This is a genomic window from Pseudomonas sp. AG1028 (genome assembly GCF_007993955.1).
Classification (GTDB): domain Bacteria; phylum Pseudomonadota; class Gammaproteobacteria; order Pseudomonadales; family Pseudomonadaceae; genus Aquipseudomonas; species Aquipseudomonas straminea.
On record NZ_VIVP01000004.1, the window covers coordinates 284,489 to 397,521 of the forward strand.

General features: G+C 64.3%; 103 protein-coding genes and 2 pseudogenes (2 of these 105 running past the window's edge). 29 read left to right on the forward strand and 76 right to left on the reverse strand.

Features of this window, described 5'->3' with window-relative positions:
* Nucleotides 1-797, reverse strand: partial view of an alpha-E domain-containing protein gene (locus FB481_RS08430; RefSeq protein WP_093506983.1) — the 5' portion only. Its footprint begins 154 nt before the window's first position; 797 of the gene's 951 nt are visible here — the first part of the coding sequence; the start codon lies at nt 795-797; the stop codon falls past the left edge of the window.
* Between the two features lie 2 nt (nt 798-799).
* A complete protein-coding gene (locus tag FB481_RS08435; RefSeq protein WP_147175949.1) occupies nt 800-2,209 on the reverse strand; it encodes a circularly permuted type 2 ATP-grasp protein in 1,410 nt (469 codons plus the stop codon).
* Nucleotides 2,210-2,577: 368 nt separating this feature from the next.
* Between FB481_RS08435 and FB481_RS08440 the strand changes: the two genes are divergently transcribed.
* Together FB481_RS08440 and FB481_RS08445 are read left to right on the forward strand one after the other, a co-directional pair.
* Nucleotides 2,578-3,621 carry a M4 family metallopeptidase gene (locus FB481_RS08440; RefSeq protein ID WP_147175951.1) on the forward strand — a complete coding sequence of 348 codons (1,044 nt, stop codon included), beginning with the start codon at nt 2,578-2,580 and terminating at the stop codon, nt 3,619-3,621.
* On the forward strand, nt 3,618-3,932 hold the full coding sequence (locus FB481_RS08445) for a protealysin inhibitor emfourin (protein WP_093506977.1): 315 nt from the start codon (nt 3,618-3,620) through the stop codon (nt 3,930-3,932). Before FB481_RS08440 ends, FB481_RS08445 begins: the two co-directional genes overlap by 4 nt.
* A 12-nt stretch (nt 3,933-3,944) precedes the next feature.
* Here FB481_RS08445 and FB481_RS08450 read toward each other — a convergent pair whose 3' ends face one another.
* Nucleotides 3,945-4,292, reverse strand: a complete 348-nt coding sequence (locus FB481_RS08450; protein ID WP_147175953.1) for a ribonuclease E inhibitor RraB — start codon at nt 4,290-4,292, stop codon at nt 3,945-3,947.
* A gap of 581 nt (nt 4,293-4,873) precedes the next feature.
* Between FB481_RS08450 and FB481_RS23175 the strand changes: the two genes are divergently transcribed.
* Nucleotides 4,874-5,425: a hypothetical protein gene (locus tag FB481_RS23175; RefSeq protein WP_178109851.1), complete on the forward strand. Its 552-nt coding sequence runs from the start codon at nt 4,874-4,876 to the stop codon at nt 5,423-5,425.
* A 56-nt stretch (nt 5,426-5,481) separates the two neighbouring features.
* Here FB481_RS23175 and FB481_RS08460 read toward each other — a convergent pair whose 3' ends face one another.
* Nucleotides 5,482-7,560, reverse strand: coding sequence for an LTA synthase family protein (locus tag FB481_RS08460; RefSeq protein ID WP_147175956.1), 2,079 nt, complete (start codon nt 7,558-7,560; stop codon nt 5,482-5,484).
* Between the two features lie 169 nt (nt 7,561-7,729).
* Here FB481_RS08460 and FB481_RS08465 point away from each other — a divergent pair, with 169 nt between their 5' ends.
* Together FB481_RS08465 and FB481_RS08470 are read left to right on the forward strand one after the other, a co-directional pair.
* Nucleotides 7,730-8,605: a DNA-3-methyladenine glycosylase gene (locus FB481_RS08465; RefSeq protein ID WP_147175958.1), complete on the forward strand. Its 876-nt coding sequence runs from the start codon at nt 7,730-7,732 to the stop codon at nt 8,603-8,605.
* Nucleotides 8,606-8,607: 2 nt separating this feature from the next.
* Nucleotides 8,608-9,105 carry a methylated-DNA--[protein]-cysteine S-methyltransferase gene (locus FB481_RS08470; RefSeq protein ID WP_147175960.1) on the forward strand — a complete coding sequence of 166 codons (498 nt, stop codon included), beginning with the start codon at nt 8,608-8,610 and terminating at the stop codon, nt 9,103-9,105.
* Here FB481_RS08470 and FB481_RS08475 read toward each other — a convergent pair.
* From FB481_RS08475 to aroC, 4 genes are read right to left on the reverse strand one after another with little or no spacing between them, the layout of a single operon-like run.
* On the reverse strand, nt 9,102-9,647 hold the full coding sequence (locus FB481_RS08475) for an acireductone dioxygenase (RefSeq protein ID WP_178109852.1): 546 nt from the start codon (nt 9,645-9,647) through the stop codon (nt 9,102-9,104). The two genes, FB481_RS08470 and FB481_RS08475, sit on opposite strands and share 4 nt — an antisense overlap.
* A 47-nt stretch (nt 9,648-9,694) precedes the next feature.
* Entirely contained in the window at nt 9,695-10,843 is a 1,149-nt protein-coding gene (locus FB481_RS08480) for an MFS transporter (RefSeq protein ID WP_147175964.1), read from the reverse strand.
* Entirely contained in the window at nt 10,840-11,442 is a 603-nt protein-coding gene (locus tag FB481_RS23255; protein WP_218571896.1) for a hypothetical protein, read from the reverse strand. The genes FB481_RS08480 and FB481_RS23255 overlap by 4 nt, the downstream gene beginning before the upstream one ends.
* Nucleotides 11,443-11,477: 35 nt before the next feature.
* A complete protein-coding gene (gene aroC / locus FB481_RS08490) occupies nt 11,478-12,569 on the reverse strand; it encodes a chorismate synthase (protein ID WP_147175966.1) in 1,092 nt (363 codons plus the stop codon).
* Nucleotides 12,570-12,733: 164 nt separating this feature from the next.
* Here aroC and FB481_RS08495 point away from each other — a divergent pair, with 164 nt between their 5' ends.
* Both FB481_RS08495 and FB481_RS08500 read left to right on the forward strand, forming a co-directional pair.
* The gene (locus tag FB481_RS08495) at nt 12,734-13,714 is read left to right on the forward strand and encodes a S9 family peptidase (RefSeq protein WP_147175968.1); all 981 of its coding nucleotides are present in this window, start codon (nt 12,734-12,736) and stop codon (nt 13,712-13,714) included.
* A gap of 48 nt (nt 13,715-13,762) precedes the next feature.
* Nucleotides 13,763-14,545 (forward strand): hypothetical protein, encoded by a 783-nt coding sequence (locus FB481_RS08500; RefSeq protein ID WP_147175970.1) that lies wholly within the window; start codon nt 13,763-13,765, stop codon nt 14,543-14,545.
* A 787-nt stretch (nt 14,546-15,332) separates the two neighbouring features.
* Here FB481_RS08500 and FB481_RS23540 read toward each other — a convergent pair.
* The 11 genes and pseudogenes from FB481_RS23540 to zwf all read right to left on the reverse strand — a co-directional run bounded on the left by FB481_RS23540 (nt 15,333) and on the right by zwf (nt 27,788).
* Nucleotides 15,333-16,226: a methyl-accepting chemotaxis protein gene (locus tag FB481_RS23540; RefSeq protein ID WP_372239559.1), complete on the reverse strand. Its 894-nt coding sequence runs from the start codon at nt 16,224-16,226 to the stop codon at nt 15,333-15,335.
* Between the two features lie 9 nt (nt 16,227-16,235).
* Nucleotides 16,236-17,138 (reverse strand): annotated as a pseudogene (locus tag FB481_RS23545) (methyl-accepting chemotaxis protein); the annotation flags it as partial.
* A 386-nt stretch (nt 17,139-17,524) separates the two neighbouring features.
* On the reverse strand, nt 17,525-18,184 hold the full coding sequence (gene pdeM, locus FB481_RS08510; protein ID WP_147175974.1) for a ligase-associated DNA damage response endonuclease PdeM: 660 nt from the start codon (nt 18,182-18,184) through the stop codon (nt 17,525-17,527).
* Nucleotides 18,181-20,760: a ligase-associated DNA damage response DEXH box helicase gene (locus tag FB481_RS08515; RefSeq protein WP_147175976.1), complete on the reverse strand. Its 2,580-nt coding sequence runs from the start codon at nt 20,758-20,760 to the stop codon at nt 18,181-18,183. The genes pdeM and FB481_RS08515 overlap by 4 nt, the downstream gene beginning before the upstream one ends.
* Complete coding sequence (locus FB481_RS08520) at nt 20,757-22,496, reverse strand: ATP-dependent DNA ligase (RefSeq protein ID WP_147175978.1); 1,740 nt, start codon at nt 22,494-22,496, stop codon at nt 20,757-20,759. Before FB481_RS08520 ends, FB481_RS08515 begins: the two co-directional genes overlap by 4 nt.
* Complete coding sequence (locus FB481_RS08525) at nt 22,493-23,506, reverse strand: ligase-associated DNA damage response exonuclease (protein WP_147175980.1); 1,014 nt, start codon at nt 23,504-23,506, stop codon at nt 22,493-22,495. Before FB481_RS08525 ends, FB481_RS08520 begins: the two co-directional genes overlap by 4 nt.
* Nucleotides 23,507-23,626: 120 nt before the next feature.
* Nucleotides 23,627-23,785, reverse strand: a complete 159-nt coding sequence (locus FB481_RS08530) for a DUF3309 family protein (RefSeq protein ID WP_004373322.1) — start codon at nt 23,783-23,785, stop codon at nt 23,627-23,629.
* A gap of 243 nt (nt 23,786-24,028) precedes the next feature.
* The gene (locus FB481_RS08535) at nt 24,029-24,847 is read right to left on the reverse strand and encodes a shikimate 5-dehydrogenase (RefSeq protein ID WP_093506941.1); all 819 of its coding nucleotides are present in this window, start codon (nt 24,845-24,847) and stop codon (nt 24,029-24,031) included.
* A 92-nt stretch (nt 24,848-24,939) separates the two neighbouring features.
* A complete protein-coding gene (locus tag FB481_RS08540) occupies nt 24,940-25,599 on the reverse strand; it encodes a bifunctional 4-hydroxy-2-oxoglutarate aldolase/2-dehydro-3-deoxy-phosphogluconate aldolase (protein ID WP_147175982.1) in 660 nt (219 codons plus the stop codon).
* Nucleotides 25,600-25,618: 19 nt separating this feature from the next.
* Nucleotides 25,619-26,332 carry a 6-phosphogluconolactonase gene (gene pgl, locus FB481_RS08545; RefSeq protein ID WP_147175984.1) on the reverse strand — a complete coding sequence of 238 codons (714 nt, stop codon included), beginning with the start codon at nt 26,330-26,332 and terminating at the stop codon, nt 25,619-25,621.
* Nucleotides 26,319-27,788 (reverse strand): glucose-6-phosphate dehydrogenase, encoded by a 1,470-nt coding sequence (zwf, locus tag FB481_RS08550; protein WP_093506934.1) that lies wholly within the window; start codon nt 27,786-27,788, stop codon nt 26,319-26,321. The genes pgl and zwf overlap by 14 nt, the downstream gene beginning before the upstream one ends.
* A gap of 178 nt (nt 27,789-27,966) precedes the next feature.
* On the opposite strand from zwf, the gene FB481_RS08555 reads away from it, so the two are divergent.
* Nucleotides 27,967-28,827, forward strand: a complete 861-nt coding sequence (locus FB481_RS08555) for a MurR/RpiR family transcriptional regulator (protein ID WP_178109855.1) — start codon at nt 27,967-27,969, stop codon at nt 28,825-28,827.
* A gap of 377 nt (nt 28,828-29,204) precedes the next feature.
* Here FB481_RS08555 and FB481_RS08560 read toward each other — a convergent pair whose 3' ends face one another.
* From FB481_RS08560 to edd, 10 genes are all read right to left on the reverse strand, one after another.
* Nucleotides 29,205-30,437, reverse strand: coding sequence for a carbohydrate porin (locus tag FB481_RS08560; RefSeq protein ID WP_147175986.1), 1,233 nt, complete (start codon nt 30,435-30,437; stop codon nt 29,205-29,207).
* A 74-nt stretch (nt 30,438-30,511) separates the two neighbouring features.
* Nucleotides 30,512-31,657 (reverse strand): ABC transporter ATP-binding protein, encoded by a 1,146-nt coding sequence (locus FB481_RS08565; RefSeq protein WP_147175988.1) that lies wholly within the window; start codon nt 31,655-31,657, stop codon nt 30,512-30,514.
* Nucleotides 31,658-31,685: 28 nt separating this feature from the next.
* A complete protein-coding gene (locus tag FB481_RS08570) occupies nt 31,686-32,516 on the reverse strand; it encodes a carbohydrate ABC transporter permease (protein ID WP_027905187.1) in 831 nt (276 codons plus the stop codon).
* Nucleotides 32,509-33,417: a carbohydrate ABC transporter permease gene (locus FB481_RS08575; protein ID WP_027905186.1), complete on the reverse strand. Its 909-nt coding sequence runs from the start codon at nt 33,415-33,417 to the stop codon at nt 32,509-32,511. Before FB481_RS08575 ends, FB481_RS08570 begins: the two co-directional genes overlap by 8 nt.
* 115 nt (nt 33,418-33,532) lie before the next feature.
* On the reverse strand, nt 33,533-34,801 hold the full coding sequence (locus FB481_RS08580) for an ABC transporter substrate-binding protein (RefSeq protein WP_093506922.1): 1,269 nt from the start codon (nt 34,799-34,801) through the stop codon (nt 33,533-33,535).
* A 114-nt stretch (nt 34,802-34,915) separates the two neighbouring features.
* Complete coding sequence (locus tag FB481_RS08585; RefSeq protein ID WP_147175990.1) at nt 34,916-36,148, reverse strand: AGE family epimerase/isomerase; 1,233 nt, start codon at nt 36,146-36,148, stop codon at nt 34,916-34,918.
* Between the two features lie 142 nt (nt 36,149-36,290).
* Complete coding sequence (locus FB481_RS08590; protein ID WP_147175992.1) at nt 36,291-37,748, reverse strand: ATP-binding protein; 1,458 nt, start codon at nt 37,746-37,748, stop codon at nt 36,291-36,293.
* Complete coding sequence (locus FB481_RS08595) at nt 37,738-38,472, reverse strand: response regulator (RefSeq protein ID WP_147175995.1); 735 nt, start codon at nt 38,470-38,472, stop codon at nt 37,738-37,740. The genes FB481_RS08590 and FB481_RS08595 overlap by 11 nt, the downstream gene beginning before the upstream one ends.
* 50 nt (nt 38,473-38,522) lie before the next feature.
* Nucleotides 38,523-39,488, reverse strand: coding sequence for a glucokinase (locus FB481_RS08600; protein ID WP_147175997.1), 966 nt, complete (start codon nt 39,486-39,488; stop codon nt 38,523-38,525).
* Complete coding sequence (edd, locus tag FB481_RS08605) at nt 39,485-41,314, reverse strand: phosphogluconate dehydratase (RefSeq protein WP_027910643.1); 1,830 nt, start codon at nt 41,312-41,314, stop codon at nt 39,485-39,487. Before edd ends, FB481_RS08600 begins: the two co-directional genes overlap by 4 nt.
* 131 nt (nt 41,315-41,445) lie before the next feature.
* Between edd and gap the strand changes: the two genes are divergently transcribed.
* Together gap and folE are read left to right on the forward strand one after the other, a co-directional pair.
* Nucleotides 41,446-42,447, forward strand: coding sequence for a type I glyceraldehyde-3-phosphate dehydrogenase (gene gap / locus FB481_RS08610; RefSeq protein WP_013791159.1), 1,002 nt, complete (start codon nt 41,446-41,448; stop codon nt 42,445-42,447).
* 320 nt (nt 42,448-42,767) lie between these two features.
* Entirely contained in the window at nt 42,768-43,331 is a 564-nt protein-coding gene (gene folE, locus FB481_RS08615; protein WP_013791158.1) for a GTP cyclohydrolase I FolE, read from the forward strand.
* A gap of 187 nt (nt 43,332-43,518) precedes the next feature.
* Here the strand turns inward: folE and FB481_RS08620 are convergent, their stop codons facing one another.
* Nucleotides 43,519-45,285 carry an ABC transporter transmembrane domain-containing protein gene (locus FB481_RS08620; RefSeq protein ID WP_147175999.1) on the reverse strand — a complete coding sequence of 589 codons (1,767 nt, stop codon included), beginning with the start codon at nt 45,283-45,285 and terminating at the stop codon, nt 43,519-43,521.
* A gap of 158 nt (nt 45,286-45,443) precedes the next feature.
* On the opposite strand from FB481_RS08620, the gene FB481_RS08625 reads away from it, so the two are divergent.
* Nucleotides 45,444-47,165 (forward strand): FAD-dependent oxidoreductase, encoded by a 1,722-nt coding sequence (locus tag FB481_RS08625; RefSeq protein ID WP_147176001.1) that lies wholly within the window; start codon nt 45,444-45,446, stop codon nt 47,163-47,165.
* A gap of 54 nt (nt 47,166-47,219) precedes the next feature.
* On the opposite strand, the gene pcaC is transcribed toward FB481_RS08625, so the two are convergent.
* The 11 genes from pcaC to FB481_RS08680 all read right to left on the reverse strand — a co-directional run bounded on the left by pcaC (nt 47,220) and on the right by FB481_RS08680 (nt 58,158).
* Nucleotides 47,220-47,618, reverse strand: a complete 399-nt coding sequence (gene pcaC / locus FB481_RS08630) for a 4-carboxymuconolactone decarboxylase (RefSeq protein WP_027910639.1) — start codon at nt 47,616-47,618, stop codon at nt 47,220-47,222.
* A gap of 58 nt (nt 47,619-47,676) precedes the next feature.
* Entirely contained in the window at nt 47,677-48,468 is a 792-nt protein-coding gene (pcaD, locus tag FB481_RS08635) for a 3-oxoadipate enol-lactonase (RefSeq protein WP_027910638.1), read from the reverse strand.
* Between the two features lie 25 nt (nt 48,469-48,493).
* Nucleotides 48,494-49,858 carry a 3-carboxy-cis,cis-muconate cycloisomerase gene (locus FB481_RS08640; protein WP_147176002.1) on the reverse strand — a complete coding sequence of 455 codons (1,365 nt, stop codon included), beginning with the start codon at nt 49,856-49,858 and terminating at the stop codon, nt 48,494-48,496.
* An 18-nt stretch (nt 49,859-49,876) separates the two neighbouring features.
* Nucleotides 49,877-51,190: an MFS family transporter gene (locus FB481_RS08645; protein WP_093506897.1), complete on the reverse strand. Its 1,314-nt coding sequence runs from the start codon at nt 51,188-51,190 to the stop codon at nt 49,877-49,879.
* Between the two features lie 378 nt (nt 51,191-51,568).
* Complete coding sequence (pcaF, locus tag FB481_RS08650) at nt 51,569-52,774, reverse strand: 3-oxoadipyl-CoA thiolase (protein WP_093506896.1); 1,206 nt, start codon at nt 52,772-52,774, stop codon at nt 51,569-51,571.
* Nucleotides 52,771-53,553, reverse strand: a complete 783-nt coding sequence (locus FB481_RS08655; RefSeq protein ID WP_093506894.1) for a CoA-transferase subunit beta — start codon at nt 53,551-53,553, stop codon at nt 52,771-52,773. The genes pcaF and FB481_RS08655 overlap by 4 nt, the downstream gene beginning before the upstream one ends.
* Nucleotides 53,553-54,404: a CoA transferase subunit A gene (locus tag FB481_RS08660; protein ID WP_147176004.1), complete on the reverse strand. Its 852-nt coding sequence runs from the start codon at nt 54,402-54,404 to the stop codon at nt 53,553-53,555. The genes FB481_RS08655 and FB481_RS08660 overlap by 1 nt, the downstream gene beginning before the upstream one ends.
* 136 nt (nt 54,405-54,540) lie before the next feature.
* Nucleotides 54,541-55,497 carry an AraC family transcriptional regulator gene (locus tag FB481_RS08665; RefSeq protein ID WP_147176006.1) on the reverse strand — a complete coding sequence of 319 codons (957 nt, stop codon included), beginning with the start codon at nt 55,495-55,497 and terminating at the stop codon, nt 54,541-54,543.
* Between the two features lie 238 nt (nt 55,498-55,735).
* Nucleotides 55,736-56,665, reverse strand: a complete 930-nt coding sequence (gene catA / locus FB481_RS08670; RefSeq protein WP_147176008.1) for a catechol 1,2-dioxygenase — start codon at nt 56,663-56,665, stop codon at nt 55,736-55,738.
* A gap of 57 nt (nt 56,666-56,722) precedes the next feature.
* Nucleotides 56,723-57,013 (reverse strand): muconolactone Delta-isomerase, encoded by a 291-nt coding sequence (catC, locus tag FB481_RS08675; protein WP_074885032.1) that lies wholly within the window; start codon nt 57,011-57,013, stop codon nt 56,723-56,725.
* A 23-nt stretch (nt 57,014-57,036) separates the two neighbouring features.
* The gene (locus FB481_RS08680) at nt 57,037-58,158 is read right to left on the reverse strand and encodes a muconate cycloisomerase family protein (RefSeq protein WP_147176010.1); all 1,122 of its coding nucleotides are present in this window, start codon (nt 58,156-58,158) and stop codon (nt 57,037-57,039) included.
* A 224-nt stretch (nt 58,159-58,382) separates the two neighbouring features.
* On the opposite strand from FB481_RS08680, the gene FB481_RS08685 reads away from it, so the two are divergent.
* Nucleotides 58,383-59,258, forward strand: a complete 876-nt coding sequence (locus tag FB481_RS08685; protein WP_147176012.1) for a LysR family transcriptional regulator — start codon at nt 58,383-58,385, stop codon at nt 59,256-59,258.
* A gap of 253 nt (nt 59,259-59,511) precedes the next feature.
* Here the strand turns inward: FB481_RS08685 and FB481_RS08690 are convergent, their stop codons facing one another.
* The 15 genes and pseudogenes from FB481_RS08690 to FB481_RS08760 form a co-directional block, all read right to left on the reverse strand.
* The gene (locus tag FB481_RS08690; protein ID WP_147176014.1) at nt 59,512-60,774 is read right to left on the reverse strand and encodes an OprD family porin; all 1,263 of its coding nucleotides are present in this window, start codon (nt 60,772-60,774) and stop codon (nt 59,512-59,514) included.
* Between the two features lie 86 nt (nt 60,775-60,860).
* Nucleotides 60,861-62,077 (reverse strand): annotated as a pseudogene (locus FB481_RS08695) (benzoate/H(+) symporter BenE family transporter).
* 91 nt (nt 62,078-62,168) lie between these two features.
* Complete coding sequence (locus FB481_RS08700) at nt 62,169-63,503, reverse strand: MFS transporter (RefSeq protein ID WP_147176016.1); 1,335 nt, start codon at nt 63,501-63,503, stop codon at nt 62,169-62,171.
* A 74-nt stretch (nt 63,504-63,577) separates the two neighbouring features.
* Nucleotides 63,578-64,354: a 1,6-dihydroxycyclohexa-2,4-diene-1-carboxylate dehydrogenase gene (locus tag FB481_RS08705; protein ID WP_147176017.1), complete on the reverse strand. Its 777-nt coding sequence runs from the start codon at nt 64,352-64,354 to the stop codon at nt 63,578-63,580.
* Between the two features lie 10 nt (nt 64,355-64,364).
* Complete coding sequence (gene benC, locus FB481_RS08710) at nt 64,365-65,408, reverse strand: benzoate 1,2-dioxygenase electron transfer component BenC (RefSeq protein ID WP_147176019.1); 1,044 nt, start codon at nt 65,406-65,408, stop codon at nt 64,365-64,367.
* 53 nt (nt 65,409-65,461) lie between these two features.
* The gene (benB, locus tag FB481_RS08715) at nt 65,462-65,950 is read right to left on the reverse strand and encodes a benzoate 1,2-dioxygenase small subunit (RefSeq protein ID WP_147176021.1); all 489 of its coding nucleotides are present in this window, start codon (nt 65,948-65,950) and stop codon (nt 65,462-65,464) included.
* A complete protein-coding gene (locus FB481_RS08720; RefSeq protein WP_147176023.1) occupies nt 65,947-67,323 on the reverse strand; it encodes a Rieske 2Fe-2S domain-containing protein in 1,377 nt (458 codons plus the stop codon). The genes benB and FB481_RS08720 overlap by 4 nt, the downstream gene beginning before the upstream one ends.
* A 240-nt stretch (nt 67,324-67,563) precedes the next feature.
* Nucleotides 67,564-69,243, reverse strand: a complete 1,680-nt coding sequence (gene rpsA, locus FB481_RS08725; protein WP_013791124.1) for a 30S ribosomal protein S1 — start codon at nt 69,241-69,243, stop codon at nt 67,564-67,566.
* 138 nt (nt 69,244-69,381) lie between these two features.
* Nucleotides 69,382-70,071, reverse strand: a complete 690-nt coding sequence (cmk, locus tag FB481_RS08730; RefSeq protein WP_147176025.1) for a (d)CMP kinase — start codon at nt 70,069-70,071, stop codon at nt 69,382-69,384.
* Nucleotides 70,068-72,308, reverse strand: coding sequence for a bifunctional prephenate dehydrogenase/3-phosphoshikimate 1-carboxyvinyltransferase (locus tag FB481_RS08735; protein ID WP_147176027.1), 2,241 nt, complete (start codon nt 72,306-72,308; stop codon nt 70,068-70,070). Before FB481_RS08735 ends, cmk begins: the two co-directional genes overlap by 4 nt.
* On the reverse strand, nt 72,305-73,414 hold the full coding sequence (hisC, locus tag FB481_RS08740; RefSeq protein ID WP_147176029.1) for a histidinol-phosphate transaminase: 1,110 nt from the start codon (nt 73,412-73,414) through the stop codon (nt 72,305-72,307). The genes FB481_RS08735 and hisC overlap by 4 nt, the downstream gene beginning before the upstream one ends.
* Nucleotides 73,415-73,495: 81 nt before the next feature.
* Complete coding sequence (gene pheA / locus FB481_RS08745) at nt 73,496-74,605, reverse strand: prephenate dehydratase (RefSeq protein ID WP_147176031.1); 1,110 nt, start codon at nt 74,603-74,605, stop codon at nt 73,496-73,498.
* Complete coding sequence (gene serC, locus FB481_RS08750; protein WP_147176033.1) at nt 74,605-75,690, reverse strand: 3-phosphoserine/phosphohydroxythreonine transaminase; 1,086 nt, start codon at nt 75,688-75,690, stop codon at nt 74,605-74,607. The genes pheA and serC overlap by 1 nt, the downstream gene beginning before the upstream one ends.
* A gap of 85 nt (nt 75,691-75,775) precedes the next feature.
* The gene (gene gyrA, locus FB481_RS08755; protein WP_147176035.1) at nt 75,776-78,583 is read right to left on the reverse strand and encodes a DNA gyrase subunit A; all 2,808 of its coding nucleotides are present in this window, start codon (nt 78,581-78,583) and stop codon (nt 75,776-75,778) included.
* Nucleotides 78,584-78,807: 224 nt separating this feature from the next.
* Complete coding sequence (locus FB481_RS08760) at nt 78,808-79,878, reverse strand: s-methyl-5-thioribose-1-phosphate isomerase (protein ID WP_147176037.1); 1,071 nt, start codon at nt 79,876-79,878, stop codon at nt 78,808-78,810.
* Between the two features lie 124 nt (nt 79,879-80,002).
* Between FB481_RS08760 and FB481_RS08765 the strand changes: the two genes are divergently transcribed.
* Nucleotides 80,003-81,322 carry a TRZ/ATZ family hydrolase gene (locus tag FB481_RS08765; protein ID WP_147176040.1) on the forward strand — a complete coding sequence of 440 codons (1,320 nt, stop codon included), beginning with the start codon at nt 80,003-80,005 and terminating at the stop codon, nt 81,320-81,322.
* Nucleotides 81,323-81,587: 265 nt separating this feature from the next.
* Nucleotides 81,588-82,286 carry a bifunctional 2-polyprenyl-6-hydroxyphenol methylase/3-demethylubiquinol 3-O-methyltransferase UbiG gene (ubiG, locus tag FB481_RS08770; RefSeq protein ID WP_093506859.1) on the forward strand — a complete coding sequence of 233 codons (699 nt, stop codon included), beginning with the start codon at nt 81,588-81,590 and terminating at the stop codon, nt 82,284-82,286.
* A 15-nt stretch (nt 82,287-82,301) separates the two neighbouring features.
* On the opposite strand, the gene hpxK is transcribed toward ubiG, so the two are convergent.
* The 7 genes from hpxK to FB481_RS08805 all read right to left on the reverse strand — a co-directional run bounded on the left by hpxK (nt 82,302) and on the right by FB481_RS08805 (nt 88,756).
* The gene (gene hpxK, locus FB481_RS08775) at nt 82,302-83,564 is read right to left on the reverse strand and encodes an allantoate amidohydrolase (protein ID WP_147176041.1); all 1,263 of its coding nucleotides are present in this window, start codon (nt 83,562-83,564) and stop codon (nt 82,302-82,304) included.
* Nucleotides 83,564-84,796 carry an alanine--glyoxylate aminotransferase family protein gene (locus FB481_RS08780; RefSeq protein WP_147176043.1) on the reverse strand — a complete coding sequence of 411 codons (1,233 nt, stop codon included), beginning with the start codon at nt 84,794-84,796 and terminating at the stop codon, nt 83,564-83,566. The genes hpxK and FB481_RS08780 overlap by 1 nt, the downstream gene beginning before the upstream one ends.
* Nucleotides 84,797-84,820: 24 nt before the next feature.
* Nucleotides 84,821-85,558: an amino acid ABC transporter ATP-binding protein gene (locus FB481_RS08785; protein ID WP_093506853.1), complete on the reverse strand. Its 738-nt coding sequence runs from the start codon at nt 85,556-85,558 to the stop codon at nt 84,821-84,823.
* Nucleotides 85,539-86,195: an amino acid ABC transporter permease gene (locus FB481_RS08790; RefSeq protein ID WP_093507001.1), complete on the reverse strand. Its 657-nt coding sequence runs from the start codon at nt 86,193-86,195 to the stop codon at nt 85,539-85,541. Before FB481_RS08790 ends, FB481_RS08785 begins: the two co-directional genes overlap by 20 nt.
* Nucleotides 86,195-86,860 (reverse strand): amino acid ABC transporter permease, encoded by a 666-nt coding sequence (locus tag FB481_RS08795; protein WP_093506851.1) that lies wholly within the window; start codon nt 86,858-86,860, stop codon nt 86,195-86,197. The genes FB481_RS08790 and FB481_RS08795 overlap by 1 nt, the downstream gene beginning before the upstream one ends.
* 10 nt (nt 86,861-86,870) lie before the next feature.
* Nucleotides 86,871-87,683, reverse strand: coding sequence for a transporter substrate-binding domain-containing protein (locus FB481_RS08800; protein WP_372239552.1), 813 nt, complete (start codon nt 87,681-87,683; stop codon nt 86,871-86,873).
* 233 nt (nt 87,684-87,916) lie between these two features.
* On the reverse strand, nt 87,917-88,756 hold the full coding sequence (locus tag FB481_RS08805; RefSeq protein ID WP_147176045.1) for a MurR/RpiR family transcriptional regulator: 840 nt from the start codon (nt 88,754-88,756) through the stop codon (nt 87,917-87,919).
* 130 nt (nt 88,757-88,886) lie between these two features.
* On the opposite strand from FB481_RS08805, the gene hpxX reads away from it, so the two are divergent.
* The 6 genes from hpxX to FB481_RS08835 all read left to right on the forward strand — a co-directional run bounded on the left by hpxX (nt 88,887) and on the right by FB481_RS08835 (nt 93,700).
* The gene (gene hpxX, locus FB481_RS08810) at nt 88,887-89,075 is read left to right on the forward strand and encodes an oxalurate catabolism protein HpxX (RefSeq protein ID WP_093506847.1); all 189 of its coding nucleotides are present in this window, start codon (nt 88,887-88,889) and stop codon (nt 89,073-89,075) included.
* Nucleotides 89,072-90,466 (forward strand): AtzE family amidohydrolase, encoded by a 1,395-nt coding sequence (locus tag FB481_RS08815; protein WP_147176047.1) that lies wholly within the window; start codon nt 89,072-89,074, stop codon nt 90,464-90,466. Before hpxX ends, FB481_RS08815 begins: the two co-directional genes overlap by 4 nt.
* A gap of 4 nt (nt 90,467-90,470) precedes the next feature.
* Entirely contained in the window at nt 90,471-90,854 is a 384-nt protein-coding gene (gene hpxZ / locus FB481_RS08820) for an oxalurate catabolism protein HpxZ (protein WP_147176049.1), read from the forward strand.
* 147 nt (nt 90,855-91,001) lie between these two features.
* Entirely contained in the window at nt 91,002-91,673 is a 672-nt protein-coding gene (mupP, locus tag FB481_RS08825; protein ID WP_147176051.1) for an N-acetylmuramic acid 6-phosphate phosphatase MupP, read from the forward strand.
* A 121-nt stretch (nt 91,674-91,794) separates the two neighbouring features.
* Nucleotides 91,795-92,535, forward strand: a complete 741-nt coding sequence (locus FB481_RS08830) for a YciK family oxidoreductase (protein ID WP_147176054.1) — start codon at nt 91,795-91,797, stop codon at nt 92,533-92,535.
* Between the two features lie 241 nt (nt 92,536-92,776).
* Nucleotides 92,777-93,700, forward strand: a complete 924-nt coding sequence (locus FB481_RS08835) for a GGDEF domain-containing protein (protein WP_147176056.1) — start codon at nt 92,777-92,779, stop codon at nt 93,698-93,700.
* A gap of 209 nt (nt 93,701-93,909) precedes the next feature.
* On the opposite strand, the gene rluB is transcribed toward FB481_RS08835, so the two are convergent.
* The 6 genes from rluB to FB481_RS08865 all read right to left on the reverse strand — a co-directional run bounded on the left by rluB (nt 93,910) and on the right by FB481_RS08865 (nt 98,621).
* Complete coding sequence (gene rluB / locus FB481_RS08840) at nt 93,910-95,073, reverse strand: 23S rRNA pseudouridine(2605) synthase RluB (protein ID WP_147176058.1); 1,164 nt, start codon at nt 95,071-95,073, stop codon at nt 93,910-93,912.
* A 141-nt stretch (nt 95,074-95,214) separates the two neighbouring features.
* Nucleotides 95,215-95,394, reverse strand: coding sequence for a DUF1289 domain-containing protein (locus tag FB481_RS08845; protein ID WP_147176060.1), 180 nt, complete (start codon nt 95,392-95,394; stop codon nt 95,215-95,217).
* Nucleotides 95,391-96,215, reverse strand: a complete 825-nt coding sequence (scpB, locus tag FB481_RS08850; RefSeq protein ID WP_147176062.1) for an SMC-Scp complex subunit ScpB — start codon at nt 96,213-96,215, stop codon at nt 95,391-95,393. The genes FB481_RS08845 and scpB overlap by 4 nt, the downstream gene beginning before the upstream one ends.
* Nucleotides 96,216-96,262: 47 nt before the next feature.
* Nucleotides 96,263-97,051 carry a ScpA family protein gene (locus tag FB481_RS08855; protein ID WP_178109856.1) on the reverse strand — a complete coding sequence of 263 codons (789 nt, stop codon included), beginning with the start codon at nt 97,049-97,051 and terminating at the stop codon, nt 96,263-96,265.
* Nucleotides 97,052-97,118: 67 nt separating this feature from the next.
* A complete protein-coding gene (locus FB481_RS08860) occupies nt 97,119-97,745 on the reverse strand; it encodes an L-threonylcarbamoyladenylate synthase (RefSeq protein ID WP_147176066.1) in 627 nt (208 codons plus the stop codon).
* A 12-nt stretch (nt 97,746-97,757) separates the two neighbouring features.
* Nucleotides 97,758-98,621 carry a PHP domain-containing protein gene (locus tag FB481_RS08865; RefSeq protein WP_147176068.1) on the reverse strand — a complete coding sequence of 288 codons (864 nt, stop codon included), beginning with the start codon at nt 98,619-98,621 and terminating at the stop codon, nt 97,758-97,760.
* Nucleotides 98,622-98,737: 116 nt separating this feature from the next.
* Between FB481_RS08865 and FB481_RS08870 the strand changes: the two genes are divergently transcribed.
* The 4 genes from FB481_RS08870 (at nt 98,738) to FB481_RS08885 (ending at nt 101,690) form a co-directional block, all read left to right on the forward strand.
* Nucleotides 98,738-99,037, forward strand: a complete 300-nt coding sequence (locus FB481_RS08870; RefSeq protein WP_027905133.1) for a YciI family protein — start codon at nt 98,738-98,740, stop codon at nt 99,035-99,037.
* Nucleotides 99,038-99,058: 21 nt separating this feature from the next.
* Nucleotides 99,059-99,742: a response regulator transcription factor gene (locus tag FB481_RS08875; RefSeq protein WP_147176070.1), complete on the forward strand. Its 684-nt coding sequence runs from the start codon at nt 99,059-99,061 to the stop codon at nt 99,740-99,742.
* Between the two features lie 123 nt (nt 99,743-99,865).
* A complete protein-coding gene (locus FB481_RS08880) occupies nt 99,866-100,276 on the forward strand; it encodes a Spy/CpxP family protein refolding chaperone (RefSeq protein WP_147176072.1) in 411 nt (136 codons plus the stop codon).
* Between the two features lie 88 nt (nt 100,277-100,364).
* Nucleotides 100,365-101,690 (forward strand): HAMP domain-containing sensor histidine kinase, encoded by a 1,326-nt coding sequence (locus FB481_RS08885; protein WP_147176074.1) that lies wholly within the window; start codon nt 100,365-100,367, stop codon nt 101,688-101,690.
* 143 nt (nt 101,691-101,833) lie between these two features.
* On the opposite strand, the gene FB481_RS08890 is transcribed toward FB481_RS08885, so the two are convergent.
* Entirely contained in the window at nt 101,834-102,400 is a 567-nt protein-coding gene (locus FB481_RS08890; protein WP_147176076.1) for an NAD(P)H nitroreductase, read from the reverse strand.
* Between the two features lie 176 nt (nt 102,401-102,576).
* On the reverse strand, nt 102,577-102,948 hold the full coding sequence (locus tag FB481_RS08895) for a YkgJ family cysteine cluster protein (protein ID WP_147176078.1): 372 nt from the start codon (nt 102,946-102,948) through the stop codon (nt 102,577-102,579).
* 166 nt (nt 102,949-103,114) lie between these two features.
* On the opposite strand from FB481_RS08895, the gene FB481_RS08900 reads away from it, so the two are divergent.
* The 3 genes from FB481_RS08900 to FB481_RS08910 all read left to right on the forward strand — a co-directional run bounded on the left by FB481_RS08900 (nt 103,115) and on the right by FB481_RS08910 (nt 106,509).
* Entirely contained in the window at nt 103,115-104,569 is a 1,455-nt protein-coding gene (locus FB481_RS08900; protein ID WP_013791096.1) for a TrkH family potassium uptake protein, read from the forward strand.
* Nucleotides 104,570-104,631: 62 nt separating this feature from the next.
* Nucleotides 104,632-104,949, forward strand: a complete 318-nt coding sequence (locus FB481_RS08905) for an Mpo1-like protein (protein ID WP_093506820.1) — start codon at nt 104,632-104,634, stop codon at nt 104,947-104,949.
* Between the two features lie 177 nt (nt 104,950-105,126).
* Nucleotides 105,127-106,509, forward strand: a complete 1,383-nt coding sequence (locus FB481_RS08910) for an adenylate/guanylate cyclase domain-containing protein (RefSeq protein ID WP_093506818.1) — start codon at nt 105,127-105,129, stop codon at nt 106,507-106,509.
* Nucleotides 106,510-106,519: 10 nt separating this feature from the next.
* Here FB481_RS08910 and FB481_RS08915 read toward each other — a convergent pair whose 3' ends face one another.
* Together FB481_RS08915 and FB481_RS08920 are read right to left on the reverse strand one after the other, a co-directional pair.
* Nucleotides 106,520-107,563, reverse strand: a complete 1,044-nt coding sequence (locus FB481_RS08915) for a glycosyltransferase family 1 protein (RefSeq protein WP_093506816.1) — start codon at nt 107,561-107,563, stop codon at nt 106,520-106,522.
* Complete coding sequence (locus tag FB481_RS08920; RefSeq protein ID WP_093506814.1) at nt 107,560-108,384, reverse strand: UDP-2,3-diacylglucosamine diphosphatase; 825 nt, start codon at nt 108,382-108,384, stop codon at nt 107,560-107,562. The genes FB481_RS08915 and FB481_RS08920 overlap by 4 nt, the downstream gene beginning before the upstream one ends.
* Before the next feature lie 167 nt (nt 108,385-108,551).
* On the opposite strand from FB481_RS08920, the gene FB481_RS08925 reads away from it, so the two are divergent.
* Together FB481_RS08925 and FB481_RS08930 are read left to right on the forward strand one after the other, a co-directional pair.
* Nucleotides 108,552-109,310: an AraC family transcriptional regulator gene (locus FB481_RS08925; protein ID WP_147176080.1), complete on the forward strand. Its 759-nt coding sequence runs from the start codon at nt 108,552-108,554 to the stop codon at nt 109,308-109,310.
* 65 nt (nt 109,311-109,375) lie between these two features.
* Nucleotides 109,376-109,711 (forward strand): tRNA-binding protein, encoded by a 336-nt coding sequence (locus FB481_RS08930; protein ID WP_147176082.1) that lies wholly within the window; start codon nt 109,376-109,378, stop codon nt 109,709-109,711.
* 122 nt (nt 109,712-109,833) lie between these two features.
* Here FB481_RS08930 and FB481_RS08935 read toward each other — a convergent pair whose 3' ends face one another.
* The 3 genes from FB481_RS08935 to FB481_RS08945 form a co-directional block, all read right to left on the reverse strand.
* A complete protein-coding gene (locus FB481_RS08935) occupies nt 109,834-110,127 on the reverse strand; it encodes a SelT/SelW/SelH family protein (RefSeq protein WP_147176084.1) in 294 nt (97 codons plus the stop codon).
* An 83-nt stretch (nt 110,128-110,210) separates the two neighbouring features.
* Nucleotides 110,211-112,319 (reverse strand): FimV/HubP family polar landmark protein, encoded by a 2,109-nt coding sequence (locus FB481_RS08940; protein WP_256662719.1) that lies wholly within the window; start codon nt 112,317-112,319, stop codon nt 110,211-110,213.
* Nucleotides 112,320-112,554: 235 nt separating this feature from the next.
* Nucleotides 112,555-113,033, reverse strand: the 3' end of a protein-coding gene (locus tag FB481_RS08945; protein WP_147176086.1) for a DHA2 family efflux MFS transporter permease subunit. The gene runs 922 nt beyond the window's last position; only the last 479 of its 1,401 coding nucleotides appear in the window; the start codon falls outside the window, past its right edge; its stop codon occupies nt 112,555-112,557.

The following is a 113,033-nucleotide window of genomic DNA, read 5'->3' on the forward strand; positions in this document are numbered from 1 at the left end:
GCCGGGCGGCCGTTGTCGCCGGGCAGGCCGGCGAGCATCTGGTACAACTCGTCCATGCAGGCGCTCAGCGAGCGCGGTACCTCGCGACGCAGCAGCAGCAATTCCGACACTTTGCGCGCGCCCGGCGAGCCCCGATAGACCTCGGCGAACGCCTCGAACGAGGACAGCGCGCGCAGCAAGGCGCTCCACTGGTAATAACTGTGAGCCGGCCGGCCATCGACCTCATCGACGTCCTCGCCCATCAGTTCGTAGCGTGAATCGAGCAGGCGCAGGGTGTTGTCGGCGCGCTCGATGAAGGTGCCCAGGCGAATGAAGCGATAGGCCTCGCCACGCACGATGGTGCCAAAGGTGGCACCACGGAACAGATGCGAGCGCTCCTTGACCCACTCGCAGAAGCGGCTGATGCCATAACGGCCCAGCCCCTGCTCGGCGATGCCGCGGATTTCAAGCCAGGTGGCGTTGATGTTCTCCCACATGTCGGCCGTGATTCGCCCGCGCACGGCGTGGGCATTGCTGCGTGCCGCACCCAGGCAGCTGTAGATGCTCGCGGGGTTCTCGGCGTCCAGAGCGAAGAAATGCAGAATACGCTCGGCGTGCAGCGCGCCATGGCGTTGCTGGTAATCCTCCATGGTGCCGGTGATCAGCAGTGGCATCGCCAATTCGTCGAGGCCACCACGGCGCCCGTCCTGCGGCATCAGCGACAACGAGTAGCTGACGTCCAGCATGCGCGCCAGGTTCTCCGCGCGCTCCAGATAGCGGGACATCCAGTACAGGTCAGAGGCGGTTCTCGATAGCATGCTCAGTCCTCCACCACCCAGGTGTCCTTGGTGCCGCCGCCCTGCGACGAGTTGACCACCAGCGAGCCTTCACGCAGCGCCACGCGGGTCAGGCCGCCGGGCACGATGCGTGTTTCCTTGCCGGACAGCACGAAGGGGCGCAGGTCGATGTGCCGCGGCGCGATGCCGTTCTCCACGAATGTCGGGCAGGTCGACAGGCACAGCGTCGGTTGGGCGATATAGGCTTCCGGCCTGGCAATCAGGCGCAGGCGAAAGGCCTCGATTTCCGCGTTGCTGGCCGCGGGACCGACAAGCATCCCGTAACCGCCCGAGCCCTGGGTTTCCTTGACCACCAGATCCTTCAAGTTGGCCAGCACGTGCGACAGCTCGGCCGGCTTGCGGCACTGCCAGGTCGGCACATTCTTGAGGATCGGCTCCTCGTCCAGATAGAAACGAATCATCTCGCCAACATAGGGGTAGATCGATTTGTCGTCCGCCACGCCGGTGCCGATGGCATTGGCCAGCACCACGTTGCCCGACCGATAGGTGGAAAGCAGCCCGGGTACCCCGAGCATCGACTCCGGGTTGAAGGCCAACGGATCGAGAAAGGCGTCATCCAGGCGGCGATACACCACGTCGACCTGCTTGGCGCCAGCGGTGGTGCGCATGAACAGCTTATCGTCACGCACGAACAGGTCGGCGCCCTCCACCAGCTCGACGCCCATCTCCCGCGCCAGGAACGCGTGCTCGAAATAGGCGCTGTTGAACCGCCCTGGGGTGAGGACCACCACGGTCGGGTTGTCGAGCGGGCTGGAGCTCTTCAGGGTGTCGAGCAGCAGGCTGGGATAGTGATCGATGGGGGCGATGCGCTGGTTGGCGAACAGCTCGGGGAACAGGCGCATCATCATCTTGCGGTCTTCGAGCATGTAGCTCACGCCGCTGGGGGTACGCAGGTTGTCCTCGAGCACGTAATAGGTGCCGTCGCCATCGCGCACCAGATCGACGCCGGCGATATGCGCATACAGGTCACGGTGCAGATCGAGACCCTGCATCGCCAGTTGATAGCCTTCGTTGGCCAGCACCTGTTCGGCCGGAATCAGGCCCGCCTTGATGATGCGCTGATCGTGGTAGAGATCGGCGAGAAACATGTTCAGCGCCTGCACGCGCTGGATGCAGCCACGCTCGACGATACGCCATTCACTTGCTGGAATGCTGCGCGGAATAATATCGAAGGGAATCAGCCGCTCGGTGCCCTGAGCGTCGCCATATAGGGTAAAGGTGATGCCGGCGCGGTGAAAAAGCAGGTCCGCCTCACGGCGGCGCTGGTCGAGCAGTTCCTGAGGGGTTTCCTGCAGCCAGCGGGAAAAGGCCTGGTAATGGGGGCGGCAGGTGCCGTCCGGCAGGTGCATCTCGTCGTAAAAGGCGCGGGTCATGCTCTACTCCTTGCAACCCAGTTCGACGCAGACAGTGCAAGCGTCGAGCCACCGAATTTAGGCCTTTATAATCAAGTACTTATTTTTAAAACCGGACCGCATTGCACCATATTGGAGCACAATGAGCGCACTCAGGCAGGTCGCCTGCACAATCTGCTGACATCGGCTTTCCAGGCCGCCTGGCTAAGCTGCTCTGCCCCATGAAATCTCGGACAGGCGAGGCGGCAAAGCATTGCACTTTTATGTAGCGTGCCCTTTTGTCCAGAAATGTCAGCGCGGCGGAAACATTGCCGGCGTATAGCGTTCCCACCTGAGAGTGGTCAGGTATCGACCTGGCTGGCATGCCTCTCCGGACAAGGATTCCCACCATGAACCGCAGCCTGATCCCGCCCTACCTTCTCGACCGCATCATCGGCCACGGCTCCGAGCAGCAGCGCGATTGCGCGCGCAACACCCTGCAGCACGTTGCCTCCCTCAGGCACAACAACGGCAAGCAGCGCCCGAATAACATGCAGGCGCGCCAGCTGATGGCCGCTGGCCAACCCGAGCGCAGCATCCATGATGCGCAGCAGCGGATGCAGCTACCCGGCCAGCTCGTTCGCGGCGAAGGCCAGCCAGCCAGTGGCGACGAGGCGGCCGACGAAGCTTACGAGGCCCTGGGTGCCACCTACCGGTTCTTCCACGAGGTGCTCGGCCGGCATTCCATCGATGGTAATGGCCTGCCGCTCATCGGCACCGTGCATTACGGCCAGCGCTACGAGAACGCCTTCTGGAACGGTGAGCAGATGGTTTTCGGCGACGGTGACGGCGAGATCTTCAACCGTTTCACCATTGCCCTGGATGTGGTCGCCCACGAGCTGACCCATGGCGTGATCGACAGTGAAGCGGCGCTGGTTTACGTCAACCAGTCTGGGGCGCTCAACGAATCGCTGTCCGACGTGTTCGGCATCCTCACCAAGCAATACGCCTTGCAGCAGACTGCCCGGCAATCGGACTGGATCATCGGCGCCGGCTTGCTTACCGAGTGGGTCAACGGCAAGGGCCTGCGCTCCATGGCAGAACCTGGCAGCGCCTACGAGGATCCGCTGCTGGGCAAGGACCCGCAGCCGGCCCACATGCGCGACTTCGTGCAGACCCGCGAGGATAATGGTGGCGTTCATATCAACTCCGGCATCCCCAACCGCGCCTTCTATCTGGCCGCGACCGCGCTGGGCGGCCATGCCTGGGAAAAGGCCGGGCCGATCTGGTACGACACCTTGTGTGATGAACGGCTAGGCAACGACGCCGACTTCACCGCCTTCGCGAGACTGTGCGTGGATCGCGCCGCACAGCGCTTCGGCCAGAGCTCAAGCGAAGCCGCTGCGGTAGCCAAGGCATGGAAGGATGTGGGCGTCGAGGTGACGCAACCATGAACAAGCTGCCGCCGTTGACCGACGAGGCCCTGGTGCGCATATCGCGCCAGGGCGGTTTCGCGGCGATTGCCGCGCTCAGCCGTCCACGGGAGATCGACTTCGCTCAGTGCGACCCCGAACAGCGTGGCCAGGTGTGTTCGCTACTCGAAGCCTGCCTGCCGATAGCCAGCAGCCAGCCTGGCCAGGGCGACCGACGCTTCTATCGCATCGAGCTTCGAAGTTGCGCCGAGCGCGCGCAGGAGATGGTGCTGAACGTTCCCGAGGAGCAGGCTCCCCGGGATCTGGTGACACTTTGGGAAAAAGGGCTGTAGCGCCGAGCGGCGCTACTCGTGCGAGCTGGCGGCGCTGATCTGCTGGGTCACGCCCCAGCCGTCCAGCTCACCGCCCAGGGGGATCACCACAGACTCCAGATCCTGGGCGAAATCACCGATGCCGGCCGGCGTCACGTGCATGACCTTGCTGACCTGCAGATACCAGTCGCCCTCGTCACGCTCGGTGACCTGGGCGTGTAGGCTCTCGCCGCGAAAGTTGCGAGTGGCCTTCAGGGCCCGGTCCTGGTCGGGAAAAATAGCGTAGAACTCGATGGGATGGACGCTGGCGAAATCGAATCCGCCTTCCTTCATGCGGCGCAGAATGCCGCTACCAACATCTTCGTGCAGAATCGTGCTCATAGTTGATCTCCATCAGACGAGGATTGGATACGCCGTAAAACGGCGATCTGACTCAACATGCAACACACGGCGCACCGTGATGACGCGAAGGCCTGGGGCCTCTGGTACGAGCTGAAGTGAAGATACGTGCTCGATCAACGCAGCACGCCCTCAAAGCATAGACCGCGGGGCGCGCCGGGTCATGCAACTATCTTTTTCCACAGTTCGTCGGACCACAGCGCCAGCCCGTGGTGCCGTGTCATACCCGCAATTGAAGCCACGCCCTGCTGGCGGCGCCACTTGCATCGTGCTTGCCGCCCCGACACAGCAGGCCTCGATTACCCACGGCAAATGGCTGGTCAATCGGCATCTAGATAAAAGTCGGGATCTTTTTTGCGAAAACGTGGCCAAACGCCACGCAGCATGAGACTGCGACGAAAGCCTGCATACGCAGCGGGCCTTTTGCTCTGCACCGGCATACCCATGCCTGATTCTCCCGGTCTCATGCCTTACCGACTCGGCCGCCTCGCGCGGCCGTTCCCATTCGAGACGAAGGTTGGATTTTCATGGCGAACCGTACGCTTTCAATTTCCGCTGTTGTGATGACCAGTATTCTGGCGCTGAGCGCCTGCAGCGACGCCAGCAATACCCCCGCCAAAACCGCCTCCGCCGCCCAGAGCAGCCCGCCCAAGCTGCAGGAAAAGGAGGACCTGAGTCCCTTCGCCGGCTTTGCCAGCGCCCGGTTCGGCAGTGACGAAACGGCCGTGCGCGCAGCCTGGAAAGGCTCGCTGCGTGACGGCGGCGGCTCGGACACCTGTCGCCAACTGTTTCAGGATCCGCGTCCGGCCAACGGCTTCGGCACCTCATTCATGCTCGAGAACGGCCAATTCGTGCGTTATGACATCGACACCCGCGAGCGCAAGGCGCCCCGCGGCCTGCAGGTGGGCAGCAGTTCCCAGCAAATTCGCGCGACCTATCCGGGTCGCTTCGAGGAGCAGCCCAACAAATACGAGCCAGGTGCCACCGATTTCATCGTCACTCCTTACACCGATAGCGACGCTCGCCTGGTATTCCAAACCGATAGCAATGGTGTCGTGACCCGGTGGCGCATCGGCCTGCCGCCTGCGGTGTTCTACGTGGAAGGTTGCAGCTGACCACTCACCTGCCCCAATCAAAAACCGGCGCATAGGCGCCGGTTTTCATTTCTGCCTCAGGGCTTTGGTTTGTCAGGCGTGCCGTCCACCACGCCAGCAGTATTGTCCAGCAGGCTCTTGGTAGCGGTTTGCAGGAAGGCCTCCAGGCGTTTCTTCAGCGTCTCGTCGACCGGGCCTTCGATGCGTGTGGCTGTCGGCTTGGCACCCAACCGATAGCTATAAAAACGCGGCTCGAAGTCTTTCGGCTGCACCAGTACATAATCGGCAGTCACGATGGCAACAGTCTGATCACCGCCGGAGGGTTTGATCACACCCACCCCCATATCACCTTCAGGCAGATTGAGTAGGTCGCGGCCCCAACACTGATGGCGCGTCTCACCACCTAGGCGGCCCATGATGGTCGGCACGATATCCACTTGAGTGCCGACGGTGTGGCTGACCTTGCCGAACTTTTCCTGGATGCCGGGTGCGATCAGCAGCAGCGGCACGTTAAAACGCTGCAGGTCCATCTCGGTGACTTGGTCAAAACCACCGAAGCCATGGTCACCGACCACCACGAACAGCGTCTGGTTGAAATACGGCTCCTTGCGCGCCTTCTCGAAGAACTGCCCCAACGCCCAGTCCGAATAGCGCATGGCGGTGCGGTGCAGGTCTTCCTTGCCGTCGATCATCACCCGCTCCACCGGCAAATCCTTGGGCAGTGCATAGGGCGTATGGTTGGAAAGAGTCTGTAGCAGCGCGTAGAAGGGTTTCTGGCCGTAATTGGTTTTCAGCTCCAGGGCGCCGCGGTCGAACATGTCCTGATCGGACACGCCCCAGGTCGGGTCCATGAACACCGGGTCGACGAAATCCTCGCGGCCAATGAAATTGGTCATGCCCTGGTTGCTGAAGAAGCCGGACTGGTTGTCCCACTGGAAATTGCCGTTGTAGACGTACAGGTTGTCGTAGCCACGGGCGCTGAGCAGCTGCGGCAGGCCGGAGAACTTGTGGGCACCTTCCGGCGTGCGCATCAGGTACTCGAAGCTCGGCAGGTTCGGGAAGCACGCCATGGTGGCGAACATGCCCTGGTGGGTGTGGGTGCCGTTGGAGAAGAAACGGTCGAACAGCAGCCCCTCCTTGCTCAGCTTGTCAAAGTTCGGCGTGATATTGCCCGGTGCTCCAAGCGCGCCGACCGAATGGCCGGCGAAGCTTTCCATCAGGATCACCACCACGTTGCGAATCGGTAGGGTCTTGTCGCTCGGTGGCGTGTAGACACGGCGGATGGCGGCGCTGTCGGCGTCGACCAACTGGTCGTCCGGGGTCAGCAGCATGTCGCGAGTAATCTGCCGGGCCTGCTCATCCTCCATGGTCGACCTCCAGGTGTTGTCGCGGTGCGCGCCGAATGTTGCCTGAGCGGCACTGACCAGGGTCAGCGTGCCATTGAGGCCCAGCTGGTTGGCGAACATCGATTCGGTGGTGTAGGCATCACCCCAGCGCAGCGGCGGCCCCTGACGCAAATGACCACGGGCAGCGATCACCGCGATCAGCAGGCACAGAAAGAACGCCGAGAAGCGCCAGTACCAGGCCACCGCCGGCCTCGCGCCACCTGCGGCAACCGGCGTTTTGGCCCGACTGGCGCGGTCGAAACGGCTGAACATCCACCACAGCAGGCCGGTGATCACGGCCCAGGCGATCAGATAGCGCGCCACCGGAAAGCCGTTCCACAGCATGCTCATCACCGTGGTTTGGTCTTCCTGCAGATACTGGAACACCAGGCTGTTCAGGCGCTGGTGGAATTCCTTGTAGAAATCCAGCTCGGCCAGGCCGAGAAACAGCGTGATGCTGGCGAACAGGGTCAGCCAAACGCGCTGCCAGATGCGCGCGAGCATGACGCGGGTGCTGAGTAACGCGATCAGCAGCGGCGCACAGGCGTAAACCACCACGCGCAGGTCGAAGCGCATCCCATTGTAGAAGGCTTCCACAAAGGCGGCGCCCGGCGTGTCGCCGATCAGCTCGCGATTATAGACCAGCAAGGCGACGCGCAGCAGCGTGTACATCACCAACAGGGCCAGGCCGCTGTAGAGGGTGAAGAGCAACTGGCTGCGTAAGGGATTCGATGTTTTTTGAGGGGTGCCCTGAACTGCTGTAGGGGTCATGTTCGATCTTCCGCTTGAGACATTTACGGCAGGCCCGGCCAATTCGGCGAGCGGCGCCGCTGCAGTGTGCCCGCTCGGATGTGAAAATTTTGTCGACACTGGTCGACGGCCAGTTTGAAAGTCACTTTACCCGCAGACAAAGCCCCGCAGCGGCGTTATCGTCATCGGCATGACAGACACACTCTTTACCCTGCCTTACCGAGCGCCCTGGGACTGGCGGCAGTTTCACGGGCACTTCCAGCTGCGCGCCATCGCCGGCCAGGAATGCCTGGGTGAACGCGATTACTGCCGTAGCTTTCGCCTGGGCGAAGTTACCGGCTGGTTTCGCGTTACCGCCCTGCCTGACCAGCACGCCCTGACCCTGGAGCACAGCGCCTCGGCCAACGCCTGCCTGCCGGAATTGGTACAGCGCGTACGGCGTATGTTCGACATGGACGCTGAACCTGCGCTGATCGCCGCGCATTTCGCGGCCGACCAATATCTGGCAGAGATGCTGGCACGCAATCCAGGCCTACGCCTGCCGACCGCCTTCGATGCCTTCGAGCAAGCGGTGCGCGCCATCGTCGGCCAGCAGGTCACCGTCAAGGCCGCGGTGACTATCACCGGGCGTTTGATAACGCGGCTTGGCGAATCGCTGGAGGGAGCCCCCGACGGTATCGACCGGCTGTTTCCAACGCCGGCGGCCATCGCCGAGGCCAAACTCGATGGCATCGGCATGCCCGGCAAACGGGTGCAGACCCTGCAGCATTTCGCCGCCCAGGTTGCCAGCGGCGCGCTACGCCTGGATATCAGTCAGGGGGCGAGCGAGCTGATCGAGCAGCTGTGCGCTCTGCCCGGCATCGGCCCATGGACAGCCGAATACATCGCCCTGCGTGCTTTCGGCGACGCCGACGCCTTCCCCGCCAGTGACCTGGGCCTGCTCAAGGCGCCGATCTGGGGCCCGGCCGGCATCAGCGCCCGGCAACTGCAATTGCATGCCGAGGCCTGGCGGCCGTGGCGCGCCTATGCCGCCGCGCATCTGTGGCATAACTACTCGGGAGGCTGAGGATGTTCTATCGCTATCAGGAAAGCCCTATCGGCCGCCTGTTCATGGTCGGCGACGAGCACGGTCTGCAGCAGTTGCTGATGGACGTGGAGCGCACGCCCTGGCGGATCGGTGATGGCTGGCGCGAGGCCGGCTCACAGCTCGATGACGCCAGCCGCCAGCTCGATGAATACTTCGAAGGCCGCCGGCGACGCTTCGAGCTGCGCCTCAACCCGCAGGGTACGCCCTTCCAGCAGGCGGTTTGGCGAGCGCTGCAGCAAATTCCCTTCGGTAAGATCGACAGCTACAGCGCCCTCGCCCAGCGCATCGAGCGGCACAAGGCGGTACGCGCGGTGGGTGCGGCCAATGGCGCCAACCCGATCTGCATCATCATTCCCTGCCACCGGGTGATCGGCCGCGATGGCAGCCTGACCGGCTTTGCCGGCGGCCTGCCACGCAAACAGCTGCTGCTGGAGCTAGAAGGCGCCGTGCCACGGCCCCAGGCCAGCCTGTTCGATTAGTCTTCCAGGCGAGGAAATTCGTAGGCGATAGCATCACCACTTGGCCGCGCGGCCACGGCGTTCGCCGCAGACAGGCGGATAGCCGCACAATGCGGAAACTCGCCCAGATCGAACCAGTGACGCGTGCCGGCCGGCACGCTGATCAGCGCATTGCGCTCACCGACCAAGGCATACACGTAGTCATCGACATGCAGGCTCAGCAGGCCCTGCCCGGCTAGGAACAGGTACAGCTGCGCGCCGTCGGCCAGCACCTCGACCGGCGCCTGAACCGGTTTGTCGCCCTCGCGGGGCCAGTGGCGCTGGTCGATGCTGATCACCTCGGCGTGGCTCAGGTCGCTGTCACGCTTGAGCGGCTCTAGGATCTCGCCTAGCGCAGCCAGAATTTCCTGCTCGCTAGCGCCAGCCTGCAGGCGGTTTTCCAGCGGCAACTCGCGAAACTCGATACCGACCGCCGCCAGTGTGCTGGCGATGTCTTCGGCATGGCCCAGCACCTTGTTGGGGATCTGCGGGCTGGACTGGTGGTGAACGCTCAGGCGACTCATGGGTGATTCCTGTCTGCTGTCGGCCACCTTGCGGCGACCTGATTGGGTCATGTCGGCTCGGCCGTGCGTCGGGCCATGATAACGGCTGCGACCAACGCGGCCAGCCCCGCCAGGGCGAATGTCCACTGCGGACCAAGGCCGTTCCAGCTGTAACCGGCGTACAAGGCACCCAGCGCGCCGCCAATGCCGGCCAGCGAGGCGTACAGCGCCTGCCCCTGGCCCTGCTGGCGGGCGCCGAAACTGCGCTGCACGAAGGCGATGGATGCGGCGTGGAAACTGCCGAAAGTGGCCGCGTGCAGCACCTGGGCGAACAGCAGCACGCTCAGGTGATCGGCCAGAAAGCCCATCAGCACCCAGCGCAGTGCCGCGATGGCGAAACTGGCGATCAGCACCTGACGCAGGCTGAAGCGTTGCAGCAGGCGCGCCATGGCCATAAACATCAGCACCTCGGCCACCACCCCCAGAGCCCACAGCAGGCCGATCAACCCACGGCTGTAACCGAGCTGCTCCAGGTGGATGCTCAGAAAGGTGTAATACGGCCCGTGGGACAGCTGCATCAGCGCCACGCACAGGTAGAAGGCCAGCACCCCAGGCTGCCTGAGCTGCTTCAGGAAACCACCCTGATCTGCCACCTGCGACGACGCCAGCGGCTGCGCATCCGGCACCCAGAAGCTGCTCAGGGCGATGCCGGTGATGATCAGCAGCAGCGCCCAGGGATAGACGTCCAGGCTCAGCAGATCGAACGCCTTGCCCAGGCCGACCACGCTGAGAATGAAACCGATCGAGCCCCACAGGCGAATCTGCGCATAGCGCGCCGATTGCTCGCGCAGATGCGCCAGAGTGATGACCTCGAACTGCGGCAGCACCGCATGCCAGAAGAAGGCGTGCAAGGCCATCACCATCGCCAGCCAGGCGTAACTTTGGCTGACGAAGATCAGGCTCAGGCTGAGCAAGGTGCACAAGGCGCCCAACCGCACGATCAGCAGGCGCCGGCCGCTGTAATCGCCCAGCCAGCCCCACAGGTTAGGCGCGATGCAGCGCATCAGCATGGGAATGGCCACCAACTCGCCGATGCGCGCCGGCGAGAAACCCAGGTGCGCGAAATACAGCCCGAGAAACGGCGCCGTGGCGCCCAGCAGCGCGAAGTAAAAGAGATAGAAGCCGGACAGCCGCCAGTACGGGAGGGCCGGCGTCAAATCTGAACATCCTTGCTAGCGAAGAATTGCCGAATCATTGCACTGCTTGCGCCCGGTTCGCGCAGGGTGATCAACGTACCGTTTTCATCCACCGTGAAATGCCCTTTGAAGGCTTCCGGCATGGCTTCGTACTGTTGATTGACCTGCTCGAGGGTATCGCGCAGGCAGGCGTAGCCATAACGCTCGACCAGATACGGCAACGCATTACGCCCCCTGAGCAGCTCGTACTCCTGATAGTTGTACGGCGTGGAATGCTGCCGCTTCGCCAGGGTTTGGCGAAAACCCTCGAGCAATTGCTGCAGCTGCTTCTCTTCGGAGCGCTGCGCTAGGCCACGAAGCGCATAGATTTTCATGTCCAGGTAGCGCTCTTTTCGATAGGCCAGAGCGAAAAACCCATCGAGCGCCTGCAAATCGAAGTCATACAGCAACTTGAGTATCTGTTTGCGCACATCGAGCTGCTTGCTACTGGTGTAGAGCGCAACGAGGTAAACGGCTCCCTGCTCGTCGATCTGGGTCGACTCCAGCGCGAACAGCGCATCGCGAACGCTCGAGATGCGCTTGCCGGCCACGCTGCGCAGCACCTCGGGAAATTCGCTCATGCCGCTCTCGCTTTGCACGATGCCAGAGCGCTCGATTAAAGCTGCGGCAGCACTGGCGTATTCACGCGCACGTCGGCGTTCTGCCCACGGTGACGCAGCAGATGATCCATCAGCACCATGGCCATCATCGCCTCGGCGATGGGCGTGGCGCGGATGCCGACGCAGGGGTCATGACGGCCCTTGGTGATCACGTCAGCCGGGTTGCCATCGACATCGATGGAGCGGCCCGGCGTGGTGATGCTTGAGGTCGGCTTGAGCGCCAGGTGAGCCACGATCGGCTGGCCGCTGGAAATACCACCAAGAATGCCGCCGGCGTGATTGGACACGAAGCCTTGCGGGGTCAGCTCGTCACGGTGCTCGGTGCCGCGCTGGGCAACGGCCGCGAAACCATCACCGATTTCCACGCCCTTGACCGCGTTGATGCTCATCAACGCATGGGCCAGCTCGGCGTCCAGGCGGTCGAAGATCGGCTCGCCGAGGCCCGGCATCATGCCTTCGGCCACCACGGTGATCTTCGCGCCCACCGAATCCTGGTCGCGGCGCAGCTGGTCCATGTAGGCCTCCAGCTCCGGCACCTTGGCAGGATCAGGGCTGAAGAAGGCGTTCTCTTCCACCGAATCCCAGGTCTTGAACGGAATCTCGATAGGGCCGAGCTGGCTCATGTAGCCACGGATGACGATGCCCTGGCTGGCCAGGTACTTCTTGGCGATGGCGCCGGCCGCCACACGCATGGCGGTCTCGCGGGCCGAGCTGCGGCCGCCGCCACGGTAGTCGCGGATCCCGTACTTGTGGTGGTAGGTGTAGTCGGCATGGGCCGGGCGGAACAGGTCCTTGATCGCCGAGTAGTCCTTGGACTTCTGGTCGGTGTTGCGGATCAGCAGGCCGATGGCGCAGCCGGTGGTCTTGCCTTCGAACACCCCGGAGAGGATTTCCACCTCGTCGGCTTCCTGACGCTGGGTGGTATGGCGACTGGTGCCGGGCTTGCGGCGATCCAGGTCGCGCTGCAGGTCGTCAAGGGAAATCTCCAGGCCGGGCGGGCAGCCGTCGACGATGGCGACCAGCGCCGGGCCATGGCTCTCGCCTGCCGTGGTGACGGTGAACAGCTTGCCGAAGGTATTGCCGGACATTGCGCGAGGCTCCAGAGAAGTTCGATCCGCAGCCTGCGGCGAAAAGGCAGGCCCATGAAGAAAGCCGCTGAGTATACTCCCAGCCAACCGCCGAGATCACCCGCGCGCGAACCTTTGGCCATTGGCCAGCGTCCAACAGAGCCCATCACAGACCTGCCACCATCATGCTGCGAGCCCTGCTTTTGACCCTTTCCCTGTTTACCGGCCTGGTTCAGGCCGCTCCCATCCTGCGTGAGCCGGTCAGCCTGGATACCGGCCAGGGCGTGCTGAACGGCTCGCTGGTACTACCGCAGCGCGACGCGCCGGTACCCGTAGTGCTGCTGGTGGCCGGCTCCGGGCCGACCGACCGCAACGGCAACAACCCTGGTGGCGGCCATAACGACGCCCACCGCAAGCTGGCCATGGCCCTGGCCCAGCAAGGCATCGCCAGCGTGCGCTACGACAAGCGCGGCATCGGCGAAAGCTTTGCCGCCACGCCCCATGAGCGCGACCTCAGCGTTGAGCGTTATGCGGCCGACGTGGTCGCCTGGGTGCAGCAGCTGCGCCAGGACAAACGCTTCAGCCAGGTAATTCTGGTCGGCCACAGCGAAGGTGCGCTAATCGCCACACTGGCAGCCAATCAATCGGGTGCCGATGCTCTGGTGTCCATCGCCGGCAGTGCGCGGCCCATCGACCAGTTGCTGCGCGAGCAACTGCGCAACCGCCTGCCACCGCGCCTGCGTGGCGAAGCCGAGGCGCTGCTCGAAGCCCTGCATGAAGGACGCCAGGTGCCCCAGGTGTCGGACGAGCTGACGGTGCTGTTTCGTACCAGCGTGCAGCCTTACCTGATTTCCCTGTTCCGCCAGGATCCCGCGGCCGCCTTCGCCCAGGTCAAGGCGCCGGCGCTGATCTTGCAGGGCGATCACGACATTCAGGTCAGCGTGCAGGACGCCGAGGCGCTGCATGCTGCCAACCCAAGGGCGGAGCTGCAAATCGTCAACGGCATGAACCATGTGCTGCGTATCGTGCCAATGGACATGGAGGCGCAACTGGCGTCCTATGACAACCCGGATCTGCCGCTTGCCCGCGGCCTGACCACCCGCCTGGCAAGCTTCATCAAGGCACTGCCGCCTACAGATAACGGCAAGGCTGCCGATAACGGCTAGAACCGATCATGAGCCCGCCCTGCCAGGCGGCTCCCCAAGGAGCGCCAGATGACCGACAGCGAAACCACCGCCGTCGCCCCGCCGGAAAGCGAACAGCCCGCCCCTTCCCATCCCTGGGACGGCCTTGGGCCGGAGCATTTTCGCCTGCTGCGTCTGTCGCCCCTGCCCGTCGACCGCCACACCGGCGTCCGCCCGCTGCGTTTCGTGCAGTTCGGTCGTGTGGAGCGACACAGCAAGGAACAGAGCCTGCTGCGCCTGAGCCTGCAGCTGCCCGGCCAGAAGGTGCGCAAAGAGCAGAACGTACTGGAGCTTTGGCTTGATCACCGCAACAAGGAAGCCCGCTTCGGCCCTGACAGCGGCCTGAGCCTGGAGCCCCAGAACCGAGGTCTGGGGCGTTTCCTGCTGGCCCAGGCGGCAGCCTGGGCGAAACAGCACTGCGCCCACTACACCCTGGAAAGCGGCCCGCTGCCGAGCCGCGATGCGCTCAACGACGAAGCCCGCGCGCGCCGCGATCACTGCCTCAAGGCCCAGGGTTTCAGCGTCGACTACCAGGAAAATCAGCTCAAGGCCCAGTACAGCGCCTCGCGCCTAAGCGCTCTGCACAGTGACTGGAATGGCGAGAAGGTGCAGTTCATCGAACAGCTGGACGCCGCGCAGATGCTGCAACAGGCCGACCAGAACCTGCAGGAACAGGACGTGCAGTTGCGCAAGCAGCGCGAGCGCCTGGAGCAACTCAAGCGTGAGGATGGCGGCCTGCGCTTCACCATCGGCTGCCTGGTGGCCTTCTGTCTGTTCCAGGCCGGTTTGCTGATCTGGATTGCCACGCACTGACGAGTTTCCAGAGGTGATAAACAAGGGTCTTCGCACGGTTTGGGGAACGTGCTGGGATACCGGACTGGCAACTTAGTGTGTCATCTCGTTAGGCGTTTGGACGCCGCTGCGTTGTGTGCAGAAACTCCCTGTTTCGCCCCCTCGGGCGACTCACTTTTCTTTGAAGTGCGCAAAGAAAAGTAAGCAAAAGAAAGCGCCCCCCCATCATCTGGCCCCGACTGCGTCGGGGTTCGTTCGCTCCATCGTTGCTCCGAGGGTCCGCTTAAAGGGGACATTCGCGCACCTGCACGACCGGGCATGCTTTTTCGGATGCACGGGATAGCACCCAGGTCAGCCTATGGCTGACCTCACCTTCAAGCACACAAAGCTCCGTGAATTACCTCCGGTTCAATGGGGCGCGTGCAGAGCCCGTCCAGGAGGGCGAACGCAATCGTTGCGTAAGAGGTTGAGCGGCATGGATGCCGCGAGAGCCGTGATGGGCCATGGATGGCCCTTCGCGGCGGGCCTCTGGAACGGCGATAGAGTGAGCGAACCCCGGCGTAGCCGGGGCCAGATGATCGGGCGGAGGGTTTTGGTTACTTTTGCCCGCAAAAGTGACTCGCCCGACAGGGCGAAACGGGAGATGTCAGCAAAACGACGCAAGCAGCTTGAGCGCCAAAACCACTCGCGTACTCACACTAACTTGCCAATCCGGTGTCAGGACTGGCTTTCCCGAGACTCCGCGAAAAACCCAAAAATGCCGTTGCTCATCGAGCAACAGCCTTTTCGTCTCAGCTCACCGCCGCGATCAGACGCGGAAGTGGCTGACCATCTGCTGCAACTGGCTACCAAGGCGGGCCAGCTCGACGCTGGAGGCAGCGGTTTCCTCGCTGGCGGCTGCGGTCTGCTCGGAGATGTCGCGCACGTTGATCACGCTGCGGCTGATCTCCTCGGCGACCGCGCTCTGCTGCTCGGCAGCGGCGGCAATCTGCTGGTTCATCGACTGGATGTTGGACACCGTGCGGGTGATGCTTTCCAGCGAACCACCGGCCTTGCGGGTCAGCTCCACGGTGCTGTCGGTCAGCTCGCGGCTGCTGTGCATGATGTTGGCGACCTGCTGGGTACCATGCTGCAGGCCAGCGACCAGCTCCTCGATCTCCTCGGTGGATTTCTGCGTGCGCTGGGCCAGGCCACGCACCTCGTCGGCGACCACGGCGAAACCACGGCCGGCTTCACCAGCGCGGGCGGCTTCGATGGCGGCGTTGAGGGCCAGCAGGTTGGTCTGCTCGGCCACCGCCTTGATCACGTCCATCACACTGCCGATCTTGTTGCTCTCCTGCTGCAGGTGGCTCATCGCTTCGGTAGAACGAGTCACTTCGGCAGCCAGGCGCTCGATCTGCGCGATTGCCTCGCCGACCACGCGATCACCCTGATTGGCTTCGCGGTCGGCATCGGAGGCGGCGCGCGAGGCGTCGGCGGCGTTGCGCGCGACTTCCTGAACAGTGGCAGACATCTCGTGCATGGCGGTGGCTACCTGGTCGGTTTCCACTTTCTGGCTGTTCACCCCGGCGCTGGTCTGCTCGGTCACGGCCGACAGCTCTTCGGCGGCGCTAGCGATCTGGGTGACGCCGTCGCGGATGCCGCCAATCAGGTCACGCAAGGTACTGCCCATGCGCTGGATGCCCAGCTGCAGCACGCCCATCTCGTCGCGACGGGTCACCTGCAGGGTCTGGCTCAGGTCGCCACCGGCGATACGCTCCACGGCGACCAGGGTTTCCTGCAGCGGGCGGGTGATCTGCCGGGTGATTAGCCAGGCCGCCAGCACACCGACCAGCAGCGCAACCAGCGTGGTGGTCAGCTGCAGCGTACGGGCCGATGCGGTTTCGCTGTTGCGACGCTCCATCTGGATGGCGGTCAGCTCCTTGCTGATGCGCACGATCTCGTAGCCTTCGTCGGTCAGTTCCTTGCGCGCCACGGCGATGGTGTCGATAGCGGTCTTGAAGGCCATGACCGCGTCACGGTACTTGTCCAGCGCCGCGGTAACCTGGTTGACGCGCTGCGAGTGCTCGGCAGCGAAGGCCTGGCGGAAGGCGTCCATGTCCTTGATGGTGGCGTCGATCTGGGCGACGGCCACGCGCTCGGCATCGGCATTCGGGCTGCCGGTATAGCCGCGCACCTGGTAACGCACCAGCTGCCAGTCTTCCTTGGCCTTGGTGATGGCCTGGAACTGGGCGGCGCGGCTGTCATCGTAGGACAGCAGGTTCATCACCGCAGCGTTGATCTCATCGATCGCTTCGCCCGCACTGACCGCATTGCGGGTCATCTCCTGGCGCGCGTCGTTGCTGGCACGAAAGCCACCGCGCATCTTGTTCAGCGACAGCTGATAGGCATCGATCTGCGCACCCTGGGCCTGCAGCAGGCGTACGTTCTCGGGGCTCTTGAACTTGGCCAGTACCTGGCCGTGCTGGGCCTTGAAGCCGTCGAGAGACTTCTGCACGGTTTCGGCGATGGTTTCGTCGCCGTTGGCCAGCATGTACTGCAGGCGGGTGATACGCAGGTCGGTCAGGGTGTCGTTCAGGTGAGCGATATCCGCCGTCCAGTCGCTGCGCTGCACCAGGCTACCCAGGCTGGTCCAGCCGACCAGGGCGAGAATGCAGGTGAGCGCGAGCACGAGGCCGAAGCCCAAGGCAAGTTTCAGGGTGACGCTGATGTTCGAAAACCAGCTGTTCATTCAATAGTTCTCCGACTTTTTTAACCGAGTTAGAGCAGCTGGAGAATTGTTGTTGGACCAGTCTGATTTTTTTGCGGCAGGCATTCTATCGACCGGGAGGCAAATAACTAGAGGAAGGTGAAACGTTTCATTCGACCGACGGCGATGCCTGGCGGGAGTTACTACCGAGACTGTGAAGCGAATCACGATTGCTCAACGATTTACAGCGGATAAGAGGCTGATCGTCAGTTTTCCGTCTGACCGAACTGTGGCGATATGCCACACCATGATCAGGCCAATCGCCACACTGCTCCATCCAGGGCGCCATAAATGGCCCGCCCTGGCATCGACTCGATGGCCATGCCGCCAGTGAACTCGCCGAACGCCGGTAGCAGTGTCGCCGCCGGCTCGATGCAGAAGCACGGCATGCGCAACCGGTCCCGCCCTCGCCCACGCAGCACGAACACCGGATGCAGGTGCCCGGCCAGCACATGGCGGCCCGGGCACTCCAGTACCTCGTGACACAGAGCGAACGGCCCCATCGGCCAGGGCTCGCCCACCACGTCGATACCCAGCTCGGCCGGGGGATCGCCGGCGCTGCGATCATGGTTGCCGCGTACCAGCAGGATCTGCAGCTCGGCATTACGGGCTCGCCAGGCCTGCAGGGCGGCCAGGGTGCTGCCACTGCGCGCCGGCCTCGCGTGTAGGAAATCGCCGAGAAAGATCAGTTGCCGGGTGGGATAGTCCTGCAGCAGCCGGTCGAGGCGCTGTAGGTTGCGCGCCGTGGTGCCCTGGGGCACCGGCTGACCGAGTACCCTACAGGTGGCCGCCTTGCCGAAATGCGCATCGGCGATCAGCAGGCCCCGGCGGGCCGGCCAGTACAGCGCCTTGTCGGCCAGCAGCCAGAGGATTTCCCCGGCCAGCTCCACTGCCAGATGAGGTGCGCTCATGCAGATCCGGCCTTGGCCTTGCCTCGCGGGCGTCCATCCTTACGCTTGCGCTCGCGGCGGCGGCTCGCCGGTTCGGCCTCGACCAGCGGTGCGTCCGCCACTTGCGGGCCAGGCCCGGCGGCACGCTCCAGTTCGCCGAGCATGCGGGCGATGCGGTCGGCGAGCTTTTCCGAGCTGAGCCGCTCGCGAAAGCGCTCGACCATCAACGGGAACGCCAGCGGCGTGGCGCGGCGCAAGGCGTGCAGGTTCAGCCGTGCGGCGCGCATGTCGGCCAGGGTATGGCGCAGCAACTGCACGTCCAGCTCCTGGCTCAGCACTTCGTCATGGGCCTGGGCGAGCAACAGATTGCCGGGGTCGTACTGGCGGAACACGTCGAAGAACAGGCCGCTGGAGGCCTGCACCTGGCGCAGGCTCTTGCCTGCTCCGGGGTAGCCGCCGAACACCAGCCCGGCGATCCGTGCGATCTCACGGAAACGCCGTTGTGCGAGTTCACCCGCATTGAGGCTGGCGAGCACGTCATGCAGCAGATCCTGTTCGCCGAACAGGTCATCGTCGAGCAGTTGCTGCCACTGCACTTCACTGGCGCACAGCAGCTCCAGGCCGTAGTCGTTGACCGCGATGGAAAAACTCAACGGCCGCCGCTGGCCCAGTCGCCAGGCCAGCAGGCTGGCCAGCCCAAGATGCACGTTGCGCCCGGCGAAGGGATAGAGAAACAGGTGCCAGCCTTCGCGCGAATGCAGGGTTTCGGCCAGCAACGTGCCGGGCGACGGCAATGCCGACCAGTTGGCCTGCACCTCGAGCAGCGGCTGCAGCAGGCACATTTCCGGGCCCTCGAAACGGCCTTGAGCAGCCTGGCCGAAGCGCGCCACCAGCGCTTCGGCCAGGGTGTTGGAAAGCGGCATGCGCCCGCCATTCCAGCGCGGTACGCTGGCTTTGCCGGCAGCGCTGCGCTTGACGTAGGCGGTCATGTTCTCGACCCGCACCAGCTCCAATGGGCGGCCGCCGAACAGGAACACGTCGCCGGGCCGCAGGCGGGCGATGAAACCCTCTTCCACACTGCCCAGGGAACCGCCACCGCCGCCCTTGCTCCACCATTTCACGGTCAGGCTGGCATCACTGACGATGGTGCCCACGCTCATCCGGTGGCGCCGCGCCAGGCGCGGGCTGGGCACCCGCCACACGCCCTCTGCGTCCGGCTCGACACGCTGGTAATCTGGGTAGGCACTCAGGGACTCGCCGCCCTGGCGCACGAAGGCCAGTGCCCAGCGCCACTGCGCCTCGTCGAGGTCGCGATAGGCCCAGGTGCTGCGTATTTCGCGCAGCAGCTCGTCAGGCCGGAAGCCACCGCCGAGGGCCATGCTGACCAGGTGCTGGACCAGCACGTCCAGCGGCTGATGGGGGGATTCACGGGCCTCGATCCGCCCTGCCGCTACCGCATCCTGCAGGGCCGCCGCCTCGAGCAGTTCCACGGCGTGGGTCGGCACCAGGGTGGCGCGCGAGGTACGCCCGGGCGCATGACCAGAGCGCCCGGCGCGCTGCAACAGGCGTGCGACGCCCTTGGCCGAGCCGATCTGCAACACCCGCTCGACCGGCAGGAAGTCGACCCCCAGATCCAGGCTGGAGGTGCACACCACCGCCTTGAGCTTGCCCTGCTTGAGCCCGTTCTCGACCCAGTCGCGCACTTCTCGGGCCAGCGAGCCGTGATGAAGGGCGATCAGCCCGGCCCAGTCCGGCCGGGCCTCGAGCAATGCCTGATACCAGAGCTCCGACTGCGAGCGGGTATTTGTGAACACCAGGCTCACGCTGCTGCTCTCCAGCTCTTTGACCACTTGGGGCAGCAACCGCAAACCCAGGTGACCGGCCCAGGGAAAGCGCTCCACCGCCGGCGGCAACAGGGTGTCGATCAGCGGTTTGCCGCCCTGCTCGCCTTGCACCAGACGCCCGTTGCCGTCGGGCAGCAAGACCTCCAGAGCGTGAGGCTGATTACCCAGCGTCGCCGACAGCCCCCAGACGACCAATTGCGGATTCCACCGGCGCAGCCGCGCCAGGGCCAGCTGCAACTGCACACCGCGCTTGTTGCCGAGCAGCTCGTGCCACTCGTCCACGACCAGCATGCCGACATGGGCGAACTGGTTTTTCGCGTCGGCGCCAGTCAGCAGCAGCGTCAAGCTTTCGGGGGTGGTGACCAGCGCCGTGGGCAGGCGCCGCGTCTGGCGCTGGCGCTCGGCGCTGCCGGTGTCGCCGGTACGCATGCCCACCGTCCAGGGCAGTTCCAGGCCGTCGACCGGCGCCTGCAAGGCGCGCTGCGTATCGGCAGCCAGGGCGCGCATCGGGGTGATCCACAGCACCGTCAACGGCGCCGCTGGCGGCGCTCGTTTGCTGCCTTCGGCCTTTTTCGGCGGCGCCTTACCAGCGAAACGATTGAGCGCGGCCAGCCATACCGCGTAGGTCTTGCCGGCGCCGGTGGAGGCATGCAGCAAGCCGCTCTGCCCATCGGCGACGGCCTGCCAGACCTCCTTCTGGAAATCGAAAGCCTTCCAGCCGTTACGCTGCAGCCAGGTGCTGGCCAGGCTCATGGCAGCAATTCCTGCAGCAGCTCCAGGGTATCGGCCTCCTCCACGCCTTTGTCATGACGCCAGCGCAGCATCCGCGGAAAGCGCACGGCGATGCCGCTTTTGTGCCGGGGCGAACGGGCGATGCCTTCGAAGCCCAGCTCGAAAACCAGGCTGGGGGTGACGCTGCGCACCGGGCCGAATTTCTCCACCGTGGTCTTGCGCACGATGGCATCGACCTTGCGCATTTCCTCGTCGGTCAGGCCCGAATAAGCCTTGGCGAACGGCACCAGGCGCCGCTCCGGGTCGCCCGGCGCGCCATCCCACACGGCAAAGGTGTAATCGCTGTACAAACTGGCGCGCCGGCCATGACCGCGCTGGGCGTAGATCAGCACGGCGTCGACGCTCAATGGGTCGATCTTCCACTTCCACCACACGCCGACGTCCTTGCTGCGCCCCACGCCGTAGGCCGACTCACGGGCCTTGAGCATCATGCCCTCGACGCCCAGCGAGCGTGAGGCTTCGCGCTGCTCGGCCAGCGCCTGCCAGGTGTCGCCGTGCAGCAGCGGCGACGGCATCAGCCGAGGGCTGGCACAGCTGGCCACCACCTGTTCCATCTGCGCACGGCGCTGGTGCTGCGGGTGGCTGCGCCAGTCCTCGCCCTGCCACTCCAGCAGGTCGTAAGCGAGCACCGCCACCGGCACTTCCTCGAGCAGCTTGCGGCTGAGGGTCTTGCGGCCGATGCGCTGCTGCAGCAAGGCGAACGGCTGAATGCCGAAGCGTTCGAGCTGCTCCTCGACCTGATCGTTGAGGCGCTCGGCAGGCTCGTCCGCCGCCGCGGCCATCAACTCGCCCTGCCTGGCGGTCGCTTCCGGCGCGTGCCGCCAGACCACCAGTTCGCCATCGATCACCGTACCGTCGGGCAGCAGCGGCGCCAATTCCTGCAGTTCGGGAAAGCGCTCGCTGATCAACTCCTCACCCCGCGACCAGACCCACAGCTGGCCGTCGCGCTTGACCAGCTGCGCGCGAATGCCATCCCACTTCCACTCGATCAGCCAGTCGCCGGGCGAACCCAGGCTGGCGTCGAATTCCTCCAGCGGGCGCTGCAGCGGATGGGCGAGAAAGAACGGATAGGGCTGGCCGCCGCGCTGGGCGTGCTCGTCTTCGGACTCAGCGGCGATAAGCCGTTGGTAGGACGCCGCCGTGGGTCGGTTCGACAGGTCGGTATAGCCGACCAGACGCTGAGCGACGCGCTTGGCATCGACCTCGGCGATGGCCGCCAGAGCGCGGGTGACCAAGAGCTTGGAAACCCCGACTCGGAACGCGCCGGTGATCAGCTTGATGCTGACCATCAGCGATTGCCGGTCGAGCTGCGCCCACAGGGCGTCTAGGCGCATCGCCAGTTCATCGGGCGGCAGGCCGCGCAACGGCAGCAGCTTCTGCTCGACCCACACCGCCAGACCGTCCGCAGAGGTCGAGGTGGCCTCGGGCAACAACAGCGCGATGGTCTCCGCCAGGTCGCCCACCGCCGAGTAGCTTTCCTCGAACAGCCAGTCGGACAGCCCGGCGCGCTGCATCGCCAGTTCGCGCAGTTGCCGCGAAGGCACCAGTTGCCGCGGCCGGCCACCGGCCAGAAAGTACACGGCCCAGGCGGCATCGGCCGGCTCGGCATCGCGCAGGTAATCCTGCAGGGCAGCAAGCTTGGCGTTGCTCGAAGTGGTGGCGTCAAGGCGCGCATACAGTTGCGCGAAGGCGATCATGAACTTGGCTCCACGGCCGCGTCGTCTTCCTCGCCGTATTCGGTGGCGAACGCCTGGGCATCCAGGCCGTGTTCGCGCAGATGGCGAACGAGAATGTTCACCGAACCGTGGGTGACCATCACCCGCTCGGCGCCGGTCTGCTCGATGGCCCACAGCAGGCCCGGCCAGTCGGCGTGGTCGGACAACACGAAACCCCGATCCACGCCGCGGCGCCGGCGCGTGCCGCGCAGTAACATCCAGCCACTGGCGAAGGCATCGCTGTAATCGCCGAAACGGCGTATCCAGGTGCTGCCGCCAGCCGACGGCGGTGCCAGGACCAGCGCCTGGCGCAGCAGCGGGTCGCCCTTTGGCACATCACCGGCATAGCGCGTTTCGGGCAGGTAAACGCCAGCATCGCGATACACCTGATGCAGCGGTTCCATGGAGCCATGACCGAGGATCGGCCCGATGCTTTCGTCGATGCCATGCAGGATGCGCTGCGCCTTGCCAAAGGCGTAGCAGAACAGCACGCTGGCGCGCCCGGCCTGCTGGTTCTGGCGCCACCAGTCGTTGATGCCGGCGAAGATCTGCGCCTGGGGCTGCCAGCGGTAGATCGGCAGACCGAAAGTCGACTCGGTGATGAAGGTATGGCAACGCACCGGCTCGAACGGGTCGCAGGTGCCGTCCGGCTCGACCTTGTAGTCGCCCGAGGCGACCCAGACTTCGCCCCGGTACTCCAGGCGCACCTGGGCCGATCCCAGCACGTGCCCGGCGGGATGGAAGCTCAGGGTCACGCCATGGTGGTCGATGGTTTCGCCGTAGGCCAGGGTCTGCAAATTGATGTCGCGACCCAGGCGCGTGCGCAGAATACCCTCACCCGGCGCTGCGGCCAGATAATGGGCGCTGCCGGTGCGCGCATGGTCACCATGGCCGTGGGTGATGACGGCGCGCTCGACGGGGCGCCAGGGGTCGATATAGAAATCTCCGGGAGGACAGTACAGGCCTTCGGGCCGTGCAATCACCAGATCCAAGCAGGCAGCCTCCGCAAATAACAATGAGGGGGGGGTAAAGCGAGTATTGCCTGAGTCGAGCCGCCGCCAGCGGTGTTTGCCGCTGGCGGCGGCGCCTGCATCAGCGATGCAGGCGCTGGCTCATATGTAGCCCAGTAGTAACAGCACCAGCACGATGACCAGCACCAGACCGAGGCCGCCGGTCGGGCCGTAGCCCCAGCTGCGGCTGTGCGGCCATGCCGGGATGGCACCAATCAGCATTAGGATCAGAATGATCAGCAGTATGGTTCCCAAGCCCATGGCTATCTCCTTGCTCGTCTGTCGGCGGCCGCCGGTTAGCGACGCACCTGGCTTCGGAAGCCTGGATAAGGCGTTCCGTTCGGATTGCAGGGCATGGCGCTACGGCGAAGCCAGCGTCTGGCAGAGCGCTCGACGCAGCGCCATGCCCTACACCTTTTACGACTTGGCCGGGAAACGGAAAGTGCAAACTTTTAATGACCGGGCCCAGAAGCCCGGTCAGAACACGGTAGGAGACGGGCGTTGCTAATCGGCCAGGGCGAAGCACGCGGCCCGCTCGATCAGCTCGTTATCAGGGCGCACGCCGGTGTACAGCACGAACTGCTCGACGGCCTGCAGCACGATCACTTCGCCGCCGGTGATCACTGGCTTGCCGAGAGAACGGGCCAGGCGGATCAGCGGGGTTTCCACCGGTACCGCGACCACGTCGAAAACCCACTGCGCCGCCGCCACCGCCTGCTCGCTGAAGGCCAACTGTTCGGCCTCGGCGCCACGCATGCCCAGTGGCGTGACGTTGACCAGCAACTGCGCCGGTTCGTCGTCCAACGCCTCGCGCCAGTGCACACCGCACTGCTCGGCCAGCGCCCTGCCCGCCGCCTCGTTTCGGGCGACGATGCAACCGTCGGCGAAGCCGCTGTCGCGCAATGCGCAGGCCACGGCCTTGGCCATGCCGCCGCTACCACGCAAGGCATAGCGGCTGGCCGCAGGCACGCCGTGTTTCTGGAGCAGTTTCACCACCGCGCTGTAGTCGGTGTTGTAGCCGGTCAGCCGGCCATCATCGGCAACGATGGTGTTGACCGACTGCAGGGTCGCCGCCGAGTCGTGCAAGCCATCGAGGTGCTCGATGCAGGCCTCCTTGAACGGCATCGACACCGCACAGCCGCGTACGCCAAGGGCACGGATGCCGCCGATGGCCGCCGGCAGATCGCTGGTGGTGAACGCTTTGTACAGGTAATCCAGCTCCAGCTCGCGGTACAGGTAGTTCTGAAAACGCGTGCCGAAGTTACCGGGCCGCCCGGACAGCGACATGCACAGGCGAGTGTCTTTGCTGATGCGCAGGGTCATTCGGAACCTCGGAAATAGAGACGCCGGCGCGACGGAGGCATCGAGCCGGCGACAGAAATGGTCATGCAGGCCCGCACGTGGCGGGCCGTGATTCAGCCCAGCAGCGCCAGGGCGTCGGCACTGGCCTGGCGTACGGCGTCCCAGCCTTTGCTGCTGTCGAGCATCCAGCTGCCGCCCACGCACATCACGTTCGCCAGCGCCATGTACTTTTGCACGTTGGCCGGGCCGACACCACCGGTCGGGCAGAAGCGGATATCGCCAAACGGTCCGCCCAGCGCCTTGAGTGCGGCGGTACCGCCACAGACCTCGGCCGGGAACAGCTTGAAGCGGCGATAGCCCAGGGCATAGCCGACCATGATCTCCGAGGCACTGGCCACGCCCGGCAGCATCGGCACCTGGCTCTGCAGCGCGGCGCGCAGCAGCTCGTCAGTAGAACCGGGGCTGACGATGAACTGGGCGCCGGCCTCCTCCACCGCTTCGAGCACGTGGCGATCGAGCACCGTGCCGGCGCCCACGCACAGGTGCGGGCGTTCTTCACGCAGGCGGCGAATGGCGGTCAGGCCATGGGGCGAGCGCAGGGTGATTTCCAGCACCTGCAGGCCGCCGGCATCCAGGGCGTCGGCCAGCGGCAGGATGTCTTCCTCACGAGCGATGGTGATCACCGGCATGATCCGCGCACGGGCGCAGAGCGCGTCGATGCTTTCGATCTTTTCCGCCATGGTCGGGGCTGGACGGCTGATGGCTTGTGTCATGGTCGTGTTCCTTTCGGGCCTAAGGGCACCAGTAGATTTCGAGCGGCGCGCGCAGGAACGCGCTGATCGGCATGTTCTTGTGATTGTCTTGCTGCAGGGCCTGTTCGAGTACCGCGAGCTTGCCCGGCCCCTCGATCGCCAGCAGCGGCAGGCGGGCCGCCCTGAGTAGCGGCAGGGTCAGGGTCAGGCGCTGGTGCGGCACGCTGGGTGCCAGCATCGGCAGGCAGCGGCGCGGGCAGTTTTCGCTGAGCGCCTCTTCCAGGTTCGGGCTATTGGGGAACAGTGAGGCGGTATGCCCGTCGGTGCCCATGCCCAGTACCAGCACGTCGATGACTGGCAAGTCACGCAGCGCCTGCTCGGTGAGTTCGGCCGCCTCCTCGAGGCTGCCAGCACTGTGATACAGCCCCAGCAACCGAGCCTCGGCAGCTGGCCCCTGCAGCAGATGGCGGCGTACCAGCGCCTCGTTGCTGTCCTCGTGACTGGTTGGCACCCAGCGCTCGTCGGCCAGGCTTACCAGCACCTTGTTCCAGGGCAAGGATTGCTGCGACAGCGCCTTGAAGAAAGCGATCGGGCTGCGCCCACCGGACACCACCAGGGTCGCCTGGCCGTGGCTGTCGATGGCAGCGCGCAGCGCGCCGGCCACGTTCTCGGCCAGCGCGCTCGCCAGATGCTGCGCATCGCTGTGACTGCGGGCGACCACGCCCACGGGAAATTCGAGGTCAGAGATCACCATACCAGGCCCTCCCATCGCGAGTGATCAGGGCGATGGAACTCATCGGCCCCCAGGTGCCGGCGACATATGGCTTGGGCGGGTCGCCGAGTTTCTTCCAGCCGGCGATCAGCTGATCGCACCACTGCCAGGCGTGCTCGATCTCGTCCTTGCGCACGAACAGGTTCTGGTTGCCGCGCATCACTTCCAGCAGCAGCCGCTCGTAGGCATCGGGAATCCGCGCGCTCTTGTAGGCGGTGGAGAAATTCAGCTGCAGCGGGCCGCTGCGCAGCTGCATGCCCTTGTCCAGGCCCTGATCCTTGGTCATCACCTGCAGGGAAATGCTCTCGTCCGGCTGCAGGCGGATGATCAGCTTGTTGCCGATCAACTGGCGCTGCTCCGGCGCGAAGATGTAGTGCGGCGGTTCCTTGAAATGGATGACGATCTGCGACAGCTTCTGCGCCATGCGCTTGCCGGTACGCAGGTAGAACGGCACGCCGGCCCAGCGCCAATTGCGGATGTCGGCGCGCAGGGCGACGAAGGTTTCGGTGTCACTCTGGGCGTTGGAATTCTCTTCTTCCAGATAACCGGGCACCGGCTTGCCATCGCTGGTGCCGGCCACGTACTGGCCACGCACCACATGACGCGACAGCTGCTCGGCGGTCATCGGCTCCAGAGCCTTGAGCACCTTGACCTTCTCGTCACGGATGGCATCGGCCGACAGGTCGCCCGGCGGGTCCATGGCGATCAGGCAAAGCAGCTGCAGCAGGTGATTCTGGATCATGTCACGCAGCTGGCCGGCCTTGTCGAAGTAGCCCCAGCGGCCTTCGATACCAACCTTCTCGGCCACGGTGATTTCCACGTGGGTGATGTGGTTCTGGTTCCACTGGGTCTCGAACAGGCTGTTGGCGAAGCGCAGGGCAATGAGGTTTTGCACCGTTTCCTTGCCCAGGTAGTGATCGATCCGGTAGACCTGGCTTTCCGGGAAATAGGCCGCCACCGCATCGTTGACCGCGCGCGAAGAATCGAGGTCATGGCCGATGGGTTTCTCCAGCACCACCCGGGTGTTCTCGGCCAGGCCGACCGCTGCCAGGTTGGCGCAGATGCCGCCGTACACCGAGGCCGGTGTGGCGAAATAGGCGATCAGCTGGCGACCGCTGCCGACCATTTCGGCCAGCTGCGGGTAGCTGTCGGCGGGCAGGAATTCCATGCTCAGATAACGCATGCGCCCCTGAAAGCGCTGCATCACCGTCTCGTCCAGCTCGGAAGCTGGTAGGTAACGGCGAAGATGCGCGTCGATAGTACTCAGGTGCTTGTCAGGGTCGCCGCTGTCGCGCGCCAGGGCGAGCAACTGGGTATCCTCGTGCAGCAGCCCGGCACGGTCGAGCTGATAGAGGGCGGGAAACAGCTTGCGCAATGCCAGATCGCCCAGGGCGCCAAACAGTGCGAGGGTACAAGGCTCAACGGGAATCATCGACATGATCTTTGTTCTTCTATCAAGTTGCCCTATTGATAGCGAGTAAATCGCCATTTCGCAACCGAAAATGTAGTAATAACCACAACATATTCGTAGAGTGCGTGGAAGCCGGTAGCCAGTAGACCAGCCCCGGCTTAGGATTAACCCGGCATTTCATCGAACAAGGACAATAATGGATCGCGTGCGCAACCTTCTCGAACAGATCCAGGGCCGCCTCGAGAGCCTGAACAAGGCTGAGCGTAAGGTCGCCGAAGTGATACTGCTCAATCCGCAGCAGGCCACCCGCCTGAGCATCGCCGCCCTCGCCCAGGCCGCCCAGGTCAGCGAGCCAACGGTCAACCGTTTCTGCCGCTCGTTCGGCGTAAACGGTTACCCGGAACTGAAGATGCAGCTAGCTCAGAGCCTGGCCAGCGGCGCCGCGTACGTGAGCCGCGCGGTGGAAGCCGACGACGAGCCCGAGGCCTATACCCGCAAGATTTTCGGCAGCGCCATCGCCTCACTGGACAGCGCCTGCCAGAGCCTGGACCCGCATCTGATCAGTCGCGCCGTCGACCTGCTGATCCAGGCCCGGCAGATCCACTTCTTCGGCCTTGGCGCCTCGGCGCCGGTGGCGCTGGACGCCCAACACAAGTTCTTCCGCTTCAACCTCGCAGTATCCGCCCACGCCGACGTGCTGATGCAGCGCATGCTCGCCTCGGTGGCGCACACCGGTGACCTGTTCGTGATCATTTCCTATACCGGCCGCACCCGCGAGCTGGTCGAGGTGGCGCGCCTGGCGCGGGAGAATGGCGCCTCGGTACTAGGCCTGACCGCCGCCGGCTCACCGCTGGCCCAGGCCTGCAGCCTGAGCGTGCATATTCCGCTGCCCGAAGACACCGACATCTACATGCCGATGACCTCGCGCATCATTCAATTGACGGTATTGGACGTACTGGCAACCGGCATGACGCTGCGCCGCGGCGCGGATTTCCAGCCGCACCTGCGCAAGATCAAGGAAAGCCTCAATGCCAGCCGTTACCCAGCCAGCGAAGAGCCGGGTTGATACGCGATACCAATGGTGGGTTGCGGCGCACAAAGATCGATGCCGGCTCGACAATAGCGACCAGCGCCTCCACCCACCCTACAGGATGGGGTCCGTAGAGTGGGTGGAGCGGCGCCGGAACGCTAACAACGACTCAACACGATCCCGGAGCGCTGCGTAACCCACCGCGCGGGCCACGCCGATCTCAATGGTGGGTTACGGCGCACGAAGACCGAGCCAAGGCCAACACCAGCGATCAGCGCCTCCACCCACCTCACGGGATGGGGTCCGTAGGGTGGGTGTGGAACTGCGCCAGAACGCCAACGGCGGCTCAGCACGGTACCGGAGCGCCGCGTAACCCACCACTGGAGCCACGCAAGCGCAAAGGTATCAGCGCCCTACTTCCACCAGTACTCGACCTGCACACCGAAGTTCGAGCCGTTGCGCGCGCTACCGAAAGCACCGGTATCCGACAGGGCCGAGCCTTCAGCGAGCAGGTTCGCGGCTTCCTGCGCCGCCTTGTTCCAGGTGGCGTAGGTGTAATACAGGCGAATTTCCGGACGTTCGAAGAAGCCGGGGCCGTTCGGCGACCAGGTTGGTGCGACGGTGAACTTGCTCAGTTTGCGGGTGCCGCCACTAGCGTCCACCTGATCATGACCAATCTCGCCGACCAGCTTGAACTGCTGGGTGAAGGCATAGCTGGTACGCCCGCCCACCGACCACCAGTCCTGGTCGCCGCCATCTTCACGTTTGTCTTTCTGATAAACGGCCTGTACCTGGCCGCCCAGACGCGGAGTCATCTGGAAGTCGAAGAACTCCACCACACGCCAGCTTTTGGCGCTGCGATCCAGGGTAGGGTCGCCGGTGTAACCCAGGCCGGTGCCCGGCCCCTCGCCGTATTGCAGGGCGAACTTGTTGTCGCCGCCCAGGCCAAGGAAGTTCTTCTGCACGTGCTGGCCGGTCACCGCCCAGCCACTGTTCGAATCGTCAACGGAAGAAGGCTTGTCGATATAGCTGACGCCCACTTCGACCTCGCCACCCGGGTTAGTGATGAAGCCACCGACGTTGAAGTCGTGACGGTTGATGTATTCCTTCTGGTCGTAGCTGTCCTTGCGCGAGAACACATAGCTGTACTTGTAATCACCGATCTTCATCTCGTCGATACCGAAACCGGTGGCGCTCTGGTTCCAGTAGTAGAAGTCGGAGATGTGGATGTCGTTACGTTTGTAGAAACGTCGCCCGGCCCACAGCGAGCCGCCGTTGAGCGCCGGCATCTTGCTCCACTCGGCGTACATCTGGTTCATCCGCGCGGTGCCGCGGTCGCCGGTGAATTTCGGCGTGTGGCCGTATTCGTTGAACAGCTGGGCCATGCCCTCGATGCTCAGCACCGAACCGTCGTCGAGCGTGAACAGATCCTGACGCAGATCCAGCTCGGCGTAGTGTTCGCACTCGTTACCCAGACGGTACTTGGAGCGTGCGCCCGGCAGTTGGAAGCATGATTGCCGGCCGTTGCCGTCGGCCGTGCCGGCACCACTGCGCACGTAGCCGGAAAATTCCGTCGCCATGCCCGTAACCGGCAGTGTCAGGGAGCCCAGCGCCAAGGCCAGGCCGATACCTGCTGATCGTTTCATATCCTCTCCTGCAGTTTTTTATTGTTGTTACCGCTTTGCTTTACCAGCCTCAGGACTGCGAGGCCGGCTCCTTCTCAACGATTCGTTAGCGAGGTGACATTGCTTGGCTGCGCGGCGCGGGCCAGGGGCCGCACGCGCTCACCGCTGTTGGCGTCGAACAGCAGGGCGCGCGCCGCGTCGATGGACAGTTGCAGAGGCTGGCCGACCGCCGGTGCCTGATCCGGCGCCAGGCGACAGCACAGCTTGCTGTCATTGACCGTGACGAAAACCAGGGTGTCCGGCCCGGTCGGCTCGGTGACTTCCACCTGCGCAGGCAGGCCGTGGCCTTGCTCCGCGCCCGCCAGCTGCACCTGCTCGGGGCGCACGCCGAGCAGCATGTCACGCTGCTCGGCGCCTTCGGGCAGCTCACCCATGGGCAGTTCGCAGCGCCCGGCCGAAGAGGTGAGCACGGCCCACACCTGGCCGTCGCGGCGCTGCAGTTGTACCGGGATGAAGTTCATCGGTGGCGAGCCGATAAAGCTCGCCACGAACTGGTTGGCCGGGTCGTTATAGATCTGCTGCGGCGTGCCGAACTGCTGGATCACGCCCTCCTTCATCACCGCCACCTTGTCGCCCAGGGTCATGGCCTCGATCTGGTCATGGGTGACGTACACCGTGGTGGTTTTCAGGCGCTGGTGCATCAGCTTGATTTCGGTGCGCATCTCCACGCGCAGCTTGGCGTCGAGGTTGGACAGCGGCTCGTCGAACAGGTAGATCTTCGGCCGTCGTGCCAGGGCCCGCCCCATGGCCACGCGCTGCTGCTGGCCGCCGGACAGCTGGCCAGGCTTGCGCGCCAGCAGGTGCTCGATCTGCAAAAGCTTGGCGACCCGCGCCACTTCCTCGTCGATGGCCGCCGGGGCCATCTTGCGCATCTTCAGCCCGAAGGCGATGTTGTCGCGCACATTCATGGTCGGGTACAGCGCGTAGGACTGGAACACCATGGCGATGTCGCGATCCTTGGGGCTCATGCCACTGATGTCGGCATCGTCGACCAGAATGGCGCCGTTGCTGATGTTCTCCAGGCCGGCGATGCAGTTCATCAGGGTGGATTTGCCGCAACCCGAGGGGCCGACCAGGATCAGGAATTCGCCATCGTCGATCTTCAGATCGATGCTTTTCAGGGTGTCCGCCAGGCCGCTGCCGTAGGACTTGTTGACGTTGCGCAGTTCGAGCGTTGCCATCTACTTCTCCACTCTGAAAGCAGGGCTTTCAGCCCTTTACCGCGCCAGCCGTAAGGCCGCGCAGGAAATACTTGCCCGCCAGGATGTACACCAGCAGGGTCGGCAGCCCGGCGATCATCGCCGCAGCCATGTCCACGTTGTATTCCTTGGCCCCGGTGCTGGTGTTGACCAGGTTGTTGAGGGCCACGGTGATCGGCTGGGCGTCGCCACTGGCGAACACCACGCCGAACAGGAAATCGTTCCAGATCTGGGTGAACTGCCAGATCAGACAGACCATGATGATCGGCACCGACATCGGCAGCAGGATGCGCCCGAAGATGGTGAAGAACCCCGCGCCATCCAGGCGCGCGGCCTTGACCAGAGCATCCGGCACGCTGACGTAGAAATTGCGGAAGAACAGCGTGGTGAAGGCGATGCCGTACACCACGTGCACCAGCACCAGGCCGACGGTGGTGTTGGCCAGGCCGAACTTGCCGAGGGTGAACGAGGCCGGCAGCAGGATGGTCTGGAACGGCAGGAAGCAGCCGAACAGCAGCAGGCCGAAGAACAGCTGCGAGCCGCGGAAGCGCCACATCGACAGCACGTAGCCGTTGAGCGCGCCAATGGCCGTGGAGATCAGCACCGCCGGAATGGCCATCTTCGCCGAGTTCCAGAAATGCCCGCCAACCACGTCCCAGGCCTTCACCCAGCCGATCAGGGTGAACACATCGGGTAGCGAAAGCAGGTTGCCGGCGCGCACGTCTTCGGGAGTCTTGAAGCTGGTCAGCAGCATCACCACCAGCGGCACCAGGTACAGCGCGGCGGCGAACAACAGGGTGGCGTGAATCGCCAGGCGGCTTGGACTGAAGGCTTTAGTCATGGCGCTTGCCTCGCAATTCCGAGTAGAGATACGGCACCAGAATGGCCAGGATCGCGCCGAGCATCAGCATCGCACTGGCCGAGCCGATGCCCATCTGGCCGCGGCTGAAGGTGAAGTTGTACATGAACATCGCCGGCAGATCGGAGGCGTAGCCAGGGCCGCCTGCGGTCATCGCCGCCACCAGGTCGAAACTCTTGATGGCGATGTGAGCGAGGATCATCACCGCGCTGAAGAACACCGGGCGCAGGCTTGGCAGCACGATGCGCAGGTAGATGGTCGGCAAGCTCGCGCCATCGACCTGGGCGGCGCGGATGATCGACTGATCGACGCCGCGCAGCCCGGCCAAAAACAGCGCCATAACGAAGCCTGAGGCCTGCCACACCGCGGCGATCACCAGGCAGTAGACGACTCGGTCGGGGTCGACCAGCCAGTCCAGGCGAAAGCCTTCCCAGCCCCAGTCACGCAACAGTTTGTCCAGGCCCAGGCCGGGGTTGAGCAACCATTTCCAGGCGGTGCCGGTGACGATCATCGACAGCGCCATGGGGTACAGGTAGATGGTGCGGATCACGCCTTCGCGGCGGATGCGCTGATCGAGCAACACAGCCAGGAGCACGCCGATGACCAGGCTGATGGCGATGAACAGGCCGCCAAAGACCATCAGGTTCTTGCTGGCGACCCACCAGCGGTCGTTGTCCATCAGCCGCATGTATTGCTGCAGGCCCACCCACTTGTAACTGGGCATGAAGCTGGAATTGGTGAACGACAGCACTGCCGTCCACAGGATGTAGCCGTAGAACCCCACCAGCACCACCAGCATGGTGGGCGCCAGCACCAGCTTGGGCAGCCAGCGCTGCAGCGCATCGAAGGGTGAAGCCTTGCCGATTACCGTCGTGACACTCATCGGGCCTACCGTGATTGCAGAAACTCGGAACGAACTCCACCAGGGGCGAGCCAAATGCCCGTCACGCAGTGGAAGGTGAAATCAGGCGGGCCGCCGGACGGCGGCCCGCTTCAGGTTACTGAGCGGATTTGATCGCCGCGGCCATTTGCGCGCCGGCCTTGCTCGGGTCGGCGTTCTTATCGGCCATGAAGTTGGTGACCACATCGAAGATCGCGCCCTGCACCGCCAGGTTGGTAGCCATGCTGTGGGCCATGCTCGGCTCCAGCTTGCCGGCCTTGTCGGCTTCCTGGAAATCCTTCATGGAGGCCTGGGCGCAGCTGTCGAACTTGCTCATGTCGAGGTCCGAACGTACCGGGATCGAGCCCTTGTTCTCGTTGAACACGTACTGGAACTCGGGCTCCAGAGCGATGCGCGCCAGGTCGTGCTGAGCGGCAATGTCGCCCTCGTTCTTGAGCTTGAACATGGCCATGGAGTCGATGTTGTAGGTGTAGCTGCCGGCGGTGCCCGGCATCGGCACGCACTGGTAGTCCTTGCCCGCGACCTTGCCGGCGGCGGTCCATTCGCTCTTGGCCCAGTCGCCCATGATCTGCATGCCGGCCTTGCCGTCGATGACTTCGGCAGTGGCCAGGTTCCAGTCGCGGCCGGCGCGGTTGTCGTCCATGTAGGTGGAGAGCTTTTTCAGCGCGGTGAACACTTCGGTCATTTTCGGGCTGGTCAAGGTCGCCTCGTCGTTCTCGACGAACGCCTTGTGATAGCCCTCGGCGCCCATGATGCCGAGCACCAGGCCTTCGAACACGGTGCTGTCCTGCCACGGCTGGCCACCGTGGGCGAGCGGCGTGAAGCCGGCAGCCTTGAGCTTGTCGCCAGCGGCGTAGAGTTCGTCCAGGGTGGTCGGCGCCTTGTCGATGCCGGCCTTCTTGAAGACTGCCGGGTTGATCCACAGCCAGTTGACGCGGTGGATGTTCACCGGCACGGCGACGTAGTGGCCGTCGTACTTCATGGTGTTGGCGACGGTTTTCGACAGCAGGCCATCCCAGTTGTTGGCCTTGGCCACGTCATCCAGCGGTGCGAGCAGATCCAGTGCGCCCCACTCCTGCAGGTCCGGGCCCTTGATCTGCGCGGCGCCCGGCGGGTTGCCGGAGACCACACGGGTCTTCAGCACGGTCATGGCGGCCGAGCCGGCACCACCGGCTACGGCGCTGTCCTTCCAGGTGTAGCCGTCCTTCTCGACCAGCTCACGCAGGACCTTGACGGCTGCCGCTTCGCCACCAGAGGTCCACCAATGCACGACCTCGACCGTACCTTTGGAGTCGGCCGCCAGCGCGGTGAGGGGAAACAGGGAGGCGAGAGAAACGGCAGTAGCGAGACGGGTGATCGCGTTCATCGAAGTACCTTTCTTTATTGTTAGCGGCAAGTCATGGTGCTTGCGTTGCAGGGAGTTTAATCAGGGTTTCCAGAGAGCCAGGTAACGAAGGGATGCGTGAATGTCACCACCCAGTTACATGGCCGAAAGTGCCGTGGCCAGGCTCGGCGCCAGCGGCAGACGCGGCAGCAGCACGGCCTGGTAGGCGTGATACAGATCGGGTTTACCAGGCCAGATGCTGGCCGCCGGGCGATTCTCGGTATCCAGTTCGTGATGCCAGCTGCCCTGGCACAGGTCGATGAAATGCCGGCCGGTGAATTCCCAGAAGCATCGGTACCACTGCTCGTAATCCGACTCCCCGGTGCGTCGCAGCAGCGCCGCGGTCGCAGCACTGGCTTCGGCCTGCACCCAGTGCAGGCGCGCCCGCACCACCGGCTGGGCGTGCCAGTCTAGGGTGTAGACCAGCCCTGGCGCGCCATCGGCGTGCCAGGCGTCGCGGCAGGCGCTGTCGAACAGGCCGCGGGCATCATCCAGCAGCCAGCCGGGCGCCTCCAGCCCCGCGCGCTGCAGAGCGGCTTCCAGGTGCAGCAGCAGGCGCGCCCACTCGAAGCTATGGCCGGGCGTGCTGCCGTAAGGGCGAAACGGATCGGCGCGGTTGTCTGCGTTGTACTCGGGCAACGCCTGCCACTGGCGGTCGAAATGCTCGACCACCGCATGGCCGCGGGCGGCGGCATGCCCGTGAATCAGCCGCTCGGCAATGCGCAGCGCACGCTGCAGCCAGACGCTGTCGCCAGTTACATCGGCCAGGGCGAGAAAGGCTTCCACGCCGTGCATGTTGCTGTTGGCGCCACGGTAGGCTTCTTCCTGGGACCAGTCGCGGCTGAAGCTCTCGCGTAGCGCGCCCTCCTCCTCGCTCCAGAAATGCCGTTCGAGGATGCCGATCGCCTCCTCCAATAGCAGATCAGCACCGGGTCGCGCAGCCGCCTGGGCGGAACTGGCCGCCAGCGCCACGAAGGCATGCAGATAGGCTGTCTTGTCGCTCTTGCGGGTGGCATCGGCGAACCAGCCGCCGACCACCTCGTCACGCAGCCGGCCTTGCAGCGCAGCGACGCCGTGATCGACCAGTGCGCCATAGCCAGGAATGCCCTGCAGATGAGCCAGGGCGAAGCAATGGGTCATGCGTGTGGTGTGAATCAATTCAGCGATGGCATCGGGCGGCAGCGCGCCTCTTTCATCGAGGGCCGCGAAGCCATCTTCGACCTTGGATGCGCGCGCGAACGGCAGCAGGCGCAGGCCTTCGGCATTCAGCCAGGCCTGGTGGGCAGGCTTTACCAGCCAGCTGTCGGCGGGTAATGGGGGTACGATCATTGTTGTTATTCCATGCAAGCGAGCGGGCGGTTCAGGGGCAAGTTGCCCGTCCGGCTCGTGGGCTGTGGTTGCCCGAGTCTACTGGCGCGCCGGGGCTGCTCAGGTAACGAAGGCCGGCGGCTTTGTCACAGGGCTGTGACATTCAATCGGGCATCCGCGGCAGGCGCAGGGTCACCCGCAGGCCGCCTTCGCGCAGGTTCTGCAGGCTCACTTCGCCGCCATGGCTGTGGGCGATGTTGCGCGCGATGCCGAGCCCAAGGCCGTAGCCCTGCTGCTGCCCGGCCAGACGAAAATGTGGCTCGAACACCTGCTCCAGGCGCTGCTCCGGCACGCCCGGCCCTTCGTCATCGACGTGCAGCACGTAGGCTTCGTCGTCATCTTCGACATGCAGATGGGCGCGGTGGCCGTACTTGAGCGCGTTGTCGATCAGGTTGCCGATGCAGCGGCGCAGCGCCAGGGGTTTGCCGAGATAGGCCGCGCCGGCCTCGCCATGCAGGGTCACCCGGCCATTGCCGGTCGGCGCCAGGTAAGGCTCGACCAGGCAGTGCAGCAGCTGGTTGAGGTCTACCGATTCGATGTTCTCGTGGATGTCGGTGTCCTTGACGCACTGCAGCGCGCCCTTGACCAGCAGCTCCAGCTCGTCGAGATCGCGGCCGAACTTGGTCTGCAGCGCTTCGTCGTCGAGCAGCTCGACGCGCAGGCGCAGCCGGGTGATCGGCGTGCGCAGATCATGGGAAATGGCGCTGAACAGCTGGGCGCGCTCGGTCAGGTAACGGCTGATGCGCTCGCGCATGGCGTTGAAGGCCCGCGCCACTTCGACCACCTCCTTACCGCCAGCCTCCTCCACCGGCTGGATGTCGGCGCCCAGCGACAGGTGCCGCGCGGCCCGCGCCAGGCGCTTGAGTGGCCGGCTCTGCCAGCGCACCAGAATGCCGATGAACAGCAGCAGAAAACCGCTGCTCAGCAGGATGAACCACAGCTGCTGGGTCGGCAGCACCGGCTCTTCCAGGCTGGTGTAGGGTTCGGGCAACAGCGAGGCGATATACAGCCATTCGCCGGGCGCCAGCTGGATCTGGGTGACCAGTACCGGTGGATTGACCGGCTCCAGGGTCAGGGCGTAATGGGCCCAGGAACGGGGGAGCTCGTCGAGCTTCACACCACCGTTGAAGATGCGCAGGTCATCGGGGCTGACGAAGCTCACGGAGATGTCCGCATTCTTGCCCAAGGACGCATGCAGCACATCGCTCACCGCCTCGGTCACCGCCAGCTTGCGCGGCGTGGCGGGCAGCAGCTGCATGGCCAGCGGCCGGTCGTTGAGGCTGACCACGAAACGGGTGCCGCCCATGCTGCGCAGCTGATCGAGCACCATGGGCCGGTAGGCCACCGGCAGCGAGCGGAAGTAGCGCACACTGGCCGACATCGAATGGGCCAGGCTGCGCGCCGAGGTCACCAGGCCTTCGAGCTGAGTGGCGCGCAGTTGCGACAGCCAGATGGCGCTGGACAGCGTCTGCGCCACCAGCACCGAGAGCAGCGTCAGCAGCAGCATGCGGCCCAGCAGCGAGCGTGGAATCGGCAGCAGCCGACGCCAGTCAGCGCGCATTGCCGGCCTGGGCGCTGACGCTGGCGGCCAGCTGGTAACCGCTGCCGCGAACGGTGCGGATCAGTCGTGGCGGCTTGCTGGTATCGCGCAGGCGCTGGCGCAGGCGGCTCACCGCCATGTCGACGACGCGCTCGAGGGGCATCATCTCGCGGCCGCGGGTGGCGTTGCCAATGGTGTCGCGGTCGAGAATCTCCTGCGGGTGATCGAGAAACAGCTTGAGCAACGCAAAGTCGGCGCCGGACAAGAGCACTTCCTCGCCGTCGAGGTGAAACAGCCGATGACTGACCATGTCCAGGCGCCAGTCGTCGAACACCAGCACGTCGGCGCTACGCTCATGGGCGAAATTGACCCGGCGCAGCAGCGCCTTGATACGCGCCAGCAGTTCACGGGGGCTGAAGGGTTTGCCGATGTAATCGTCGGCGCCCAGTTCCAGGCCGACGACGCGGTCGGCCTCGTCGGAGCTGGCGGTCAGCATGATGATCGGCACCTGGGCGAAGCGCTGGTGCTCGCGGGTCCAGCGGCACAGGCTGAAGCCGTCCTCATCGGGCAGCATCACGTCGAGGATGACCAGGTCGGCGCCACCCTCGCACAAGGTCTCACGAAACCCCGCACCGTCGGCCACGGTGCGTACCTGAAGGCCGGCGCGGCCGAGATAGGTTTGCAGCAGTTCACGAATATCCTGGTCGTCATCGACCAGCAGGATCGATTTTCCGGTTGGGCTCACATCGATAATCCTTGTTGTTATTGGCGATGCTAGACAGAGCGTTCGGGTTGCTAGTTCCTGTGCAGGTGCTGCTCCACCGCCACGCCCGCGCCGACCAGCCCCGGATAAGGCGCGGTTACCAGCCATACCGGCAGGCCGTCGAAGTAATCGCTCATGCAACCCTTGTCGCGCAGGCTACGGGAGAAACCGCTGGCCATGAAGAAATCGGCGAAGCGCGGCACCATACCGCCGGCGATATACACGCCGCCGCGCCCGCCTACGGTCAGCACATTATTGCCGGCGACGCGGCCCAGCAGGCAGCAGAACTGCTCCAGCACGCCAACCGCCAGCGGTTCGCCTTCCAGCGCCGCGCGGGTGACCTGAGCGGCGCTCTGCAGCGAAGCCTGCTGACCATCCACTGCGCAGGTGGCGCGGTACAAGGCCAGCAGCCCGTTGCCGCTGAGCGCACCAGCCTCGGCGCTGACGTGGCCGAGCTGGCGATGCAGCGCCTGCCAGATCAACGCCTCGCGATTGCTGCCCACCGGCAGGTCGACATGGCCACCCTCGCCCGGCAAGGCGTGCCAGCTGCCATCGGGCAGGCTCAGCAAGGTGCCGACGCCCAGACCGGTGCCGGCACCGATCACCACGGCCGGGCGCCCCGGCTGCGCCACACCCGGGCAGACGGTGACGTACTCGTCGTCCTGCAGGCAGGTCATGCCTAGGGCCATGGCGGAAAAATCGTTGATCAGCAGCAGCTCGCGCACCTGCAGCTCGGCGCAGAACGCCTGGCGGTCGATGCGCCAGGCGTTGTTGGTGAAGCGGAACGGATCGATTTCCACCGGCCCGGCGCAGGCCAGGCAGATGGTTTGCACTTGGCCGAGCGCCAGACCTTCGGCGGCCAGGTAGGCGACGATGGCCTGTTCGACAGTGGCGTGATCGGCAGTCGCCGATACCCGCACCCCGTGCAGGCCGCCATCACGCCACAGGGCGAAACGTGCATTGGTGCCGCCGATGTCGCCAACCAGCGCCAGGCTCATCGCAGCGAATCCAGTTCGGCGGTGAAGGCGCTGGCGCCCTCTTCCGCGGGACTGAATGCGGCGCGCATGAAGGCGAACAGCTCGCGGCCACAACCGACGCCGGTGCCTTGCGGGCGCGGCGCGATCTCGCGGGCGTTCCAGGCGATGTCGTCGACCAGCACCTGCAGGTGCCCGGTCACGCCATCGACGCGAATCAGATCGCCGTCGCGCACCCGCGCCAGCGGGCCTCCATCCCAGGCCTCGGGGCTGACGTGAATGGCCGCCGGCACCTTGCCCGACGCGCCGGACATCCGCCCATCGGTAACCAGCGCCACCTTGAAGCCGCGATCCTGGAGAATGCCCAGGTACGGCGTGAGTTTGTGCAGCTCGGGCATGCCATTGGCCTTCGGCCCCTGGAAGCGCACCACGGCGACGAAATCGCGCTCCAGCTCACCGGCCTTGAAGGCTTCGGCCAGCTCGACCTGGGTTTCGAACACGCGGGCCGGCGCTTCGACCACCTGATGCTCCGGCGCCACGGCCGACACCTTGGCCACGCCGTTACCGAGGTTGCCGGTCAGCACCCGCAATCCGCCCTCGGGAGAAAAGGCTTCCGGCACGCTGCGCAGGATGTTGCGATCCAGGCTCTGCTCGGGGCCCTGGCGCCAGACCAGGCGCTCGCCATCGAGGAACGGCTCCTGGGTATAGCGCGACAGACCCTGGCCGGCGACGGTATAGACATCCTCGTGCAGCAGGCCGGCTTCGAGCAGCGTGCGCACCATGAAGGGCACGCCGCCGCAGGCATGGAAGTGGTTCACGTCAGCCTGGCCGTTGGGGTAGACCTTGGCCAGGGTCGGGGTGACGGCGGACAGGTCGGCCATGTCCTGCCAGGTCAGCTGGATGCCGGCGGCGCGGGCGAAGGCCGGGATGTGCAGCGTGTGATTGGTCGAACCGCCGGTGGCGTTGAGCGCCACCACCGAGTTGACGATGGCTTTCTCGTCGATGATCCGGCACAGCGGCGTGTATTCGCCGCCTTGCCGCGTGAGACGCACCACCTGGTGGGCGGCCTCGGCGGTCAACGCGTCACGCAGCGGTGTGTACGGGTTGACGAACGACGAGCCCGGCAGATGCAGGCCCATGATTTCCATCACCACCTGATTGGTGTTGGCGGTGCCGTAGAAGGTGCAGGTACCGGGGCTGTGGTAGGACTTCATCTCCGATTCGAGCAGTTGCTCGCGGGTCGCCTTACCTTCGGCATAAAGCTGGCGAACCTCGGCCTTTTCCTTGTTGGGAATGCCCGAAGGCATCGGCCCGCCCGGCACGAAGATCATCGGCAGGTGGCCGAAACGCAGGGCGCCGATCATCAGACCCGGGACGATCTTGTCGCAGATGCCCAGCAGCATCGCCGCATCGAACATGTTGTGCGACAGCGCCACGGCGGTAGACATGGCGATCACCTCGCGGCTGGCCAGGCTCAGTTCCATGCCCGGTTCACCCTGGGTCACGCCGTCGCACATCGCCGGTACGCCGCCGGCCACCTGGCCCACCGAGCCGACCTGGCGCAGGGCCTGTTTGATCAGTTCCGGATAGTGTTCATAAGGCTGGTGGGCGGACAGCATGTCGTTATAGGCGGTGACGATGCCGACGTTGGCCTCGTTCATCAGCCGCAGGCGCTGCTTGTCTTCGGCCGAGCCGCAACCGGCCACGCCATGGGCGAAGTTGGCACATTGCAGCGCGCCGCGGTGCGGGCCCTGGCTGTCGGCAGCGGCCATCTGCGCCAGGTAACGCTCGCGGGTGGCGCGGCTGCGGGCGATAAGGCGGTCGGTTACCTCGAGAATGCGGGGGTGCATGGTGTCGACTCCGGGCTAACAGGTAGCACTTCGAATTGTATTTTTATCAAAATATTGACAGCTAAAACGCTTGATTTCTACTTTCATGAGAATAATCTTGTTTTTAAAACAACATATAAGGATCGACGCTCATGACATTGCGAATTGCCATCAATGGTTTCGGTCGTATCGGCCGTAACGTGCTCCGGGCACTCTATACCCAGAACTATCGCGAAAAGCTGCAAGTCGTCGCCATCAATGACCTGGGCGACAGCGCCATCAACGCTCATCTGCTCAAGTACGACAGCGTACACGGCATTTTCGACGCGTCCGTCGAAGTCGATGGACAAAACCTGCTCGTCAATGGTGACCGCATCGCCGTCAGCGCGATCCGTAATCCTGCCGAGCTGCCCTGGAAGGATCTGGACGTCGACGTGGTGTTCGAATGCACCGGCCTTTTCACCGATCGCGACAAGGCAGCCGCCCACCTGAGCGCCGGCGCCCGCAAGGTGATCATCTCCGCGCCAGCCAAGGGCGCCGATGCGACCATCGTCTACGGCGTCAACGAAGGCAGCCTGCGCGCCGACCAGCCGATCATCTCCAATGCCTCCTGCACCACCAACTGCCTGGCGCCGGTGGCCCAGGTGCTGCAGCGCGAGCTGGGCATCGAAAGTGGGCTGATGACGACCATCCACGCCTACACCAACGACCAGAACCTCTCCGACGTGTATCACAGCGACCTGTTCCGGGCGCGCTCGGCCACCCAATCGATGATCCCGACCAAGACCGGCGCTGCCGAAGCGGTGGGCCTGGTGCTGCCGGAACTGGCCGGGCGCCTGACCGGCATGGCGGTGCGCGTGCCGGTGATCAACGTGTCGCTGGTCGACCTGACCATTCAGGTGCAACGCGACACCAGCGCCGAGGAAATCAACGCACTGATGAAGGCTGCTGCCGAGAAATCCCCTGTACTGGGTTACAACACCCTGCCGCTGGTGTCGTGCGACTTCAACCACAATCCGCTGTCGTCGATCTTCGACGCTAACCACACCAAGGTGAATGGCCGCCTGGTGAAAGTGCTGGCCTGGTACGACAACGAATGGGGCTTCTCCAACCGCATGCTCGACACCTGCCTGGCAGCTAACGCCGCCAAATGAACCTGCGCTGAGAACCTGTTCAAAGCCTGCTGCGCGTCGGCACTGCGGCGTTAAAAACAGGCTCGGACTGCTCATTTACAGCTCGTAAACTCCGCGTCCTCGCCTGTTTTCGCCTTGCATTGCTCTAGCTCGCGAGGCTTTGAACAGGTTCTGACAGATGCAGCGAGGCACCGAGCGGCATAAAGGCTCGGTAAATCGCTGCGAGCGGATTACAATTGCTGCCCGCCTCGCCCACTAGGCCAAGCTTGACCCCGCGCCAAACGTGCTGGCGTTGGCGCCAGGCAGCCGCTAATCGATATCCGCAAACCACTGGAAGCCGCATGGACTCTAGCCGCAACACCCTCGAACAGCATTACACCGCCATCCTCGGCCAGCTCGGCGAAGACGTTTCCCGCGAAGGCCTGCTCGACACGCCCAAGCGCGCCGCCAAGGCCATGCAGTACCTGTGCAATGGCTACCAGAAGACCCTGGAAGAAGTTACCAACGGTGCGCTGTTTAGCTCCGACGCCAGCGAGATGGTGGTGGTCAAGGATATCGAGCTGTATTCGCTGTGCGAGCACCACCTGCTGCCCTTCATCGGCAAGGCCCACGTTGCCTACATTCCCAACGGCAAGGTGCTGGGCCTGTCCAAGGTCGCGCGCATCGTCGACATGTACGCCCGCCGCCTGCAGATCCAGGAAAGCCTGAGCCGACAGATCGCCGAAGCCGTCCAGCAGGTCACCGGCGCTCTGGGCGTGGCGGTGGTCATCGAAGCCAAGCACATGTGCATGATGATGCGCGGCGTGGAGAAGCAGAACTCCTCCATGGTCACCTCGGTGATGCTCGGTGAATTTCGCGAGAACGCCGCCACCCGCAGCGAGTTTCTGAGCCTGGTTAGCGGCTGAGATGTATTTGCTCGCGGTGTAACAAACATCACGAGCTGATCGCAGGCTTGCATGTGGGAACGGGCCATGCCCGTGAATCGCGCGCATGGCGCGCTCCCACAGAACCACCGCACGCCGACAGCCCATAGGGTGGGTCACGCTTCACCGACCCACCTCACAGCCAACGCCAATACTAGCGCCCTACCCCTTAACTCTTTTCGACGAACTGCAACTCGGCCAACCGCGCATACAGCGGGTTGCTGGCGACCAGTTCGGCGTGTTTACCCAGTGCCACCAACCGTCCATGATCGAAGACCGCGATGCGGTCGGCGCTCTTCACCGTGGCCAGGCGGTGGGCGATCACCAGGGTGGTGCGGCCACGCATCAGCTCCGGCAGCGCCTGCTGGATCAGGTGTTCGCTCTCGGCATCCAGGGCGCTGGTGGCTTCGTCGAGCAGCAGAATCGGGGCATCCACCAGCAAGGCGCGGGCAATCGCCAGGCGCTGCCGTTGGCCGCCTGAAAGCCCCAGGCCGGCATCGCCGAGATGGGTCTGATAACCCTGGGGCAAGCGCGCGATGAATTCATGGGCATGGGCCGCGCGGGCGGCGGCTTCCACGTCGGCATCGCCGGCGTCCGGATGCCCGTAGCGGATGTTGTCGGCTACGCTGCCGAAGAACAGCGCCGGGTGCTGGGAAACCAGCGCGAAGTTCTCGCGCAGGGCGTGCGGGTCGAGGCGCTCGATGGGCAGGCCGTCGATCAGGATGCGCCCCTGTAGCGGGTCGTAGAAGCGCAGCAGCAGGTCGAACAGCGTCGACTTGCCCGCGCCGGACGGGCCGACGATGGCCAGGGTTTCGCCCGGATCCACCGCCAGCGTGATGTCTTGTAACGCCAGGCTGTCGGGGCGCGTCGGGTAGGCGAAGGACAAATCCTGCACCTCGATACGGCCCTCCGCGGGCCGGACCGGAACCAGCGCGCCGTCGAGCGGCGCATGGATTTCGTTGCGCGCACTGAGCAGTTCGCTGATGCGCTCGGCAGCGCCCGCGGCGCGTTGCAACTCGCCGATCACCTCACTGAGGGTGCCGAACGACGAGCCGACGATCAGGCTGTAGAACACGAATGCCGCCAGCTCGCCGCCACTGATGCGCCCGGCGATCACGTCCATGCCGCCGACCCAGAGCATCACGCCCACGGCGCCGAGCACCAGCACGATCACCACGGTGATCAGCCAGGCGCGCTGGGCGACGCGCTTGCGGGCAGTGTCGAACGCCGCCTCGGCGGACAGGCCGAATCGCCGGCGGTCTTCGGCCTGATGGTTGTAGGCCTGCACTGTCTTGATCTGCCCGAGCACTTCGCTGACGTAGCTGCCGACATCGGCGATGCGATCCTGGCTCTGCCGCGACAGCTCACGCACACGGCGGCCGAACAGCAGGATCGGCGCCACCACCAGCGGCAGCGCGGCGAGCACGATGGCGCTGAGCTTGGGATTGGTGACCACCAGCAGGATCATGCCGCCGACCAGCATGATCAGGTTGCGCAGCGCCATCGACAGCGACGAGCCGATCACCGACTGCAGCAAGGTGGTATCGGCGGTCAGCCGCGACTGGATCTCCGAGGCGCGGTTGTGGGCGTAGAAGCCGGGGTGCAGGCCGACCAGATGATCGAACACGCGCTTGCGGATGTCCGCCACCACCCGCTCGCCCAGCCAGGAAACCAGGTAGAAGCGCGTGTAGGTCCCCACCGCCAGGGCCAGCACCAGCACGAAGAACAGCAGGATCGAATGGCGCAGCGCTTCCGGCGACTGAGTGGCCAGGCCCTGATCGACCAGCAGCTTGATGCCCTGCCCCATGGACAAGGTAATGGCGGCGGTGAACAGCAGCGCCAGCAGCGCACCGACCACGCGACCGCGATAAGGGGCGATAAACGCCCAGGATGTGCGCAGGGCACCGCGCTGGCGACCGGACAAAAGCGATTTCATGATGGGCTCGAAGGCTGATGGCGAGAGGGTTACAGCCCTTCAGATGGGGTCAGCCCGGGTAAACATCAAGCGCGGGCCCTGCGCTTGGCGGCGATCAGGGCTCCATTTAATATATGGAACTCGATTCCAAAAAAAATCATAAGCTACCAGGAGCGCCCATGCCCGCCGCCACCACCACTCCGCTTCCTCAACACTGCGACCTGCTGGTGGTCGGCTCGGGTGCCGCCGGGCTGGCTGCCGCGGTGACTGCCGCGTGGCATGGCCAGCGCGTCGTGCTGGTGGAAAAGGACGCCGTGTTCGGCGGCGCCACCGCCTGGTCCGGTGGTTGGGCCTGGGTTCCGCGCAACCCGCTGGCGCAGCGCGCCGGCATCCAGGAAGACATCGAGCAGCCGCTCACCTATCTGCGCCACGAGCTGGGCGAGCATTTTGACGAAGCGCGGGTCAGGGCCTTTCTCGACGACTGCCCGCAGATGGTGGCGTTCTTCGAACGGCACACCGCCCTGCAGTTCGCCGACGGCAACGGCATTCCCGACATGCATGGCGACACGCCCGGCGCCGCCACAGGTGGCCATCAGGTGATCGCCGCGCCCTATGACGGCCGCGAAGTACTCGACCTGCTGCCGCGCCTGCGCAGGACGCTGCGCGAAACCTCGTTCATGGGCATGCCGATCATGGCCGGCGCCGACCTGGCCGCCTTCCTGAGCATGACCCGCTCACCGAGAGCGCTGTGGCACGTGACCCGTCGCTTCGCCACCCACCTCTATCACCTGGCCCGTTATGGCCGCGCCATGCACCTGGTTAACGGCGTTGCGCTGGTCGCCCGGCTGGCCCGCTCGGCCGCCGACCTGGGCGTGACGATGATCGAGTCGGCACCGGTGATCAGCCTGCATCAGCAAGATGGTCGTATCAGCGGCGCCACGTTGCGCCGTGCGGACGGCGAGCACTTCATCGGTGCCCGTGCCGTGGTGCTGGCGGCCGGCGGTTTCCCCAACGATCCGCGGCGGCGCCAGCAGCTGTTTCCCCGCGATGCCAGCGGCGCAGACAATCTGGCCCTGCCGCCAACCGCCTGCTCCGGCGATGGCCTGCGCCTGGGCGAAGCGCTGGGTGCCCAGGTCGATACCCGGCTGAAATCGCCGGTAGCCTGGGCACCGGTGTCCCGGGTGCCACACCGCGACGGCAGCATCGGCCACTTCCCGCACATCATCGAGCGCGGCAAGCCTGGCATCATCGGCGTACTGGCCAACGGCAAGCGCTTCGTCAATGAAGCCCACGGCTATTACGACTACGTGGCGGCGATGGTCGAACAGGTGCCCGAGGACCAGCCGGTGTGTTCCTGGCTGATCTGCGATCACCGTTTCCAGCGCCGCTACGGTCTGGGCTTCGCCCGCCCGGCGCCCGTGCCGCTATGGCCAGTGCTGCGTAGCGGCTATCTGCAACGTGCGGCGACCATCGAGCAGTTGGCCCTCGACTGCGGCATCGACCCGGAGGGCCTGGCGAGCACAGTGGCCACGTTCAACCAACATGCCCGCAATGGCGAAGACCCACAGTTCGGGCGCGGCAGCACCGCCTTCAACCGCAAGCAGGGCGACCCGCTGCACCCTGGCGCCAACCCCTGCGTGGCGCCCATCGAGCATGGCCCGTTCTACGCGGTGAAGGTGCAGCCCGGCTGTTTCGGCACCTTCGCCGGGCTCAAGACCGACGGCAGCGCCCGGGTGCTGGATGCCGATGGCCAGCCGATCCCCGGCCTCTATGCCGCCGGCAGCGACATGGCCAGCGTGTTCGGCGGCCATTACCCCTCCGGCGGCATCAACCTGGGCCCGGCACTGACCTTCGGCTACGTTGCGGCCCGGCATGCGGCGGGCGCCAGTCAGAGCGAGTGATCGTCGGGCAATAAAAAGCCCCGCTTGGGCGGGGCTCTGCAGATCGTTGCGACGTCAGGCCTTGTTCAGTGACTCGACGCCGACTTCGTCCCACAGCTCTTCGGCCAGGTGGAAGGTGGCGTTGGCAGCCGGAATACCGCAGTAGATCGCGCTCTGCATGATCACTTCCTTGATTTCCTCGCGGGTCACGCCGTTGTTCTTGGCGGCCTTGAGGTGCAGCTTCAATTCACCCTCGCGGTTCATGCCGATCAGCATGGCGATGGTGATCAGACTGCGGGTGTGGCGCGGCAGGCCCGGGCGCGTCCAGATATCGCCCCAGGCATGACGGGTGATCATCTCCTGGAATTCCTCGTTGAACGGCGTCAGTTTTTCCAGGCTGCGGTCGACGTGGGCATCGCCCAGCACGGCGCGGCGTACTTGCATGCCGGCGTCGTAGCGTTGTTTCTCGTCCATCGGTGGCTCCATTTCTCTTCAGGGCGCGGGCGTCAAACGACGCCCACGCAAAGCTCGCTCAATTGGTTTGCAGAAAGCTCAGCACGCGCCCGGTGAACAGCTCACCAGCCTGCACGTTGGACAAGTGCGCAGCATCGAACTCGACCAGCTCGGCGCCGGCAATGCGCTCCTGCATGAAGCGGCCGTGCTCCGGTGTGGTCACCGCATCACCGGTGCCGCAAACGATCAGGGTCGGCGCATTGATGGCAGCGATCTGCTCGCGGTAATCGGCATCGCGCACCGCTGCGCAATTGCCGGCATAGCCTTGTGGCGAGGTCTGCGCCAGCATGGTAACGATGGGCTCGACCTTGCCCGGTTCGGCCTTGGCGAACGCCGGGGTGAACCAGCGCTCGATGGAGGCATCACGCAGATCGCGCATGGCCTTCTCGCCGCCCTTGAGCACCGTGTCGATACGGGTGTTCCACACCTCATCATTGCCGATCTTGGCGGCGGTGTTGCACAGCACCAGGCGATCCACGCGAGAAGGCGCGTTGATCGCCAGCCACTGGCCAATCAGGCCGCCCATGGACAGACCGCAGAAATGCGCCTTGTCGATGTTCAGGGCATCGAGCAGTGCCAGAACGTCGCGGCCGTTCTGCTCGATGCTGTAGAAGCCGGGCGTGACCAGCGACTGACCGTGGCCACGGGTGTCATAACGCAGCACCCGGAAGTATTTAGTGAACGCCGCAATCTGCGCATCCCACATATGCAGGTTGGTGCCCAGGGAGTTGGACAGCACCAGCACCGGGGCGTCGGCCGGGCCTTCGAGCAGGTAGTTCAGGTCGCCATCGGCGAGGGAAACGACAGGCATGACAATCTCCTAACGGGAAAACGGTTCAGTGATTCGCGCTGCGGTGCAGGGCTACGGCGCGGTCGACCCAGCGCTGCGCCTGGCCCAGGTAATGGGCCGGATCGAGCAGGCGGTCCAGCTCATCGGCGGACAGTTGGGCGCTGACCTCGGCGTTGGCGCCGAGCACGGCGCGCAAGTGTGCACCCTCCTTCACCGCCTGCTTGCAGCATTGCTCGACCAGATGGTGGGCAGCGTCACGACCGATGCGTTGCGCCAGGGCGATGCTCACCGCCTCGGCCAGCACCAGGCCGCGGGTCAATTCGAGGTTGGTGGCCATGCGCTCGGCGTCCACTTCCAGGCCCGGCACCAGGATCAGCGCCTGCTGCAGGGCGCCGGAGACTAGGCAGCAAAGCTCCGGCAGCGTCTCCCACTCGGCGTGCCACAACCCCAGGCTGCGCTCGTGCTCCTGGGGCATGGCCGCGAACATGGTGGCGACCAGCCCGGGCGCGCGGGTGGCGGCGCCGATCAACACCGCCGCGCCCACCGGGTTGCGCTTGTGCGGCATGGTCGAGGAGCCGCCCTTGCCCGGCGCCGAGGGCTCGAACAGCTCGCCGGCTTCGGTCTGCATCAATAGGCTCAGGTCGCGGCCCAGCTTGCCGAGACTGCCGGCGATCAGGCCGAGCAGGCTGGCGAACTCGACCAGGCGATCACGCTGGGTGTGCCAGGGCTGCTCGGGCAGTTGCAGGTCCAGTTCGGCGGCCAGTGCGCCGGCCACCGCCCAGGCCTTGTCGCCGAGCGCCGCCAGGCTGCCAGAGGCGCCGCCGAACTGCAGGCACAGCAGGCGCGGTTTGATTTCGTCGAGGCGCTGACGATGACGATCGATGGCGCCCAGCCAGCCGGCGATCTTCATGCCCAGGGTCACCGGCGTGGCATGCTGCAGCCAGGTACGCCCGGCCATCGGCGTTGCCGCATGGCGCTGGGCCTGCTCGGCCAGTTGCCGGCTCAAGGTCTCGAGGTCACGCTCCAACAGTTCGATGGCGGTGCGCAGCTGCAGCACCAGGCCGCTGTCCATGGCGTCCTGGCTGGTGGCGCCCAGATGCACGTAGCGCTCGGCCTCGGGGTTGCTCGCCGCGATGCGTTTGCCGAGGGCCTTGACCAGCGGAATCGCCGAGTTGCCGGCACTGCCGATGGCGATGGCCAAAGCCTCGAAGTCATAGAGTTCAGCGCGGCAGGCGGCCTGAATATCGGCCACAACCGCATGCGGAATCACGCCCGCTGCCGCTTCGGCCCGGGCCAGCGCTGCCTCGAAGTCGAGCATGCCTTGCACACGCCCCTGGTCGCTGAACACCTCGCGCATCGGCGCACTGGTGAAGTAGGCATCGAACAGCTGGCTAGCGGGCCTGGAACTCATACAGCGGACACTCCGTGGTCAATGATCGTGGTGCAGGTAGCTGGCCTGGCGCGGCAGGCGCAGGCTGACCAGAAAGGCCAGCACCATCATGCCTGATACATACCAGTAGAAGGTCTGTTCCATGCCGATAGATTTCAGTCCCAGGGCAACGTATTCCGCCGAGCCGCCGAACAATGCGTTGGCCACCGCGTAAGCCAGGCCGACGCCCAGGGCGCGCACCTCCGGCGGGAACATCTCGGCCTTCACCAGACCGCTGATCGAGGTATACAGGCTGACGATGGCCAGCGCCGCGATGATCAGCAGAAAGGCCATCACCGGGCTCTGCACGGTGTGCAGCAAGGCCAGGATCGGCCAGGTGCAGATCGCACCGAGGGCGCCGAACCAGAGCATCGAGGCGCGGCGCCCGATACGGTCGGACAGCGCACCGAACAGCGGCTGCATGAGCATGAACAGGAACAGTGCGCCGGTCATGATGCCGCTGGCGGTCTTGGCGCTCATGCCGGCCGAGTTGACCAGGTACTTCTGCATGTAGGTGGTAAAGGTGTAGAAGATCAGCGAGCCACCGGCGGTGTAGCCCAGCACGGTGAAGAACGCGGCCTTGTGGTGCTTGAACAGGTAGGCGACGCTGCCCGATTCCTTGTTGCCGATCTGGTCTTGCTTGGCGGTTTCGTCCAGCGAGCGACGCAGATAGAAAGCCACCACTGCCGCCATGGCGCCGATCACGAATGGGATGCGCCAGCCCCAGGCCCGCAGCTCGTCTTCACTGAGCGCCTGCTGCAGGATCACCACCACCAGCACGGCCAGCAACTGGCCGCCAATCAGGGTGACGTACTGGAACGAGGCGTAAAAGCCGCGTTGGCCCTTGAGCGCCACTTCGCTCATGTAGGTGGCGGTGGTGCCATACTCGCCACCCACCGACAGGCCCTGGAACAGCCGCGCCAGCAACAGCAGCGCAGGCGCCAGGGTGCCGATGCTGCTGTAGGTGGGCAGGCAGGCGATGGCCAACGAGCCCAGGCACATCATCAGCACCGAGATCATCATCGAGACCTTGCGGCCGTATTTGTCCGCCACACGGCCAAATACCCAGCCGCCGATTGGCCGCATCAGAAAGCCGGCAGCGAAAACGCCAGCGGTATTGAGCAACTGCACGGTGGGGTCGTCGGAAGGAAAAAAGGCCGGCGCGAAGTAGATCGCGCAGAAGGCATACACGTAAAAGTCGAACCATTCGACCAGGTTGCCCGACGAGGCACCAACGATGGCGAAGATGCGCTTGCGGCGCTCTTCCGGGCTGTAGTTGGGGGCTTCGTACGCCGTGCTGGTATCAGTAGTCATTGTGGATACTCACTGGTAGGAAACGGAACGATCCCTACTCCGACCCCATCTGTAACCAAATGATTCGTCATTTTAGGTCGCCCATCCCCACCGGGGCACGGGGTCGTGGACCGTGACCTGGTGAGGACAAACGAAACTTCGAAAATCGCCTTAGCAATAGAGCTGATAGCTTGGTCATGATCCTGGGAGCGGGCCATGCCCGCGAATCGGGCGCATGGCGCCCCCCCACAGGATATGCGGCCGACCTCGAAACGTAGCCGTAGGGTGGACGACGCTTCACCTACGCGGCCCGCCCCGTCCACCGCCGCAATCGCAATGGTGGATGAAAAAGCACCATCCACCCTACGAGGCTACCAAGACAAACGGCCGATTCCGCGATCAAACCCGCTCGATAGCCAATGCCAGCCCCTGCCCCACGCCCACGCACATGGTCGCCAGGCCGAGCTTGCCGCCGGTCTTTTCCAGATGGTGCACCGCGGTCAGCACCAGGCGGTTGCCGCTCATGCCCAGCGGGTGGCCGAGGGCGATGGCGCCGCCGTTCGGGTTGACCTTGGGGCTGTCGTCCGGCAGACCGAGGTCGCGGGTCACTGCCAGGCCCTGGGCCGCGAAGGCTTCGTTCAGCTCGATCACGTCGAAGGCATCGATGTCCAGATTCAGGCGCGTCAGCAGCTTGCGCACCGCCGGCACCGGGCCGACGCCCATGATGCGCGGGGCAACGCCGCCGCTGGCCATGCCCAGCACTTTGGCACGGGGCTTGAGGCCGTACTGTTCAACGGCTTCGGCCGAGGCCAGGATCATCGCCGAGGCGCCATCGTTGAGGCCCGAGGCGTTGCCGGCGGTGACGGTCTTGTCGGGGCCGTTGACCGGTTTGAGCTTGGCCAGGCCTTCGGCCGTGGTGTCGGCACGCGGGTGCTCGTCACGGTCGACGACGATCTCGCCCTTCTTGGTCTTGATCACCACCGGGACGATCTCCTCGGCGTAGTAACCGGCTTCCTGGGCCGCCGCTGCACGCTGCTGGCTGCGCAGGCCGAAGGCGTCCTGGTCGGCACGGCTGACGCCATAGTCCTCGGCAACGTTGTCACCGGTGACCGGCATCGGGTCGACGCCGTACTGTTCTTTCATCGCCGGGTTGACGAAGCGCCAGCCCAGGGTGGTGTCTTCCAGCTTCTGGCCGCGGCCAAAGGCGCTGTCTGCCTTGCCCATCACGTAGGGCGCGCGGGTCATCGACTCGACGCCGGCAGCAATGGCCAGTTCCATTTCGCCCGAGGCGATGGCACGGAAGGCAGCGCCGACCGCTTCCATGCCCGAGGCGCACAGGCGATTGAGGGTCACGCCCGGCACGGTTTCCGGCAGGCCGGCGAGCAGCAGCGCCATCCGCGCGACGTTGCGGTTGTCTTCGCCGGACTGGTTGGCGCAGCCCATGAAAACCTCATCGACCGCCGACCAATCGACTTGCGGGTTACGCTCGATCAGGGCCTTGAGCGGGATCGCTGCCAGGTCGTCGGCACGCACCGCGGACAGCGCGCCGTTGAGGCGACCAATCGGCGTGCGGATGGCGTCGCAGATGAAGACTTCGCGGCTCATTCGTCACCTCCTTTCTGGCCGTGGGCCTCGGCGGTGCGCGCTTCCAGGTCACGCAGCGCAGCCAGCTCCTCGGCTTTCGGCGCCTCGGTGGTGGTCACGTTGTCGGCGAAACGGATCTGCCAGCCGGTGTTCTCGATCACCTGCTCACGGGTCACGCCCGGGTGCAGCGAAGTGACGATGAATTCGTTGCTGCCGGCTTCCGGCTCCATGATGCACAGGTCGGTGATGATCGCCACCGGGCCGTCACCCGGCAGGCCGAGACGCTTGCGATGATCACCGCCCTCGCCGTGGCCGACCGAGGTGATGAACGCCAGCTTGTCGACGAAAGTGCGGTGACCCTGTTTGAGGATGATCAGCACTTTCTTGGCACTGCCGGCAATCTCCGGTGCGCCACCGGCGCCCGGCAGACGAACTTTCGGCGCGTGGTAGTCGCCAATCACGGTGGTGTTGATGTTGCCGAACTTGTCGACCTGGGCGGCGCCGAGGAAGCCGACGTCGATGCGCCCGCCCTGCAGCCAGTAGCGGAAGATTTCGCCGGTCGGCACCACGGTGTCGGCGGTTTCCGCCAGCTCGCCGTCACCGATGGACAGCGGCAGCACGCTCGGCTTTGCACCGATCGGGCCGGATTCATAGATCAGCACCACTTCCGGGGCATGGGTCAGACGCGCCAGGTTGGCGGCCTTGGACGGCAGGCCGATGCCGACGAAGCAGACGCTGCCATTGCCGAGGCGGCGTGCGGCGGCCACGGTCATCATTTCATTGGTGTTGAAATCGCTCATCACTTGGCCTCCCCATTAACCTTCGCCTGGTATTGCGCAAAATCCTCGGTGCCACGGATGTATTCGTCGATCCAGGCGGTGAAGGTTTCACGGTCGCGGGCAATCGGGTCCCAGGCCTGGTAGAAGCGGTTGTCGCGCTCATAATAACCGTGGGCGTAGGACGGATGGGCGCCACCGGGTACCACGCAGACCGCGGTGATGGCCCAGGTCGGCAGCACGCAGGCATTCATCGGTGCCTGGAGATCGTCGACGATTTCCTCGACGGTGACGATGCAACGCTTGGCCGCCAGTGCGGCTTCCTTCTGCACGCCCAGGATGCCCTGGATCAGCACGTTGCCCTTGCGGTCGGCCTTCTGCGCGTGGATCACGGTGACGTCCGGACGCACACTGGGGATCGCGGCGAGCTTCTCGCCGGTGAACGGGCATTCGATGAACTTGATGTCCGGGTTGACCTTGACCAGGTCCGAACCCTGATAGCCGCGCAGCACCGCAAATGGCAGGTTGGAGGCGCCGGAGACGTAGGCATTGGCCATGGCGGCGTGGCTGTGTTCGCTGATTTCCAGCTTGTGCGGCCAGTGTTTCTCGACGGCGTCACGCAGGCGGTGCAGCGAACCGACACCGGGGTTGCCGCCCCAGGAGAACACCAGCTTCTTGGCGCAACCGGCACCGATCAACAGATCGTAGACCAGGTCGGGGGTCATGCGCACCAGGGTCAGATCCTTCTTGTTCTGACGGATCAGCTCGTGGGAAGCAGCGGTCGGAATCAGGTGGGTGAAGCCTTCGAGGGCAACGGTGTCGCCATCGTGAACGAAGCGTTCGACCGCTTCGCGCAGGGAGAGAATCTCAGCCATGGTCGTTCTCGTCTTGTTGCTCTGGGTGCTGGGCGGCGGGTGTGCCGTATGGTCACAAGGTACTCACCCAATAGCCTGCTAACAATCCGATAATCGACTATCCGTTCGATAATCGAACGAGACTTGTGTTCGCCTTTTAGCGGTTGCGCTTGTAGGTCTCAGACGGCAGCTCACCAAAGCGGCGACGGTAGGCTTCGGCGAAGCGACCCAGGTGCAGGAAGCCGTGATCCAGGGCGATTTCGGTGACGCTGCGCACCGCGCTTGCTGGGTCGAGCAGCTGGGCGTGGATTCTGTCGAGCTTGCGCTGGCGCACGTAATCCCTGGGGCTGATGCCGGCGTGGCGCTCGAACAGCGCATACAGCGAACGCTCGCTGACCCTTGCTACGGCCAACAGCTGCTCGATGCCGATGTCCTGGGTGAGGTTCTGCTCGATGTAATCGACCACCTGCTCGAACGAGCTGGTCTGAGCCCGGGGCTGCACGCGCTGCACATTATTGCCGAGCAGACCGAGCAGCTTGCTGGCGATGATGCGCACGTAATGCTCCTGCACCTGGGGCATGCTGGAGGCCGCTTCGGCTTCCTGGCAGATCAGCATCAGCAAGTTGGAGAAGCCCTCCAGCTCGCGCATGTCGTGGCGTGCCGCGGTGAAGCGAATGCCGCTCTGCGGCAGCATCCAGCGGTTTTCCAGGCAGGTGTTCTCGAACAGGCTGACCGGCAGCTTGACGATGAATTTCTCGCAGTCGGCCGAATAGGTCAGGTCCACCGGGTCGTCCGGGTTTATCAGTAGCAACTCGCCGGGCACGAAGAAGTGCTCCTGGCCGCGGTACTGCGAACGGCAGTTGCCCTTGAGCAGTACCTGCAGGTGATAGATGGTTTCCAGCGCCGGCGAGGTGACGCGCACGCTGCCGCCATAACTGATGCGGCACAGGTCGAGGCTGGCGAACTTGCGGTGATTGAGGCTCGCTTCGGGAAAACCCGTGGTCGGCAGGCGAATGCAATGGGCACCGACGTGCAGATTGACGTAGTCGGACACCGTGTAAGGGTCGGCGCGCTCGAACACCTGGCTGCGCGCGCTCAGCAGGAAATCGCTCATCATCAGGCCTCGTTGTTTTTCTTATAAGGCTAAATCGCCGCCATCGGGCAATCCACTAATCGTCCGGCGATTCTAACCATCCCCCTGGCAGGCGATACGCCAGCGTGACAAAGGGTTACATCTCTTTCGCCGCCATTCAGTGTGACCGTTCAATGCAGGACGCCGCGCGGCCCCTCGCCTGCCCGGCAAGGCAGATGAACGGCAGCGCGGCACCTCGCCCTGCTGGGCGGCGCGGGGCTTATACCTCCAGCGCGCGAACCCGCTCGTGGCGTTTCTGCGCCTTGGGCTCGGTGGTGGACTGCAGGGTGAAATCGAACTCGATTTCGGCGAAGCGACCTTCTACACCGTAAGCCTTGGCACGCGCCGCATCGTCGGAGAAGTCGATCCTGGCGATCAGCTCGTCACGGGTGGCGTAGGCGAAGTCGTCGTGCAGGTACTTGTCGCCATCCAGGTTGATCTGGGTGGTCAGGTGGCGATGGCCGGGCGCGGAAATGAAGAAGTGCACGTGGGCCGGACGCTGACCATGGCGGCCGAGCTGGTCGAGCAGCTGCTGGGTCGGGCCATCGGGCGGGCAGCCGTAGCCGGACGGCACGATGCTGCGGAAACGATAACGGCCTTCGGCGTCGGTCTCGATGCGGCGGCGCAGGTTGAACTCCGATTGCGCCGGGTCGAAATACGAATAGGTGCCACGGGTATTGGCATGCCATACGTCGACGATGGCACCAGCCAACGGCTTACCGTTGGTGTCGAACACCCGCCCCTGCATGAACAGCGGCGTGCCAGCATCAGTGCCGTCGTCCAGGCGCGCTTCGCCCTTGCTCAGCGGCGCGCCGGCCACGTAAAGCGGGCCTTCGATGGTGCGCGGGGTGCCGCCGGTGTGGCCGGCCTCTTCGTCCTCGGCGTCCATCAGCATGTCCAGGTAGTGCTCGACACCGAGGCCGGCAACCACCAGCCCGGCTTCCTGGCGTGCGCCGAGCTCGTTCAGGTAGTTGACCGCTTTCCAGAATTCTTCCGGGGTGATCTGCAGGTCTTCGATGATCTTCGCCGTGTCATTGAGTACACGGTGAATCACCGTCTTCATACGGGCATTGCCCTTGTCGTTGGTGAAGCCGGCGGCATCTTCGAAGAACTTCTGCACTTCGACGGTCTGGGCGATACGTACGGTCATGGCGTGTTTCCTCATCTTGTTGTTGTGGTGATCGGATCAGGCGAGTGATGGCGCCGATCAGCGATCGTCATCGTGGATCGAGGACGGGTGGCGACACAGCGCCATGACCTCGATGTCCATGTACGGGTACAGCGGCAGCTGCATCAGCGTGTCATGCAGGGCCTGGGCGTCGGCCACGTCGAAGATGCTGACATTGGCGTAAAGTCCGGCGATGCGCCACAGGTGACGCCAGGTGCCTTCGCGCTGCAGGCGCTGGGCCAGTTCCTTTTCGTCGGCCTTGAGGCGGGCGGCCTGCTCGGCCGGCATGTCGGTGGGCAGTTTGACGGTCATGCGCACGTGAAACAGCATGGCTTTCTCCTTGTGGGTTCGGTTCAGCGGCGGCTGAAGCGCTGCAGGCGTTCTTCGTCCAGGCTCACACCGAGGCCCGGCGTGGTCGGGATCTTCAGTTCGAAATCGCGGTACACCGGCACCTCGACGAGGATGTCCTCGGTCAGCAGCAGCGGGCCGAACAGTTCGGTGTGCCATTCCAGCTTGCTCAGGGTGGCGAAGGCATGGGCCGAGGCCAGGGTGCCGACGCTGCCTTCGAGCATGGTGCCGCCGTACAGGCCGATGCCCGCCGCTTCGGCGATGTAGGCACTGCGCAGCACGGCGCGCGGGCCGCCGTTCTTGGCGATCTTCAGGGCGAACACCGGCGCGGCGCCGCCGCGGGCCAGATTGAAGCTGTCCTCGACGCTCTCGATGGCTTCGTCGGCCATGATCGGCGCCGGGCTGCGGGCGCTAACGCGGGCCTGGGCGAGCACGTCCTGGCGCGGTATCGGTTGCTCGATCAAGTCGACGCCGGCATCACCGAGGGCCTGGCAGGCGCGAATGGCCACCGCCTCGCTCCACGCCTGGTTGACGTCCACCCGTACACTGGCACGGTCGCCCAGGGCGCGCTTGATCGCGGCGACGTGGGCGATGTCCAGCGCCGCCTCGCGGCTGCCGATCTTCAGTTTGAAAACCCGGTGGCGACGCAGGTCGAGCATGCGCTCGGCCTCGTCGATGTCTTTGGCGGTATCGCCGCTGGCCAGCGTCCAAGCCACTTCGAGGCCGTCGCGCACGCGGCCACCGAGCAATTCGGCGACCGGCAGCCCGAGGCGCTTGCCCTGGGCATCGAGCAGCGCGGTTTCCACCGCCGAACGGGCAAAGGTGTTGGCGCGCACGCTGCGGTCGATGCGCAGCATGGCGGCATTGATGTTGCCGGCCGGCTGGCCGATCAGCAGCGGTGCGAAATAGGTATCGATGTTGGTCTTGATGCTTTCCGGGCTTTCCCCGGCATAGGCCAGACCGCCGATGGTGGTCGCTTCGCCGACACCTTCGATACCGTCGCTACAGCGCAAGCGCAGGATGACCAGGGTCTGCTGCTGCATGGTATGCATGGCCAGCTTGTGCGGGCGAATGGTGGGCAAGTCGACGATGAGGGTGTCGAGGCTTTCGATCAGCGGGAGGCTCATGGGCGATGATCCGTATGCGCGGCAATGCCACGAGCCGTCGCCTGCGAAGTGGCGCACTGCGGCGCTCCCTTCACGAGGTCGGCCAGCAGCGGGCGAGAAGAGCAAGGGATGCGAGGAAGCACGGGCATGTCCTTCAGGTTTTATTTTTGTCTGGGCACAGATTGACCTCAGCAAATCAGGCAGTCCAATATTGAATCGGTCTGGTTTCATACCCTGGAGGTATCATGGAGCTGCGCCATCTGCGCTACTTCCGCGTGCTGGCGGAAACGCTCAATTTCACCCGTGCGGCCGAGCGCCTGCATATCGCTCAGCCACCGCTGAGCCGGCAGATTCAGCAACTGGAAGACGAATTAGGCGTGGCATTGATCGAACGCGGCAGGCCGCTGCGCCTGACCGAAGCCGGGCGCTTCTTCTACGAACATTCCGTGCAGTTGCTCGAGCAACTGGGCCGCGTCAGCGATGACACCCGGCGCATCGCCGAAGGCCAGCGGCGCTGGTTCGGCATCGGCTTCGCGCCCTCGACCTTGTACGGCGCGCTGCCCGAGCTGATCCGCCAACTGCGCGGCGAGGCCGCCATCGAACTGGGTTTGTCCGAGCTGACCACGTTGCCCCAGGTGGAAGCGCTCAAACGCGGCCGTATCGATATCGGCTTCGGGCGCATCCATATCGAAGACCCGGCCATCGTTCAGGAAGTGATCCGCCAGGACCCGCTGGTCGCCGCCCTGCCCGCCGGCCATCGATTGCTGGTCGCTCCGGCTTCGCTGGAGGAACTGGCCCGCGAGCCGTTCGTGCTCTACCCCGCCTCGCCACGACCCAGCTACGCCGACCATGTGCTGGCGCTGTTCGCCCGAAACGACCTGAAGATCCGCGTGGCGCAGATGACCAACGAACTGCAGACCGCCATCGGCCTGGTCGCCGCCGGCATCGGCATCAGCCTGGTGCCCGCCTCCGTGCAGCGCCTGCACCGCGACGATATCGGCTACACGCCATTGCTCGACGCCAGTGCCACGTCACCCATCGTGATCAGCTACCGCAAGAACGATAATTCGCCACTGCTCAGGCGCTGCCTGAAGCTGGTGAAGAATCTGGATAGTGAGTAAGAGCGATTGGCAAGCCGAGTTGCCAAGCCCATTGGCACGAAAAGCATCGCGGGCATGGACTGGGCGTCCCCGCCCGCTCCCACGGATGCTGTTCTCCAGCCCGTAGGATGGGTGGAACCCATCAAACTGCGATGGGTTCCACCCATCCTACGACTACGCGGCTCGCCCCATCCTACGATTGGGCCCAATGAACCACGGCTATCGACGCCCCTGTGGGAGCGCGCCATGCGCGCGAAAAAATCGCGCCAGCGCCTCAGAGCAACGTCCAGGTGTACGAAAGGATCAGCCGGTTCTCGTCGATATCGCTACGGTAGTTGGAACGCGCTTCGACATTACGCACCCGCACACCCAGCCCCTTGAGCGCCCCGCTCTGCACCACGTAGCCGATATCCAGATCGCGTTCACGATCCTTGCCCTCGAAGCCCAGGCCGGTATCGACGTTGTTGCCGCGGATATAGCGCACCGTGGTGGTCAGACCGGGCAAGCCGAGGACGGCGAAGTCGTAGTCGTAACGGGCCTGCCAGGAGCGCTCGTCGGTGTAGGCGAACTCATAGGTCGGCACCTCGTTGCCCAACGGCGTGACGTTGGCGAACACCCGTGGGAACGGGTTGTCGCCGAACATCGCCTGGTAGCCAACATAGAAGGTATGGCCGCCATGCTTGGCCGAAATCAGTGAATAGAAGGCCTGGTTGTCGATATCGCCAAGCAGCTTGTCGCCATCTTCCTGGCTGTCGAAGTAGCCGAGGTTGGCGCCCAGTGTCCAGGCGCCCACAGGCTCGCTGTGCTTGAGGCCGACGAAACGCTGGTTGTAGATGTCCTCCAGCTGCGCGTACCACAGGCTGGCAGTGGTGCGCTTGTCGTTGAAGGTGTAGTCGGCGCCCAGGTAGTTGAACGCGTCGCTGCTGACCTGGCGCTGCGGCACATGGCCGAGCATGGCCTGCAGTTTGTCGTCGCCAGCTTCGTTGCGCAGGCTGGTGGAACGCAGGTGGCCGCCCTGCAGGGTCAGGCCATCGATTTCTCGCGACAGCAGCGAAGCTCCCTGGTAGCTGGGCGGCAGCAGGCGAATGTCGCTGAAGGTCAGTACCGGCAGGTTGGGCTGCAGCTCACCGATGCGCAGTTCGGTCTGCGAATAACGAGCCTTCAGCGCCACGCCGAGGCGGCTGTATTCATCGGCAGCCTCGCCGTTGTCGCGCACCGGCAACAACCCGGTATTGACCCGGTCGCGGCTGCTGTCGAGTTTCATGCCGAGCAGCCCCTGGGCGTCCAGGCCAAAGCCGACCACGCCCGGCGTGTAGCCGGACTTGAAATCGAGGATAAAGCCCTGGGCCCACTCCTCGGCCTTGGATTGTCGGTTGGCACCGACGATGTCGGAGAAGTCCCGGCTGAAGTAGTAATTGCGCGCCTGCAGGGTCGCGCTGGCGCCGTCGATGAAGCCCTCGCCCGCGGCCTGTACGGCAGCCGGCAGGCTCAGCACGCTTAGGGAAAATACGCACAAGGTAGTCTGATGTTTACTCATGATTGCTCTGCTCTTGTTGTTATTGCATGGGTACAACGGCGCCCCAAGCCAAACAGCGCGGAGAGCCGGATCAGGAAAATCGGGGTTCAGCGAGTCTCTTGAGCGGGCCTGGAACGCACGGCCTGCTCGGTGGCGGGCGCGGCTCCATGAGTCAGCAGCCAATGGGCGAACAGTCCGAAGATCAGCCTCCAGAACGCCGCCGACAGACCGAGAAAGGACATGCCCGAGGCGGTGACCAGAAAGGCCACCAGCGCCGCTTCACGCTCTTGCGGCACGGCCATGGCCCGGCCAGCGAAGCCGAAATCGCGCCGAACAGTGCGAGCCCCCTCAACGCCGCCACCAGCGCCTGGGGAAAGGCGGTGAACAGGCTGACCAGGGTTGCCCCGAACAGGCCGAACAGCAGGTAGAACAGGCCACCCACCACACCGGCCACGTAGCGACGCTCGGGCCGCTCATGGGCCTCACGGCCGGTACAGATCGCTGCGGTAATCGCCCCCAGCGCCAGGCCATGGCAGGCAAAGGGCGCCAACAGCAAACTGCCCAGGCCACAGCCCGCCAACAGCGGCAGTGCCGGTACCTCGCCATAGCCGCTGCTGCGCAATAGCGCCATGCCGGGTATGAATTGCCCGGTCAGCGCCACCACGGCCAGCGGTACGCCGATGTTGAGCATCGCCGTCAGAGAGAACTCCGGGGTGATCCACACCGGCGTGGCCAGGCCGATCACCCAGGCATCGGCGCTCAGCTCGCCGCGGCCGACCATCAGCCCAACGCCGACCAGCAACACCGCCAGCACCGCGTAGCGCGGCGACAGGCGCTTGCACATCAGGTAGGTGACGAACATCGCCAGCACCAGCAGCGGCTGTTCCTGAAGCGAGGTGAACAGCGCGCTGCCGAAGCTGAACAGAATGCCTGCCAGCATCGCCGCACACACCGACAGCGGCAGCCGTGCGACCAGTTTGTCGAAGGCGCCACTGAGGCCAACCACCAGCACGATCAGGTTGGCCACCAGATACGCGCCCACTGCCTCGCCGAGGCTCACTTGCGGCAACAGGCTGACCAACAGCGCCGAGCCCGGCGCCGACCAGGCGATCACCACCGGCGCCCGGTAGCGCAGGCTGAGTACGATGCCCAGCACACCACTGCCGATGCTGATCGCCCAGATCCACGACGACAGTACTTCGGCCGGCAGACCGGCCGTGCGCGCCGCCTGGAAGATGATCACCAGCGGCCCGGCATAGGAAATCACCGTGGCGATAAAGCCGGCGACGGTCGCCGACAGCGACACGTCCTTGAACAGCGTCATTGCTTCGCTCCGTCAAGCGGGCGGCCGCAGCCGCTCCCCGTTCAACGATGAGGTGAACGGAGATGGATCAGGGTACGGATGGAGGTGGCGATCAGGCTTTGCTGGATTGCAGGTCGAGCCTGGCGACACTGGCGCTGTTCAGGGCGAACACCAGCATGGCCAGGGCGGCGATGGCGCCAGGGATGGCGAAGGCCATGAAATTGAGCTGCAGCGGCAACTCGATCCCCATCAGCGCACCGCCGAGCAGCGGGCCGACGATGGCGCCGTTGCGGCCGATACCCGAGGCCCAGCCAAGCCCCGTGGAACGGATCGACAGGCCATACAGCTGGGCGGTGCCGGCGTACAGCAGGATCTGCGTGCCGATGGTGGTCGCCCCGGCGATGAAGATCAGCAGATACAGCACCAGCGTCGGGCTCTTGAAGCCGAGCAGGCTGATCGACACGGCAGCGGCGATGAAGAAGCCGACCTTGACCTTGGTCAGGTTGAAACGGTCGCCCAGCCAGCCACCAAGAATCGCGCCGGCCATGCCCCCGAAGTTGAGGGCCAGCAGGAACGACAGACTCGAGCCCAGGCTGTAGCCGGCGTTGGCCATCAGCTTGGGTAGCCAGGAGCTCAACGCGTAGACCATCAGCAGGCAGCAGAAGAACGCTACCCAGATCGACAGGGTACGCACCGCCAGGCCATTGCGAAACAGCTCCAGCACGGACACGCCGCTGCCCTTGCGCTCGTTGATCACCAACTGCACGTCCGCACCCAGCGACTGGCCTGGATCGAGTCGCTGGAGCAGCGCGCGGGCCTTGTCATGCTCGCCGCGACGCACCAGAAAACCGATGGATTCGGGCAGGTAATGGAAGATCACCGGCAGCAGCAACAGCGGCAGCGCGGCGGCGAAGAACATCGACTCCCAGCCGAAGCGCGGCAGCATGAAGATGCCCACCCCGGCCGACAGCATGCCGCCCAGCGAATAGCCGCTGAACATCACCGCCACCAGGGTGCTGCGCAGTTTCTTCGGCGCGTATTCGTTCATCAGCGCTACGGCGTTGGGCATCAGGCCGCCGCAGCCGAGACCGGCAATAAAGCGACAGATGCCGAACTCGGTGGGGCTCGTGGCAAAGCCGTTGACGATGGTCGCCGTGCTGAACAGCGCGAAGCAGAGGGCGATGCCCTTCTTGCGACCGATCTTGTCAGCCAGGCTGCCGAACAGCAGCGCGCCGAACATCATGCCGAACAGCGCGTAGCTGCCCAGGGCGCCGGCCTGCAGGGGCGTGAGCCCCCATTCCTGCATGATCGCCGGCAGCACCACGCCGTAGATGAACAGGTCGTAGCCGTCGAAGATCAGCAGCAAGGCGCACAGGCACATCACCAGCCAGTGGAAGGAATTGAAACGGGCATTGTCGATCACGTCGTTGACGTCGAGGTTACGCATGGCATGGGTCTCTTATTGTTGTTGTGAAGCCGTGGCAGGCGTTGTCGCCTGGTCTACTCGTGTTACGTGAGGTGCTAGCCCAGATCACCGCCACCGACCGGCAGGGTCACGCCGGTGATATACGAAGCCTCGTCGGAGGCCAGAAACAGAATCGCGCCGACCTGCTCGTCGAGCGTGCCGTAGCGTTTCATCAGGCTGCTATCGAGGGTCTGGTCGACGATCTGCTGGTACCAGGTCCTTTCCTGCTCGCTCTGTTCGGCGGCGTTGCGTGGGATACGTCGCGGCGGCGCCTCGGTGCCGCCAGGGGCTGTGGCGTTGACGCGAATGCCACGCCCGGCGTTCTCGAAGGCCAGGCAGGCGGTCAGCGCATTGACGCCGCCCTTGGCCGCACCGTAGGGCACGCGATTGACGCTGCGAGTAGCGATGGACGACACGTTGACGATGGCGCCGCTGCCCTGCTCCAGCATCACCGGCAAGGCGGCGTGGCAGCACCACAGGGTCGGGAACAGCGAGCGACGCACTTCGGCCTCGATTTCCGCCTCGCGGTAATGCTCGAAGGGTTTCGCCCAGATGGTGCCGCCCACGTTGTTGATCAGGATATCCAGGCGACCGAAACGCTCCACGGCCTGCCTCATCACCTGCTGGCAGTCCTCGTAGCGTTCCAGGTCGGCGGTCAGGGTCAGCAACTCGGCGCCCTGCCCCAGCTCGTCGTTGAGCTCATGAACCAGCTCGGCCCGATCCACCGCCACGACGCGCGCGCCCTCGCTCGCCAGGCGCTCGACGACCCGTCGGCCGATGCCCTGCGCTGCGCCCGTGACCAGCGCCACCTTGTTATCGAATCGCTTGTACATGGCGCTCTCCTCAGGCCGACAGGGCTTGCCGATCGGTGCTGACCACCTGGGTCGGGGTGAATTTCTCGTAATGGAAACTGGCCGGAGTGACGCCCTGCTCGCTGAAGTGCTGGCGTACCGCGTCGACCATAGGCGGCGGCCCGCACAGGTAGACGTCGACGTCACCGTCGTTGAGCATCGCCGCGCTCATGTGCTGAGTGACGTAGCCCTTGCGCGGATGCTGGGACTGCGTCTCGGCCACACAGGTGATGAACACCAGGGTCGGCAGGCGCTCGGCCAGTTGCTGGAGGCGTTCGAGCAAGACCAGGTCGAGATCGCGGGTCACCCCGTAGATCAGGCTAATCGGTTGCTCGCAGCCGCGCTCGGCGAGTACTTCGAGCATCGACAGGAACGGTGCAAGGCCTGTGCCGCCGGCCAGCAGCAGCAGCGGCCGGCGCACATCGCGCAGGTAGAAGGTGCCCAGCGGCCCGGTGAACTGCAGACGCTCGCCCAACTGCGCCTGATCCAGGTAGGCGCTCATCAGCCCGCCTGGTACACGTTTGATCAGAAAGCTGAAGCGCGATTCACCCGGCTTGCTGCTGAACGAGTAGGCGCGCGTCTGGCCAGCACCGGGCACGGCGATGTTCACGTACTGCCCCGGCAGGAAACTCGGCGCGGCGGCGCCACCGGCGATGTCGAATGCCACTTCCAGCGCCGCATCGGCGTGAGGGGTGATCGACACCAGTTCGCCTTCGAAGCTGTTCGTTCCGGTCTTGCAGGCGGTGGACGGCACCGGTACGGCGATCACGCAGTCCGAAGCCGGCACCATCTGGCAGGTCAGCACCAGGCCCTGGGCGGCTTCATCTTCATTGAGGGCATCCTCGATGTAGTCCTCGCCCTGATCGTAATCGCCGTCTTCGCAGCGGCACTTGCAGGTGCCGCACACGCCGTCGGAACAGTCCATGGGCAGGTTGATGCGGTTGCGGTAGGCGGCATCCAGCACCTTTTCGTTGGCCTTACAGTCGATGAAGCGGGTGACCCCGTCTTCGAAATTCAGGGCGATGGTGTACGTCATGGCGATACCTCGGCCCGGCCGCCACGCTCTGCGAGGGGCGGCCGCGCGCGGATTCAGATGTGATAGATGTCGAGCACCTGGTGCACGTAGTCGTTCTTGAGCACCACCTTCTTGGCGGTGATCAGTGGCTGATCGCCGCGCATGTCCAGGTGGTAGAACGAGGTGCCGAAGTAGACGTCGGTGCTCTTGTAGCGATGGCTCAGGGTCTGCCAGTTGAAGCGCACCTGAACCTGCTCGGCGCTCTCCTCGAGCACCTCCAGGTTGGCGATGAAATGCGCGGTGCGCGGCTCCGGGGTGCTAGCGCTGGAGCGCTCGGTCTTGATACGGAATACGCGATCCTCCAGCCCTTCGCGGTTGGGGTAGTAGATCAGCGAGATTTCCCGCTGCGGGTCCTCGGTCAACCCGTCGTCGTCGTCCCAGGCCGGCATCCAGAACACCGCCTTACTCGAATAGCACTCCAGCCATTCGTCCCACTGGCGATCGTCGAGCAGACGCGCTTCGCGGTAGATGAAATCGAGGATCAGCTGTCGATTGGCGCTCATGCGGCGTGCTCCCCATCAGTGGCGATCAGCTTCGCCCGCTCGCTGTCGATGGCCTTGCCCATGGCCTGCGCCCAGTAGGCGTGCTGGCGCACGAAAAGACCCTCGTCCTCGGACTTCACGCCGCTGAGCAGAGGCTGCATGCCCATGGCCCTGGCATTATCGTCCGGCCCTTCGATCCAGTGGCTGGCGCCCCGGCTGAGGTCGTTCCACTGCGCGGCCTGGCCGGCATACCCGGTCTGGCAGGCGCGAAACTCTTCCAGGTCATCCGGCGTGCCCATGCCGGTGACGTTGAAGAAGTCCTCGTACTGGCGGATGCGCAACGCGCGGGCCTCGTCGCTCTCCCCCTTGGGGGCGAAGCAGTAGATGGTCACTTCGGTCTTGTCGACGGAAATCGGCCGCACCACGCGAATCTGCGTGGAGAACTGATCCATCAGGTACACGTTGGGGTACAGGCAGAGGTTGCGGGTCTGGCCAACGATGATGTCGGCACGGGTATCGCCGAACTGCGCCGCCAGTTCGTCACGGTGCTCGAACACCGGGCGCACTTCGGGGTTGATCAGCCGGGTCCACAGCAGGATGTGGCCGTATTCGTAGGCATAGAAACCACCGACGCTCTTCGACCAGCCATTGGCATCCACGGTACGGGTGCCCTCGGCTTCGTAGTTGCGACGCTGCATGGTCGCCGAGTAGTTCCAGTGCACCGAGCTGACGTGATAGCCGTCGGCGCCGTTCTCGATCTGCAGCTTCCAGTTGCCGTCGTAGAAGTACGAGGAGTTGCCGCGCAGCACTTCGATGCCTTGCGGCGCCTGATCGACGATCTGGTCGATGATCACCCGGGTCTCGCCCAGGTAGTCTTCCAGCGCCGGTACCGCCTCGCTCAGGCTGCCGAACAGAAAACCGCGATAGCCCTGGAAGCGCGCCATGCGCTTGAGGTCATGAGAGCCGTCGCAATCGAAGCTCTCGGGATAGCCACCGGTCTTGGCGTCCTTCACCTTGAGCAGCTTGCCGGCGTTGCTGAAGGTCCAGCCATGGAATGGGCAGGTGAACGAGCCCTTGTTACCCTGCTTGCGACGGCACAGCACGGCGCCGCGGTGCGCACAGGCGTTGATCAGGCCATGCAGCTCACCCGCCTTGTCACGGGTGATGACCACGGGCTGGCGGCCGATATGGGTGGTGAAGTAATCGTTGATCTCGGGAATCTGACTCTCGTGGGCGAGGTAAACCCAGCCGCTCTCGAAGATGTGCTTCATCTCCAGCTCGAACAGATCCGGATCGGTGAAAACGTCGCGGCGGCAGCGGAAGATGCCCTTGGCTGGATCCTCCTGAAAGGAATCGGTGAGCTGCCGGGCAAGGCGATCGAGTGTGCCGGTCATGGGGTCGTACCCTCCATTGTTCTTGTATCAGGCAACGCCAAATGGCGTATCAGGTAACGCCAGATGGGGCGTATCAGGCACAGCCAGATTAAGAGCGGGTACGAAGGGGCAATAGCCGTTTACTGCAGATCGCTATCCAGATTCTGCACGGCCGGTTCTGCGGACGGATCGAGGGCTTGAGGTATTTCCTCCGGCATGAAAAAGGGCGACCGAAGTCGCCCTTTTGTGGATCACCCGAACTTAGTTCTGGTTTTCCATTTGCGCACGAATCAGATCACCGATGGTGGTCGGACCGGAAGTTTCAACTTCCTGCTTGCGCATTTCCTTGATGGCTTCTTTTTCGTCTTCAACGTCTTTCGACTTGACGGACAGGCTGATCACGCGGCTCTTGCGATCGACGCTGATGATCTTGGCCTCTACTTCTTCGCCTTCTTTCAGAACGTTGCGCGCGTCTTCAACGCGGTCACGGCTGATTTCGGAGGCTTTCAGAGTGGCTTCGATGCCGTCGGCCAGAGTGATGATGGCGCCCTTGGCGTCAACTTCCTTCACGGTACCGCGAACGATGGTGCCTTTGTCGTTGACAGCAACGTAGTCGGAGAACGGATCTTCTTCCAGTTGCTTGATGCCCAGGGAGATGCGCTCACGCTCCGGGTCGACCGACAGGATGACGGTTTCCAGCTCGTCGCCCTTCTTGAAGCGACGTACGGCTTCTTCGCCGACTTCGTTCCAGGAGATGTCGGACAGGTGAACCAGGCCGTCGATGCCGCCGTCCAGACCAATGAAGATACCGAAATCGGTGATCGACTTGATGGTGCCGGAGATCTTGTCACCCTTGTTGAACTGACCGGAGAAGTCTTCCCACGGGTTGGTCTTGCACTGCTTGATACCCAGGGAGATACGACGACGCTCTTCGTCGATGTCCAGAACCATGACTTCCACTTCGTCGCCAACCTGAACGACTTTCGACGGGTGGATGTTCTTGTTGGTCCAGTCCATTTCGGAAACGTGTACCAGGCCTTCCACGCCTTCTTCCAGCTCTGCGAAGCAGCCATAGTCGGTCAGGTTGGTCACGCGCGCCATGACGCGGGTGCTTTCCGGGTAACGAGCCTTGATGGCAACCCATGGGTCTTCGCCCAGTTGCTTCAGGCCCAGGGAAACACGGTTACGCTCGCGATCGTACTTCAGAACCTTGACGTCGATCTCGTCACCAACGTTGACGATCTCGGACGGGTGCTTGATACGCTTCCAGGCCATGTCGGTGATGTGCAGCAGGCCGTCGACGCCACCCAGATCCACGAATGCGCCGTAGTCGGTGAGGTTCTTGACGATACCCTTGACCTGTTGGCCTTCCTGCAGCGATTCCAGCAGCGCTTCGCGCTCGGCACTGTTTTCGGCTTCCAGGACGCTGCGACGGGAAACGACAACGTTGTTGCGCTTCTGGTCGAGCTTGATGACCTTGAATTCCAGCTCTTTGCCTTCCAGGTGAGTGGTATCACGCACCGGACGGACATCGACCAAGGAACCTGGCAGGAACGCACGGATGCCGTTAACGTCGACAGTGAAGCCGCCTTTAACCTTACCGTTGATAACGCCCTTGACCACTTCCTCAGCGGCGAAAGCTGCTTCCAGAACGATCCAGCACTCGGCGCGCTTGGCTTTTTCGCGGGACAGCTTGGTTTCACCGAAGCCGTCTTCGACCGCGTCCAGCGCTACGTGTACTTCGTCACCGACCTTGATGGTCAGCTCGCCTTGTTCGTTGAAGAACTGCTCCAGAGGGATGACGCCCTCGGACTTCAGGCCAGCGTGAACGGTAACCCAGTCGCCGTCGATGTCGACCACGATGCCGGTGATGATGGCACCCGGCTGCATGTCGAGGGACTTCAGGCTTTCTTCAAAAAGTTCTGCAAAGCTTTCGCTCATGTTGATTCCTGTTGGGTCGGGCGGGGATTCGCCCTGCTCCGCATTCCAGACTATGCGGGTTTATTCATGTAAAAAGAGGCCTACGGGACTGGGACTGGTCTCCCGTATGCCTCCCTTGCGAGCCGAAACTGGCTCTTTTCAACCGGCGAGGTCGCGATTGGCGACTTCGCTCAGGATTCTTTCCAGCACCTGCTCGATGGACAACTCGGTGGAATCCAGCTGGATCGCATCGGCTGCCGGCTTGAGCGGAGCCACTGCGCGCTGGGTATCGCGCTCGTCGCGCGCCCGAATCTCATCGAGAAGACTCGCGAGATTAACATCATCGCCCTTGGCCTTCAACTGCAGGTAACGTCGGTTGGCCCGTTCCTCGGCGCTGGCGGTCAGGAAAACCTTGAGCGGCGCATCACTGAACACCACCGTGCCCATGTCGCGGCCATCGGCCACCAGACCCGGCGCTTCGCGGAACGCACGCTGGCGCTGCAGCAGGGCCTCGCGCACCGCCGGCAGTGCGGCGACCTGGGACGCCCCGGCGCCGACCTGCTCGTTGCGGATGGCGTCGGTCACCTCCTCGCCTTCGAGGATGATGCGCTGCGGCTTGCCGTCACCGGCAGCGAGGAACTGCACGTCCAGATGGGCGGCCAGCAGTTTCAGCGACTCTTCGTTGGCCAGATCGACACCGTGGTTGCCGGCGCAGAACGCCAGCAGGCGGTACAGCGCACCGGAGTCCAGCAGGTTCCAGCCCAGCTGCCTGGCCAACAGGCCGGCAACGGTGCCCTTGCCCGAGCCGCTTGGCCCGTCGATGGTGATGACCGGTGCATTCAGGCTCATTGCTTGCCCTCCACGGCGACACGAATACCCACCTGCTCGGCCAGGACCAGGAAGTTGGGGAACGAGGTGGCGACATTGGCGCAGTCGTGGATGCGGATCGGCGCGGTGGCGCGCAGCGAGGCGACGCTGAAGGCCATGGCGATGCGGTGGTCGCCGTGGCTGTACACTTCACCGCCGCCGATGCTTTGGCCGCCGTCGATGATGATGCCATCAGCAGTTGGCTCGACTTTCACGCCCAGGCTGGTGAGGCCGTCAGCCATGACCTGAATGCGGTCGGATTCCTTGACCCGCAGTTCTTCGGCGCCGCGCAGCACGGTACGCCCTTCGGCGCAGACCGCGGCGACGAACAGCACCGGGAATTCGTCGATGGCCAGCGGTACCAGCTCTTCGGGGATCTCGATGCCCTTGAGCTTGGCACCACGCACGCGCAGGTCGGCCACCGGCTCACCGCCGACTTCACGCTGGTTTTCCAGGGTGATGTCGCCGCCCATCAGGCGCAGGATCTCGATCACACCGATACGGGTCGGGTTGATGCCGACATGCTCGAGCAGCAGGTCGGAACCTTCGGCGATGGACGCCGCGACCAGGAAGAAGGCCGCCGAAGAAATGTCCGCCGGCACTTCGATGCGCGTGGCGGTCAGCTTGCCGCCGGCCTGCAGGGAGGCCACCGGACCGTTGGACTGAACCGCGTAACCGAAGCCGCGCAGCATTCGCTCGGTATGGTCGCGGGTCGGCGCCGGCTCGGTCACGGTCGTGACGCCTTCGGCGTACAGGCCGGCCAGCAGCAGACAGGACTTCACCTGGGCGCTGGCCATCGGCAGGGTGTAGGTCAGCGCCTTGAGCTTGCTGCCACCACGGATGGTCAGCGGCGGACGGCCGTCCGGGCCGGTCTCGACCACGGCGCCCATTTCCCGCAGCGGGTTGGCCACACGGTTCATCGGACGCTTGGACAGCGAGGCGTCGCCCGTCATGGTCACGTCGAACGGCTGGCCAGCCAGCAGGCCGGAGAGCAGGCGCATCGAGGTTCCGGAGTTGCCGACGTAGATCGGGCCGGGTGGCGGCTTCAAGCCATGCAGGCCGACGCCATGGATGGTCACGCGGCCATGGTGCGGGCCTTCGATGACCACGCCCATGTCGCGAAAAGCCTGCAGGGTCGCCAGGGCATCTTCGCCCTCCAGGAAACCTTCGACCTCAGTAGTGCCCTCGGCCAGCGAGCCGAGCATGATCGAGCGGTGCGAGATGGACTTGTCGCCCGGTACGCGGATGCGGCCGGCGACCTTGCCGCCAGGATTTGCCAGGAAAATCAAATCGTTCGAGTGCATAGCGTCCACATAGGCCCGGCGGGCCAGTATTTTGCTGAAATGTTCGCGGGCCACGCGGGCGCGGGTGAATACGCCCAGCAGATGATGCCCGTCCCCTGCGTCGACCGCGTCGCGCAAGGCGTCGAGGTCGTCGCGAAATACATCCAAGGTGCGCAGCACGGCCTCGCGGTTGGCGAGAAAGATGTCGTGCCACATGACCGGGTCGCTGCCGGCGATTCTCGTGAAATCGCGGAAGCCGCCGGCGGCGTAGCGGAAAATCTCCAGGTTTTCGTTGCGCTTGGCCAGCGAGTCGACCAGGCCGAAGGCCAGCAGATGGGGCAAGTGGCTGGTGGCAGCGAGGACCTGGTCGTGGTGCTCGACCTGCATGTGCTCGACATCGGCACCCAGCTCGCGCCACAACTGGTCGACGCGCTGCAAGGCCAGGGCGTCGGTCTGCGCCAGCGGCGTGAGGATCACCTTGTGGCGCTTGAACAGCTCGCCATTGGCCGCCTCTACCCCGCTCTGCTCGGAGCCGGCGATCGGGTGACCCGGCACGAACCGTGCCGGCACGCCGCCGAACACCGCATCGGCAGCGCGCACCACATTGCCCTTGGCACTGCCGGCATCGGTCAGGATGGCATCGCCCAGATCCAGCTTGGCCAATTCGCCGAGTACGCGCTCCATGGCCAGGATAGGGACGGCCAGCATGATCACGTCGGCGCCCTGACAGGCGGCAGCCAGTGCCTCTTCGCAGCGGTCAACGACGCCAAGCTCGACGGCCAGGCGCCGCGACTGCGCATCCAGGTCGACACCCACCACTTCACGGCACACGCCGCGGGCGCGCAGGCCCTTGGCGAAGGAACCGCCGATCAGTCCCAGGCCGACGACGACCAGGCGCTCGACCAGCGGCTTCACAGGTGCATGGCGTTCGATCACGCGTTCAGCACCTTGCGCAGTGCTTCCAGGAAGCGGGCGTTCTCGGCCGGCAGGCCAATGGAAACGCGCAGGTGGTTGGGCATGCCGTAGCCGGCGACCGGGCGCACGATCACGCCTTCGCGCAGCAGGCCCTGATTGATCGCCGCGGTGTCACGGCCAAAGTCGATGGCCAGGAAGTTGGCTTTCGACGGAATCCAGCTCAGGCCCAACTCACGGCAACCATCCTGCAACTGCAGCATGCCGGCGGTATTGATCTCGCGGCTGCGTGCCAGGTACTCGGTATCGTCGAACGCCGCGCAGGCCGCCGCCAGGGCGAAACTGTTGACGTTGAACGGCTGGCGGACGCGGTTCAGCACGTCGGCCACGTCCGGTCGGCTCAGGCCGTAGCCGACGCGCAGCGAGGCCAGGCCGTAGGCCTTGGAGAAGGTACGCGATACCAGCAGGTTGGGGTGATCGGCCAGGTAATCCAGGCCGTCCGGCAACTCGTCGCCATCGGCGTATTCGATGTAGGCCTCGTCCAGCACCACCAGCACGTTTTCCGGAACGGCGGCGAGGAAATCGCCCAGTGCCTGCTTGCCGAACCAGGTGCCGGTCGGGTTATTGGGGTTGGCGATGAACACCACGCGGGTATTGGCATCGATGGCCGCCAGCATGGCCGGCAGGTCATGGCCGAAGTTGACGGCCGGCACGACCTTGGCCTGGGCGCCAACGGCCTGGGTGGCGATCGGGTAGACGGCAAACGCGTGTGCGCTGAACACCGCGTTCAGGCCAGGCGCCAGGTAAGCGCGGGCGACCAGTTCGAGGATGTCGTTGGAGCCGTTGCCCAGGGTGACCTGGGCAGTGGTCACGCCGCAGCGCTCGGCCAGCAGGGTCTTCAGGGCGAAGCCATTGCCGTCGGGGTAGCGAGTCAGTTCGTCCAGCTCGGCGCGGATCGCGGCCAGCGCCTTGGGGCTCGGGCCCAGGGGGTTTTCGTTGCTAGCCAGTTTGACGATGCTGGCCGGGTCCATGTTCAGCTCACGGGCCAACTCGTCGACCGGCTTGCCTGGCACGTAGGGGGACAGCTTCTGTACGCCTGGCTGGGCCAGGGCGATGAAATCACAACTCATAGTCAGGCCTCAGGCTGCAGGCCCGGGCAGCGAGCACAAGCCTGTCGCCTGTCGCCCGCAGCCCGCGGCCTGGAGCCGCAGTTAAAGTACTGCCTTGGGATAGGAACCCAGCACCTTGAGCGCCACGGCTTCCTGATTGATTTTTTCCAGCACGTCCTTGATCAGCGGATCGCGGTGGTGGCCGACGAAGTCGATGAAGAAGGCGTAGGTCCACTTGCCGCTGCGCGACGGGCGCGTTTCGATGCGGGTCAGGTCGATGCCGTTCTGATGGAACGGCACCAGCAGCTCGTGCAGGGCACCGGGCTTGTTGCGCATCGAGACGATCACCGAGGTCTTGTCGTCGCCGGTGGGCGGCACTTCCTGGTTGCCGATGATCAGAAAGCGCGTGGAGTTGTCCGGGCGATCCTCGATCTTCTCGGCCAGGCGGGTCAGGTCGTACAGGTTGGCCGCCATGTCGCCGGCAATCGCCGCTGAGTTCCACTCGCTCTTCACCCGGCGCGCCGCGTCGGCGTTGCTGGAAACCGCCACGCGCTCGACGTTCGGGTAATGGGCGTCCAACCACTTGCGGCACTGGGCCAGGGACTGGGCGTGGGAGTAGATGCGGGTAATGCGGTCGGTCTTGGTGGCATCACCGACCAGCAGGTGATGGTGGATGCGCAGCTCCACTTCGCCGCAGATCACCAGATCGTGCTCGAGGAAGCTGTCCAGGGTGTGGTTGACCGCACCCTCGGTAGAATTCTCCACCGGCACCACGCCGAAGTTGACGGCGCCGGCCACCACCTCACGGAACACTTCGTCGATCGCCGCCATGGGCTGGCTGATCACCGCGTGACCGAAATGCTTCATCGCCGCCGCCTGGGAGAAGGTGCCTTCCGGGCCGAGGTAAGCGACCTTGAGGGGGTTCTCCAGGGCCAGGCAGGACGACATGATCTCGCGAAACAGCCGCGCCATGTCCTCGTTGCCCAATGGCCCGCGGTTGCGCTCCATCACTCGTTTGAGCACTTGCGCCTCACGCTCGGGGCGGTAGAACACCGGCACCTCGCCTTCGGCCAGGGTCGCCATCTTCACCCGCGCCACTTCTTCGGCGCAGCGCGCACGGTCGCTGATCAGTTCGAGGATCTTCTCGTCCAAGCTGTCGATGCGCAGGCGCAGGGCCTGCAGCGCCTGGTCGGTGTTGGCGTCGTTGCTCATCAGGCGTGCTCCTTCTCGAACTCCGCCATGTAGGCGACCAGCGCCTCGACCGCATCCAGGCCCACGGCGTTATAGATGGAGGCGCGCATGCCGCCAACCGAACGGTGGCCCTTGAGGTTAAGCAGGCCGCGGGCATCGGCGCCAGCCAGGAACGGCTTGTCGAGGCGCTCGTCAGCCAGACGGAACGGCACGTTCATCCACGAGCGGGCGTTCTTGGCGATCGGGTTGCTGTAGAACTCGCTGGCGTCGATGGCCTTGTACAGCAGGTCCTTCTTGGCCTTGTTGCGCTGCTCCATGGCGGCAACCCCGCCCTGCTCCTTCAGCCACTCGAAGACCAGGCCGGAGAGGTACCAGCTGAAGGTCGCCGGGGTGTTGTACATCGAGCCGTTATCGGCGGCGATCTTGTAATTGAGCATGGTCGGGCAACTGCTGCGCGCGCGACCGAGCAGGTCTTCGCGAATGATCGCCACCACCAGGCCGCTGGGGCCGATGTTCTTCTGGGCGCCCGCGTAGATCAGGCCGAACTTGGAGATGTCCACTTCACGGGACAGGATATCCGAGGACATGTCGACCACCAGCGGTACGTCGCCGGTCTCGGGGATCCAGTCGAACTGCAGGCCGCCGATGGTTTCGTTGCTGGCGTAGTGCAGATAAGCGGCGTTCCTGGACAGCTGCCAATCGTTCTGCCCGGGAATGGCGAAGTAATCGTAGGGCTTGGCGCTGGCAGCGACGTTGACGTTGCCGTAGCGGCGGGCCTCTTCGATGCTCTTCTTCGACCAGATGCCGGTGTCGATGTAATCGGCGGTGCCGTCTTCGGGCAGCAGGTTGAGCGGAATCTCGGCGAACTGCTGGCTCGCCCCGCCTTGCAGGAACAGCACTTTGTAATCGGAGGGAATGGTCAGCAGATCGCGCAGATCCTGCTCGGCCTTTTCGGCGATGACCACGTAGTCGTCGCTGCGGTGGCTCATTTCCATGACGGAAAGGCCCTTGCCCTGCCAGTCGAGCAACTCGGCCTGGGCACGCTGCAGAACGGCTTCGGGAAGCGCGGCCGGGCCGGCGCAGAAGTTAAAGGCTCGCTTGCTCACAATTCACTCTCGCTTGACTGTCTGCTACATCTATCTGGCGAAATGCTGCCCGCAGTGCCGTGACACTGCAGGCAGAGCGGCGCGGTTAGGCGTCGCGATCTTCTGCTGCTGGCTCGTCACCCTCTGCTGCCGACTCTTCACCGGCAGCAGTTTCATCGGCTTCGGCGTCGACGATCGGATTGCCCTCTTCGTCCAGCGCCACTTCGACGTCTTCCTCGGACGGCTCCTGCACACGCTCCAGGCCGACCAGTTTCTCGTCCTTGGCCAGTTTGATCAGGGTCACGCCCTGGGTATTGCGGCCGGAACTGGAGACTTCGTCGACACGGGTACGCACCAGGGTGCCCTGGTCGGAAATCAGCATGATTTCCTCGCCGTCCTGCACTTGGATGGCGCCGATCAGCGGGCCGTTACGCTCTTTGGTGATCATGCCGATCACGCCCTGGCCGCCACGGCCGCGACGCGGGAACTTGGACAGCGCGGTGCGCTTGCCGAAACCACGCTCGGAGGCGGTGAGGATTTGCGCACCGGCCTCCGGGATCAGCATGGAGATCAGGCGCTGGTCTTTGCCCAGACGCATGCCGCGGATACCACGGGCGCCACGGCCCATGACGCGCACCACGCTCTCGGCGAAACGGATCACCTTACCGGCGCTGGAGAACAGCATGACTTCCTTGGCGCCGTCGGTGATGGCGGCGGCGATCAGGGTGTCGCCTTCCTTCAGCTTCAGGGCGATCAGGCCGTTGGAACGCGGACGGCTGAACTGCACCAGCGGGGTCTTCTTCACGGTACCGGAGGCGGTGGCCATGAAGATGTAGGCGCCAGTCGGCTCGGCCACCAGCTCGGCGGTCTCACCCTCGACTTCCTCGACCTCGGCGGCTTCAGCCACTTCCTCGGCTTCAACGATCTCGCCTTCGAGCACGGCGTCGTCGCTGTCGTCCACGTCATCGGCGCCGGCTTGCTGCTGCAGGGCTTCGAGGTCGATCTGCAGCATGGTGGTGATGTACTCACCTTCTTCCAGCGGCAGCAGGTTGACCAGCGGACGGCCGCGGGCAGCGCGGGACGCTTCGGGAATTTCGTAGGTTTTCAGCCAGTACACCTTGCCTTTACTGGAGAACAGCAGCAGCGTGGCGTGGCTGTTGGCGACCAGCAGATGCGCTATGTAATCCTCGTCCTTGATGCCGGTGGCCGACTTGCCCTTGCCGCCGCGGCGCTGGGCCTGGTAGGCGGTCAACGGCTGGGTCTTGGCGTAGCCGCCGTGGGAAATGGTCACCACGCGCTCTTCTTCCGGGATCATGTCACCCAGGGTCAGATCCAGACGCGAATCGAGAATCTCGGTGCGGCGCTTGTCGCCGAACTCGGCCTTGACCGCTTCCAGCTCCTCGCGAATCACTTCCATCAGGCGCACGGCGCTGGTCAGGATGCGGATCAGCTCGCCGATCTGGTTGAGGATTTCCTGGTACTCGGCCAGCAGCTTCTCGTGCTCCAGGCCGGTCAGGCGGTGCAGACGCAGGTCGAGGATCGCCTGGGCCTGTTCCGGCGACAGGTAGTACTTGCCGTCGCGCAGACCGTATTGCGGATCGAGACCTTCCGGGCGGCACGAGTCAGCACCAGCGCGCTCGACCATGGCTTCCACGGCGGTGGATTCCCAGGCGGTGGAAATCAGCGCCTCCTTGGCTTCGGATGGCGTCGGCGAGGCCTTGATCAGGGCGATGACCGGGTCGATGTTGGACAGCGCGACCGCCTGACCTTCGAGGATGTGACCACGCTCGCGGGCCTTGCGCAGTTCGAACACGGTGCGGCGGGTAACCACCTCACGACGGTGCAGGATGAAGGCATCGAGCATGTCCTTGAGGTTGAGGATCTTCGGCTGGCCGTCGATCAACGCCACCACGTTGATGCCGAACACGCTCTGCATCTGGGTTTGGGCGTAGAGGTTATTGAGGATCACTTCGGGCACTTCGCCACGACGCAGCTCGATGACCACGCGCATGCCGTCCTTGTCGGACTCGTCGCGCAGTTCGGTGATGCCTTCGATCTTCTTCTCTTTGACCAGCTCGGCGATCTTCTCGATCAGACGGGCCTTGTTCAGCTGGTACGGCAGTTCGGTGACGACGATCTGCTGGCGGCCGCCGACCTTGTCGATGTCCTCGACTTCGGCACGGGCGCGGATATAGATGCGACCACGGCCGGTACGGTAGGCCTCGATGATGCCGGCGCGCCCGTTGATGATGCCCGCGGTCGGGAAGTCCGGGCCGGGGATGTACTGCATCAGCTCATCGACGGTCAGTTCCGGGTTGTCGATCAGCGCCAGGCAGCCGTCGATCACTTCGCCGAGGTTGTGCGGCGGGATGTTGGTCGCCATGCCCACGGCGATACCGCTGGAACCGTTGACCAGCAGGTTGGGGATCTTGGTCGGCATGACCGCCGGGATCTGCTCGGTGCCGTCGTAGTTGGGCACCCAGTCGACGGTTTCCTTGTGCAGGTCGGCCAGCAGCTCGTGAGCCAGCTTGGTCATGCGCACTTCGGTGTATCGCATGGCCGCGGCGTTGTCGCCGTCCACCGAACCAAAGTTACCCTGGCCGTCGACCAGCAGGTAGCGCAGCGAGAATGGCTGGGCCATCCGCACGATGGTGTCATAAACGGCGGTGTCACCGTGGGGGTGATATTTACCGATCACGTCACCGACCACACGGGCGGACTTCTTGTAGGGCTTGTTCCAGTCGTTGCCCAGCTCGCTCATGGCGAACAGCACCCGGCGGTGCACGGGCTTCAGGCCATCGCGCGCATCCGGCAAGGCACGCCCGACGATCACGCTCATCGCGTAGTCGAGGTACGACTGTTTCAGTTCATCTTCGATGTTGACCGGGAGGATTTCTTTGGCCAGTTCGCCCATGAGTAGCCTGATTCCTTTTTTCTGATGAAACTCCGCCCGGCTCATCTGGAGCCCGGCGAAGCGCGTCGCGATGGCATCAGGCCAGCGACGACTCACGACAAATCAATACGTTATGTCATGCATTCGAGCAGTGACGGCAACCGCAGACGGCGCCCCTGAAAACTGCCGGAGCTTACCACAAAGCACGCTGCGCACCTATCCCTGCAGCTTATGTAGCTAGGCGCTCAGTGCAGCCGCTTGCGACACATCAACTGGGTGAGCTTGGCGGCATCCGGCCGCTCGATCACCCCGCGCTCGGTGACCAGGAAATCCACCAGATCGGCGGGCGTGACGTCGTAACGCGGCGTCACTTCATCGACGCCCTCGATACGTTCGCTGGCCGCGTAAGCCAGCGGAGCGTGGCCCAGATCATGAAAATCGTCCTCGCCGCTCTCCAGCTGCAGGTCAATGACCGCACTCGGCGCCACCACCATCAGCCGCACACCGTGGTGCATGGCAGCCACGGCCAGCTGATAGGTGCCGATCACGCCGAGCACATCACCATTGGCGGCGATCCGCTCAGCACCGACGATGGCCCAGGTGACGCCACGCTCCTTCATCACATGGGCGAGCGCCGCATCGGCGCTCAAGGTCACGGCGATACCTTCCTGATCGAGTTCCCAGGCAGCCAGACGCGCGCCCTCGAGCAATGGCCGGCCCTCGCCCAGGTAGCAGCGCTCCAGCAAGCCTTCGAGCTGCGCGGCGCGAATCACGCCAAGGGCCGTACCAATGCCGCCACTGGCCAGCGCACCGGCACTGCCGATACTCACGAGGTTCTGCAGGTTGCCCTGAAAGCCGCGGATCAGTTCCACGCCTAGTTGGGCCATGGCCAGATTGGCTTCGCGATCACGCTGATGGGCGCCGCAGGCTTCGTCCTCCAGCACGGCCAGGGGCTGCGCGCCGGGCTTGCTGATCGCCAGGCGCTGCTGCATGCGCGCCAGCAGGCGTTCGCCCTCCTCAAACGGCAAACCGGCCGCGCACAAGGTGTCGATATCGAGCTGCAGCCCGGCTCGCCAGTCGGCCCCCTCTTCCATGCGCTGACGGGCGCCCAGCACCAGTCCATAGCCACTGCAGATCACCTGCGCGGCAGCGCCCTGCAGCGCACCTTCGGCCAGCATGGCGGCCACCGCCGATACCGAGTGACAGGCCTGCCAGACCTGCTCGCCCGGCAGGCGACGCTGATCGAGCACGTGCAGCGCACCCTCGCGCCAGACGAACCCCACGACCTGTTCGGCAGCCAGCAAACGCTCGCGCATCACCTACTCCATCCTAGAAAGCCGGCCAGTATACGCCCGCCAGGCAGCCGGCCGCACGCCGCGCACCTTCAAGACCGAGGCATTGCGCTATAGAATCAGCGCTTTCGCTCACGGAAACCCGCCCATGGCAGATGCTGCGCTCGACCTTTTATTGCTGCCCACCTGGCTGGTGCCGGTCGAGCCCGCCGGCGTCGTGCTGCATGACCATGGCCTGGGTATCCGCGACGGCAAGATCGCCTTGATCGCCCCCCGCGCCGAGGCCTTGCGCCGCGGGGCGACGGAAATTCGCGAACTGCCCGGCCGCCTGCTGACCCCCGGCCTGGTCAATGCCCACGGCCACGCCGCCATGACCCTGTTCCGCGGCCTGGCCGATGACCTGCCGCTAATGACCTGGCTTGAAAAGCACATCTGGCCGGCGGAAGCCAAATGGGTCGACGAGCAGTTCGTGCAGGACGGCACCGAGCTGGCCATCGCCGAACAGATAAAGAGTGGCATCAGCTGCTTCGCCGACATGTACTTCTTTCCCGAAATGGCCTGCGAGCGGGTACACGCCAGCGGCATGCGCGCGCAGATCAGCATTCCAGTGCTGGACTTCGCCATTCCCGGCGCCCGGGATGCCGACGAGGCCCTGCGCAAGGGCGTGACCCTGCTCGACGACATGAAGCATCACCCGCGCATCAGCGTCGCCTTCGGCCCTCACGCGCCCTATACGGTCAGCGATGCCAACCTGGAAAAGCTGCGCATCCTCGCCGAGGAAGTGGACGCCGGCATTCACATGCACGTCCATGAAACCGCCTTCGAAGTGCAGCAGAGCCTGGAGCACCACGGCGAGCGCCCGCTGGCGCGGCTCAATCGCCTGGGCCTGCTGGGCCCGCGCTTCCAGGCCGTGCACATGACCCAGATCGACGACGAAGACATCGCCCTGCTGGTGGCCACCAACAGCAGCGTGATCCACTGCCCTGAATCCAACCTCAAGCTGGCCAGCGGCTTCTGCCCGGTCGAGAAGCTCTGGCAAGCCGGCGTCAACGTGGCCATCGGCACCGACGGCGCAGCCAGCAACAACGACCTCGACCTGCTCGGCGAAACCCGCACGGCCGCCCTGCTGGCCAAGGCCGTGGCGGGCTCGGCCAGCGCCCTGGACGCCCACCGCGCCCTGCGCATGGCGACCCTCAACGGCGCCCGCGCCCTGGGTCTGGAAGGCGAAATCGGCTCGCTGGAAATCGGCAAGGCCGCCGACATCGTCGCCTTCGACCTGCGCGGCCTCGCCCAGCAGCCGGTGTACGATCCAGTTTCGCAGCTGATCTACGCCACCTCGCGGCACTGCGTGGAGCACCTGTGGGTGGCCGGCAAACCGCTGCTAGAAGAAGGTCGGCTGACGCGCCTGGACGAAGAACGCATCATTGCCACCACGCAGCAATGGGGTGCGAAGATAGGACACCGCTAAAAACGTTACCGAGGCAGTCAGCACAAGGCAAAAACAGGCGAGGAAGCGGAGTTTACGAGCGGTAAATGAGCATTTCGAGCCTGTTTTTAACGCAGTGATGACAACGCAGGTAGTTTTTAGGGTGTCCGATTACCGGGCGTCCGGCACATTGATCGCAAACTACGGCAAACTGTCACACATCACAGGCCAGCAGCGCCGCGCAAGGCTGGCAATATGGACGCACTGCGCGTCCTGTCATACGTATTCGCTTTATTCAGGGAAAACCATGAGCAACGTCGACCACGCTGAAATCGCCAAATTCGAAGCCCTCGCCCATCGCTGGTGGGACAAGGAAAGCGAGTTCAAGCCGCTGCACGAGATCAACCCGCTGCGCGTCAACTGGATCGACGAGCGAGCCGGCCTGGCCGGCAAGAAGGTGCTGGATGTCGGCTGTGGCGGCGGCATTCTCAGTGAAGCCATGGCCCAGCGCGGCGCCAGCGTGACCGGTATCGACATGGGCGAAGCGCCGCTGGCCGTGGCCCGTCTGCACCAGCTCGAGTCGGGCGTAGAGGTGGATTATCGGCAGATCACCGCCGAAGCCATGGCCGAAGAAATGCCCGGCCAGTTCGACGTGGTTACCTGCCTGGAAATGCTCGAGCACGTGCCGGATCCGTCCTCGGTGATTCGCGCCTGCCACAAGCTGGTCAAACCCGGCGGCCAGGTGTTCTTCTCCACCATCAACCGCAACCCCAAGGCCTACCTGTTCGCGGTGATCGGCGCCGAATACATCCTGCGCCTGCTGCCGCGCGGCACCCACGATTTCAAGAAATTCATCCGCCCTTCCGAGCTGGGCGCCTGGAGCCGTCAGGCCGGCCTGGAGGTCAAGGACATCATCGGCCTGACCTACAACCCGCTGACCAAGCACTACAAGCTGGCCAAGGATGTCGACGTCAATTACATGATGCACACACGCAAGGCCGACTGACCGCCAGCTCTACCCTCAGGCCGCCGACTCCGGCGGCTGTTCGGCCAGCGCCTGCGCCCAGCGCGCGTAGGCGTCGACCGCCAGGCCCACGTCCTCGGCTGCAACCGCCTCGGCCGGGTTATGGCTGATGCCCCCGGCACAACGCACGAACAGCATGCCGACCGGCCAGCGCTCAGCCATGGCGATGGCGTCATGGCCAGCGCCACTGGGCAGCGACAGGCTGCGCCCCTGCACCTCGCTCAACACCTGCGCCAGTGACGCCTGCATGGCGGCGTCGCAGCGGGTCGCGCAAATACCGTAATACTGGCTGGCAGCGAAGCTCAGCCCGCGCTGCCGGGCGATGGCTTCGCCCTCGCCGAGCAGGTCGTCGAGCAGCTCGGCCAGGGCGTGATCCTCGGGGCCACGGACATCCAGGGTCAATTCGACCTCCCCCGGAATGACGTTCACCGCCCCTGGATGGCATTGCAGGCGGCCCACGGTGGCCACCAGTTGCGGGCCATGCTGCCGGGTCCGTGCCTCGATCGCCACCATCCAATGCGCGGCGGCGGCCAGGGCGTCCTGGCGATGACTCATCGGCACCGTACCGGCATGCCCGGCCTGGCCGATGAAATGGCAGTTGAGCCGGCGCGCGCCATTGATGGCCGTGACCACGCCCAGCGCCAGCGCTTCACGCTCCAGGCACGGGCCCTGCTCGATATGCAGTTCCAAATAGGCCGCGAAATCCCCGACCGGGCGGGCAGCGCTGGCGATAGCCGAGCCATCGAGCCCCCAGGCCGTCATCGCCTGGGCGACGCTGATGCCATCCGCATCGGCCTGGGCGAGCCACTGCTGCGGCCAACTGCCAGTCAGCCCGCGGCTGCCCAGCAGGGTGATGCCGAAGCGCGTGCCCTCCTCGTCGCCGAAGCCGACGATCTCGATGGCCAGCGGCAGGCGGATACCGAGGTCGTGAAAACGCTGCACCACCTCGATGGCGGCGATCACCCCGAGCATGCCGTCGTAGCGCCCGGCATTGCGCACGGTGTCCAAGTGCGAGCCGAGCAGCAGCGCCTGGGCGCCGGCACTCTGGCCTTCATAGCGGCCGCAGATGTTGCCGACGGCATCCTGCCAGGTGCGCATGCCGGCCCCTTGCATCCACTCGCCGACCAGGGCATTGGCGCGCTGGTGCTCGGGCGACAGGTACACCCGGGTCAGCCCGTCGGCGGACTCGCTGATCGCCGCCAGTTCGTCGCAGCGCGCCATGACCCGCGCCGCGGCCTGTCGATTGTCCAGAGCACCCATCAGCGGCGCTCGCCGTAGTGATCCCAGGCCGCCTGCATGGCCGCGCCCTGGGTGGTGCGCAGGCCGAGGCGGTTGAGCACCGCCTCCAGGGCGCTGAGGGTCTGCATCACGCAATCCTTGCGGGCGTTGTAGCCCATGGTGCCGATGCGCCAGATCTTGCCGGCCAACGGCCCGAACGAGGTGCCGATCTCGATGCCGAAGTCCTCGAGCAGCAGCTTGCGCACCTCATCGCCGTTGACCATCTGGGGAATCACCACGCCCAGCACGTTGTTCATCTTGTGTTCGAGATTGCCGAAAGTCTCCAGGCCCATGCCCTGAATGCCCTTGAGCAGCGCGTCGCCGTGCAGCTTGTGGCGCGCGATGGCAGCGTCCAGGCCTTCTTCGAGCAGCACACGGGCGCACTCGCGGGCACCGAACAGCGCCGAGGTGGCTTCGGTGTGGTGGTTGAGGCGCTCGGGGCCCCAGTAGTCGAGGATCATGCCGAGGTCGAAATAGTTGGAGTAAATCATCTCGTCCTCGCCGTCGCGATGGGCGTCGGTGCGGATGCCGGCCTCGACATGAGCGCGGCGGCGGATCACCTCCACCATCGCCGCACCCAGGGTGATCGGCGCGGTGCCGGATGGCCCGCCGAGGCACTTCTGCAAGCCGGCGGAGACCGCATCCAGCCCCCAGGCATCGGCTTCCAGGGCATTACCGCCCAGGGAGGCGGTAGCGTCGGTGTAGAACAGCACGCCGTGGCGGCGGCAGATCTCGCCCAGCTCGGCCAGCGGCTGCAGCATGGTGGTCGAGGTGTCGCCCTGCACGGTCAGCAGCAGGCGCGGCTTGACCTGCTTGATCGCATCCTCGATCTGCTGCGCGCTGAACACTTCGCCCCACGGCACTTCGATGCTGTGCACCTCGGCGCGGCAGCGTCGGGCGATTTCACAGAGCAGGTGGCCGAAACGGCCGAATACCGGCACCAGCACCTTGTCGCCGGGGCGAATCGCCGACACCAGGATGGCCTCAATGCCGGCGCGCGAGGTGCCGTCGACCAGCAAGGTGGCGGCATTGGTGCTGCGGAACACGCCGCGATACAGGGCCATCACTTCGTTCATGTAGCCGGTCATGGCCGGGTCGTACTGGCCGATCAACTGGCTCGACATGGCGCGCAGCACGCGCGGGTCGGCATTGATCGGGCCGGGGCCCATGAGCAGGCGCTGGGGCGGATTGACGGGCAGGAAAGTCGTGTTCATCTGGTTTTCTCGTTCTTGAGACGCTCAGTTCAGTCCGCGTACGGACGAGATGAATTGCTTGAGTTCGGCGCTTTGCGGGTTGGCGAACAGTTCGCGGCTGGGGCCTTGCTCCCATACGCGGCCCTGATGCATGAACACCACGCGGTCACCCACTTCCTGGGCGAAATTCATTTCGTGGGTGACCAGGATCAGCGTCATACCCTCCTTGGCCAGTTGTTCGAGCACCTTGAGCACCTCGCCGACCAGCTCCGGGTCCAGCGCCGAGGTGATTTCGTCGCACAGCAGCACCTTGGGCGTCATGGCCAGCGCACGGGCGATGGCGACGCGCTGCTGCTGGCCACCGGAAAGGCTCGCCGGGTAATAGTCCAGGCGATCACCGAGGCCCACCTTCTCCAGCATGCGTGCCGCGAGCTCACGGCACTCGGCCTCGCTCTTCTTGAGCACGCGACGCGGCGCCAGCATGACGTTCTCACGGGCGGTCATGTGCGGGAACAGATTGAAGCTCTGGAACACCATGCCCACCGAGCGGCTGATTTCCCGCGCCTGGGAATCGCGGTCGGTGATGGTCATGCCGCCGAGTTTGATGCTGCCGTCCTGATAGCCCTCCAGGCCATTGATGCAGCGCAGCAAGGTGCTCTTGCCCGAGCCGCTGCGGCCGATGATCGACACCACCTCGCCCACCTCGATATCGAGATCGACACCCTTGAGCACGTGGTTGTCGCCGTAGTACTTCTGTACCTGATCAATGGTGATGAGCGGCATTGAATTTCTTCTCCAGATACTGGCTGTAACGCGACAGCGGATAACACATCAGGAAGTAGCCCAGCGCCACCAGACCGAACACCTTGAATGGCTCGTAGGTGACGTTGTTGAGGATGGTGCCGGCCTTGGTCAGCTCGACGAAACCGATGATCGACGCCAACGCGGTGCCCTTGATCACCTGGACGGCGAAGCCCACGGTGGGCGCGATGCCGGTGCGCAGCGCCTGGGGCAGGATGACGCGAAACAGCGTCTGCCCGACATCCAGCCCCAGGCAGCGACAGGCTTCCCACTGACCACGGGGTAGCGCGCGGATGCTGCCGTGCCAGATATCCACCAGAAACGCGCTGGTGTAGAAGGTCAGCGCCAGCGAGGCGGCCGTCCAGGGCGACACGTCGATGCCCAGCAGGGCCACGCCAAAGAACGCCAGGAACAGCTGCATGAGCAGCGGCGTGCCCTGAAACAGTTCGGTATAGCCGCGAATCAGCCAGTGCGGCCAGGCGCGCTTAGACAGCCGCGCCATCACCAGGGGGATGGCCACCAGGGTGCCGCCGATGAATGCGGTCAGAGACAACAGAACGGTCCAGCGCGCAGCCAGGAGCAGATTGCGCAGGATGTCCCAGTCGGTGAAGGTGGTCATCATGGCTGCTCTCCAAACCACTTGCGGCCGGCCGCCAACAGCAGCTGACGCATGGCGATGGACAGCGCCAGGTACATCAGCGTGGTCACCAGGTAAACCTCGAAGCTCAGGAAGGTACGCGACTGGATCAGGTTGGCCGCGAAGGTCAGCTCCTCGTGGGAGACCTGGGAAACCACCGAGGAGCCGAGCATGACGATGATGCACTGGCTGACCAGCGCCGGATAAATGCGCTTGAGCGATGGCGGCAGCACCACACGCACAAAGGTCTGCGTGCGGCTCAGCCCCAGTACGCGACCTGCCTCCCACTGGCCCCGGGGCGTGACCTGGATGCCGGCGCGGATGATCTCGGTGCTGTAGGCGCCCAGGTTGATCAGCATGGCCAGCAGCGCCGCCTCGCCCGCCGTTAGCTTCACACCCAGGTTGGGCAGGCCGAAGACGATGAAGAACAGCTGCACCACGAACGGCGTGTTGCGAATCAGCTCGACGTAGACGCCCCACAGGCGGCTCAGCACGCTGGGCCGGCTGCTGCGCAGGGCCGCACCGAGAATGCCCAGGCCCACGCCGCCCACGGTCGCCATCACCGTGAGCTGAATGGTCACCCAGAGACCGGACAGCAGCTCCGGCCAGTAGGGCCATAGAGCGGAAAAGTTCAGCTGCGCCATCATCAATCAGCCCTTACGCGCCCAGGTTCGCGGGCAGCGGTGCCTTCAGCCATTGCTCGGAAAGGTCGTTGAGCGTGCCATCGGCCTTGGCCTGTTCGATCAGTGCATCGACCTTGGCTTTCAGTGCCGCCTCCCCCTTGCGCAGGCCGATGTAGCACGGCGAATCCTTGAGCATGAACTTGGCCACCGGAGCACGGGCCGCGTTCTGACGCTCGATGGCCGCAACCACCAGGTTGCCGGTGGCGACGAACTCAACCTGCCCGGACAGATAGGCCGACAGCGTGGTGTTGTTGTCCTCGTAGCGCTTGACCTCAGCCCCCTTCGGCGCCACCTCGGTGAGCACCATGTCCTCTACTGCGCCGCGGGTCACGCCAATCGACTTGCCGACCAGCTCGTCGGCCTTCGCCAGGGCGGCGTCCTTGGCACCGAACACGCCAAGGAAGAACGGCGCGTACGCGGCGCTGAAATCGATCACCTGCTCACGCTCGGCGTTCTTGCCCAGGCTGGAGATCACCAGGTCGACCTTGTCGGTCTGCAGGTACGGCACCCGGTTGGCGCTGGTGACCGGCACCAGCTGCAATTTAAGTTTCATCTCCTTGGCCAGGTATTTGGCCATATCGATGTCGTAGCCCTTAGGTTGCAGGTCGGTGCCCACGGAGCCAAATGGCGGGAAATCCTGCGGCACGGCGATGCGGATCACCCCGCGTTTTTCGATCTCTTGCAACTGGTCCGCCAGCGCAGTGGCTGCCTGGGTCAGCAGCAGGCCAGCGGTCAGCAGTGCGATCAGTCCCTTCTTCATCGGCTTCACCCCATCATCGTCAGTCATGAAACGAAAGATTCGTTATTTACAAATCTGCAACCAACGTGCCAGTGCATTTTCCAGCCATGCTTTTTCCGGGCAACGCCTGCCAGACCGGCCCGGCAAGCCAACCACCTCGGACATTGCAAGCGATTGCTACCGTTCCAAAAGCACGATAAAGAGGCGAAACAAATGCATAGACCGCCACAAAAAAGGGCGCCATCTGGCGCCCTGATACTGCTTCGCACCACAAAGGCGCACTAACGCTGTTCCAATTCGTCCAGTTGGCCATAGAGCCCGGCGATCTGGTGAATGCGTTGACGCCCCTCGGTCAATCGCTCATGCAGCAGCGCGTTGACCAGCAGGTTGATCAGGCTGTTGGCGCTGGAATAACTGTCGAATGCCGACACGCTGTCCAGTGGCGCGCACAAGTGCCAGCTGGCGAGCGCGATGACGCCCTGGGCCTGCGGCTCGCAGATCACCAGGGTCGGTACCTGCTGGGCCTGCAGTGCTTGCAGGAGCGGGCGAATGATCCGCGGGCGGCGCCTGAACCCGAACACCACCACCAGATCGTCGGCCGTCAGGTCGACCAGCTCCTCGGCCAGCGTCTGCCCTGGCTGGGGCAGCACCTGCACCGCACTGCGCACCTGCAGCAGTTGCTGGCGCATGTGCAGCGCCACGGGAAAGGCGTTGCGCAGGCCCACCACGAAGACGCGCCTGCTGCTGCCCAGCGCGCGAACCACCTCGCCGAACGGCTCGGCCTCGATGGCATTGACCCACTGGGTAAGGTTGGCCATTTCCTGTTTGTAATGCCGCGCCAGCAAGGTGTTGCCCTGCACCACGTCACGGTTGTCGGCCACCGGCATACCGCTCTGGCGCAGGCTGCGCTGCTCATCGCGCATGTCCTTGTATTTCTCGTACCCCAGGCGCTTGAACAGCCGGCTCACGGTGGCCTTGGAGACCCCGGCGAGCCGCGCCAGCTCGGCGCTGTTGTAGCTGACCAGATCATCGTAATGATCGAGCACGAAGTCAGCGATGCGCTGCTCCTGTGGCGCGAGCTGTGCATAGTGGCTGCGCAGACGTTCATCGAGTTGAGTCATGGAAGGCGCCTTGTAACTTTCGTTTCATTCGACCGATGATATAGAAACTGCCCACCTGCTGAAATCGCCCCGCGGCAATTCATTCCACCGCACCCGTGGCCTAGAGCCGCCACTTCGCAAGGAGACCACCATGCCACCGATCACGCCCGACTGGGCCGCCTATGTCGCCCAGATGGAACAGGTTCTGGCCCTGGAGCTGGACGACGCGCGGCGTCAGGAGCTGCTCACTCAGTTCAGCCGCATCGCCGCCATGGCCGAACCGCTGATGGCCTTTGCGCTCGATGATCGACTGGAAGTTGCAGGGGTGTACCAGGCATGAATCCCGCCCTGCTCTCCATCGACGAAATCCGAACGGCCCTGGCAGCGGGCGAGCTCAGCGCACGAGAAATCACCGAGCACAGCCTGGCGGCCATCGAACGCCATAACCCGGCAATCAATGCCTGGACGCAGATCACCCACCAGCGCATGCGCGAGGAAGCCGAGCGGCTGGACCGCTTGCGCCGCGAAGGCTCGCCCCTGCCCGCCCTGGCGGCGGTGCCCTACGGGGCGAAGAATCTGTTCGATGTCGCCGGCTTTCCGACCCTGGCCGGCGCCCGGCTGTTCCAGAACCGACCAGCCGCACAGGCCGACGCCTGGGCCGTGCGCCAACTGTCCGCCAGCGGCGCCCTGCTCTCGGGGATGCTGAACATGGATGCCTACGCCTACGGGTTCACCACGGAAAACACCCACTTCGGCGCGACCCGCAACCCCCACGACCTGTCGCGTATCGCCGGTGGATCCTCCGGAGGCTCGGCAGCGGCGGTCGCAGCCGGCCTGGTGAACTTCTCCCTGGGCAGCGACACCAACGGCTCCATTCGCGTGCCCGCCTCGCTCTGCGGAATCTTCGGCCTCAAGCCCACCTTTGGCAGGCTGTCGCGCAGCGGCTCGCACCCGTTCGTGGGCAGCCTCGACCATATCGGGCCGCTGGCGCGCAGCACCGCCGACCTTGCCGCCGTCTACGACGCACTGCAGGGCCATGATCCGGCGGACGGTTTCCAGGCCAGCCAGCCGCCGCAAGCCGTATCGGAGCTTCTCGAGCAGGATCTGGGTGGCCTGCGCGTCGGCGTGCTGGGCGGCTACTTCCAGCAGTGGTGCGACGACAGCGCCCGTGAGGCCGTGGCCCGGGCCGCCAAGGCCCTGAACGCCAGCGAGGAAGTCACCCTGGCCGACGCCGAACTGGCGCGCACCTCGGCATTCATCATCAGCGCCAGCGAGGGCGGCAATGCCTACCTGCCGGCACTGCGCAGCTCACCGGAGGTGTTCGAGCCGCTGTCGCGCGAACGTCTCCTGGCCGGCGCGATGATTCCCGCCGCCTGGTACGTCCAGGCGCAGCGTTTCCGGCGGCATTTCCAGAACCAGGTACTGCCGCTGTTCAACGATATCGACGTGCTGATCGCCCCGGCAACGCCCACCAGCGCGACACCCATCGGCCAGGCGACCCTGCGTATCAACGGCGTCGACCTGCCGACCCGCGCCAGCATGGGCATGCTGGCGCAGCCGATTTCCTTCCTCGGCCTGCCGGTGGTCAGCGTGCCGCTGCGTACCGCCGCCGGCCTGCCAATCGGCGTGCAACTGATCGCCGCGCCATTCCGCGAAGACGCCTGCCTGTGCGCGGCCGCAGCGCTGGAGCGCCTGGGCATCGCGCAAGCACAAGCCGTGAACCTGGAGTGAATGCATGAGCCCTGAACAGATAGACCTGCCCGTCGTACGCGCCGAAGTCACCGCGGCCTTCCAGCGCTACGAACGGGCGTTGGTCAGCAACGATATCGCCGTGCTCGACGAGCTGTTCTGGCACGACCCGCGCACCGTGCGCCTCGGCGCCTCCGAAAACCTCTATGGCATCGACGAGATCCGCGCCTTTCGCGCGGCGCGACCAACCGCCGGCCTGCACCGCGAATTGCACAACACGGTCATAACCACATATGGCGAGAACTTCGCCGTGTGCAGCACCGAGTTCACCCGCGCGGGCAGCGAGCGCATCGGCCGCCAGCAGCAGAGCTGGGTGAAGCTGGATGGCGGGTGGCGCATCGTCGCCGCCCAGGTAAGCCTGATGAGCTGAGCGGCTGCACGCTGCGACAAAGTGACATACAGTGGGAGAACGCCGCCCCAATCGGCAACGGAAACTGGCAACATGCGGCCTACGCCATTTGCCTACGCCGATGTGGGCACATGCCAACGCTATGACTCGAATCCCCAAGGAGGCCTGATGCGCTTGCGCGCGGTTCTTTTCGACATGGATGGCACGCTGCTCGACAGCGCGCCGGACTTCATCGCTATCTGCCAGGCCATGCGCGCCGAGCGCGGCCTGCCGCCGGTAGCGGAAAAGCTGATTCGCGACCACGTCTCCGGCGGCGCCCGGGCGATGATCCTCAACGCCTTCGACGTCGACCCGATGAGCCCGGGTTTCGAAGCCTTGCGCCTGGAGTTCCTGGAGCGCTATCAGGATCACTGCGCGGTGCTGACCCGCCCTTACGAAGGCATCGAGCCGCTGCTCGAGGATATCGAACGGGCCAAGCTGATCTGGGGCGTGGTGACCAACAAGCCGCTGCGTTTCGCCGAGCCGATCATGCAGCGCCTGGGCCTGGCCGAGCGCTCCTCGATCCTGATCTGCCCGGACCACGTGACCCGCAGCAAGCCCGATCCGGAGCCGATGATCCTCGCCTGCTCGACCCTCAAACTCGACCCGGCCAGCGTGCTGTTCGTCGGCGACGACCTGCGCGACATCGAATCCGGCCGCGACGCCGGCACCAAGACCGCGGCGGTCACCTACGGCTACATCCACCCCGACGACAACCCCCGTCACTGGGGCGCCGACGTGGTCATCGACCACCCGCTGGAGCTGCGCAAGGTGCTCGATCAGGCGCTGTGCAGCTGCTGAATCGTTTGCCCCTTCATGACACCGATCAGCAAGCGCTGAGCGTCCCCCGCCTAAAATGAGCCCGCTGCCTTGTCGGCGGGCTGCATTCATTTCATCCCTACGAAACCAGAGGACTGTTGCCATGTTCGATTACAGCGCCCGCCCCGACCTGCTCAAGGATCGCGTGATCCTGGTGACCGGCGCCGGCCGCGGGATTGGCGCCGCCGCAGCGCGCACCTATGCTGCCCATGGCGCCACCGTGCTGCTGCTGGGCAAGAGCGAGGAGAACCTGGTGCGCACCTACGACGCCATCGAGCAGGCGGGTCATCCGCAGCCGGTGGTGATGCCATTCGATTTGGAAACGGCGCTGCCGCACCAGTACGACGAGCTGGCGGCGATGGTCGAAAAGGAATTCGGCAAGCTCGACGGCCTGCTGCACAACGCCTCGATCATCGGCCCACGTACGCCGCTGGAGCAGCTCTCCGGCGATAATTTCATGCGTGTCATGCAGGTCAATGTCAACGCGATGTTCATGCTGACCAGCACGCTGTTGCCGCTGCTCAAGTTGTCCGCCGATGCTTCGGTGGTATTCACTTCCAGCAGCGTTGGCCGCAAGGGCCGCGCTTACTGGGGCGCTTATGCGGTGTCCAAGTTCGCCACAGAAGGGCTGATGCAGGTGATGGCCGACGAGATCGAAGGCATCACCGCGATCCGCGCCAACAGCGTCAACCCGGGCGGCACCCGCACCGACATGCGGGCCCAGGCTTATCCTGGCGAGGATCCGCAGACCCGACCGACGCCGGAGGCCATCATGCCGGTCTACCTGTACCTGATGGGGCCGGACAGCCAGGGCATCAATGGCCAGGCATTCGACGCCCAATAACCGCCGCCTTATCGCCCTTGCCCACCACGATCGGCGCCGCGACATTAAATTGTCGCGGCGCCTTTTCAGAGCGGCAAATGCTTGCCGTCATTCTGACGGCGCATTGCCATCAATGGCCCTCTGCCGCTATCGATCAGCTGCAACCTGTTGAACCTCAAGGCTTTTAATCGGCCCTAAAAGACTGGCATGAAATTAGCTCTGTAGCCTGCAAGCTGCAATGAAGCGCCAGAGGTTCACAAAAATGGTCCCACCCAGCCAGAAAAACACCATCGATTTCGATGCCGCCAAAGTGCAGCGTCTCGGCGCTTCAGCGCGCAAGGAGCAGACCCGCCCGGTCAGCCTGGCGCAGTTGCGCCAGCGCCTCGGTCTTCAGCTGCAGACCAGCCTGGACGCCGAGCGTATCCTCGCCACCTTCTTCCGTGAGCTGCAGCACTTGGTGCCGGTGGATTCGCTGGGTTACCAACATTCGAGTAGTGACCTGCGCCTGGACTTCGGCCAACCGGCCAATCACTCGGCCACCTACCGCCTCAGTCACGAGAGCGAATATCTGGGCGAGCTGACCTTCCGGCGGCGCCAGCGCTTTTCCGATCACGAACTGGCGCAGCTCGAATCCCTGCTGGCCAGCCTCATGTACCCGCTGCGCAATGCCCTGCTCTACCGCGTGGCAATCCAGAGCGCGCTGCGCGATCCACTGACCAACACCGGCAACCGCATCGCCATGGATCAAGTGCTGGGCCGCGAAATCGAGCTGGCACGCCGCAATGGCCAGCCGATGTCGCTGCTGATGCTGGACATCGACCACTTCAAGAGCATCAACGATGAGCACGGCCACAGCGCCGGCGACGAAGTGCTCAAGGCGGTGGCTACCACCATCAAGGATCAGCTGCGCAACATCGACATGGTGTTCCGCTACGGTGGCGAGGAGTTTCTGGTACTGCTCTCTGCTACGCCGCGCGAGGGTGCACAACTGGTCGGCGAGCGCCTGCGCGAATCGGTATTGGGCCTGCAATGCGTAGCCCAGGGACGACCCGTGCAGATTTCCATCAGCCTGGGTTGCGCCAGCCTGGAACTCGGCGAGTCGGTGGACGGACTGCTCAACCGCGCTGACAAGGCGCTGTACAGCGCCAAGCGCAGCGGCCGCAACTGCCTGGCCATGGCTGTCTGAACCGCCTGATCAACGCCCATGAAAAAGGGCCCCGTCCGTAAGGATCGGGGCCCTTTTTCATCCGTAAGCTGCTGGCATCGATGCGTAGGAGCGGCTTCAGCCGCGAGCCCTTCGCAGGGAATCGCGGCTAAAGCCGCTCGTGCAGGTTAGCCTGTGTGCTCTCCTACCGAGGGCGTTGCCGCCCCTGCGCTACACCAAGCTTTCAGCCTTTACTGCGGCTTGCGGCTGCCGCGACCGAAGCCCGGCCGCTGGCCATCACCCGCCGGACGGCTGCGACGGTTATCGCTATCCGCCGGCTTGCGTGGCGCCCGCTCGCTCGACTCAGCGCGCTCGCCACGCGGCTTGCCCGGCTTCTTGCCGACATCACGCGGGCGCTCGGCAACTGGCGTACCGCGAGAGGAGTCGGCCCGCGGCGTACGGGGGGTGCGGCTTGGGCGCTCCCCTTGCTCTTCACGAGTACCGCGAGCTGAACCCTGGGCAGGACCACCGTTGGCAGGACGCAGGGTGCGCCCCGGGCGCTCACCACGACCAACCGGCTTGGCGGCCTTGCGCTGCATGCGGTCGAGCTTCTCGCGGGTCTTTTCCTTCATCTCCGGCAAGGCAACCGGCTTAAGGCCAACTTCTTCGCTGAGGATGTCGACTTCGCGCTGGCCCATTTCGCGCCAGCGGCCCATGGGCAGATCGGAAGTCATGAACACCGGGCCGAAGCGCACGCGCTTCAGGCGGCTGACCACCACGCCCTGCGATTCCCACAGGCGACGTACTTCGCGGTTACGACCTTCCATGACCACGCAGTGGTACCAGTGGTTGAAACCCTCACCACCTGGCGCTTCCTGGATATCAGTGAACTTGGCCGGGCCGTCCTCGAGCATAACGCCCGCCTTGAGGCGCTCGATCATCTCCTCGTCGACCTCGCCGCGTACGCGAACGGCGTATTCACGGTCCATCTGGTAGGACGGGTGCATCAGGCGGTTGGCCAGCTCGCCGTCGGTGGTGAACATCAACAGACCGGTGGTGTTGATGTCCAGGCGACCGATATTGATCCAGCGTCCGTCTTTCGGGCGCGGCAAGCGGTCGAATACCGTCGGGCGGCCTTCCGGGTCGTCGCGGGTGCAGATCTCGCCGTCGGGCTTGTTGTAGATCAGCACGCGGCGCACGGTTTCCGTCGCCTCTTCGCGGCGTAGCAGACGACCGTCGACAGAGATGGCGTCATGCAGGTCGACACGCTGGCCAAGGCTGGCGTCGTTGCCGTTGACCTTGACGCGGCCGGCGGTGATCCAGGCTTCGATTTCGCGGCGCGAGGCCAGGCCCATGCGAGCCAGGACCTTCTGCAGTTTTTCGCCAGCGGGGCTGTATTCTTCGGTTTCACTCATCTGGGCACCTCCCGGTGTTTTCTGGTGATGGGACGACCAAGTCGTCGAAGGCGCGCGCATCATACGCGGATCAGCCGCGGCACGCACCTGGCAGCAGAGCATAGCCGGCGAGCGGTCTAGCGCCTGACCGCTGGTCGGTGGCTAGCGTATGCGACGTGCCTTGCTGCCCATGGCCAGCAGGCGCATGTCTGCCTCGGCGACGACCAGGCGCCGTTCGGCCTTGTCGAGCCTCTTCCAGGCCTTGATTTCCGCCTTGCTGCGCCCGCAGCCCAGGCAGATGCCGTCATCGAATTTGCAGACGCTGATACAGGGATCTTTCATGAAGTCTCTTCGCGCTCGCTGGTGGACGGATCGCCCGCAGCGTTAGAGACCGTTTCCGGCGCGTCAGGGTTCGACTCATCGTCCTGACGCGTCAGATCATCAAAGTCGGTTTTCAGACCCTGCTCCATGGCGTCGAGTTCGGCCAGCAGCGAGCCAAAGCTGGTCTCGGCCTTGCCTTGGGCGTCGGGCTCGACGTCATCATCCGCCAGGGCCAGATCGGCGCGCGCCTGCAGGCTTTGTGGCACCGCCGGGTCATCGTCATCCTGGGCCAGCACCGGCTCGGGCTCCAGCTCGCGCAGCGCGGCCAGCGGCGGCAGCTCGTCGAGGTTCTTCAGGTTGAAGTGATCAAGAAAACCCTTGGTGGTGGCGAACATGGCCGGCCGACCAGGCACGTCGCGGTAGCCGACCACGCGAATCCACTCGCGCTCCTGCAACGTCTTGACGATCTGGCTGTTCACCGCCACGCCGCGGATCTCCTCGATCTCACCGCGGGTGATGGGCTGGCGGTAGGCAATCAGCGCCAGGGTCTCGAGCATGGCCCGCGAATAGCGCTGCGGGCGCTCCTCCCAGAGGCGGCCGACCCAGGGTGAAAAGGTGTCGCGAATCTGCAGACGGTAACCGGAAGCCACTTCCTTGAGTTCGAACGCCCGCCCCTTGCAACTGCCGCCGAGAATCGCCAACGCCTTGCGAAACACATCGGCCTCGGGGCGCTCGGTTTCCTCGAACAATTCCATGATCCGCTCGAGCGACAGCGGCTTGCCGGAAGCCAGCAGCAGGCCCTCGAGCAAGGTGGAGAGTTGCTTGGGATCGGACAGATTCATAAGCAGGAAACACCGCGTGCAGCCACGAAAGCGGCGAGTCTAGCAGTTCATTCGAACGCGCTGTCGCCCTCTTCCACACCTGCCACACGAAGGCGCACGTGCACGGCGGCAAAGGCTTCGTTCTGCACCAGCTCGACCAGAGACTCCTTGACCAGTTCGAGAATCGCCATAAACGTCACCACCACGCCAAGGCGTCCTTCTTCGGCGGTGAACAGCTGCACGAACGGCACGAATGCGCCGTCTTTGAGGCGGTCGAGCACTTCACCCATGCGCTCGCGGGTGGATAGCGCCTCGCGGCTAACCTGGTGGCTTTCGAACATGTCGGCGCGGCGCAGCACCTCGGCCATCGACACCAGCAGTTCCTGTAGCTCCACCGTGGGCAGCAGCTTGCGCGCCCTCGCCTCCGGCGCCTCGACGCGCGGCACGATGAGGTCGCGGCCCACCCGCGGCAGGGCATCGATGCCCTCGGCGGCGGCTTTGAAGCGCTCGTATTCGAGCAGGCGGCGAATCAGCTCGGCACGCGGGTCGTCTTCCTCTTCTTCAGCCTCGGCCGAACGCGGCAGCAGCATGCGCGACTTGATCTCGGCGAGCATGGCCGCCATCACCAGGTACTCGGCAGCCAGCTCCAGGCGCACGGTGTGCATCAGCTCGACGTAGCCCATGTACTGGCGGGTGATCTCCGCCACCGGGATGTCCAATACGTCGATGTTCTGCTTGCGGATCAGGTAGAGCAGCAGATCCAGCGGGCCTTCGAAGGCTTCGAGAAACACTTCAAGGGCGTCCGGCGGGATGTACAGGTCGACGGGCAGCTCGGTGAGCGCCTCGCCATAGACCATGGCGAACGGCAGCTCCTGCTGGGCACCGGCCTGGCTGTCGACGATCTCGGTCACGGTCGACATCTAATCAGCGCGACTCGAAAGGCGATGGATCGCCGCAACCGACGCGGATCACCTCGGGCTCGTCGTCCACCAGGCTGATCACGGTCGAGGCTTCCAGGCCGCCGAAGCCGCCATCGATGATCAGATCCACCTGATGTTCGAGCATCTGGCGCATCTCGTAGGGATCGCTCATCGGCAGGTCTTCGCCAGGCAGGATCAGGCTGACGCTCATCATCGTCTCGCCCAGTTCCTCCAGTAGCGCCGAGGCGATCGGGTGATTGGGCACGCGCAAACCGATGGTACGGCGCTTGGGGTGTAGCAACATGCGCGGCACTTCGCGGGTGGCGTTGAGAATGAATGTGTAGGGCCCCGGCGTGTGATTCTTCAACAGCCGAAAGGCGGCGGTGTCGACCTTGGCGAAGGTGCTGAGCTGCGACAGGTCGCGGCACACCAGAGTGAAATTATGCTTGTCATCGAGCTGGCGCAGGCGCCGAATCCGCTCCATAGCGTTCTTGGCGCCCATCTGGCAGCCCACCGCGTAGGACGAATCGGTCGGGTAGACCACCACGCCACCGTTGCGGATGATATCGACCGCCTGCTTGATCAGACGGGCCTGGGGACTCTCCGGGTGTATCTGAAAAAACTGGCTCATGACTAGCAACTCTCAAACGGCGTGGTACGAGGGCGCGCAGCCGAAACGCGTCCATAACGGGGAAAGATCATCGGGCAGCGGCCGGTACAAGCCCAGCTCCGACCAGTCGCCCGGGGCATGGAAGTCGCTGCCGACACTGGCCAGCAGGCCGAACTCACGCGCCAGGATCGCCAGGCCACCGACCTGCTCGGCCGGCTGCATGCCATTGACGACTTCCAGCGCATGGCCGCCTGCTGCGGCGAAGGCTGCCACCAGCTTGCGGCGCTTGCTGCGCGTGAAATCGTACTGCCAGGGGTGCGCGAGGCTGATCCATGCGTTGGACTGGCGCAGCGTCTCGAGCGTTTCATCTAACGTCGGCCAGTGCTGCTTGACGTCGCCGAGCTTGCCGGAGCCCAGCCATTTGCGAAAGGCGTCGGCACGATCCTTGACGAAACCTGCGCGCACCATGAATTCCGCAAAATGCGGGCGCGCCGGCGCATTGTCACTTTCGCCCAGGGCCTGCTGAATAGCCCGCGCGCCGTCCAGCGCGCCCTCCATGCCCTTGAGCGCCAGGCGCCGGGAAATCTCCTCTGCGCGCAGCCAGCGACCCTGATGCAGGTCGGCGATAGCCTGGCGCAAGGCAGGCGCGTCGCGGTCGAAGGCATAGCCCAGCACATGAATGGTCGCGCCGCCCCAGGTACAGGACAGCTCGATACCATTGACCAGTTGCACGCCCAGCTCGCCTGCCGTGGCGCACGCCTCATCGAGCCCTTCGAGAGTGTCGTGGTCGGTCAGCGCCAGCAGGGTGACGCCGCGCCCGTGCGCCCGTGCGACCACCTCGGCAGGCGGCAGGGCGCCGTCCGAAGCGGTGCTGTGGCAATGAAGATCAACCTGCATAAGGGGCGCTTTCCCGAAGAATCATGTTTGTTATTATGCCGCGGCCGGCAGATTCCTGCCCCGCTATCGCGCTGTTCTCTTAGCTCTTTTCTCGCAGCTCACCCACAAGGATCGACATGCTCTACGCCATCATCGCCACCGACGTGGAAAATTCCCTCGAGCTTCGCCTCTCCGTTCGTCCCGCTCACCTGGCTCGCCTTGAACAGCTGAAAAGCGAAGGCCGTCTGGTACTGGCCGGCCCCAACCCGGCCATCGACAGCAACGACCCAGGCCCGGCAGGGTTCACCGGCAGCCTGATCGTCGCCGAGTTCGAGTCGCTGGAAGCTGCCAAGACCTGGGCCAACGCCGACCCGTTCCGCACCGCCGGCGTCTACGCCAGCGTCGTGGTCAAACCCTTCAAACACGTACTGCCGTAACCGGGAATCGTCACCGCTGCCATGAGCGACCTGCTGCTGATCGACGACGACGTCGAACTCTGTGACCTACTGGCCAGTTGGCTGACCCAGGAGGGCTTTCAGGTCACCGCCTGTCACGACGGCCAGGGCGCGCGCCAGGCCTTGGCACAGAGCGCCCCCGACGCCGTGGTGCTGGACGTGATGCTGCCAGACGGCAGCGGCCTGGAGCTTCTCAAGCAGCTGCGCAGCGAGCACCCCAACTTGCCGGTGCTGATGCTTTCGGCCCGCGGCGAGCCGCTGGACCGCATCCTCGGCCTGGAACTGGGCGCCGACGACTACCTGGCCAAACCCTGCGACCCCCGCGAGCTGACCGCCCGCCTGCGCGCCGTGCTCCGGCGCAGCCTGCCACCGGCCGCGTCCAGCCAGATCGAGCTGGGCGACCTGCGTTTCAGCCCGGCCCGTGGCGTGGCCGCGCTGGGTGCCGAAGGCCAGGAAATCGTCCTGACCCTGTCCGAAAGCCGGGTGCTCGAAGCGCTGCTCAAGCAGCCGGGCGAGCCGGTCGACAAGCAGGCGCTCGCCCAACTGGCCCTGGGCCGCAAGCTGACCCTCTATGATCGCAGCCTGGACATGCACGTAAGCAACCTGCGCAAGAAGATCGGCCCGCACCCCGATGGTCGGCCGCGCGTGGTCGCGCTGCGTGGGCGCGGCTATTACTACGCGCCCTGATCCGCTTTACATAGCGACAGCGCTCTTTACCCTGCCTTTACCTTGGCTGACTGCGCCTTACCTTGAAAGCCCTAATCTGGGCACATCCGGCAACTGGCCGGTTTCGAGACAAGGAGATACACCATGCGCAAGACCATGACCGCCCTGCTCCTCGCCATGACCCTGCCAACCCTGGCCATGGCTGCTCCCGGTGACGACCACCGCCCAGGCGGCCCGGGCCCAGGCCCACGTATGTTCCATGAGCTGGACCTGAACAAGGATCAACAACGCCAGGTTCACAAACTGATGATGGATCAGCGCAAGAACGACCGCGAGATGATCCAGCGTTACCTGGACAAGCTGCCCGAGGCCGACAAGCAGGCCTTGAAAAACGAACGCGAGACGTCCCATGACAAGCAGCAAAAAGCCATTCGCGCCCTGCTGACCCCCGAACAGCAGAAGACCTTCGACGAACATGCGGCCAAGATGAAAGAACGCAAGTCCGACCGCGAAGAATTCGAAGCCTGGAAAGCTGAGCACAAGAAAGCTGGCTGACCTCTACCGCTGGCCGTGATCACGACCAGCCCACTATCCGCCTGCACCACTTATGCGGTGCAGGCGTTTGCTGTTTGAAGGAGCCTCTGTGCGTTCATTGTTCTGGCGGATTTTTGGCAGTTTTTGGCTGGCGATCGCCCTGGTCGCGGGCCTGTCCATGCTGCTCGGCCGCGCCCTGAATCAGGACGCCTGGATTCTCAACCAGCACCCAGGCCTGGAAAATCTGCCGGCCGAATGGGTACAGGCCTTCGAGCACGACGGTCCCAAGGCGGCGCAGGATCTGCTAGAGCAGCGCAAAAGGCGCTTTCGTATCGACACCCAGGTACTGGCGGACACCGGCCAGCCAGCTATTCGCGGCACCTTCCCGCCCCGCGCGGCGGCCATGGAAGAGCGCAACAAAGGCGAAAAGCGGCTGCCGTGGCGGCGCCTGACCACCGAGTACACAAGCCCGGTGAGCGGCGAAACCTACCTGTTCATCTACCGTATTCCCCACCCGGAGCTGGATGCCTGGCACCGTGGCAGCCTGCTGTGGCCACTCAGCGCACTGGCTATCGCCCTGGTGGTATTGACCGGGCTCAGCCTGTTACTGACCCTGTCCATCACTCGGCCGCTGAATCGCCTGCGCGGCGCGGTGCACGACCTGGGACAGACGGCCTACCAGCAGAACAGCCTGGCGCGCCTGGCCAGCCGGCGTGACGAGCTGGGCGTGCTGGCCAACGATTTCAATCGCATGGGCGCGCGCCTGCAGGATCTGATCGGCAGCCAGCGCCAGCTGTTGCGTGACGTCTCTCACGAGCTGCGCTCGCCGCTGGCCCGCCTGCGCATCGCCCTGGCGCTGGCCGAGCGCGCCGAACCGGCCGAGCGGGAAAAACTCTGGCCACGCCTGACCCGCGAATGTGATCGCCTGGAAGACCTGATCAGCGAGATCCTCACCCTCGCCCGCCTGGACGCCGAGCCTAGTGCTGCCCAGCCCATCGACCTGACACAACTGGCCGCCAAGCTACGCGAGGACATAAACCTCAGCCACCCGCACCAGCAGCTCGAAATCTACCTGCAGCCTGGGCTGGAACTGCACGGCTGGCCAGCGATGCTGGAGCGCGCACTGGATAACCTGTTGCGTAACGCCCTGCGTTTCAGTCCCGATGGCCAGCCGATCGAAATGAACTTCACTCGCCAAGGCAGCAAAGCGCATTTGGAGGTTCGAGATCATGGCCACGGCGTGGCCGCCGAGCATCTCAGCCAACTGGGCGAGCCGTTCTTTCGCGCCCCCGGGCAATCGGCAGCCGGCCATGGCCTGGGGCTGGCCATCACACGGCGCGCCGCCGAACGCCATGGCGGCCGCTTGGAGTTGGCCAATCACCCGGACGGCGGCTTCAGCGCCAAGCTGATCCTGCCGCTGGAAACGGCTCTTTAGCCTTCTCTTCTAAAGCCTGGCGGCGAGGATGGCCCGTTCCCACAAAAAAGCAGGTTCGTGGCCCGCTCCTCTATAGAAAAGCCTGGCAACATCAGCAACCAGGCGCCTCGCAATAATCGGTTCAAGCGGCAAAAGCAGTCGCCCTAGGCCTTCCCCACCCAGCCGCTGACGAACTCATCGACATTCACCGCCGGCGCCTCGCGCAACTCGCGCTGCGGTGTACCCAGATACAGGTAGCCGATCACCTGCTCATTGGCCGCCAACCCCAGGCCAGCATTCACCACCGCGTCGTAGGACAGCTCCCCCGTACGCCAGACCGCGCCGATACCCTGGGCATAGGCGGCGAGCAGAATGCCGTGGGCAGCACATCCGGCAGCCAATACCTGCTCCTGGGCCGGCACCTTGGGGTGCTCTTGGATGCGCGCGATGACCACGACCATTAGCGGTGCACGCAGCGGCATGTTGCGTGCCTTGGTCAGCGCCTCTTCGTCGGCCTGCGGGTTCTTGCTGGCAATCGCCTCGGCGTACAGCTCGCCGAGTGCATGGCGCGCATCCCCCTCGACGGTGAGAAATCGCCAGGGGCGTAGTTGGCCATGATCCGGCGCCCGCAGCGCAGCCCTGAACAGCCGCTCGCGCTGCTCGGCAGTCGGCGCCGGTTCGATCAGGCGCGGCGCGGAAACACGGTTGATCAGCGTATCGAGGGCATCCATCGGTTCACCTCCAGAGGAAAAGAGCCGGGATTCTACCAGCCGAGCATGAGCTTCGCAGACCACAGCGCGCCCGCAGCCTGGTGTTGAGCGAAGCGATACCCAAGGCAATATCCCGAGTGTCGCTGCGCTCGACCCGGGCTACACGTAACGGCGATCAAGCAGTTTAAGCCAGCCAACTACGCCACCCGATCCGGCGACAGCTCCGGCTGCACGGGTGGCGTCAGCGGCGGCAGGCCATAGGCCTTGCGCGCATCGTCGCAGCGCGGGTTGTGCTCACCGTTGGCCCAGGAGGCTTGGAAATCGCGGCAAGGGCTGGAACGCTGCTCGTACATCGTGCAGCGGGTGCCCTGGCCGACATCGCCAAGCAACGCATTGCAACGCGCGGGCTTGTATTCGGTACCGCGCATGGCAACCAGGTGCGGAGAGATCTGGATGACCTGCTCGTCCGGCACACTGCCACCGGCCGATTGACACTCACCCCAGAAGAAGGACACACGAAAATACGCGCAGCAGGCGCCGCACGTGAGACAAGGATTGCTTTCGGACATGATGAGAGGGCTCAGAAACCGGCAAGGGCCGGCACCTGGCGGCGTATTCTATGCACCGCAAGCAACTTGTAAAGAGGCCCGCAAGCGCCTGACGACGGGCGCGCCAGCGGGTGTACAGCGATGCCGGCACAGGTAGAATGGCGCCACTTTTTCGCGGATAAAACCGATGGCCTGGCCGACCCTACGACTTATCGCATTCATCAATGGCATTTTCCTGATTACCCTGGCCATTGGCATGATCGGCCCGATGTTCACCCTGTTCGTCTTCGACCGCGCCGCAGAGGTGAGCCCCTTCGCCTGGTCGAGTCTGATCACCTTTATCGCCGGGCTGTCCATGATCGCCCGCGGCAAGCCCCAGGACGTGCACCTGCGCCCGCGAGACATGTACATGCTGACGGTATCGAGCTGGTTGATGGTGTGCATCTTCGCCGCCCTGCCGTTCATGTTCACCCAACACATGAGCTACACCGACGCCTTCTTCGAGAGCATGTCGGGCATCACCGCCACCGGTGCTACCGTTCTAATCGGTCTGGACAACATGTCGCCGGGCATTCTGATCTGGCGCTCGATGCTGCACTGGCTCGGTGGTATCGGCTTCATCGCCATGGCGGTGGCGATTCTGCCCATGCTGCGCATCGGTGGCATGCGCCTGTTCCAGACCGAATCCTCGGACCGCTCCGACAAGGTCATGCCGCGCTCGCACATGGTCGCCAAGTACATGGCGGTGGCCTACTTCGGCATCAGCCTGCTCGGCTGCCTGGCCTTCTGGCTGGCCGGCATGAGTTTCTTCGATGCGATCAACCACAGCATGTCGGCGATCTCCACCGGCGGCTTCTCCACTTCGGACCTGTCGCTGGCCAAATGGACTCAGCCGGCCGTGCACTGGGTAGCCGTGGTGCTGATGATTCTCGGCAGCCTGCCGTTCGTACTCTACGTGTCCACGCTACGCGGTAACTTTGGCGCCGTGCTAGCCGATCAGCAGGTGCGCGGTTTTCTCGGCATTCTGCTGGGTGTCTGGCTGACCATGGGCACCTGGTACTACTTCACCACCGACCTGCACTGGCTCGACGCCCTGCGCCACGTGGCCGTGAACGCCACCTCGGTGATGACCACCACCGGCTTCGCTCTGGGCGACTACTCGCTATGGGGCGGTTTCGCCGGCATGCTGTTCTTCTACCTGGGCTTTATCGGCGGCTGCTCGGGCTCTACGGCCGGCGGTCTGAAGATCTTCCGCTTCCAGGTCGCCTACATCCTGCTCAAGGCCAACCTGATGCAACTGGTGCACCCGCGTGCGGTGATCAAGCAGCAGTACAACCGTCATCGCCTGGACGAAGACATCGTTCGCTCGATTCTGACCTTCTCGTTCTTCTTCACCATCATCATCGCCGTGCTGGCCCTGGCTCTGACCCTCTGCGGTCTGGACTGGATCACCGCCCTGAGCGGCGCCGCCAGCACGGTCGCCGGCGTCGGCCCAGGCATGGGCCCGATCATCGGCCCGGCCGGCACCTACGCCAGCCTGCCGGACATGGCCAAGTGGCTGTTGACCCTGGGCATGCTGATGGGCCGCCTGGAAATCCTCACCGTGCTGGTGCTGTTTATGCCGGCGTTCTGGCGGCATTGACCCTGTTGCTGCCGGCAATCTCGGCCTAGACTTTGCGAACATAACAACAACAGGAAGTCGCAATGAGCAGCCAGCCCCGCGAGCGTTTTAGCTCCTTCGCCGAGTTCTATCCTTACTACTTGGAAGAACACCGCAACCCGACCTGCAGGCGCCTGCATTATGTCGGCAGCCTTCTGGTGCTGGTGGTGCTTGGCTATGCGCTGACCAGCGGGCAATGGCTGTGGCTGTTGGCCCTGCCGGTGATCGGCTATGGCTTCGCCTGGGTCGGTCACTTCGCCTTCGAACGCAATCGCCCCGCCACCTTCCAGTACCCGCTGTATTCGCTGATGGGCGACTGGGTGATGCTCAAAGACATGCTCACCGGACGCATTCGTTTCTGAACGAACGGTCAAATGCAATTGCCCACACCGGGATTAGCGCCGTCATGGCATTGCGCCTTTGCCGACCGGCCCTGCAGCGTATATGATCCCCACTTTCCGCTGGCCCCGTCCGCACGCCGCTTGCAGCCTGGCGCTCGGTCATGCAGTCGGACTTTCAGCAGGGGTCGCCGTTAGCGCATGAGCACCAGTATTACCGCCGTACCAAACCTGCCCTCGTTGCTCACCCGCGAATATTATTCGCGGGTGCTGGCCTATCTTGCCGTGGCCGCGAGCGTAGCAGCCGGCACCTATGAGCAAGTGTTCAGCCACGGCCTGCTGTGGCTCGTGCCCTATGCGCTGCTCTATCCCCACCTGGCCCACTGGCTGAGCAAACGCTTTCGCGACGACCACCGACATCGCACACTGATGAGCCTGCTGTTCGTCGATGCCCTGCACTGTGGCGCATTTGCGGCACTACTCGGGTTTTCGGTGGTACCCAGCCTGATGTTTCTGCTGACCCTGAGTTTCAGTACCCTGATAGTCGGTGGCTTGCGCGACATGAGTGTGGCGCTGCTGGTCGCCTTCAGCGGTACGCTGCTCACTGCCTCGCTCACCGACCTCCACGTGGCCCCGCAAACACCGGCGCTGGTGGCCCTGGTGAGCATCGCTTTCACCATCTTCTATATCTGCATCTCGGCCTATTTCGTGCACCAGCAGGGCATTCGCCTTGCTCAGGTACGACACCAGATCAAGGGCGAGCAGGAAAAGGCCGCACGCCTGGCTCGCAACCTCGCCAAATACCTGTCGCCCCAGGTGTGGGAGTCGATCTTCAGCGGCAAGAAGCACGTGCGCCTGGAAACCCAGCGCAAGAAACTCACCGTATTTTTTTCCGACATCCGCGGTTTCACCGAGCTGTCCGAGGAGCTGGAAGCCGAGGCCCTGACTGACCTGCTCAACACCTATCTCAACGAGATGTCGAAGATCTGCATGAAGTTCGGCGGCACCATCGATAAGTTCATCGGTGACAGCGTGATGGTGTTCTTTGGTGACCCGAGCAGCCAGGGCGCCAAGAAGGACGCCATGGCCGCGGTGTCGATGGCCATCGCCATGCGCAAGCATATGAAGGTGCTGCGCCAGCACTGGCGTGCCCAGGGCATTACCAAACCCCTGGAAATCCGCATGGGCCTCAACACCGGTTACTGCACGGTGGGCAACTTCGGTGCCGACACGCGCATGGACTACACCATCATCGGCCGCGACGTGAACCTCGCCAGCCGCCTGGAAAGCGCCGCCGAAGCCGGTGAGATCCTGATCTCCCACGAGACCTATTCGCTGATCAAGGACGTAATCATGTGCCGCGACAAGGGCCAGATAAGCGTCAAGGGCTTCAGCCGCCCGGTGCAGATCTACCAGGTCGTGGATTTTCGCCGCGACCTGGGCGCCAGTTCCAGCTACATGGAGCACGAGTTGCCTGGCTTCTCCATGTACCTGGACACCAACGGCATCCAGAACTTCGACAAGGACCGGGTCATCGAGGCCCTGGAACAGGCCGCCGAAAAGCTGCGCGACAAGATCATTTAAGGCAGGCTGCTCAGCAGTTGCGCGCGATGACCTTACTCAACTCACCACTGGCAGGCCTGCCACTGAGCAGCGGTTGGCTGGCCAGAAACTCTACCGCCGATGCCCGCCACGATTGGCGCCCCGCCTCCTCGGCGCAGCGTGCGCGATCCAGTTCCAACGCCGCCAGGCAGGCGTCACGCAAGTTGGCGGCCAGCACGCCGGTCACGCCTGGCACCACCACATCCAGCGGCCCTGGCACGTTAAAGGCTGCCACCGGCGTGCCGCAGGCCTGGGCCTCGAGCATCACAAGGCCATAGGTGTCGGTTAGCGACGGAAACACCAGCGCGCTGGCGCGCCGGTAGAAATCGGCTAGTGCCTCGCCGTGCTGATAGCCAAAGAATTTCACGCCCGGATACACCTGCTCCAGCATCACGCGCTGCGGACCATCACCGACCACCCACTTCTCGCCCGGCAGTTGCAGATCGAGAAACGCCTGCAGATTCTTCTCTGCGGCGATGCGTCCGACATAGAGGAAGATCGCACTCACCGGCGCTGCCAGCTCGGGCCTGGGCGCGAAAAGCTGCGTATCCACGCCCTTGCGCCAGAGCATCAACCGCCGCAGCCCGCGCTCTGCCAAGCCAGCACGCAAGCGCTCGGTGCTGACCAGCACTGCCTGGCTGTGGCGATGAAAGCGCTGCAGGCAGGCATAGCCGACGCCCAACCCGATCCAGCGGCAGCGCGCTGTCAGGTATTCGGGAAAGCGCGTATGCACCGCACTGGAAAAGGCCAGGCCGCGGCGCAGCAACCAACGCCTGGCGGCCCAGCCCAGCGGGCCTTCGGTGGCCAGGTGCACACAGTCGGGTGCGAACGCCTCGATGGCCGGGCCGACGCGCCACAGGTTCCAGGCCAGGGGAATTTCCGGATAGCTCGGGCATGGCACGCAGCTAAAGCGTTGCGGCGACAACACTTCCACCTGATGACCCATGTCGCACAATTCCCCAACCAGCGCCAGCAGGCTGGTGACCACACCGTTGACCTGGGGCGTCCAGGCGTCACTGACGATCAGCAGCCTCATGCTGCCGGCTCGATGACCGCCACCTTGGCGGCCTGCAGCTGCGCCAGACGCTGCTGCTCCTCGGCCAGACGATAGAGCTCGATACGGCCGTCCGGATGTTCGATCAGCGCCGTGCAGGACTCCACCCAGTCACCACAGTTGAGGTACTCGACGTCGCCCAGCTTGCGGATTTCGGCATGGTGGATATGACCGCACACCACGCCGTCGAAACCTCGACGCGCGCACTCATGGGTGATCGCCTCCTCGAAGTCACTGATGAAGTTCACCGCCGTCTTCACCTTGTGCTTGAGGTAGGCCGACAGCGACCAATAGCCATAGCCGTAACGGCGCCGCCAGTGATTGAGCCAGCGGTTGAGCACCAGGGTTACGGTGTAGGCCGAGTCGCCGAGAAAGGCCAGCCAGCGGTGGTAACGGGTAATCACGTCGAACTGATCGCCATGGATCACCAGTAGCTTGCGGCCATCGGCCGTCACATGCTCAGCCTCGTCGACCAGCTGGATATTGCCCAGCAGCAACTTGGAGTAACGGCGCAGGAATTCGTCGTGGTTGCCGGTGACGTAGATGACCTCGGTGCCACGCTTGCTCATGGTCAGCAGCCGGCGGATCACGTTGGTGTGCGCCTGGGGCCAGTAGATGCCGCTGCGCAGCTTCCAGCCGTCGATGATGTCACCCACCAGATAGACTCGCTCGGCCTGGTAGCGCTTGAGAAACGCCGCCAGGTGTTCGGCCTGGCTGTCGCGGGTCCCCAGATGCACGTCGGAGATCCATAGCGTGCGTACAGGTTGCTTGCGGCTCGGCCTTACCAGGGGTTCGATGCTCATCGGGCAGTCTCCGGCAGATTTTTGCCGAGCTTGCGCGAACGCAGTGAAACGATTGTGAACGCGCCGTGGCAATTCGATGACGACGGCGCGCTTCGCCTATGAGTGCGCCGTTGCACCCAACCTGCGATCCAGGGCGTAAACTGACGCGACCGTTCGAGGAACCCGCCATGTCAGCGCTCTTGTCAGTTCGCCACTACCACCATGACATCGTCTGCCATGAGCATGACCATGCCCAGTTGGTGTTCGGCCTGAGCGGCCACCTGCAGTTCGAGGTAGCGGGCCACGGCAGTCATGTCAGCCGGCAAACGCTGGCGGTCGTCCCCGCCGGTGCACGCCACGCCTGCGAGAGCCGCACAGGTAGCGAGTGCCTAGTGCTCGATATCCCGGCCGGCGACTGGCTGCAGCGCAATCTGGGTGATCATGCCGATGCCAGCCGCCGCCTGCTGGAAGCGCCAAACAAAGTCGAGCTGTCGGTAAACCAGAGTGGCCTGGTCAACTGGCTGGCCGCAAGCGCGGTCAAAGATCCGCTGATCGCCCGCCAGGGCGCCATCCTGCTACTGGCCAGTCTCAATGCACCAGCGGCACTCCTTCCCAGCCCGGCCCTGCCGCTGAGCGCACTGAACGCCTATATCGAGCGACATGCTGCCCACCCCATTCAGGTGGCGGACCTGGCGAGCCTCGCCGGGCTTTCCGCGGCACGCTTCCACCATCGTTTTCTCGACGAGACCGGGCTCACGCCCATGGCCTACGTGCGCGACAAACGCCTGCGCCTGGGCCGCCAACTGCTGCACAACAGCCGTCTCAGCGTTGGCGAAATCGCTGCGCGGGTCGGCTACACCTCACAAAGCGCCTTTACAGCCGCCCTCTCCAGACATTTCGGCGAGACACCCCGAGTACTGCGCGCGCGTGAGCCTCGCGACAAATAACAGCAGTTTTGCAACAGCTCTGTCTGTTCGCCGCCGTTACAGTGCGGCCAAAACAGGAGAGCATCATGCAGATCATCGAATGGCAAGACTTCGAGCGCGTTGAGCTGCGCGTCGGAACCCTCATCAGCGCAGAACCTAACGAGAAAGCGACCAAACCTGCCTATGTGCTGCAGGTCGATCTCGGCGAGCTGGGCATCCGCACCTCCAGTGCCCAGGTCACCGCCCATTATCGTGCCGACGAACTGGTCGGACGCCAAGTACTGTGCGTATGCAATTTCGCTCCCAAGCGCATTGCCGGTGTACGCTCAGAGGTGCTGGTCACCGGCGTCTACGACAGCGACGGCAAAGTGGTGCTGGCAGGCTTCGACAAGCCACTGCCCAATGGCGCACGCCTGGCCTGAGCTGCAGACCAGACCGGGGAGCACGCCGTCCTGGGGCGCCAGCGAACAGCCCGCCATGACGAAGCACGGACGAAACGCTGCACGGCAAGCCCTACGCTTCCAGGTTTCGAGGCTCTGCGGATTTAACTCGCTGCGGGGCGGTCGTTATGGCCCAGGTCGCGGGCCGGATCAATCTGGTCGCGTACTCGCTGCTTGAGCACCTTGGCTTCTGGAAAGCCGCCGTCGGCCTTACGCTCCCAGATCTCCACACCATTGCACTGAATACGAAAGGTACCGCCAGTAGCGGGTTCGAGGCTGACCCTGGCCAGGTCGTCAGCGAAGGTGGACAGCAACTCCTGCGCTAACCACGCCGCGCGCAGCAGCCATTGGCACTGAGTGCAATAGGTAATCGTCACTTCGGCTTTGCTGGTGCTCATGGGCTCACTCCGGTACAGCGGACGTTTACCAACGCCCATGAAAAAGCGCGGCCAGGCCGCGCTCGGGTGAAGACAACAAGAATTCAGGCGATGCGCGCGAGCAGCTCGCGGGCTTCCTGTTTCTCTTCCTCGTCACCTTCATTGATCACCTCATTGAGGATGTCGCACGCGGCCTCCAGATCATCCTGCTCGATATAGGCCATGGCCAAGTTGAGCTTGGTGAGGTTCTCGTGATTGGTGACAAAGCGCTCGGCCTCTTCGGAGGCGTCTGCCGGCAGCTCGTCCAGCTCCAGCCACTCCTCCTGCGGGTCCTGTTCCTCGACCAGCATGGTGCCGGCAAACGGACTGCTCGCATCATGGCCGAAGATATCGCTCGAGGTGTTCTCGGGCGCAGCGGGCATATCGGCCTCAGGGCCGGGGCGCTTCTTGCGCGAGGCGTTCTCGAAGGGGTTCACCAGATCCCAGTCGGCATCCAGCGACAGGTCATCGAGGTTGAGCTGAAAGTCGTCGTCCTGGGGCTTTTGCTCTGCTGGCATGTCGTCCAAATCGAGGGTCAGATCTTCCAGCGGGCCCAGAGACTCCAGCTCATCGACTGGCTGCGCGAACAGCGCGGGATAGCTGGCTTTAAGGGCATCGATACGCTCAGGGTCGAAGCCGGACTCGCGTAGGCGCATTTCCTCTTCGGCGAAGGCCAGGGTGTTGCCCTGCTGCGCCAGCACTTCGAGCAGCCGGAAGCCAATATCCAAACGCTGTGGGTTGGCCTGAGAGGCCTGGCGCAGCACGGACACCGCCTCACCCAGACGACCGTAAGCCAGGTAGATATTGGCAGCGTCCAGCGGATCAGTAGCACTGGTCTCCGTGCGCGGAGTGACTGGGGCACGAACCGGCGGTGGTACGTCGGCCTCGGTAGCACGTGGTGCGATGATCGGCTCGACCGGCGCGGCAAGCGGTGCCTGCACCACGGGCGGCACAACCACCACAGGCTCGGCGATGGCCTCAGGATCAGGTTTGCGCTTGCGCTTGAACAGCACCAGCAGCAACGCCAGCGCACCGAGCAGACCGGCCAACAGGATATTCCAGAGACTCCAGAAACCTTCAGATTGGGCTGGCTGCGGGGCAGCGGCCGGCGCTTGAGCGGGTTGTGCGCTGGCAGTTGGGGCGACAGTGCTTGGAGTGACCGCCTGAGGCGCTGCGTCGGCAGGTGCAGCGGGCGCGGCTACCGGACGCTGGGCCAGTTGCTCGAGCAACTGGGCGATCTGCTGATCGCGCGTTTCCATGCGCACCATCATGTCCTTCAACTGGTTCTGGACGGTCAACAGATCCTGTTGCAGCTGAAGGTTCTCGGCAGTGCGGTTGGCAACCTCTTCCTCGACACGGCGAATCTGCGCCAGCACTTCCACCTGTGGTTCGGCAGGCTGCTGGGGCGCGGTGTCGGGAATTATCTCTGCCGGTGCGGCGGGCTGCGTCGGTGTCGCGGCGTCGGCAGGCTTGACCGGCGCGGCCTCGGCTATCCGCGCATGATCAGGCAGTAACAACGAAGCACCGGCACGCAGGCGATGGATATCGCCATTGGTGAAGGCTTCGGGGTTCAGCGCATGAATGTCGAGCATCAGATCTTGCAGCGACGACTTGTCGCCATCGACCCGCAGCTTGGACGCTATCGTCCACAGGCTCTCGCCACTGGCCACCCGATAGCGCTCACCCCGGCTGGCAATCGGCGTGCGGCGTGGCGGCGCGTAAGAAGTGAATTGCTGGTCGCCCACCTGTGCAGCCTGGCTGGTGTAGGCCGAAGAAGACGGCGGATCGAGCAATACCGTGTATTCGCGAAGCAGTTGCCCACCGGGGCGCTTGAGCTCGACGATGAAATTCAGATAAGGCTCGCGCACTGGCTGATTGGACACCACGCGCACAACGCTCTTGCCGCCGCGCAGCAACGGGCTGAAACGCAGGTCATTGAGGAAATAGACGCGATCCACACCCGCTTGGTTGAACGCATCGGCCGGCGCCAGCGCGACCTTGATGTCCGACGCGGTCATGTCATCACCTACCGCCAGCAACTCGATTTCGGCGTTCAAAGGCTGGTTGAGCGCCGAATGCAGGGTGATCTCACCCAGCCCCAGCGCAGGCGCCAGCCCCGAATAAAACGCCGAGCTCGATGCCAGGCCGATCAATAGATGACGAACACGAGTCATAAAAGCTCCCGGTAACTCCGCTCGAAAAACAGTTGCAGTGGCTCCAACCGGGCCTAAGGTTCTGCAAGGTACGGCGTAGCATAGCTGCCTCGGCAAACGTTCCCTGCTTCACCGAGTAATGAGTATGGCCAAAATTCAACGACTTGCGACTTTCAGACGTGCCGCCCCCAATAGGGTTCAGCAATTCGCCATCATACGCATAAAGCCAGAAAAGCGGCTAGTTATGTAAATAACGTCAACGTTGTGACGGACGCAGGTTCCAGGCCGCCAATATCGTCACCGCAAACAGTGCGCCCATAAGCCAGAAACTCTGTTGAAACGCCGCTACCTCACCAGCGAAATCGCCACCTTCCTGGCGATGGCGCCACTCCAAAAAGAAGGTCAGCAGGTTCACACCGAAAGCCCCGCCCAACTGCCGTACAAAGGTGATAGCACCTGCGCCGTGGGGCACTTGCTCGCGGTCAAGCGCATCCAGCGCGCCGGTGGTCAGCGCCGGCAGCAGGATGCCCAGACCGATCCGTCCGATGCAGGCCCAGAAACACAGCACCACAAACGATGCCCCCGGATCCAGCCAGCCAAGGCCGATGGACGACACCACCAACGCCAGCAAGCCGGCGACCAGCAGCACGGCGCTAGACAGATGGTCGCTCAGGCGCCCCCCCATGAACGACGCAATCCCCATGACCAGTCCGGTGGGCAAGAGCAACAATCCTG

What these genes read in the sequence shown, in the direction of transcription:
- FB481_RS08895 (WP_147176078.1), bottom strand. Translation starts at nt 102,948, where the DNA reads ATGTCCGAAAGCAATCCTTGTCTCACGTGCGGCGCCTGCTGCGCGTAT.
- FB481_RS08685 (WP_147176012.1), top strand. Translation starts at nt 58,383, where the DNA reads ATGGAGCTGCGCCATCTGCGCTACTTCCGCGTGCTGGCGGAAACGCTC.
- rpsA (WP_013791124.1), bottom strand. Translation starts at nt 69,243, where the DNA reads ATGAGCGAAAGCTTTGCAGAACTTTTTGAAGAAAGCCTGAAGTCCCTC.
- edd (WP_027910643.1), bottom strand. Translation starts at nt 41,314, where the DNA reads ATGCACCCCCGCATTCTCGAGGTAACCGACCGCCTTATCGCCCGCAGC.
- FB481_RS08655 (WP_093506894.1), bottom strand. Translation starts at nt 53,553, where the DNA reads ATGAGCGATTTCAACACCAATGAAATGATGACCGTGGCCGCCGCACGC.
- FB481_RS08920 (WP_093506814.1), bottom strand. Translation starts at nt 108,384, where the DNA reads ATGAGCATCGAACCCCTGGTAAGGCCGAGCCGCAAGCAACCTGTACGC.
- FB481_RS08900 (WP_013791096.1), top strand. Translation starts at nt 103,115, where the DNA reads ATGGCCTGGCCGACCCTACGACTTATCGCATTCATCAATGGCATTTTC.
- FB481_RS08830 (WP_147176054.1), top strand. Translation starts at nt 91,795, where the DNA reads ATGTTCGATTACAGCGCCCGCCCCGACCTGCTCAAGGATCGCGTGATC.
- FB481_RS08495 (WP_147175968.1), top strand. Translation starts at nt 12,734, where the DNA reads ATGCTGCGAGCCCTGCTTTTGACCCTTTCCCTGTTTACCGGCCTGGTT.
- FB481_RS08875 (WP_147176070.1), top strand. Translation starts at nt 99,059, where the DNA reads ATGAGCGACCTGCTGCTGATCGACGACGACGTCGAACTCTGTGACCTA.
- FB481_RS08660 (WP_147176004.1), bottom strand. Translation starts at nt 54,404, where the DNA reads ATGGCTGAGATTCTCTCCCTGCGCGAAGCGGTCGAACGCTTCGTTCAC.
- FB481_RS08720 (WP_147176023.1), bottom strand. Translation starts at nt 67,323, where the DNA reads ATGACCGGCACACTCGATCGCCTTGCCCGGCAGCTCACCGATTCCTTT.
- ubiG (WP_093506859.1), top strand. Translation starts at nt 81,588, where the DNA reads ATGAGCAACGTCGACCACGCTGAAATCGCCAAATTCGAAGCCCTCGCC.
- FB481_RS08835 (WP_147176056.1), top strand. Translation starts at nt 92,777, where the DNA reads ATGGTCCCACCCAGCCAGAAAAACACCATCGATTTCGATGCCGCCAAA.
- gyrA (WP_147176035.1), bottom strand. Translation starts at nt 78,583, where the DNA reads ATGGGCGAACTGGCCAAAGAAATCCTCCCGGTCAACATCGAAGATGAA.
- FB481_RS08520 (WP_147175978.1), bottom strand. Translation starts at nt 22,496, where the DNA reads ATGATCGCCTTCGCGCAACTGTATGCGCGCCTTGACGCCACCACTTCG.
- zwf (WP_093506934.1), bottom strand. Translation starts at nt 27,788, where the DNA reads ATGTCGATGATTCCCGTTGAGCCTTGTACCCTCGCACTGTTTGGCGCC.
- pgl (WP_147175984.1), bottom strand. Translation starts at nt 26,332, where the DNA reads ATGGTGATCTCTGACCTCGAATTTCCCGTGGGCGTGGTCGCCCGCAGT.
- pheA (WP_147176031.1), bottom strand. Translation starts at nt 74,605, where the DNA reads ATGAGCAACGACGCCAACACCGACCAGGCGCTGCAGGCCCTGCGCCTG.
- FB481_RS08795 (WP_093506851.1), bottom strand. Translation starts at nt 86,860, where the DNA reads ATGATGGCGCAGCTGAACTTTTCCGCTCTATGGCCCTACTGGCCGGAG.
- hpxX (WP_093506847.1), top strand. Translation starts at nt 88,887, where the DNA reads ATGCCACCGATCACGCCCGACTGGGCCGCCTATGTCGCCCAGATGGAA.
- FB481_RS08865 (WP_147176068.1), bottom strand. Translation starts at nt 98,621, where the DNA reads ATGCAGGTTGATCTTCATTGCCACAGCACCGCTTCGGACGGCGCCCTG.
- benB (WP_147176021.1), bottom strand. Translation starts at nt 65,950, where the DNA reads ATGAGCGCCAATCGACAGCTGATCCTCGATTTCATCTACCGCGAAGCG.
- FB481_RS08700 (WP_147176016.1), bottom strand. Translation starts at nt 63,503, where the DNA reads ATGCGTAACCTCGACGTCAACGACGTGATCGACAATGCCCGTTTCAAT.
- FB481_RS08620 (WP_147175999.1), bottom strand. Translation starts at nt 45,285, where the DNA reads ATGAAATCGCTTTTGTCCGGTCGCCAGCGCGGTGCCCTGCGCACATCC.
- FB481_RS08915 (WP_093506816.1), bottom strand. Translation starts at nt 107,563, where the DNA reads ATGAGGCTGCTGATCGTCAGTGACGCCTGGACGCCCCAGGTCAACGGT.
- FB481_RS08860 (WP_147176066.1), bottom strand. Translation starts at nt 97,745, where the DNA reads ATGAGCCAGTTTTTTCAGATACACCCGGAGAGTCCCCAGGCCCGTCTG.
- hpxZ (WP_147176049.1), top strand. Translation starts at nt 90,471, where the DNA reads ATGAGCCCTGAACAGATAGACCTGCCCGTCGTACGCGCCGAAGTCACC.
- FB481_RS08575 (WP_027905186.1), bottom strand. Translation starts at nt 33,417, where the DNA reads ATGAGTGTCACGACGGTAATCGGCAAGGCTTCACCCTTCGATGCGCTG.
- FB481_RS08515 (WP_147175976.1), bottom strand. Translation starts at nt 20,760, where the DNA reads ATGAGCCTGGCCAGCACCTGGCTGCAGCGTAACGGCTGGAAGGCTTTC.
- gap (WP_013791159.1), top strand. Translation starts at nt 41,446, where the DNA reads ATGACATTGCGAATTGCCATCAATGGTTTCGGTCGTATCGGCCGTAAC.
- FB481_RS08905 (WP_093506820.1), top strand. Translation starts at nt 104,632, where the DNA reads ATGAGCAGCCAGCCCCGCGAGCGTTTTAGCTCCTTCGCCGAGTTCTAT.
- FB481_RS08600 (WP_147175997.1), bottom strand. Translation starts at nt 39,488, where the DNA reads ATGAGCCTGGCGCTGGTTGGCGACATCGGCGGCACCAATGCACGTTTC.
- FB481_RS08935 (WP_147176084.1), bottom strand. Translation starts at nt 110,127, where the DNA reads ATGAGCACCAGCAAAGCCGAAGTGACGATTACCTATTGCACTCAGTGC.
- FB481_RS08580 (WP_093506922.1), bottom strand. Translation starts at nt 34,801, where the DNA reads ATGAACGCGATCACCCGTCTCGCTACTGCCGTTTCTCTCGCCTCCCTG.
- folE (WP_013791158.1), top strand. Translation starts at nt 42,768, where the DNA reads ATGGACTCTAGCCGCAACACCCTCGAACAGCATTACACCGCCATCCTC.
- FB481_RS08690 (WP_147176014.1), bottom strand. Translation starts at nt 60,774, where the DNA reads ATGAGTAAACATCAGACTACCTTGTGCGTATTTTCCCTAAGCGTGCTG.
- catA (WP_147176008.1), bottom strand. Translation starts at nt 56,665, where the DNA reads ATGACCGTACGTATCGCCCAGACCGTCGAAGTGCAGAAGTTCTTCGAA.
- hpxK (WP_147176041.1), bottom strand. Translation starts at nt 83,564, where the DNA reads ATGGGTGCTCTGGACAATCGACAGGCCGCGGCGCGGGTCATGGCGCGC.
- pcaF (WP_093506896.1), bottom strand. Translation starts at nt 52,774, where the DNA reads ATGAGCCGCGAAGTCTTCATCTGCGACGCCATCCGCACGCCGATTGGT.
- FB481_RS08540 (WP_147175982.1), bottom strand. Translation starts at nt 25,599, where the DNA reads ATGACACAAGCCATCAGCCGTCCAGCCCCGACCATGGCGGAAAAGATC.
- FB481_RS08790 (WP_093507001.1), bottom strand. Translation starts at nt 86,195, where the DNA reads ATGACCACCTTCACCGACTGGGACATCCTGCGCAATCTGCTCCTGGCT.
- FB481_RS08625 (WP_147176001.1), top strand. Translation starts at nt 45,444, where the DNA reads ATGCCCGCCGCCACCACCACTCCGCTTCCTCAACACTGCGACCTGCTG.
- pcaC (WP_027910639.1), bottom strand. Translation starts at nt 47,618, where the DNA reads ATGGACGAGAAACAACGCTACGACGCCGGCATGCAAGTACGCCGCGCC.
- FB481_RS08760 (WP_147176037.1), bottom strand. Translation starts at nt 79,878, where the DNA reads ATGCGCGAGCGTTTGCTGGCTGCCGAACAGGTCGTGGGGTTCGTCTGG.
- FB481_RS08785 (WP_093506853.1), bottom strand. Translation starts at nt 85,558, where the DNA reads ATGCCGCTCATCACCATTGATCAGGTACAGAAGTACTACGGCGACAAC.
- FB481_RS08565 (WP_147175988.1), bottom strand. Translation starts at nt 31,657, where the DNA reads ATGGCAACGCTCGAACTGCGCAACGTCAACAAGTCCTACGGCAGCGGC.
- FB481_RS08765 (WP_147176040.1), top strand. Translation starts at nt 80,003, where the DNA reads ATGGCAGATGCTGCGCTCGACCTTTTATTGCTGCCCACCTGGCTGGTG.
- FB481_RS08880 (WP_147176072.1), top strand. Translation starts at nt 99,866, where the DNA reads ATGCGCAAGACCATGACCGCCCTGCTCCTCGCCATGACCCTGCCAACC.
- FB481_RS08815 (WP_147176047.1), top strand. Translation starts at nt 89,072, where the DNA reads ATGAATCCCGCCCTGCTCTCCATCGACGAAATCCGAACGGCCCTGGCA.
- FB481_RS08535 (WP_093506941.1), bottom strand. Translation starts at nt 24,847, where the DNA reads ATGACCCTGCGCATCAGCAAAGACACTCGCCTGTGCATGTCGCTGTCC.
- FB481_RS08870 (WP_027905133.1), top strand. Translation starts at nt 98,738, where the DNA reads ATGCTCTACGCCATCATCGCCACCGACGTGGAAAATTCCCTCGAGCTT.
- FB481_RS08680 (WP_147176010.1), bottom strand. Translation starts at nt 58,158, where the DNA reads ATGAGCCTCCCGCTGATCGAAAGCCTCGACACCCTCATCGTCGACTTG.
- FB481_RS08800 (WP_372239552.1), bottom strand. Translation starts at nt 87,683, where the DNA reads ATGACTGACGATGATGGGGTGAAGCCGATGAAGAAGGGACTGATCGCA.
- FB481_RS08530 (WP_004373322.1), bottom strand. Translation starts at nt 23,785, where the DNA reads ATGGGCTTGGGAACCATACTGCTGATCATTCTGATCCTAATGCTGATT.
- rluB (WP_147176058.1), bottom strand. Translation starts at nt 95,073, where the DNA reads ATGAGTGAAACCGAAGAATACAGCCCCGCTGGCGAAAAACTGCAGAAG.
- aroC (WP_147175966.1), bottom strand. Translation starts at nt 12,569, where the DNA reads ATGTCCGGCAATACCTTCGGCAAGCTGTTCACCGTCACCACGGCAGGC.
- FB481_RS08590 (WP_147175992.1), bottom strand. Translation starts at nt 37,748, where the DNA reads ATGCGCGCTGACTGGCGTCGGCTGCTGCCGATTCCACGCTCGCTGCTG.
- FB481_RS08845 (WP_147176060.1), bottom strand. Translation starts at nt 95,394, where the DNA reads ATGAAAGATCCCTGTATCAGCGTCTGCAAATTCGATGACGGCATCTGC.
- FB481_RS08805 (WP_147176045.1), bottom strand. Translation starts at nt 88,756, where the DNA reads ATGACTCAACTCGATGAACGTCTGCGCAGCCACTATGCACAGCTCGCG.
- FB481_RS08450 (WP_147175953.1), bottom strand. Translation starts at nt 4,292, where the DNA reads ATGAGCACGATTCTGCACGAAGATGTTGGTAGCGGCATTCTGCGCCGC.
- FB481_RS08925 (WP_147176080.1), top strand. Translation starts at nt 108,552, where the DNA reads ATGTCAGCGCTCTTGTCAGTTCGCCACTACCACCATGACATCGTCTGC.
- FB481_RS08475 (WP_178109852.1), bottom strand. Translation starts at nt 9,647, where the DNA reads ATGAGTCGCCTGAGCGTTCACCACCAGTCCAGCCCGCAGATCCCCAAC.
- FB481_RS08910 (WP_093506818.1), top strand. Translation starts at nt 105,127, where the DNA reads ATGAGCACCAGTATTACCGCCGTACCAAACCTGCCCTCGTTGCTCACC.
- FB481_RS23540 (WP_372239559.1), bottom strand. Translation starts at nt 16,226, where the DNA reads ATGGGCGTGCTGCAGCTGGGCATCCAGCGCATGGGCAGTACCTTGCGT.
- FB481_RS08585 (WP_147175990.1), bottom strand. Translation starts at nt 36,148, where the DNA reads ATGATCGTACCCCCATTACCCGCCGACAGCTGGCTGGTAAAGCCTGCC.
- hisC (WP_147176029.1), bottom strand. Translation starts at nt 73,414, where the DNA reads ATGAGTTGTGATTTCATCGCCCTGGCCCAGCCAGGCGTACAGAAGCTG.
- catC (WP_074885032.1), bottom strand. Translation starts at nt 57,013, where the DNA reads ATGCTGTTTCACGTGCGCATGACCGTCAAACTGCCCACCGACATGCCG.
- FB481_RS08640 (WP_147176002.1), bottom strand. Translation starts at nt 49,858, where the DNA reads ATGAGTTCCAGGCCCGCTAGCCAGCTGTTCGATGCCTACTTCACCAGT.
- FB481_RS08665 (WP_147176006.1), bottom strand. Translation starts at nt 55,497, where the DNA reads ATGAGCGATTTCCTGCTGAGCGCGCGCAGCCAGGTGTTCGAGCGCGCC.
- cmk (WP_147176025.1), bottom strand. Translation starts at nt 70,071, where the DNA reads ATGAGCCTGAATGCACCGGTCATCACCATCGACGGGCCAAGCGGCTCG.
- FB481_RS23175 (WP_178109851.1), top strand. Translation starts at nt 4,874, where the DNA reads ATGACCAGTATTCTGGCGCTGAGCGCCTGCAGCGACGCCAGCAATACC.
- mupP (WP_147176051.1), top strand. Translation starts at nt 91,002, where the DNA reads ATGCGCTTGCGCGCGGTTCTTTTCGACATGGATGGCACGCTGCTCGAC.
- FB481_RS08560 (WP_147175986.1), bottom strand. Translation starts at nt 30,437, where the DNA reads ATGAAACGATCAGCAGGTATCGGCCTGGCCTTGGCGCTGGGCTCCCTG.
- FB481_RS08855 (WP_178109856.1), bottom strand. Translation starts at nt 97,051, where the DNA reads ATGGTCTATGGCGAGGCGCTCACCGAGCTGCCCGTCGACCTGTACATC.
- FB481_RS08780 (WP_147176043.1), bottom strand. Translation starts at nt 84,796, where the DNA reads ATGAACACGACTTTCCTGCCCGTCAATCCGCCCCAGCGCCTGCTCATG.
- FB481_RS08570 (WP_027905187.1), bottom strand. Translation starts at nt 32,516, where the DNA reads ATGACTAAAGCCTTCAGTCCAAGCCGCCTGGCGATTCACGCCACCCTG.
- FB481_RS08645 (WP_093506897.1), bottom strand. Translation starts at nt 51,190, where the DNA reads ATGACTACTGATACCAGCACGGCGTACGAAGCCCCCAACTACAGCCCG.
- FB481_RS23255 (WP_218571896.1), bottom strand. Translation starts at nt 11,442, where the DNA reads ATGAGCGAATTTCCCGAGGTGCTGCGCAGCGTGGCCGGCAAGCGCATC.
- scpB (WP_147176062.1), bottom strand. Translation starts at nt 96,215, where the DNA reads ATGAATCTGTCCGATCCCAAGCAACTCTCCACCTTGCTCGAGGGCCTG.
- FB481_RS08930 (WP_147176082.1), top strand. Translation starts at nt 109,376, where the DNA reads ATGCAGATCATCGAATGGCAAGACTTCGAGCGCGTTGAGCTGCGCGTC.
- FB481_RS08500 (WP_147175970.1), top strand. Translation starts at nt 13,763, where the DNA reads ATGACCGACAGCGAAACCACCGCCGTCGCCCCGCCGGAAAGCGAACAG.
- FB481_RS08470 (WP_147175960.1), top strand. Translation starts at nt 8,608, where the DNA reads ATGTTCTATCGCTATCAGGAAAGCCCTATCGGCCGCCTGTTCATGGTC.
- FB481_RS08890 (WP_147176076.1), bottom strand. Translation starts at nt 102,400, where the DNA reads ATGGATGCCCTCGATACGCTGATCAACCGTGTTTCCGCGCCGCGCCTG.
- FB481_RS08940 (WP_256662719.1), bottom strand. Translation starts at nt 112,319, where the DNA reads ATGACTCGTGTTCGTCATCTATTGATCGGCCTGGCATCGAGCTCGGCG.
- FB481_RS08465 (WP_147175958.1), top strand. Translation starts at nt 7,730, where the DNA reads ATGACAGACACACTCTTTACCCTGCCTTACCGAGCGCCCTGGGACTGG.
- pdeM (WP_147175974.1), bottom strand. Translation starts at nt 18,184, where the DNA reads ATGAGCGCACCTCATCTGGCAGTGGAGCTGGCCGGGGAAATCCTCTGG.
- FB481_RS08440 (WP_147175951.1), top strand. Translation starts at nt 2,578, where the DNA reads ATGAACCGCAGCCTGATCCCGCCCTACCTTCTCGACCGCATCATCGGC.
- benC (WP_147176019.1), bottom strand. Translation starts at nt 65,408, where the DNA reads ATGACGTACACCATCGCCCTGAATTTCGAAGACGGGGTCACCCGCTTC.
- FB481_RS08445 (WP_093506977.1), top strand. Translation starts at nt 3,618, where the DNA reads ATGAACAAGCTGCCGCCGTTGACCGACGAGGCCCTGGTGCGCATATCG.
- FB481_RS08460 (WP_147175956.1), bottom strand. Translation starts at nt 7,560, where the DNA reads ATGACCCCTACAGCAGTTCAGGGCACCCCTCAAAAAACATCGAATCCC.
- FB481_RS08705 (WP_147176017.1), bottom strand. Translation starts at nt 64,354, where the DNA reads ATGTACAAGCGATTCGATAACAAGGTGGCGCTGGTCACGGGCGCAGCG.
- FB481_RS08435 (WP_147175949.1), bottom strand. Translation starts at nt 2,209, where the DNA reads ATGACCCGCGCCTTTTACGACGAGATGCACCTGCCGGACGGCACCTGC.
- pcaD (WP_027910638.1), bottom strand. Translation starts at nt 48,468, where the DNA reads ATGCCTGTCGTTTCCCTCGCCGATGGCGACCTGAACTACCTGCTCGAA.